Source organism: Colwellia sp. SU-HH01172, assembly GCF_057553355.1.
Map to the genome: position 1 here is coordinate 346029 of NZ_BAAJMB010000003.1, position 115343 is coordinate 461371.

Below are 115343 nucleotides of genomic sequence, written 5' to 3' on the forward strand. Positions count from 1 at the left end.
GGTATAATCTTTTACTTTGATCACACAGGCTATTGGGGCAAAGGCTTCTTCGCGATTAATAGTCATATCATTTGTGGTATTGGTAAATAACGCTGGTGTTAAGTAGTAGCCATCGGTTTCTTCCGTCAGAACTTCACCACCTATCGCTAACGTGCCACCTTCTTTCTTCGCAATTTCGAGGTAGTTTAGGTTTTGTTCCATTTGGCGACCATCTGCGACGGCACCAATGTGCACACCTTCTTTTAGTGGGTGACCAACAACAAGTTGTTTCATACGAGCAATAACAGCATCAACAAATTTATCGTGGATACCTTCAGTGACAATTAAACGAGAAGAAGCAGTACATTTTTGGCCGGTACCAAAGAACGCACCACCAACAGCACATTCAACCGCATTATCTAAATCAGCATCATCTAAAACAATAAGCGCATTTTTACTGCCCATTTCTAGTTGACACTTCACAAGATTAACCGCTGTTGCTACCGCGACTTTACGGCCAGTTTCCAATGAACCTGTAAAAGTTAAGGCATTAATTTTTTTAGAATTAATTAGTGCATCACCCACTTCTGCACCAGGCCCCATAACTAGGTTAAAAGTACCTGCTGGTAAGCCTTGACGAGAAATGATTTCAGTGAGCGCCCACGCACTCGCAGGTACTTGGTTAGCCGGCTTAAAAATAACAGCATTACCGAAAGCAAGCGCAGGAGCTATTTTCCAAGCGGCTGTTGCCGTTGGGAAATTCCATGGGGTAATAATACCAACAACACCAGCGGGTTCTCTGCGGGTTTCAATTTCAACACCGGGTCTTACTGAATCAGCTGTTTCACCCATTTGACGCAATACTTCTGCTGCGTAGTAGTGAAAAAATTGCCCTGAACGATATATTTCACCTGCACCTTCAGGAAATGTTTTTCCTTCTTCACGCGCCAGTAATGTCCCTAACTCATCTTTACGTTCAATCAGTTCATCACCTATCGCCATTAGCACGGCATAACGTTGTTCTAAACCACTTTCTTGCCAAGCGAGCTGACCTGAAATTGCGGCATCTAATGCTTGTTCTAGTTGGTTTGTATCGGCTTGAGCGAACTGTCCAATAACATCGCTAGTGTCAGCTGGGCTAATATTAGTGAGTGAACTTACGCCTTCTACCCACTCACCATTGATGAAATTACAAAAAATTGATTCAGACATAAATACCTCCATAAAATAATTGAAGATATTATAGGTAGCATGTTTTAATAATAAAAATTAATAAATACTATCCCTTGATAAGGAATGCTTATGGCAATGCCAGAATTCAAAATTGCGCAATTACGACACTTTGTTTGGGTAGCAGAATTACGGGGTTTTCATAATGCCGCAGAAAAGGCCTGTCGTACTCAGCCGGCCATATCATTATCCATTAGAGATTTAGAAAATAAGCTGTCGACACCATTGTTTGAGAAACGCAATGCAAAAACTACGGTTACAGATCTAACCCCATTTGGCCGTTACTTTTTACCGAAAGCAAAAGAGTTAATTGCGCATCACGACAATGTTGCTCAAGACATGGCCCTAATGAGTGAACATAAAACTGGCCACTTGAGATTAGCGTCTGTTCCTTCAATTGCTTGTCACATGTTACCGGAATTATTAACTGAATTTGTTGCCGACTCCCCTGATTTGCATATTAGTTTCTTCGACGATAATTCCGAGGCAGTGTTACGTAAAGTAGAAAAGAAGCAAGTAGATATTGGCATTGCCAGCTTACCTCATGAACATGAGCATGCAGACATTAACTTCACACCGATTTGGCAAGATCAAATTGGTCTAGTGTGTCCAATCAACCACCCATTAGCCGAAGCAGAAGATATTCATTGGAAAGAGTTGCGCAAACATCGATTAATTAGAAACGGCACCTCTCGTTTACTTGAAGGTACAGAGGCAGAGCCTTTGCTCAAAGATTCACAATTTCTGATTTCTAACATGCTATCGTTAATAGCGATGATTGAAGTAGGGTTGGGCGTCACTACACTACCTTGGTTTGCTTTCCCAAAAGAAAATCATAAATTACGCTTTATTCCGATGACAACACCGAAAATTATTCGTCAAATAGGTATTGTGCGGCTAAACAACAAATCTTTATCGCCAGCAGCATCGGCATTGAATGAATTTATTTTAAAAAAAGCATCACTTGAAGAAAGCAGCGCAAAATAGTTCGCTGTGTATAGCGAATGAGTGCCTTATTAAGAAAAATACGTAGTTCGTTTATCACAGGTATTAAGGTTATGTTTAACTAACATAATCTTAACTATCCTGAGTTCTGGATAAGCAAAATGCTACAGCTGCGCTATTAAAGCCTACTTGAACGCCTTGAACTAGACATAAATACCACAACTGTAGATTGGCTGTTGATAATACTTTGAAATAGTTATTTCTTTCATTCTCATTATCCAGAGTTCAGGTTAATTATAACCACGAACATAACTTGAAGTAATGGCATCACCGTTGTTTTCTTCATTCAGCTGTGCGCTTGACGATATTTGTTCGGTTACTTGCTCACGGCACTGGTCAGTGCTGCTCAAGTTAACAATGGCAGTATCTTCAACTAAATACTGGCGTTGAACTGGGGAAATTAAAGTATTCATAATCGGTCTCATCTATGTGTTAAGAGTTCACAAAAACATAATAAGTAATCGTATTGAAAAGTAAAAATGAGTAACTTCTATCTTTTGATAAGAATTAATTATCTCAGCACTTGCTTTTCATCAACACCAATAAAATCCAACTTTTATACACCACGATAAATTTTACTTATCAGCTGATAGAGCTTTTTGATTTGTATATTACTAGCTCTTTAGCCAATGATATGTCCATACTCAAAGTAGGTAATTAAATCTATTTACCGAAATGTTCATTAAACAGAGGTCTGTGCTAATTTTCATCATAGAAATGAAGCCGGTTTATATAGCAGACAGCTAACAGGTACATAGAGGATAAGGAACATGACAACAGATGCAGCTATTCGCTCATCCTTGAGAGGGGAAAATGCCCTACCGCTTCGTGCGGCTAGTCAAGTAATGACATTAGAAAGACTCGGTGCACTCCATCAAAGTCGATTAAGCTTTATGCGCACAATAGTAAGACGGGTTTTTAAAGAACGTTGGAAAATTGAAGCGCGTATATTGGAGCTTGATAATCAAGGTTACGGTACCGTTGTTTATGAAATTAATGCGCCACATGGTGTGTTTAGCTTTGTTATATTTTCTGATTACTTATCACCTGATGAACGTAATGACCGAGTAATTGCCACTAAATGGGATCTTACAATGGCACTAGTCGAAGGCCAAGTGGACAACGACTATATTGAAATGCTTCGTCAAAATGTGCCAAAACAAGAAGCGGGTCGTGTTGATTCTCGGGTTTTCGTACTTTCACGTGCCAACCGCAGTGCGCGTAATTTTGATTACGTCGTCGAACAGCTAGCCAATGGTCAGCAACCTGATGTTAAAAAAATTGCTAATGTTGGTTACTTGTATCGTACAACTGCGGTTTATGGCAGTGGCAAATTAGGTATGGCTGATTGGGAAAAGATACGAGAAAAGCATCCCGACTTTGCTCGACCATTCGCAGGTGAAATGTTCGTTTGCTTAATGTTAAGAAACTTCAGCCTTTTTCAAGTAGAACACATCGCACGTCATCAATCTCCACAAACTTATCAACCAATGCGCGCTGATATTAAACGTTATTTTGGTATTGGCAACTCTACGGGGTTAGGTATGGCACCTTATTTGGTTAATCATCCATTATTAATTAACCAATGGGTAGAAATGCGAGAGTTAGCATTAGCGCGTGTACGTACATTAGGTGCGATTACTCCCCATATCAGCCAGCTATTTTCAGATCTTGTTGACCGCTGTGTTCTACATACTGAAGAAACAATGACCGAAGATGACTGGCAAACGAAAAATAACAAAGTCGTACTTGAAGACCTCGCTTCATTAAAGCAACACACACAAACCGGCCTTAGGTCATGGGACAACGTTATTCACTTTAGTGAGCAGCATTGTTCCTTGCAAGGTCAAGAAATGTTGGTGTCGATTATGTTAGAAATTTATCCTGAATTAGTCGATGAGCTAGAAAACTTCCATAGCGCGAATGAACAACTCGACTTAGACCCAGTTATGCCCATTCAGCAACTAAAAAGCATTATAGAAAACAAATATGACTGGGCACTCGCTTTAGATTTTGAGCAAGCAGGTGCGCGTGAAACCTATTGGTATCGCTCAGAAGAAAAAATGGAGCCACGCTTAGGCAGTGTTGCTGATATTGAAGGCAAAAAGAAACAAATGGCACTGGGTGTCGGTTATGCGGTGCGTAAATGTTATAACCAGCTCGTTGCCTACTTTACTGAAAATCCCAACCACACAACTGCACGATTTATGGTCGCTCACCCCAAACTAAGAGGTATTGTTCGCCGTATCCAAGGAATGGACCGTTGTGTATATGGCGACATTCAAGCCAATTTACTTGATAAAGACGTACTCCCTATGCATTTACTACGCGCAAAACTGGCATTTTTTGGTGTTAGTAAATTTGATCCTCGTTCACGCCTATGGGTACGAAACACTATGTTTCAGGGTGCTCCTTTGCTCGACGATATTGGTAAGCCATTTAACGATGACTGGTTTATGCCATTAGCACCAAAACAATAAGGAGAATCAAATGAATATTTCTATGAATGAACTTAAAGCGACATTGCGTCGTTGTTTTGAAGCCAGCGGCTACTTTGTTGGTAATTATGAAGATGCAGCGAATATGGTGCTATGGCTAGAAAAACATGGTTTAAATGGTTTAAAAGAACTAAAACAAGCACTGCCATACATTTATGAAGACCGAGATAAGCCCCTGAGTAATGTGGTATATGAAGATAGCACGTCAGCCACCATAGATGCGCATGATCGTAGCGCTTTAAATTGTATTGCGGCTGCCGTTGATTTGGCACACGCCAAAGCGTTAGAAAGCGGTATTGCAACGGTAACCGTACACAACTGCCACAATCGCATGTTTGTATTAAAGGCCTTAACTGATCGTGGTCGCAGTGGCATAAGCGCCGCAGCCTATTGGCAAAATGGCAGTAAAAAAGTCACAGAACATACTGCGGCAATTGGCTCCGGCCAACGTTACCCTAGTTACAGCGAAGGTACTACCAACCTAACTACGAATGAGAATGACAAACAAGCACTCACCATTATATGTAGCTCTCGTGTCGATATAACCTCATCACTACAAAATAACAAAAGTAGTTTTATTAGTTCCGCACAAATTGAAAAAAACAAAGAACATACCGTTGAACACGGTATCGAAATAGAGCCTGAAGTATGGGCTGAAGTTAATAACATTGCCGCGGGCGTTTTGGTTGAAAACACCGAAGCATCTAAAAAGGATGCGGGCGGGCGCTAACGTTATCGATAACCAGCCGTTAAGTTGTCGGCAGCAAAACCTTTACCGGCAACTCTCCCCTACAAACTTAAATTCAAGGTGTCATTACATTGCAAAAACATGCCAATGAATCAGTTTTTAGCACCAAAATCTCTATTCATCCATATAACAATAGCCTTTACAGCGCTCAGCTTATCGAAACGCCAGTTGCTGTTTGTATAAATGGTATTAGCCAAGCCGTTATGATGATATCTCCTCAAAATTTGGAAGATTTTGCTCTAGGTTTTGCGCTAAGTGAAGGGTTAATACAGTCACCAAAAGAAGTATTAGATATTGTTATTGACCGCCACAATGAAGGTTGGCAAATTGACCTAACAGTACTAGCGCGTGCCCATCATCAACTTCAATCGCGACGCCGTAATATGGCAGGACCAAGTGGCTGTGGACTTTGCGGCATTGATTCAATCAATATGGCGATGTGCCTACCAACGAAAATAAATCAATTTAGCGGTAATGATTTACCCTCAGAAACCACTATAATGCGGGCCAAAGATGCACTATTAGATTTACAAAAACAATATAACGGCAGCAAAGGCAATCATTGTGCGGGCTATTTTGACTTATCTGCAAATTCAATCGCCTACCGAGAAGACGTTGGCCGTCATTCTGCCTTAGATAAATTACTCGGTACTTTAGCTAAGTATAACTTCATAGCAACGAAAGGTTTTGCATTATTAAGCAGTCGCTGTAGCCATGACCTTATTGTTAAGTCAGCACGATTATCCTTACGTACACTTGTCACGCTTGCTCAACCTACAGACTTAGCCGTCAGTTCAGCACGTAATACAGGGTTAACACTATTTTGTTTTCAACATGGTCAATTGAAACGTTTCGCTTAAAAGAGAATTTACATGTCAAGGTCTACAAAAAAACCAAATACTTATTCCTCTCCTGCAGGTGGCTGGGGAGCACTTAAAAGCTCAGCTAAGCATCTTATTCGTAGTGAAAATGCCACTAAAAGTGTTAGAGCCTTGCTAAAAGCTAATCAACCAGGCGGCTTTGACTGCCCTGGTTGTGCCTGGGGTGATTCTGCAACAGCGGGAAAAATAGATTTTTGTGAGAATGGCATAAAGGCCATTGCGTGGGAAGCAACTAGCAAACGAGTAGATGCAGAGTTTTTTAAGCAACACTCATTAACTCAGCTAAAACAATGGGATGATCACACATTAGAAAAAAGCGGCCGCTTAACAGAGCCGATGTTCTTTGATGGCAAAAGTGATCACTACCAGCCTATTAGCTGGGATGATGCCTTCAAGATTATCGCCGACAACCTTAAACAATTACCTTCGCCAAATGACGCGTTATTGTACACTTCAGGCAGAGCCAGTAACGAAGCGGCTTATTTGTATCAGTTATTTGGACGAGTATTAGGTACCAATAACTTTCCAGATTGCTCAAATATGTGCCATGAAGCCTCTGGCGTAGGTATGACAAATAGTTTAGGAACCGGTAAAGGTACGGTGACGATGGAAGACTTCAATCAAGCCGATGCCATTTTTGTTTTTGGTCAAAACCCTGGTACTAATCATCCACGCATGCTTGCCACACTAAGAAAAGCCAGTAAACGTGGCACGACCATTGTTAGTATTAACAACCTGAAAGAGCGAGGGTTACAGCAATTCTCTGATCCGCAAAGCCCAAAAGAAATGATTTTTTTCACTGGTACTAAAATTAGCCAACACTATTTCACACCTCAATTAGGCGGTGATATGGCAATTTTACGTGGTGTGGCAAAATCTCTGCTTGAAAGGTTTGAAAACGACAAATCAATACTCGATAGTGCATTTATTAAGGATCATTGCCACAATTTTGAAGCATATCAACGCAGCGTTCACGCAAGCTCATGGGAAAAAATAACTAGTCAAAGCGGGCTTACGCGACAAGATATCGAGCAAATTACAGATATTTATGCCAGTAAGCAAAAAGTCATTTTTACCTGGGCGATGGGGATCACCCAACACAAACATTCAGTCGCAACCATTCAAGAACTGATCAACGTGCTATTACTAAGAGGCAACATCGGCAAAGCCGGTGCGGGCGCCTGCCCTGTTCGTGGCCATTCAAATGTACAAGGAAATCGCACCGTCGGTATCAACGAAAAACCTTCAATGGCATTTCTTGATGCTTTAGACAAGCACTATTCATTTAAATCCCCACGTACCCCTGGGCTGAATACTGTCGATTCACTTCAGGCTATGTTAGCGAATAAAGGGAAAGTATTTATTGCCTTAGGCGGTAACTTTGCAGCCGCAACTCCGGATACCCAACAAACTTACCATGCATTGCAGCAATGCGCATTAACAGTTCAAATAAGCACAAAGCTTAATCGAAGCCATGTCATTACAGGGCAACAAGCATTAATTTTACCCTGTTTAGGAAGAACTGAAATTGACCGACAAAAAGGTGAAAAGCAATGTATTACTGTTGAAGACTCTATGAGCATGGTACACAGCTCTGCTGGAAAGAACGAACCAGCATCAAATCAATTACGCTCTGAGCCTGCCATTGTCGCGGCTATGGCTTTGGCAGCGTTAGGAGATAAGGTCGTTAATTGGGGCAATTTAATGAATGATTATTCCTTAATTAGAGAAGACATTAGTGCCGTATCGCCAGAATTTTCTCAGTACAACCAAGGCATTAAATCGGATAGAGGCTTTTACTTAAATAATGCGGCAGCACAACGTAAGTGGCAAACAACGACGAAAAAAGCGACATTTTCTAATGCATCCTTGCCTGAAAAGCTCGCTCACGAAGTCGCCAAACAGTTTACCGACAAAGCAATATTAACCTTACAAACGCTGCGCTCTCACGACCAATATAACACTTCTATCTATGGCATGGACGATCGTTACCGAGGTATACATGGCGAACGAAAAGTTATTTTTGTTAATGCTAGCGACATGGAAAAACAGCAGCTGCACAATGGCGATAAAGTAAAAATAACCACATTATTTAATGACACTATTGAACGTTGTATCTCCGGCTTTAAAGTTGTTGAGTATGATATTCCTTCTGGCTGCACTGCAGCGTATTACCCGGAAACAAACCCTTTAGTGCCTTTAGAAAGTACCGCAGATGGTTGTGGTACACCCACCTATAAATCGATTGCAGTCACTTTGGAAAAGCTTTAGTCACGCTGACATGTATTTCGATTGTGTTTTCAATAACACTCCCTAAAACTTAAAGGTTGTGGCACTACTGCATGATTACTAGAAAATTTAAATTATCTTTTAAACTTTCTAGTAATCATGCAGTATGTCTTTGCCCCTTCACTAATTGGCGAACTATGAAAGATTGTAATCAATGCGGTAAATGTTGTATTAAATACGGAGGCGGTGATCTTTCTGCAACAAAAGAAGAAATTGATCTTTGGGAAATATTTAACCCAGAGATTTTTGACTTTGTTAAAGGTGACGATATATGGTTCGATCCCAATTCTGGTGTGAAGTTGAAAAGGTGCCCTTTTCTTGAAATAGCTCCGAAAGCAGATACTTACGCGCCAAATAAATATACCTGCAGTATTTATTTAAATAGGCCTGAAGACTGTCGTCACTACCCTAGCCTGATCTCTGAAATGATCAGAGATGAATGTGAAATGATTGAATCGATTGATTTAGCAAAGCCTAAACGAGCTCAAACAAGGTTAGATTCACTGATGAAAGGTAGCCGACCTTCTCGTACAAGTTAGAATGAAGTCGTACTCTAAATTGCACTATGCCAGCACCTTTCAAACATTAATCACGCTAGTGTAACATCCGATTTTTATAACTTACTGCGCTTCTAAAATCACTTTTAGATTATCTAGGCCTGTTTGTAAGTCATCACCAATGATTTGTTCGAAATCCATAAATAAAAACATAATATTCATCGGGTAGTCCATATGGCCGCTAAAACCCCACGTCACTTTCGTTTGGCTTTCCCTAACACTAGCTGTACTCATAAAGGCGGGCTCGTTAGCTTCAAAAGGTTTTAGAAAGCGCAATTCAAAATCAATACGTTCGCCCTCTTTTATCGCGATAATTTCTTGCTCCCCTGTTCCGACATCTGGGTTTTGAGAATCCCATGCAGCAACAAAACCGACTTCTCCATCAACTCCACGGTAACTTTTTTTCATATCAGGATCCATTTGTGCCCACTTGCTAAAATAATCCTGATTTTTAAGCATTTTTACATAGTTGAATACCACTGACTTTGGCTGATTGATAATAACTTCACGTTCAACATGGTAATTTTTTTCAATAAAAATAGCGGCGATTAATGGCGCAGCAATAATCACAGCAATAACAATCATTATTTTTTTAAACATATTCCCGACCTTTTATAGTTTTGTTTTAGCTTAAGTTTGACGCAACAAGGAGGAATTTTCAATTGTCCGAAAACAGCTTGACCAGTAATAAAACTAATTACTGGCCATAAATAAAAACACTAATTTTCAGAACCTAACGTTTCTCAGCGCAAGAATTTATTAAGCCCCTGATTTTTTAAAACGTAATACGAAGCGATCAGTTTTGCCGCGCACTGACGGGTCAAAAACAACTTTGCTGTAATCATCACTTGGGTTACGTAAGAATGCTGCTTCATTATCAAGTTCAAAGCCAGCTTCAGCTAATTCTTTCTTTACGTATTCTTGATTAACACGATGTAATTTAGGGTTATGTTCTTTGGCAATCGACTCCATATCTATCAAGCCTAAAACGCCGCCTGGTTTCAACGCTTTCTTCAATTGCGCCAAAATTTTCATGCGCTTTTCCTTTGATGCTGAAGAATATAAATCATGATAATTCAACACCACAGTAACAACGTCGACCTCATTGTTTAGGTCAAATTCACCAAACTCTTTTTTATAGTGCTTTACATTCGGTAATCTTTCATTGGCGATACGATTATCAAATTCTTTCGCAAAACGCCCGTCAAACACTTCCAAAATAAACTTATTATTTTGCGCGATGACCTTACCCGTTGGCCCGACACGGTGCGATAAAACTTCAGTGTAATAACCGCCACTTGAAAGTACTTCTAAAACCGTCATGCCCGGCTTGATACCGAAAAACTGCATCACTTTTTCAGGTTTTCGGCCAGCATCTCGGTCACGATCAGCCTGCGCTCTGTGTTCTGACTGCAACGCTTTTTTAAAAGCATTATTGTCACCATCATGGCTAAACGCCGAAGCGCTTGCTAGTGCAGTCACCAGACCTATACTTAAAATAGTCAACTTCATCTTCATAATTGTTCTCCTAAGTTATTATTTTGCGGTTTGTTGAGTAAAGCCGGCACAACAACGGTATGATCTTCATTATGCAATGCTCTTTTTTTCAATAAATAGATAACATAAATTCCAGCACAGAGGTGACCAATCATCAGGGCTTGAAATAAGCTTGCGCTGGTTGAAATTACGCTACCAGCAATGGCAAACGGCAATAGCAGCACTAAACGATGCATTACTCCCAATGAACACGCTTGTATTGGTTTACCTTCGGCATTTAGGCATGACTGATAAACAATGGCGAAACCCGCACCAATATATCCCAGAGGAAGCCAAGTTAAATAAATGACCAATAATTCTGCCACTTCACCTTCAGGGCAAATAAAATAAGAAAGCATGTTGTTATTTATCATCAACAAAATCGCCAGCCCTAATTGCACAATAGCAATAACAATGAAGGCAAAATAGTAAGCTTGCTTCACACGCTTGAAATGGCCAAGCCAATAATTTGTACCGATAATGCAAGGCATGGTCGTGGTTAGCATCATAGGCAACAATAAAAATATCGACTCCATGCGAAAGATAAAAGCAAAGGCCGCAACATGTGAGTAGCTTATGCTAGCAGCGATAATCGTTAATAAAGCAATACTTAACGGTGTTATCAGTTGTTGCAGCACAATAACAACACTATTTAACTTGATAGAAAATATCGCTTGGCGCACTTCATTCAATGACGGCCAAACCAAATTTAAATTTTTATACAAAAATGCCACGGAAATAATTGCGAAAGAAACGTCGACACCACCATGCGCTACCGCAAGGCCAGTAAGCCCTGATAAGTGAAAATAACTTTCTGGTGTAAGTAATAAAATAGCGGTAATACTTTTCACCAACAACCAAGACATCATTATTTGACTGGCAAGCTTAGAATTACCTACGGCACGAAAAATAGCATTCACTTGCCAAATAATGCCGAGAAAAATCCAACTAAAATAACGAGCATCAAGGTAGTTCATTTGACTATGAACAACCCTAATTTGTGGATCGCCAATATGACCCGATGACCAGGTATGATTACCCAGTAGCATCAATATTTGCTCATTCGCCAGATAAAACATAATGGCGAATAATCCAATAAAAAAACATGCTTGTATCAGCGATATAACAATAGACTTTGCTAGTTCATCACTGTGTAAACATGCATACTTCACCACCTTATTGTTGGTAATAATACTCATGCCAATAGCAATGGCCGTGATTGCTGTGGTGATTGGTAAAGTAAAGCCAAGAGCAGTCAAGGCTTGTTCACCGTTTAAGGCAAGTAAACTGGATTCTAATAAGTCATAAGCCAATAACGCTAAAATAGCGCCAAACATGGGTAGCGTAGATTGCCAGATGACTTTCGATATTTTTTCTTGCGTAAACCAGTTTTTAAGCTCTTGATCCATTAAGCGATATTTCTTGTTATTGATGACCTTTAACAAGATACGTGATGGGAGCCGTTTTATTCATTTTCGAATGTAACATTTCGTGTGCTTTACACCTAATAATATTAACAAGCTTGATAAAGGTCGATACTCTGCCGTTTTATAGCGATAGAATGCATTATAAACGGCGTTTACATGAATACTTTGTTACAAATCGGCAGAGCAAAAAATACCATAAATTGTTGATGACCTACCCTTTCGCCAACAAATAATCTAACCAGCGTGCAGGCAGTAAACGTTTAAGTATGGCAAAAGTTTTTGTTGGTGTGGTAATGCGATAGCGTAACTTTGGTCTGTCGCTTTCTAAGGCATGAATTAATGCTCGCGTTACATGCAATGGCTCTAATGTAAAAGCCGCGTTCGATTTTTCACTGGTTAAGCGTTCAATTTGCTGCTGATATTGCACTTTGTGGACACTGGCATCTATATCGATATTTTCCTGAAAAGCAGCTAAGGCGTTGGCACGAAATTGCGTGTTAATAGGTCCCGGCTGTAACAGTACTACCTCAATATTAGCAGGCTTTAGCTCTAACCTTAGGGTATCGGTTAAGCCTTCAATGGCATATTTTGAAGCATTGTAAGCACCACGATAAGCCATAGAAACAAAACCAAGTACTGAGCTACATTGAATAATACGACCATGCCCTTGTCGTCTCATTACCGGAATAACTTGTTTGGTTAGTTCATGCCAGCCAAAAACATTGGTTTCAAATTGCGCCTTTAATGCTTCGGTCGATAAGTCTTCCAACGCTCCAGGTTGCCCATATGCGCCATTGTTAAATAAGCAATCTAACTGTCCGCCAGTTTGCTCAAGTATCTTAGCAAGCGTTTCGGTAATGCTCTCGGTTTTAGTAACGTCGAGTAAATAAGCCGTTAAGCCTTTAGCAATAAGTAGTTCAGCATCTTGTTCTTCACGAGCTGTTGCAAAAACTCGATAGCCGCGTGCAGATAAAGTCAGTGCAGCGTGTAAACCAATACCCGATGAACAACCGGTAATTAAAATAGATTTAGTCGACATAAATTAATAACAGAAAAAATAATGAAAGATTGCCAGCAGCTTACTTGATTACTTGCTAAATTTGAACGAATAGCAGCGAATCATCGTAAGTAAAAGTAAATAAAACTAGTGATCACTTTCTTTCATCTTTGGGTGAGTCCATAACTACATGGGTCGTTATTGTACGAACCTGTGGTATCGCCCCAATAACATTGGCATGAAAGGCTTTAAAAGATTTAATGTCATGGGTTTCAATACGCAATAAATACTCGAAAGCCCCTGTCATGTTGTGACATTCTTTAACTTCCTCAGCAACATTAATCGCACGCTCAAATGCTTGTTGCGACTCAGTTGAATGCTCATCTAAACCAATAGTGACGTAGGCAATGAAACTATTACCCAATAGCTCAGCATCAAGAACAGCGCGATAACCTTTGATCAAACCAGTACTTTCAAGATCTTGCACTCTGCGTAAACAGGCTGAAGGCGATAAACCTATTTTTTCTGCTAATTCTGAATTAGCTATGCGGCCATTAATTCTAAGTTCACGCAATATTTCACGGTTATATCTATCTAATTTAGTCATTTATTGTCCATCTAATGAAATTACATTATAAATACGCACAGTTACTGCCGATAAATAAACTTATACTTGTTTAACAACAAAGACAATAAAGGATTACCTCAATGAACGTTGAAATACTCACCGCCTTAGCCGTTTTTGCTTTTGTGTCATCAATAACACCAGGGCCAAATAACATCATGCTAATGAACTCTGGCGCAAATTTTGGCTTTAAACAAACTCTGCCACATGCATTAGGAGTCGGTATTGGCTTTACCATTATGGTGGCCTTGGTGGGTTTAGGTATTATGCAGCTATTTGACGCCTTTCCGGTGAGTTATCAAATATTAAAGGTACTGAGTATTATTTATCTCCTGTACTTGGCAGGTAAAATTGCGCTGTCGAATTCATCAATCGAGTCAGGTAAAAGTAACGCAAAGCCTTTTACCTTTGTGCAGGCGGCAATGTTTCAGTGGGTAAATCCTAAAGCTTGGACGATGGCACTTACTGCGATTAGTGTTTATGCGCCATCAAAAAGTTTAGCTGCGGTATTACTGGTCGCTGTAATATTTGGTTTAGTTAACTTTCCCTGTATTAGTGGCTGGATTGTGCTCGGCAAAAAAATGCAGATATTTTTAACCAATAAACAACGCTTAAGAATATTTAATTACACTATGGCAGGCTTACTGGTTTTGTCCTTATACCCGGTATTTTTGACTTAAAAAAGGTGGCAATTGCCACCTTTTTAGACGTAACAGCGCTATAAACTGAAAATTCAACAACCCCTAACTTAGTCTTGATTAAATCCTTGGCAAATTTGCCACGTTTTTGGGCATTGCGACTCAACCTCATGACTTAATGCGTAGTTAAAATCTTCCGCTGATAATACTCGACCGCTGTGCGCTGCAGCAAAACGTTCAACATCATATTTTTCTTCTGATAAACGATTTGCCAATAACTGCAAGGTTTCTCCACCACTTGGCGAGCCGCTGACTTTACGAGAAAAAAACATATCAGCAGTAAAAATCAATTTAGCTTCTGGAAAATAACTCACTAAGTTGTGTGTTGCATGGCCACTAGCAAAGTCGAATACTTTTAAAGCACCATCCGCGAAACTTGCTTTACCTGCAACAACTTCAAAACGTTCTGGGGCAATGTCCGCATAGGCCAATTCTTTGATCTTAGCTTGGTGCTCTTTAACGCTAATAAATTGCACCCCCAGCTCGTTAGCTTCTTTCATGCCTTCTAGGTGATCAATATGATGATGACTCACCACTTGATACTTCAATGGTTTATCATTACCCACCAGCTTTTGCACTGCTGCAAGCCTCAGCCCTAAATCTTCATAGCCGCCAGTGCCAATAAAGTAATCACCGGCATCTAAAAATACTGAAAAGCCCCAGTCTTGCCCTGCAAGATAAATATTATCGCTGAGCTGCTCTGCCATCATTTCAGAAAATGCTAAGGTTGGTGCATTATCTTGATAATTTTCCGGTAAATTAAAAGCTTGGCTAAGTTCTGGATTAATAGCTATTTCACGAGCGACCGAAACCATATAAGGTTGCCCACCACGAGTGACATAAGTACTACTGGCAAAGGTTATCTCTTGTTGTTGCTTTACGGCTGAGTAATTGTAAATAAACAACTTACCCGGTTGCCAATCAGCTTTCGACATTTTTACAATTAAGCCTGTTTCTTTATCAACGTATAGTGTCAGTTCCTCATACCCTTGCATGGTTAACAACACTTTTACTAATGTTGAGTCAAAGGTGACTTCTTCGCCAATAACTTTTGCATCACTAAGGTTTCTATTCAGTAAAACGGCTAACGCTGTATCTAAATAATAGAAATGTCGTCTATCGGTACGTGCATAACTTAGGTTTGGGTTCATCGATAAAGTTTTTAAGTTGTGATTTAGCTGGTAGCCTTGCTTACCATCAAACAATTGGTGTTGAATAGAAAAGCTGTCTTTATCACCTCTTATCCATTTAAAGTTTTTTCTTTCGCTAATAAAATCAATGATGCTATCAGAGCGATAACTAACCATATCAACTGCGGTTGGGCTTTCACTTTGACCATAGCGAAAACTCTTGTAGGTATCTTTAACATTGAGACTTTTTAACTGTAAAAAGCTTTTGCCCCCATAGGCTGAGACCACTTTTTCCATGAGCTTTGCTTTATTGTCGTTTGCACTGGCAAAGTGGCTAAAGCCAGTACAGCAACCAAGAAAAACTAGTGTCGTTATTATTTTTTTCATTATGGTAATCCCTTATAAATTGCCAATAAACCTTAAGGTAATTAACGTTTAGTCGCGATTAATATGAGATGAAACGAACAGAAATTAGGACAAATAACAAACTGAAACATACACTTAGAAGTCGTCAATGTAAGAAATTAGTCCATCTAGATTGAGCGTCGGCGGTAGCAAAAGTTAATTAAGCAAGTATTGCCATTTACTCATCATTATTTGCATCAGCACGAATAACGACAGTGCCTGCCATTTTGTCGTGCCAGCCTTGCTTTTTGCTATCCATGGCAACCCAAATAAAGCCTAGCCCTAGAGGGATCAAAGAAACATAATAGCCAAGGTAGCGAATAACCGCTTGTTTAACACTTGGTTTGTTGCCAGTTTCTTCATCAACAACCTTTGCCAATAAGGCAATTTTTCCCGGTGTTGCGGATTTATAAACCCAAAATAATATGATTGCCAGCAGAGGAAATAGATAACTAATAATGAAATCAAGCCAGCCGTGCACAGATGCCCCAGAATAGAAATATTCGCCGCCGTAAATCAAAAATAAAATAGGAAAGGTGATCATAATAACAATAATCGAATCAATAACACTTGCCGCAAATCGAGTCCAGAAGCCAACGAACACTCTTGACTCTTGATTATTTTCCATTTCACTATTTGTCATAATATTCCACTATCCCCTAAAGCACTTAAGATGCTATCAAGATATACCTCAATAGCCAGTATGGTTAATTTCTATTTCAAGAAGCACAATATTAGCATTAAAGTTCAATAGATTAACTAGCTCAAATTAACACTTTCACCCTTAATTTAACCACGCTAAATTTGCTAGACGCCCTTTGCCGCAATTAGTTGTTACACAATAGCCAAAATTCTCACTTTACTTAGCCCGTAAAACTAAATGTTTTGAATTACACTAAAGACTAATTTAAAAAGTGATGATACATCCAGATAAGATGAGATTTTTAACCACAAGCCGAAATTACCCGTCATTTTTAAAGCTCATGATCACTTTCATTATTTTAGCTGGAGCACTTTTTTATGCCCGTGCAAATAGCGCTAGCCTAAACGCAACGTCGTCGATTCCTGTGCATAAACAAACTGAATTTAGCTCAAAAAGTAATACCGCCTCATCAAGCATAAAGTTTGCACGCAATATTCCAGAAAATAAAAAAGCGCTGCTTACACTTTGGGTAAATCATGCTAAAAAGTCATTACGCTTAGTTTACGGCACCCTGCCCGTTGATAACTTTATTACCGTTATTAAAGCAAGCAACCGCGGTTCAAGTGCAGTGCCTTGGGGAGAGGTTAATCGCTATTCACCACCCGAAGTCACCTTAGTGGTCAATATCAATAGTAATCTAGACATGTTAAAAGCAGATTGGACTATTTATCATGAGTTAAGCCATTTGCTTATTCCCTATGATGCCGGCGATGCAAGGTGGTTCTCAGAAGGTTTAGCAAGCTATTATCAAAATATTACCCAAGCTAGAGTTGGTATGTTTAACGAACAAACAATGTGGCAAAAGCTTTATGATGGTTTTGAACGGGGCAACAAACAACAAAATTACCGGCATCAACCGTTAAATATTGTCAGTGACAATATCGGTCAGAATAGAAACTATATGCGTATATATTGGAGTGGCGCCTTGTACTGGCTTAACGCTGATATTGCATTGCGAGAGTTATCGAAAAATTCAGCTAAACCTTACTCATTAGATACGGCATTAAAGCAACTACAAAAATGCTGTTTTAATAGTTATTTAAATGCAAATGAGATAGTTGAAAAACTCGATGAATTAAGTCAAAGCCAAGTTTTTAGTTCGCTATTAACTCAATTTTCATCAAGCCATGCTATTCCTGATTACCTCCCACTCCTGAGTACCTTAGGCGTAGAAGTAAAAAATGGTCGAATTATATTAAATAACCACGCAAAATTAAGTGCGCAGCGAAAAGCTATTTTTAACGGCTCTTCATCACTATTAGAATAATACTATATTGTTAACGGCTAACGACAAATCATTGAAGATACAGTTGAATATCATCAAATAATTCACTAACCTGTCGCCTATTGTTTTTCACATTGTTGCTACAAAAATAAAATGAATAGCCAATAAATTTATTAAGGAAATAGTATCTTGAAAATTAATTTTTCATCACTAAAGACATATTTAATTACCGCCGTTTTAATTGCTTTAGCTGGCTGTTCTAAGCCAGATCCAGCAGTAAAAGCTGTAAATAGCTATATCGAAACTCAGAAAATAGATAAAACTCAAGCTGACTGGAAAACGACATTAGAAAAGCCCGAGCTAGTAGAGTTTAATCCTGAAGCAAAATACTTCTGGGATTTAGAAACCAGCGAAGGGAAATTAGTGGTTGAACTATTCCCGAAAACTGCACCTATGCATGCCACAAGTACTATTTATTTAACCAATTTGGGCTTTTATGATGACTTAATTTTTCATCGCGTGATTAATAAATTTATGGCGCAAGGTGGCGATCCGCTTGGTAATGGTAGAGGCAATCCAGGGTATAAATATGCCGGTGAATTTGAAGGAACATTAAGTCACGACAAACCTGGTTTATTGAGTATGGCTAACTCGGGTCCTAATACCGACGGCAGCCAATTCTTTCTAACCTTCACACCAACGCCTTGGTTAGATGGAAAACACACAATATTTGGTGAGGTTGTTGACGGTTTAGATACCACACTAATCGCGATAGAAGCACTAGGAAGTCGCTCTGGCAGAACGAAAAAAGAAGTAAAAATAATTAAAGCCAGCATTCGAGTTGAAGAATAACTGCCCGTCCCGCTAATAAATAAACTCTATTTCGGTATTGGCTCTGCTCTAATGGATTGTATAATCTATTAGAGCAGTTCAGCCACATTACGAACATTGCATGATGCATATTCCAAGTATTTTTTAAACAACCCGGCAAAAATGTTGCCTTTGTTAGCTATTCAAAATAATCCAATTTAACCTTTACCATGATAGGAAAACAGACGTTTAAGAAATTAGTTCTAATCTTCGAGAGTACTCAGTTTTGTTAAGCTTCGGCATTATGGTTCTGGTTCACAAAGTGCACAGTCAATAGAAGGACTCCTACCTAAAGTTAGTTTTGTTCGACTTTTGCTTCCCTATGCCCAACAACTTAATAGATAATAAAGTAATGTATTGACCAGTTATCTTGTTACCAATAACGATAAGCTTATTGATAACAAGGACTTCTCCTCTTTATCTTACAACACTAAAAGCTCGACATTTTCCCGCTAACAATAACATCAAAGTATTCCTTCTAATTCATAACGGTATATATGCCAGTTAATTTGAGTTCATGGTAATTAAAGACGACAAAAGTTAGCCTTCTCAGTAGATTAATCTTCATTTGCTTCTATAATTTGAATGAATCAAAATGCAAGGAAGGCCTATTATGAAAGAGGCTTTACCTGTCTATTCGGTAGCTACCTCGGTCCGTGCTACTGTTGTTTCTAATGTAAATACTTCCAATCGCAAAGCGATGGAACACTTACTGCATTGTCGCATTAGTTAACTGCATTTCGACATATATTATACGCAAGGATAGGTGAATGATAAGAAGTGCAAAGCAGCTGGCAAATGCTCGTTGGGCAGATCCAAACTATATTAGCCATAAATACCAGTTTCAACCCGGCCACATCTGGCTAGGCAGACATCCCCATGATCCTCATACAGCCTTAGGTTATAAAGATGATAAACACATGCTCATTTGCGCCGGTAGTCGCAGTGGTAAAGGACGCTCGTTTATTATCAATAATTTGGCTCTCTGGCCAGGTTCAACAATCACCTATGATCCTAAAGCAGAACTACCCGCTATTCTCAGCGCTCGCCGTAGCATGGGTGATCGGTACTGTGAAGGTATGGGGCAGGAAGTCTATGTACTAGATCCGTTGCGCAAAGCCAATATTGATGACCAATATCGAGCATACTTTGATCCCCTATCTTGTCTTGACCGAGAAGATAAAGATGGCGAGCTAGTCACTTGGGCAAAGCGGCTGGCAAAATCCCTAGTGATCCTAGACCAAGACTCCAAGTTGCTGGAATGGACCCAAAAAGCTGCCGACTTTATTGCTATGATCATCATGCACGTGGTGACCTCCGATAATTTCAGCCAAACAGAAAGGCACCTGATCACAGTTCAACGTTTGGTCAGAGAAGGGCTTACCCAAGAATTAAATTTTATCTTAAATCGTAGTCCGCAAACGGAAAAAAACTTACCCGATCCTTTTCTTGCATTACTTAAGGTCATGCAGAATAACCTCGCCTGTCGACGCAAGATATCCCAAAGTGCCAGTAGCTATTTGTCATCAAAACAAAGTACGCCTAAGTACTTCGAAAGTGTTCGTGGTGAGGCCGCAGAACAATTAAGCTGGCTAGATAGCCGCGGAATTGAAGAAAGCCTAATTGGCTGGGGCGACGGCAGTAGGCATTTTGAGCCAGCACGATTGAAAACCGATCCCAAGGGCATTTCAGTATTCATTGTAATGCCCATTGAAGACATGCAAACTTACCAACCTTGGGTACAAACCATCTTTACTAGTATTTTTGCTGCGGTCCGTCAGACCAAAGGTCAACCGGCTTCAAATCACAAAATTTTAGCAGTATTGGATGAATTTTCAAGCCTTGGCTATCAGGAATATATTGCATCATCAATGGATAATATTGCTGGTGCCGGTATGAAACTGGCCATTATTGTGCAGAACTTTGGCAAGTTAGAAGCGCTCTACGGCAAAGAGATGGAATCATTCTTTACCAATGCCGGTATGGAAATGTACTTTGGTAAAATAGGCCCAACGGCATTGGAATATGTCAGCCGTGAACTAGGGGAAACTGAGATTGTCAAAACTGTCCGCAATATCAATGGTTCTCGAAGTTTCGGCACAACAGAGTCTAATACTGAATCAAGCAGTTATACCCAAAGTGTCGGTGAAAACCGTGCCACATCCACTTCTGATTCATCGACAACAAGCACCGGCCAGAACTGGAATTGGTCCGAAGCAGAAAATTGGTCCAAGGCCGAGTCTTGGGGGGAGTCTCAGGGACGAACGGCCGGTACAAATTATGGACCTCAATCGCTATTCTTCAGCGATCGGACCTCCGTTTATATGTCCGGACAAAGCAGCGCTTCTTATCAAGACAATAAATCTCGTTCTACCTCCCGCGGTGGCTCAACAATCAAAGGAGGCGGTACGAATGAATCCCAAAGCCAAACTACGGGGAAAAACACCAGTCAAGGTACGAGTTGGCAAAATTCAACAACACAACAGCATTCGACAACCAACGGCACTTCTTCTGGCTATCAAATTGGCGGCGGCATTGCAGAGTCATTTCACAAGAAACCCTTGTTAGAGCCACAAGAATTCAACACTTTTATGCGAACTCTAAACGATGATGAAATAGACCATAATGCCTATCCAGGACTATCGCTGATCAAAATTCAAGGCGAAAACCCGTTTTTTATCCGTCGTAGCAATTACGATCAAGATCCCTATCTGGACAGTTGTACAACGCCCGATCCAGATTATCAATTCGTGCCGATACAAGAGCAGCCCAAATTGGGCTGCTATTACACTGAAAGAAATTTCATCAATATTCAGATGCCGTCAAGCTTAGTGAATGCTGGGTACAAAACTCAACTGTCAGTGTTTCCACATCAGATAATTGATAGAGGCATGAAAGTTTTCGACTTGCTCAATGATACGGGCAACAACAAGACTTGTCTGTCTCCAGTCCCTGGTCGGGTGCTCCGATCAATCAATGAGGATCATCACAATAACAATATAGTGTTAAGTTTTAAAACGCCGCTTGATCACGATGAAGAAGACGTAACACACTTACACCACTATTTTTTTTCCCAATCACTGGAAGATATTGAAGCAAAACAGAAAAAAGCAAAGGCGGAACAACAAAAGCAAGAAGCCGAGCAAGCAGCAAAATTTAAACAGGACCAAGAAGCAAGAGCACGCGCTAAAAAAGAGCAAGAGGAACGTGCCAGAAAGAGTGCGCACGCATATGAGTATCAAAAGCGAGCGGCTTGGACAGAATACAACGAAAAATTAAATCGCTATCGCGCGCTTCAAACTAAGTTGAAGCAGTATCTTATCCCAATTTTTCTGTGGTTTTTCGCTATTGGAGCAATAGTCACGCTATGCAGCCATGTGTTACTTAATTATGCTAATGAGTCACAAACCAAAACAATTTTGCGAGTGTTTATCATGCTAGTGATAGTGATCGTTGTCGCTTTGTTGCTAATCTATCGCGAAGAGCCTTATAGCGGACTCAAAGGAGTGTTTAATACTGTAATAGTTTATCTGGGCGCATTGTGGGGCGTAGGGTTAGTTCTGATAATTTTAGCGGTCGCTATCGCAGAGGCTCCGTGGTTAGTCGGTGGGTTAGTTGGTGCGACGTTCGGTTATTTTAAAGCACGAGACTTTCGAATTCGTATCGCGCTAGCATTGAATAAAGAACATCAACATCTCGCCAACAAATACGGCAATTAAACACAGTAGTTCAAAAGGAGAATAGGATGATGGCAAACGACGATGACGATAAAACTAAGGATCGAGCTGATGAAATTAGTGAGCTTTTTAATTTAGAGCCTGATAGTCAGTATAGTAACGAAAATGAGCTTTCAAATGAAAAAGATAAGTCAATAGATGGAGTCTACGGGTACAAAAAAACACCCAATGAGTTTCGTGACAAAATCGATTTTGAAATTGATGAACATTTTGCTAAAGCTAATGATAAGGATAGAGATGAGCTACTCGATCAGAAAACCCAAGAGCCAGAGATCGACAAACGAGATTCGGAAATGGTCAAAAACTCCCAACCAACTCCAACGCTAAAACCTAACGGCACTCATGGAGCTGCCGGTGCTCGATCGGCACACGAGCAAGCCATGGCTAAAGATCATCAGGGTGCCATGGAACATAACGACAAGTTACAAAAAGACAAAGAGCACAATGAGGTAAACCTAGAGAATGACAATCACCGTGAAGATGATGACATGCAGCGCTGATGGCGGAACTGGTATGCTTAATGAGTAGGTCAAACATTATCAGCGATTTAAACCATGGCCGTCAGCCGGTCGACATTATTACTTGCTGATGTGTTAAATGTTTTGCAATGCATCAGCAGGAAGGAAAATTTATCAACAAACAAACTAAACCGCTCAATGGTAAAAACGGTTATTCGAATTAGTTAGAAAAGTAGTCAATAAAGCGCACTTAGTTATCTATTTTAGCTTAAATTCATTTTAGAATTTATAAGATAAAGCCCTAATTTGTAGTAGCTCAGGCCCCAGCTAAAGTTAGTTGATTATAGCGGAGTAAAAGCGCACTCCGCTAAGTAGATTGTTTACTTATTTAACGCAGCTTTCGCCGCTTCAACTTTACTAAAATCTAAACCAAGTTCATCTACCGCTTCTTTAATTAATGCCGGGTTTTGCATCAGCAACATCATCATTGCTTGCAGCTTCTCTTGCGGAATACCTAATTGTTGCACTGTTGCCATTGCCATAAGTGGGTTTTCGGTTAGTGCTTGAAACACCTGTTTCGTTTGTTCATCACTAACATTATGTTCTTTTAAAATTGCAATAATTGGGTTCATCAAATGTCCTATTTACTTGTTAAGTTGCTTACGCGTTATTTATTTTTACTGCTAGCTATGGTCACTATTCTAACATTGTGGTCTTAAATTAAAAAAGCAACTAGCGATTTATACTAATTGGCCTACGGTCGTTTATTTTTTGGCACGTAGTTCAAAATGGATACCGGAACGATTTTTTTAACCGGAAACTCTGCAAACTCTCTACGTTCAATAAGATGATCTAAGCGGCTTTCAATGGCGCAAAGGTTTCTAAAGTTGTCTTTCGCGACAAATGAAACCGCTTCACCACTTTTTCCCGCACGCCCCGTGCGACCAATGCGATGAATATAATCATCAGCTTTGTCAGGCAGATCATAATTAACAACACGGGAAAGTTCGCCAATATCAATACCACGGGCGGCAATCCCCGTTGCCACCAGAAAGTTAATTTTTCCAGCTTTAAAGTCAGCCAATATTTGCTCACGTATGGCTTGAGTTCTGCCACTGTGAATGGACTCAGCTTTAATTCCACGCTTCTCTAATTGGCTAACCAATTTTGCTGCGCCATGTTTAGTTTCAATAAAAATTAATGCTTGTTGCCATTGCTGCTGTTTAATTAAATAACTCAATAATGCGGATTTATTACTTTTGTCTACCGTGACTAACCATTGTTCGATTTTTGGCTTAGATGCGCCATTTTTAGCAGCCGTTATTTCAGTTGCTTGATGAATAGTCCGCTTAGCAAGCGCCCTAACATCATTCGATATTGTTGCAGAAAATAATAAATTTTGACGCTGCTCAGGCAAACGTTCAATAATTTTATTAATATCGTCAATAAAGCCCATATCTAACATTCTATCTGCTTCATCTAAAACAAACGCTTCAAGCTGGTCAAAGTGCACCGCACGTTGATGCGCCATATCAAGTAAGCGACCAGGGGTTGCGACGAGAATATCAATGCCCCATATTAAACGTTGTTTTTGTGGCTCTATTTCCGTGCCTCCATACATTGCCATGGAGCTTAAGTTGAGGTATTTACCGTACTGAGCAATACTCGCCTCGACTTGCACCGCAAGCTCTCTTGTTGGCGTTAATATCAAGGCACGAACTCGTTTTCCTCTTAAGTTGCCTTCTTCTTTGATGTCAGCTGAATTTAGCTTTTCTAGCAAAGGCAACACAAAGCTTGCGGTTTTCCCTGTGCCGGTTTGTGCTGCCGCAATAATATCTTTACCGGATAAAATAACGGGTATTGCCCTTTTTTGAATTTCTGTCGGTTCGCGATAATTTAAATCTGTTATCGCATTTACTATTTCGGCTGACAAACCAAGCTGAGAAAATGGCATTAAATATCTCTATAGATTTTTGTAAGGAAACTAAGGGTTAAAAAGCCCCCTCAAAATTAGGTCGCGATTATAGCATCAATAGTTAACATCATGCAGCCGAACTTTTTTGGCAAAAAAGTGATTAACATCCATCAAGCCAACCTAAGTAGAGCCATGAAAAAAGAATGTTATTTATTGTTAACACTAAGGTCTAACTACTGCTTTTATTCTCGTTCCGAGTATAATGACTTAGCTATTGCATTATAGTTAAAATTTATAGTACTTTTGAAACAACTAGATGAATCATTAACTTAGGTTATTTGCGTAATGGAAAACACAGAACAAGACTCAAAAAACAATGACGTTTCCTATGGTAACGTTTACGTAATGACGCATTCATTCTTTAATGATGTCATAAAAATTGGTTGTACGCCTATTGATCCCACTGAACATGCTATTGCCTTATCCGCCAAAACCCCAGGCGATTATAAAGTTGTATTTTCATTGAAATGCATGAACCCTTGTAAAGTCAAAAAACAAATTCGTGAGTACTTAAATGCCGAAGAGTATGTTAATGAATTTTACCAAGTACCCGCAGAAGTTGCAGAGAATCTCTTAAAAAGAGAAACCTTAAGAATTCCTATTCTAAACGCTAGCTAATTCCCCCTATTGCACTATTGATTTGACGAAAGCTTCATGTGCTAACCGCCTGTACTTGCATCTGACAACGCTGTCACGTAGATTATTAATATAATAATAATCGCTAGGGAACGTTGAGATGAGCAACAATGATCGCCGTCATTTCTTAAAATCTGCAGCAGCAATTACCGCAGCGGGAATGACTACCGCATATGCAACATCAAATAAATCAGTAAAACCCCAACAACCTTTGCCAGCACAAGGTAAGTCAGTAATGGGATTAACAGTCCCTAAAATGGCGGTTGTGCGTATCGGCTTTATAGGGGTTGGTGAACGAGGCTCTGGCCACGTCAAACATTATTGTCATATTGATGGCGTTGAAATTAAAGCCATTTGCGACACTAATAATACTGTTCTCGATAGGTCAATCGACTACGTTGTCAGTAAAAATTTCCCTCGCCCTGCTCGCTATACCGGCTCAGACCATGCTTATCGTGAAATGCTAAACCGTCAAGACATCGATATTATCATCATTTCCACTCCTTGGGCTTGGCATACACCTATGTGTGTCGACACCATGGAAAGCGGTAAACATGCCTTTGTTGAAGTGCCGGCCGCAACCACTATTGAAGAATGCTGGCAACTGGTTAATACCGCTGAACGTACCCAGAAAAATTGTATGATGATGGAAAACGTATGTTATGGCCGTGATGAGCTGATGGTGCTTAATATGGTTCGCCAAGGATTATTTGGTGACTTATTACATGGCGAAGCAGCTTATATTCATGAACTGCGCTGGCAGATGAAGGAAATTGAAGACAAAACGGGTTCATGGCGTACTTATTGGCATACCAAAACTAACGGTAATTTATATCCTACCCATGGTTTAGGGCCCGTCTCCCAGTATATGAATATCAACCGCGGTGATAGGTTTGATTATTTAACATCAACAAGTTCACCCGCCATGGGCCGACAAGCTTATGCCAAAAGAGAATTTCCTGCTAACCACGAAAGAAACCAGTTAAATTATATCGCTGGCGACATGAATACCACTTTGATAAAAACTAAATTAGGTCGAAGTATTATGGTGCAACACGATACCACAACGCCAAGACCTTATTCTCGCCATAATTATATTCAGGGTACTAATGGCGTATTTGCAGGCTTTCCTAACCGTATTGCGCTAGAAAATGCTCCTGCTGAAATTTCTGCACAATATCAATTAGATCACCAAAAACGTTTGGCGAAATGGCAAGACGCAGGCAGCAAAGGCCGTAAGCCGAAACCACAAAGCTTTCATCATTGGGATCAAGATATTGCCAAGTGGCAAGCACAATTTGATCACCCTATGTGGTTAAATATGGGGCAAGAAGCCGAGCGTAATGGTGGCCACGGAGGCATGGATTTTCTAATGCTTTGGCGGATGATTTATTGTCTAAGAAATGGTGAGGCACTTGATCAAGACGTATACGATGCAGCTTCATGGTCAGCAATAGCGCCATTAAGTGCTGACTCAGTAGCGGATCGAAGCAATTCAAAAGATATTCCTGACTTCACACGTGGCGTTTGGCGAGACGCAAAGCCACTGGCTATTATTTCTTAATGGTTAGGCTTATGAGTGGAAAAGCATCTTAATATGGAGCAATTAACAACCTTAGTTATCCTGGCGGCGGGTAATGGCTCTCGCTTTGGTGGCGCCAAGCAGTTCGCTTGTTTTGGTCAACAAGCGAGAACCCTAATGGAATATAACGTAGCTCATGCCATAGAGGCAGGGTTTAACCACCTGGTATTTATTACCCAAGCTCAGCAAAAAGCACAATTAAAACGGGAAGTTCTTAGTCGTTTGCCTAGTAAATTGAAAATAGATATTGTTATTCAAACACTTGATACGCTACCACAAAATTGCCTCATATCACCGACAAGAACCAAGCCGCTAGGCACTGCACATGCGCTATGGTGCGCTAAAAATTTTATTGCCGGCCAATTTGTGGTGATTAATGCTGATGACTATTACGGCAAGCAGGCGTTTAGCTTACTCAAGCAACAACAAAACATAACTATTAAAAGTCAACTGCCCCACTTTTCAATGATCGCCTACTTAATACAAAATACACTTTCTGAGCACGGTGGTGTTAACCGAGGCTTGTGTCAACACAGCAAAAATATGCAACTAATAACAGTGCAAGAAGTTGAAAACATTCAAGCCAAAAATATTGCTGGGAATATCCTTATATCAGGTCGAAATAGCCAAAAACATCAAACAATTAACATGAAAAAAAACGCCTTAGTATCGATGAATTGTTGGGCATTCGATGCAACTATTTTTTCGGCGATAGAGCAAGAGCTTATCAATACCTTGACCACAATATCTGACGATAACGTTGAATGTTATATACCCAATGTCGTAATGAAGTTACTTGAAAGCCAGCAAATAGTCGTCGATATTTTAACTTCTGATGACGACTGGTTTGGTGTTACGTATGCGGCAGACTCAGCTCGGGTCGACAATAAAATTAATCAATTATTTCCTCTACCTATTTCCTCTTTAGCGAACTAACCTACTAAGACTCGATTTATGAATAAAGCAGCATTTGCAAACAAACAACAAGCACTCGATACTGTGGTAGAACATTACCAAACATCTTCGTCAAACTATTTAGCTTCACCACTGGGTAATGGCTTAATTAACCAAACCTATTTAATAAAATCGAGCAGTAAGCGTTTTGTATTACAAAAGATTAATGACCATGTATTTCAACAACCTGAGCAGGTTACGCAAAATGCTGACTTGATTAATCAACATTTATCAGCAAAAAAACAACGCGGTGAATACCCGTTAGCAACGATTTGCCAGCTAGCCAATATTGATGGTTACTCGCTTTTACAGCTTGATAGTGGCTTCTGGCGAGCAATAGAGTTTATTCCTGATAGCTACTCTGTTGATGCGGTAGAATCACCTAAACAAGCCGAAAAAGCTGCCACGGCGTTTGCACAGTTTAATGCCGCTTTAAGTGATTTTCCTGCGCAAAAGTTAGCTGAAATCATCCCAAACTTTCATCACTTAGCCCATAGGTTACAACAACTATCCGATGCGGTTAATACAGATCAAGCAAAGCGAAAATCAAATTGCCGAGCTCTCATCGATGATTGCTTTGCACAACAGGCTTTCATTGATGAGGTAGCAGAATTAATCGCAAAATTACCGATAAAAGTGACTCACAACGACACCAAAATTAACAACTTACTGTTTAGTGCTAAAACACATCAAGCTATCGCCGTGATTGATCTTGATACTTGTATGCCGGGTTATTTAATGCATGACTTTGGCGATATGGTACGCACTTGTTGCGCAAATTTACCAGAAGATAGCCCTGAAATTGAGAAAATGGCTATAAGATTAGATATTTTCCAGGCGTTAGCGAAAGGCTATATATCGACACTTAAGAATAATATTAACAAAGAGGAAATTGGCAGCTTAATTGTTGGCGCTTTATTAATACCATTTATGATGGCGATACGATTTTTAACCGATTATCTTGATGGTGATCATTACTTTCATGTGCAACACTCAGAGCACAATTTAGAGCGAGCTAAAAATCAACTACAGTTGTTTAAATTACTCGCTCAACAGCGTCAACAACTAAGCGACATAGTTTACAGTATTTGATCATTGCAATAACAAGGTAGCTTTTAATGATCAGAAGCAATGTTATGAACGATAACATCGTCTAGCCAAATAGCCTCTATTTTCTCCATTTGCGGGCGCAATATCCCCAGTTGAAAAAACATATTCTCATTTTCAGCAACAAGTGTTGGCATCATTAAGTCAACCGGTGATTGATTATCAATGCTCAAACGGACATGGCCTTTGGTGGTCGACCAAATCACTTGTAACGCAATCGAATACCAGTGCTTAGTGTTAATGCCCGACATATGCCACATTTCTTGATTATTTGGGCTAGAAATGAGACTTAAACGTTGACCAGTTAGTTGTAGCCTAAAACTTTGCTGATAACTCTGCTCAGATTCCCAATAGGCTATCTGATGAACATCGTCACTAAACAGCTCAGGTAACATAAAACGCCAGCGTACAATTGTGGTGTCACCTGTTTTTGTGCTGTTGGGTTTATGTTGTAACTCTACTCTGTTTAGTTTTTTATTGCCGCGCCACAAGTAATCAGAATCACCTCTAATTTCAATATAAGCAGAGGTGTTACCTTGCTCATTTGGCGTAGGCAATACGTTAACTCCATGAGGGTGCAATACATATGACCAAGCTGTCAATTCCTTTGAATCAAAACTCTCCTTCCAAATGTTATCACAAGAGTGCTTGCTGTTAGACAAACTATTCTCAGTGCTGGCATAACACAAAGGTACGATTAATAATAAAATAACATAAGGAATTAGCGACCTGCTCATAAAGTTAATTGTCTCTATTTAAGTCCCATCTAAATTCACTATAAAACTTAGGCAAGAAAGAATAATGCCAATAAGATTAGTTCACCTTATCAACACTTTGCAATCACAAAGTCGCTATATCACTTTATTTTCACTAAGAGTCTGTTTAAAGCGTAAAAAGCGGCAGGCTATTTATAATCTCACCGCTAGCCCCTAATAGATATCTAGAGAATTTAGTTGCTACACTTATAAACATTACCCGATAACGTGACATTGGTTTGTTGGCTACCGCCGCCAAAGTCATCATCAAAATGTCCTGTTTGCCCTGCTCGCTGCGTTAATAGGTAAACGGTATCACCACCTAGCTGCATAGCTTTATTTTTAATATCGTTACGAGCTCCGGTTTCTAAATCAGCATTTGAGGTGAATGCACCGGTAAAGAAATCACCTTGACTGCCAGTAACATCCCCTAAGAACGTACACTCTTTACCGGGTTCATTATGGGTTAAGCGCACGCCACTAGCTTGTGGCTGAACAGCAACCGAAGAGCAAGCGGCTAAAGTTGTTACAAATATCATCGCGAATACAATTTTCATTTTATTTCCTGTTAAGTAAGTCATGCAATTGAGGCTATTGTATGCTGTTAACAAGTTATTAATATTTACAAAGTGTGGTGATAGTGTAAGTGTCACTTACATCTAGCGATCATTTTTTTACAATTTAGTGGTTAGTGATGCTGAAATACATTGACCTTACGCCATGTATAAACACTAAAAGTGCGCTATGCTAGTCGCCTTAAAAGCAAGATAACATTATAAAATTCAACATATAATTGCTAATTTCTATCGTTTCAAACGGACTTCACTGCATGAAAGATCTAACCCAAGGCTCTATTCCAAAACATTTGATCACTATGGCCATGCCTATGATGATAGGGATGTTTGTCCAAACATTATATTTTCTGGTAGATCTATATTTTGTCGGAAAGCTGGGCGCTACAGCCTTGGCTGGTTTAAGTTTGGCCGGCAATGCCATGTTCTTAATTTTTGCCTTAACACAAATTATTAATGTCGGTACTGCAACGCTTATTTCTCATGCGGTTGGCGCAAAAGAGCAAGATAATGCCAATAGTATCTTCAATCAATCGATGATGTTTTCAAGCATCATTGGTCTGGTAGTTTGTGTAATCGGCTATATTGGGGCTGAAAGCTATCTCAATATTGTCTCTCAAGACCCCGGCACCGTTGCGATGGGCTTAGACTACTTGCACTGGTTTATTCCCTGTATGGCATTGCAGTTTCTTATGGTTTCCATCAGCGCAGCCTTACGTGGCACGGGCATAGTAAAACCCACTATGGTGATCCAAATGCTGTCTATTTTAGTCAATATCATACTTTCCCCCATTTTAATCGCTGGTTGGGGCACAGGTTACGCTATGGGCATAGCAGGAGCAGGCTTGGCGAGTTCAATTTCTGTTATTTTTGCTGTTGTGCTGCTGGCATATTATTTTAAAACAACAGAAAAATATGTCAGTGTTAATTTTTCACTATGGCGAGTCGACACTCAGTGTTTAAAAAAATTACTTGCTATCGGCTTACCAGCAGGCGGTGAATTCTTTTTAATGTTCTTGTATATGGCGACTATTTACTGGCTCATTCAACAATTTGGCCCCGATGCACAAGCCGCGTTTGGTTTAGGCTCTAGGGTAATGCAATCTTTGTTTCTCCCCGCTATGGCTATCGCTTTTGCAGCCCCTGCTATTGCAGGACAAAACTTCGGCGCAAAAAACTATCAACGAGTAAAAGAAACCTTTGCTTGGTCTGCCATTATGACATGTTCATTGATGGCAATTTTAACACTTCTTTGTCTATGGAATGCCGAGCTACTACTGAATGGTTTCTCTAACAATAAGCAAGTGATCATAATTAGTGCCACCTTCTTACAAATTATATGCTGGAACTTCGTACCTTCAGGATTAGTATTTACCTGCTCAGGCATGTTTCAATCATTAGGTAATACCCTGCCGGCATTGTTAAGCACTGCGACACGACTATTTACTTTCATTATTCCAGCACTTTGGTTATCACAACAAAGTGATTTTGAAATTGAACAGCTGTGGTACCTATCAGTAACAACAGTTTGTTTACAGGCATCACTTAGCTTTTATTTGTTACGTAAAGAGTTTAGAAAACGCCTACCGTTAATCCTACCAACGAACAAGATCAACAATAATTTAAAAGACGATGAAGGCTTTGTTTAAGCCTTCGTAAAAACGCCCAAATTTTGCGAATGGCTATCATCATAAGGTAAGCTTTATGACAAATGTCATTATTAATTAATGACATTTCTCAATTACCTTCCTAACTGCACTTCAGGATAATACTCCCAGATAAAGTCACACTGGGATTAAATATGAATGCATGGAAAAACAATCAAATAGCGTCAATTTGTAAACTTGGCAAAAAGTTTGATGATAAAGCTGTTTTATCTAATATCAATTTTTGCCTTAATCAAGGTGAAGTACTTACTATTCTAGGGCCAAATGGTGCTGGTAAAACGACCCTTATTAACACCTTACTTGGTCGCCTTAGTCTTACCAGCGGTGAAGTGAGTATATTTGGCCAGCCGCCAGGGGCAATGGCGGTAAAGCGCCAAACAGGCGCTATGTTGCAAGTATCTGGTTTGCCCGATATGTCGACCATAAAAGAGCACATTCGCTTATTTCAAAGTTACTACGCCCAGCCCATGGCATATGAGCAGGTTATGGCCTTTTCTGGCCTCAAAAACATTGAAAATCAATATAGTAAAACGCTATCAGGAGGCCAAAAGCAAAGATTACTATTTGCCTTAGCGATATGTGGCAATCCAAGTATATTGTTTTTAGACGAACCAACCGTAGGTATGGATATTACCGCAAGAAAATCGTTATGGGCTGCGATAGAAACATTAAAAGCACAAGGCACCAGCATTTTATTAACCACCCACTATTTAGAAGAAGCAGACTATCTATCCGACCGTATTATCATGTTAAAAGATGGCAAAATAATTCGAGAAGGTTCACCCAGCGAAATAAAGTCGCAAATTAATAGCAAAAAAATACGTTTTAATTCTTCTGTCGATATCGCGACACTTTCCGCGCTAAATTCGGTAATTAAGGTAAGTAAAATGGCGTCATCGCTTAAAGAAAATAGCTATTACGAACTGGAATCAAATGCTGTTGAAAAAACTATGCAAGATATTTTTACCAAGCAAATGTCTATCAACGATCTCACCATTATAGGCGCTGCACTAGAAGATGCTTTTGAACTTATCAATAACGACAACACCGCCAGCAATATCGCAAATTAACGGGAATAAATGATGAGCAGATTAATAATTGAAAAACCTAATTTACTAAACATATTCTACTTAGAAGCCAAAACGGAAACTAAGCGCTTAATGAGAACACCTGGATTTAGCATTCCCACACTGCTGTTTCCCGTCATGTTTTATACCTTTTTTGGCATTATATTTTCAATGAATCCAGCAACGATGCCAACTTATTTGATGACCACTTACGCTGTCTTTGGCGTTATTGGTCCAGCACTGTTTTCATTTGGTGTTGGCATTGCGGTTGAAAGAGGACAAGGCTGGTTCAATTTAAAAGAAATTTCCCCAATGCCAGCGTCCGCTTACATTGTATCAAGGATCACCTTAACCTTTGTTTTTTCATTAACCATTATCATCTTACTATTCGCCATTGGGGCAATATTTGGAGACGTTAGGTTGTTGCACTGGCAATGGCTATCGCTTGCCTTAATATTAATCATAGGTTCGCTGCCGTTTTGTGCAATTGGCATGACTTTAGGGCTGTTTTTAAAAGCTAACAGTGCGCCCGCAACCGTAAATTTAATTTACTTACCTATGGGCTTTCTATCTGGCCTTTGGCTGCCAATTAATTTTTTACCTGAGTTTATGCAACAATTTGCCAATATATTGCCACCATACCACTTAGCACAGCTGGCCTTAAAAGTGACTAGTATGGATTTAGGCTATCCGGTGATGTTGCATATCGGGGTGCTTAGCGCATACACATCAATATTTATCTTTTTAGCTATCAAGGCGTACTACAAAAAGGATAAGAAATAATGCCAAATAAACTCATTGTAGCTATTATCGCTCTGGTGGCATTTTTTATGTTATTACCAGAGCCAGACAATGCTTCACAAACTCCAAATAGTTCAACCGCCAAAGATGTTGCTAGCACTGAATCAGACAGTGATAGTAACCGCCCGCTTAAAAATAATGCTGAATTTAAAGCTGGGATAATTACCGACTTTAACCAGAATTTGCCGCAAAGTTTTAGCCTAGTAGCCATGGGCAATAAACTGGCCGCAACTACAGATAAAATTGCTGGTGGTAATTCAGAAGTTCAGTTATCTCTAGTCGACGAAAAGCAACATTTAAGATTAAACAACAAGTCCTTGCAAGTCAGTGGCGAGCTAAAGCCAGGCTTCGTTTACCCTTGGTCAGGCGTCGCTTATTTATTGAGCCACAAGCAACAACACGGGGTGAAATTATCAGCATTAAATGCTCTTGAATTTAGTGCCAAAGGAAGCCTTCAAACTGACAAACTATCTGTGTTACTATTTCAAGTTGGTAGCATTAAACCTGTTCAGCAAGACTTTGAATTAACAAATAAATGGCAAACTTTTCAGGTAAAATTTAACATGCTTAATTTAGATAATATTACCAATATTTCGTTTGTGAAATCTCAAACATTAGGCCCATTTACATTTATGCTTGATGACTTACGCTTTAAATAACTAAAAGACACCATTAAAATGATTGAGCTATTTAAGCGTATTGACCAACACCTACTGCCAAGACAATCCAGCTTACAATATGGTCCCTATATTTGGTTGATATATTTAGCCTTCTTTTTTGTGAGCCTTGCGCAATATCATCCAGTTGAGCATAGCTGGATTTATGCCTCCGTCGGCACCTTATTATTTCTTATCTTATATTTTAACGGTTATTGGGCCAGTGCTAAGCAAGTCAAATGGAACATTTTAGGCATAGTGATTTTAGGTGCTTTACTGACAAAATTAACTCCCGGCGCCAGCGTTTTTTTTGTTTATGCCGGTGCGTTCTGCTGCCGTTTGGGCAACCCTCGCAGCGCAGTAATTGGGCTAGCATCAATAGCCGGAACCGTTGCGATGATGTCTTGGCTGCTAGGCTATGGGCCATTTTTTTATGTTCCGGCTATTTTATTTACCTTTATGGTCGGTGGTATCAATATTTATCAATATGAAACCGAACTGCAGCGCAAGGAATTAGTTTTAACTCAACAAGAAGTGCGACGATTAGCGAGAACATCAGAGCGTGAAAGAATTGCTCGAGACTTACACGACTTAATTGGCCATACCTTTTCAGTTATCACATTAAAGGCAGAATTAGCCAATAAGTTAATTGATAAGGATATAGATAAGGCCAGAAGCGAAATTAAAGCACTTGAGAATATTTCTCGAGATGCGCTATCGCAAGTTAGAGAAGTGGTAACCGGTTATCGAACCAGTGATCTCAATACCGAACTTGCTCATGCCAAATATGTCTTGGAAAGTAACGACATTCATTTTCACTATCAATTTGAAACCTGTGAGATAAATGAGCACGTTAATAAAGAATTGGCGATCATGTTAAAAGAAATGGTGACAAATATCTTAAAGCACTCCCACGCGAACCGTGTAAACGTTACAATCTCACTTCTCGATGAAGTACTGCAGTTAATTGTTAAAGATGACGGTGTAGGTTTTACTGAGCATAAGCATCATGGTTTCGGGCTAATAGGCTTATCAGAGAGGGTCATTAAATTAGCTGGCAACCTGGTTATAAATTCTTGTAATGGCGTCGAAATTAAAATTACAATTCCTATGGTGAACCAACATGATTAAAGTACTCATTGCAGAAGATCAAGCCATGCTATTAACAACGCTGGCAACCATCATTGACCTTGAAGATGATATTTCTGTTGTTCATCAGTCCGCAAATGGTCAGGATGCTTTAGCCTTCATATGTGATAAGAATAGCCCTAAAGTTGATATTGTCATCAGTGATATAGAAATGCCGAAAATGACCGGCATTGAATTAATACAAACCCTCAAAGAAAAAAAAGTCGATATCAAGAGCATTATTCTGACGACATTTTCTCGTGCTGGATACTTACGTCGTGCAATGGATGCTGGCGTTAAAGGCTATTTATTGAAAGGCTCCCCTTCAGAAGAGCTAATAACCGCCATTCGAAAAATTGCACGTGGTGGTAAAATGATTGCCGCAGAACTATTACAAGACGCGTGGATGGAAGTAGATCCATTAACTGACAAAGAACGTAAAGCATTACAGTTAGCCCAAACTGGCGCTAGTACCGAAGAAATATCAAAGTTGCTTCACCTATCAGCCGGGACAGTAAGAAATTACCTTTCTTCTGCATGTAATAAATTGGATGCAAAAAATAGAACGGAAGCAGCAAGAATTGCTCACCAAAATGGCTGGTTATAAGCCCTACTTTTATTTATATTTTCTTTAACTGTCCCCCTAAATTCTATTCGAAAAATATCGCGATTTAATAAATTTGGACAGTTTAGCCATATTTTCAGTATATGGCCTTCTTTATACTAACCGCCATCAAGAGCAACAAATTCGGTGGTTATTAAATGCTAAAGTTAATTTATAAAATCAGTTTATCGATTATTTTGCTCACCATGAGCACATTTTCAAATGCGTCATTAATCATTAATGGTAGCTTTGAACAACTTGAGTTTTCTGATTTTAGCCAATCTATTGGCGCAGTTCACCAAACAAATTTGCAAGCCTTTGCCAATAAAAACCGCGCTTGGGACGTTTTTTATAATTTACCGGGTTGGGTAACGAGTTATGGGAATGGCATAGAACTACAAAAAAATATTGTTGCACACTCGCAAAATGGCTCTCAACATATTGAACTAGACTCGCACCAACGTGGCGCTTCAAATGCCGTAATGACACAAACGCTAGATTCACTGACCATAGGCGCGAATTACTTATTAGAATTTTATTATAAGCCCCGCACTAATAACTCGAACGACAATGGTATTAGTGTTTTTTGGTATGATTCAGCAATAAATTTTGACATGAATATGTTGGCTGATTTTAGTACCAATAGTACTCGCAGCCTAACACCAAACTGGTCATTGCAATCAGTAATGTTTACCGCCGAAACACAATCAATGGCTTTAAGCTTCGGTGCTTTCGGCAAGCAAAACACTTTAGGAGGCTTAATTGACAATGTCTCGTTAAACCAAGTGTCGTCGAGACAGGCAACATCAGTTCCTGAGCCTTCGATGTTGATACTATTTATAATTGCGTTAAGTTTTTTCGCTGCCCGCCACCGTAAGTGGATACAGTAAAAGTTCTTTATGGCTTTCTCGGTTTGTAGCCAGCCCCTAAAATTGCTAGAGGCCGAGAAAGTTCATAATTTCCTACTCAGCTAGGTTGAAAATAGTCATAGCCTTTCGGGTTGCCTTGAAAAATTGCCTCTGCGTGTTGCCTACATGAATGTAAAGTGCCTTGATAGCTACCTTTTTCAAGTGCAACAGAGTTATAAACTGAAAGCTCTACAGCCCCTAGTTGCTCGTCAATAATGTTTGTAACTCAATAAAGTTATTAATTTCTAATAACTCTGCTTTTTGCGCCAATGCCGTATAGTCACTATGCTCTGCTGCTGATGCATATAAACATGACAGCATAAACATTAGCAGTTCATCAAATTGATTTTGACTACTTTGTAACTGGCTAACCTTATCTAGATGGTTCAATTGCTTTACTAGATCGGCGTCAATATGCCACAAAGACAACATCAGTGAAGAGGCAGCATAAATACTGATCCCCATCGAGCTTTTAATATGATGATTTAGTGACTGTAAATTATCGATACCTTTCAATGAATGTAGCATTAGCTCATGCTTATGTGCGCCCTTATGGCTGAGTAAAAATATCCCCAACAATGCAAAGACTAATACTTGCTCGGTCATCGCAATATCAAATTTAATTTTTTTATTTATTGATCTACGCAGGCACTGGAAAAATTTAGGAGCAAGCACAAATGTTCGACTGTATTGTTCAATAATCTTCTGCTCGACATGATTTTGTAATGCGTCTTTCATGGCGAAAACTACCGCAAAGTTGGTCACAGTATCTATGCCTAAATTTCGACTCACCGCTTCTTGCAAGTTTTTTGGTGTTTTGCCATAAATCGCTTTGCTTGCTAGCCCCATGATCCGGCCCGCAAAGATAATATCTTTACCTATGATTGCTGTCGTTCGTTGTACATCTAACCTACCATTATTTTTTTCTTCAATAAGCTGTTGGCAACTACTCGACATCGGGGGAATGCTTTGGGCAATTTCAGTAAGTCTACGGCAACTACTTGCAGTATTACCAACTAACGATAACTCCCTAAATTTTGACGGTGTTATTCCAAATTTTTGTCGAAATGCCCGCTCAAATGTCGCTCGCTCGGAATAACCTAATTTGATAGCTAAATCGTCAATTTTTTCATGCCGAGTTAATAATGCCTGAACACACAATTCGTTTAAGAATTTCGCTTGAATTAACTTAAAGCTCGTCTCTTCCTGAGCGAGTTTTCGACGAAAAGAAGTCATGCTCATGGCCAATGCCTTAGCACAATCTTCTATTGTTAAAGCGGCAGGGAGCTCACTTTCGTTCAGTAGGTTATTGACTGTTCCAGTAAGTTGAAAAGTTCGCAACATATCTATTTATTCAAATACTTAGAATTATTAACGCGCTATTAAAGCATGGAAATAGCAGATAAGCACCAGCTCTTAATAAATAAATTTTATTAAGCCCATAACCTAAACGCATATTACGTTACTTCAGAAAAATAGTTAACTTGTACTATTTACAAAATAGAACAGTCGAACTATTATAAAAGAACAATCGTACTTATTTCATAAAAAGGAAAATAAAATGAAATTTAGCTACTTCAACGAAAGTGATAGCAAATTTGGATTAACAGCAATTGGCAGAGGGTTTACCAGTGTGCTAAGTACCATCAGTCCTAGATTAAGTGCATTTTTAGGGAAAAATATACTTATGCGCCCATATGGCCGACGTTCCTATGGTGTTGAATTAATTATGCCAGACAATGAAATTAATATTCTCACCTCTATGGGCATAGTCCACGTAAATATATTTGGTGAAGGTAATAAGGTTGTTATTGTCAGTCACGGTTGGGAAGACAATAGTCAAAGTTTTCAACAAATGATCTTAGCGTTAACCGAGCAAGGCTATCGGGTGGCGGCTATCGATCATATTGGCCATGGCAAGTCATCCGGTAAAAAATCTCATTTGCTGAGCTTTATCGAAACACTTAATTTGCTCATTGAACACTTCAATGAAAATAAATTACCCGTCAAAGCGATTATTGGCCATTCTATGGGCGCTATTGCAACGTTAAACTTACCCTTTAATATGCTGAACGATAAAAAGATTATATTAATATCTTCACCGATTAAATTTTTCGAATTGATGTTTAAAAAAGTTGAACAAGTGGGTATTTCTCGAAAACTACTAAAGCGAGTGTTAGAAAGTATTAGCCTTTCGTACGGTAAAACTTGGCATCAGCTAACGGCGGAGCACCATCGTGAGAAGCTAGCACTAAATATCACCTTTATTCACGACATTAACGACAGGTTCGCCCCTTTCGATGATGTAAAGCATTTTCTAAAGCAAGAAAAAAACACTTTAATAACAACAGAAGGTCTTGGTCATCGAAAAATTTTAGGTGATACTAAGGTTATTGAAAATATTAGTCAGGTTTTAGCTTCTTAATGAACAAAGGCGAACGCACCCGTTTAGAAATATTAAAACAAAGTATTATTTACAGTAGTCAATATGGCCTTGCTGATATCACTATAGGGACGATTTCTAAGTTATGTAATATGTCACGAACTGGCGTTATCTCGCATTTTGAAAATAAAGAAGATATGCAGATTGCCATTTTACAATATGGTGAAGATCTATTTAGAAAGCGCGTTATTCTTCCCGCCTGGCGTGAAGATCCGCTAGAGCATGTGATTGCCTTGCTAGAAAATTGGGCGGACTGGGTTAGAGAAATGTTCACCGAACATCAAGTCAGCTGCCCTTTTATTAAAGCCGTGGTTGAATTTCAAAACCGTCCAGATTCCAAAGTGCGTTCGTTTACCATCAGCCAACAAAATCGACTCATTGATTATTTAACTCATCGAATAAATCGTTGTATTGAATATAAAAAACTTCAAGACAATGTCGATAGCGTGGCAATTGCTTATGAGCTTTATAGCTTATATTTGGGCCACGCAATAACACAACACAGTGTGGCTATTAGTGGCTCAAATACCATGTTCAAAAACAGTATCGTCAGGTTACTAAAACAATATCAGGGTGACGTGAAGTAAACCGTTCTACCTCACAACACTGAATTATTGTTTAACGGGTTTTAGCTGACATTGTTGATCGCCATAATAATTATTAGCGTAATTACATTCAATTATTTGCTGGCGAGCTTTTTTCGCATTGCTGTTTTTGTTAGTGTCAAAATGGAATGCGACTTTAATGTTTTCAATAATCTTGTGCATAGTATTTACCTAATTGCTTAACAGTAACGCTATTGTTGCGTAAAAATTCAATTCAGTAAATTTGATAAAATCAATAAAGTCATTCTAAAAAATTGATATTTAAATGTTCACTTTACCCATCCTATTGTTAATAAACCTGAACTCGGGACAATAAATAACTAACTGCATTTTATTGCTAATTGCTCTCTAAATATATCGCGCAATATGGTTAACTCATTGGTTCTAACGTAATTAGGGCGAATGATTAAAGCAATAGTGCGATGCGGACCTGGTTCATTTAGGTGTATAGCCCGAATTTCAGATTCATCATAAATGAGTTGATCTAGCGCCATTTGTGGCACTAGTGTTGTGCCTAACTTTCCTGCCACCATTTGAACTAAAGTGTGTAAACTAGCAGAATCAAAATCAGAGTCTTGCTTATCATTTTGCAGACTGCAGGCCGCCAAGGCATGATCTTTTAAACAATGGCCATCCTTTAGCAACATTAACTTTTCAATTTCCAATTCTTCACTGGTGATTTCTTTTAGTTGGCTTGGACATTCATCTTTATGACTTACCCAATAAAAATCTTCCTGCCAAAAGTCAAAGCTCATTAAACCTTCAATGGGATAAGGCAGTGCTAAAATCGCGGCATCAATGTCACCATTTCTGACCATTTCAACTAATACATGTGACTGCTCTTCAATAATTTTTAGTTTAAAATTCGGTTGCTGTCGCCTAACTTCAGGTAATACTTTTGGCAAAAGGTACGGGCCAATAGTGGGAATAACACCTATTGTCATCGCGTTGATAAACGGTTGTTTGTTCGCCTGCGATATCTGCATAAGCTCATCAAGCTCTAACTTAACTGCTTTTGCTTTATTTAAAATAAGTTGGCCATTACTGGTGATCAATACTTGCTTATTGTTACGCTCAAAAATCGTCGTGCCTAACTGCTTTTCCAATTCGATAATTGCTGTACTTAGGGCCGACTGCGAAACATTGCAGGCATCGGCGGCCTTTTTAAAATGTAATGTTTTTTCCACTGCTAAGGCATAGTGAAGCTGTTTTAATGAGATCATAATTATCCGTTTTAGTACCTAACAAAGCACTATCAATAGTTATTACTGAACATAAACCCCAGTTTAATCAATTTCTTAAATTATGCTAGTCTAGACGAATTTTCGAGCCACATCCTCCAGCCTAAATACATCGTAAGCATCTGTTTATGATGAAAATTACCAGCACCATTTAAAAAATAGAATACTATCTTCCAATCAATCAATTATAAAAATATTATCGCCGGTTCTAAGCTTTAGCTACTTGGGTTTATCAACAATTGTATAAACCTGCATGACAACTGGGGAATAACATGTTTAAAAAAACACTACCGTTAGCGGCTGCCATTACCGTCGCCGTTTCATCCATGGCCTTTTCAACTTCTGCGTTAGCCGTCGGAGAAGCAAAAACCAATCAGTTTTGGTGGCCAAAGCAATTAAATTTAAGTCCGTTACGTCAGCATGGCGTAGAATCAAATCCTTACGGCGAAGAGTTCAACTACGCAAAAGAATTCGCCAGCGTCGATTTACAGCAACTTAAAAAAGATATTGAAAGCACACTTACCGACTCGAAAACTTGGTGGCCTGCGGATTGGGGACACTATGGCCCATTAATGATCCGTATGGCCTGGCATAGTGCGGGGGTTTACCGAGTACACGATGGTCGCGGCGGAGCATCAGGAGGACAGCAACGCTTCGATCCATTAAATAGTTGGCCTGACAATGTCAATTTAGATAAAGCTCGTCGTTTACTTTGGCCAGTAAAACAAAAATACGGTCGGAAAATTTCATGGGCTGACTTAATGGTACTTTCTGGCAATGTTGCCTTAGAATCGATGGGTTTTAAAACCTTTGGTTTTGCCGGCGGCAGAAGTGATGACTGGGAGCCAGACTTAGTGTATTGGGGACCAGAAACCGCCATGCTCGATGACAAGCGTCGCGATAAAAAAGGCAAGCTAAAAGGCCCTCTTGCCGCTGTAGAGATGGGACTAATTTACGTTAACCCTGTTGGTCCTCATGGTAAGCCAGACCCATTATTAGCGGCAAAAGACATAAGAATGTCATTTGGGCGAATGGCAATGAATGACGAAGAAATTGTCGCCTTAATAGCAGGCGGTCATACTTTAGGTAAAGCCCATGGCGCGAAAAAACCAGAAAATTGTGTTGGCGCAGAGCCAGCAGACGCTAGCATAGAACAGCAAGGTTTAGGTTGGAAAAATAAATGTGGCTCAGGTGTTGGTGCTGACACAACTAGCAGTGGCTTAGAGGGTGCTTGGACAACAACGCCGACGCAGTGGTCTTCCAACTATTTAGACAACTTAATGAATTTCGACTGGATTATCACTACAAGTCCGGCGGGAGCAATTCAATGGATACCAAAAGATAAAGCCGCGGCAAACTTAGTGCCTGACGCTCATATTCCGAATAAACGCCATGCACCTATTATGTTCACGACAGATTTAGCGCTAAAAGAAGACCCTGATTTTATCAAAGTTGTTCAACGTTTTCGAGCTGATCCTAGTGAATTTGACAAGGCGTTTGCCAAGGCATGGTTTAAGTTAACACATCGTGATATGGGTCCTCGCGCCCGCTATGTTGGCTCTGAAATTCCGGCTGAAGTACTACTATGGCAAGACCCGATTCCTGCGGTAGATCATCAACTTGTTACTAACAAAGATATTACCAAACTGAAAAAGCAAATTACTCAATCTGGCTTAGCTAACTCAGCATTGGTGAAAACCGCTTGGGCGGCGGCATCAAGTCATCGCGTTACCGATATGCGCGGCGGTGCTAATGGTGCTCGTATTAACTTAGCGCCACAAAACACGTGGGCGGTTAATAACCCAAAAGAGTTAAAGAAGGTACTATCAAAGCTTGAAAATATTCAAGAGAAGTTCAACCGCCAATCATCAAGCAAAAAAGTATCACTTGCAGATCTTATTGTCTTGGCTGGTGCAACCGCAATTGAGAACTCAGCAAAAATGGCAGGACACAAAATTAATGTGCCTTTCTCGCCAGGACGTGCCGATGCAACACAAGCACAGACAGATGTAAAATCATTTAACTATTTAAAACCCAAAGCAGATGGGTTTAGAAATTACTATCACGCTGATAGCTATATGTCACCGGCAGAAATGTTAGTTGATAAAGCCAATACCCTTGGCCTAAATGTTCCTGAAATGACGGTACTAGTGGGCGGCATGCGTGCACTTAATGCCAATTACGACGGTTCAGCATTAGGGGTATTTACCAAGCAGCCTGGCGTACTCACCAACGACTTTTTTATCAATTTGTTAGATATGTCGACAACTTGGAAAAAAGATAAATCACAGGCGGGTTTATATCAAGGTTTTGATCGCAACTCAGGCAAGCTAAAATGGCAAGCAACACCGGTGGATTTAATCTTTGGCTCTAGCTCTGAATTACGTGCCATTGCTGAAGTTTATGCCTCAAATGATGCCAACGATAAGTTCATTACCGACTTTGTTAATGCTTGGGTAAAGGTTATGCAGCTTGATCGCTTTGACTTGAAATAAGCAAGAAATTAGGAAAGTAAAACCCATCACTCATAGCAGGATAAAAGAGCAATAAATAAAAAATGAGATTTAAATGAAAAATAAATTCATGGTTAAGGAACTTTTTATTATTTCATTGCTCTTACTATACGAGAGGCTTTTATTTCCCTTAGTGTTTCATGTTTTTATAATGCGTTTACTTTTTAAGTAAACGCTTTTTTTTGTCCATTTTTTAGCCTTCGCATTATCTTCAAAACCAATCACCAATGCAAAGGGTCTATAGTGTAATACTGTGTTAATTGACGATAGAGCTTTGGGTACTCTCTAGCTAGCTGTTGGGATTGTTCAAAGAATACTTCACTGGCCACGGCAAAAAATTCAGCCGGATTGGTGGCACCATAATAATCAAATAAAGATGGCGCTCCAGCTCTAGCTTGTTGTTGCAAAAGAGCATATTGCGCTGAAAAAACTTCTGACCAACATTGATAGCTATGCTGTTTATCCAGTATTGGCGCACCATTAGCTGGGCCATTTTCTTGATCCAGTTGATGGGCAAATTCATGAATAACGACATTACGACCATCGTCAGGAATTTGCGCACCATCAAGAGTATCTTGCCATGATAAGACCACCTTGCCAAAATCCCACGACTCCCCTGCTAACACCACTTTTTGAGAAAACTGCACACCATCAGCATTACTATTTTGCTGCTCTTTAACAAACGCACTTGGATACACTAATATTGTTTTTAACTTGGGATAATAATTAGTTTCTCTATTTAGCAGTAGCAAACACGCTTGTGCGGCAATAGTAATTTTAACTTCGTCAGTTATTACAACACCATTGCAACCAACAAACTCTTTCTCCGCTAAAAACACCTGAATATGTTGTTTTAATTGTAACTGTAAATCTGCCGGCATTGTTCGAAAGTATGGCATGCGTTGCTGAATAATTTTACGCCATGCTTTTTTGAAGGGCTTACGTTTTATGAGTGAACGTTTATGGTTCCGCCAATACGGCTTTCCAGCTATATAGGTGATCAGTATAACGCCAATAAATATCGGAAAAAAATAAGACAACATAACGTTATAAAGCACCGTAAATTATATAAACCTAATATAGAGGTGCGTGCAGTGCGGTGAAATATCAAGTTATAACTATTATTAGGCTAATAAAAAAAACAAAATCAATTTTATGAAGAAAATTTAGAAACAATTTGAACTAATTTAAAACTGACCACTCATAGTATACGAGAGGCTTTTATTTCCCTTAGTGTTTCATGTTTTTATAATGCGTTTACTTTTTAAGTAAACGCTTTTTTTTGCTTAAAATTCCCGGTTCGCCGCTATTAATTTTATTTGCTCTTGTTAAGAGTTTCTTAAGGTTGCTGCTAAATACTGACTGCAAGTTAATTCACTTTTCTAGTTAAAGAGCAGCGTTATGAACAATATTATATTAAACACCAATAACAGTGAAATTCTTGAAGCCGAGATATTAAACAATGCCAAGCAAGCTTTAGCCGAGTCAGGCTGGGTTTTGCTACGTGACTTTCAAATAAGCTTAACCAGCTTTAGCCAAGTGATAAAAAAATTAACTCGACAATTAACCTTTGACCCCGCAAGAGAGTACAGTAATGACAGCACCCAAAAAGTTAATGCTGGTACGGCAGCCGTTGGATTACATATTGAAAATGGCAACACGCCTTTACCGCCTGATCTAGTTGCTTTTTATAGTGCACAAAGTGCAATTAGTGGCTCACAAACAACCGTTTGCGATGGCGCGGAAATATACCGGCATATGTCGAGCGAACTAAAAGCATTATTCGAAAAACCTATCACGGTTTCACGAACATTACCTTCAAAGCTTTGGCGACAATATGTTGCTGATCAACATCCAGCTATTTCAACTAGTGCAGAAGTCAATGAACAGCACTTACGTGATTTAAATGCCCTCGCTCCGAACCAGCAAGCGATAGTAAATAGTGATGATAGCCTCACTTACCATTTAACCATTAGCCCCTGCATCAAAGCGGCATTTTCCGGCAAATTAGCTTTTGCCAATGCGATTCTAGGGCCATCATTTAACTATCAAGCACCAAAAGTTATCTTATCTAATGGCGAAGAAATATCAACGCAGCTTAAGCAAGAATTAACGGTACTCGCTGAACGATTCACCCATGAAGTGCAATGGCAAGATGGTGACTTAGTGCTTATTGATAATAAGCGTGTTATGCACGGTCGGCGAGAAATACAAGGCGATTTAGCCAAACGTCAGCTCTATATTGGTATGGGTTGTTTATAAAGTTTTATAAGTACCATTTCAATACACTCCAAAAAGCTAGTATTAACATAATGTTTTACCTCTGCATTAACTATTGTAAGGTTAATGCATCGCTTACTTATCCTTAAATAACATCAATAGAATTAATAAGTAGATTCATAAGTAAGCTAACCACAAGTCATAACAAACCATGACATAAAGTTACTCAAATAATCTAATGTAACTTAGCTTCAAAACAACGCTTAAGTTTGTTTTTTTGGTTTGAAAAACTCGATATTTCTCCTGCCATCATCGGCGAATTTGATGTTACGTTGATAAGCAAAACAACCGACATAACTGCACATTACTAGCTAATATCTTCTGAGCGAAAGGCTAAGCTCCCTGCTGTGCAGCATTAACTAGAAAAAGGAAGAAAACTTTTTCAACCGACTATATTTTTTTCCCTATTCAAGCATTGAAAATATATGGACCACCTACAACCGTTAATAAAACTGCCTATAAAATTAATCGGGCAAATTAAGGATTGTCCATATATTCAAACTGTTGCTCTTGTCAGCATAACTAGTGACATTTTAACCGATTCACCATCAATAAAGTCCGCTTCACCTATTCTGTATTGCAACTGGCTATTATTTAGCCTTTAACTATCGCTAGATTTTCAATATTCATAATAATAAAGGAAACACAATGTCATTAAATCTCTGGCGACCCATTACTATTTTTCTTTTTACTACGCTAGCCCTGCAAGCCTGTGGCGGTGGAGGCGGCAGCAATAGCACCGGAGATGCAACCAATAATGTTCCTGTACCTGTCGATACTGTCGCGCCTGTTATCACTATAACTGGCCTAGCAAACATTGAGCATGAGCAAGGTACCATCTATGCTGACGCTGGCGCCACCGCAATAGACAATATTGACGGTACGTTAACAGTCACCACTAACGGCACTGTTGGTGAGCAGGCGGGGGTATATACCCTCACCTACACTGCGACCGATAAGGCAGGAAATTCAGCAACGGCAACTCGAACAATCATAGTCGCAGATACGACCGCCCCCGTTATTAACATCATTGGTGATACTGTTATCAACCACACCTTAGGAGCTGAATATGTCGATGCGGGCGCTACTGCAATTGATACTGTTGATGGCGCCATTGTTGTTACTACATCAGGCACTGTTGGTGATGTCGCTCAAACATATACATTAACTTATGTTGCAATCGACAACGCAGGTAATCAAGCCACCGCAACCAGAACCGTGATTGTTGGTGATAGTACAACAAGCACACAAGTAAGTATTTTTGAAAACGGCACCGTTGCCGCGCTTTGGGACAGAGGTATTAATGCCTTTGATTCTGCCATAGGTTGGGCAGAATGTAATAATGACGGTGGCGCAGGTTGTCCAAGTATTGCCTGGCAAATGGTTAATGACAGTGAACGAGGTGATGTACTTGAAATCAGCCATAGTGCTGCTGGTGACGTGGCAGGTTTATTTATTAGTACCAGCAGTGTTATCAACCTTAGTAATCACACCGATGGTAAATTGGTCTTTGATATTAGGGTTGTTAGTGGTGACAGTAAAATCACCATGAAACTCGATTGCATTTACCCTTGTACCTCTGGCGACCAAGCCTTGGGTAACATAGGTGAAAGCGGCTGGGAAACCGTTGAAATATCTTTAGCAACGCTAGCTGACGCAGGATTAAATTTATCAAGCATCAATACTGGTATAGTCATTTGGGCAACAGATGCAACTAGTACCATATTCCAGCTAGATAACATTCATTTTTCAGGAATTAATGACGGTGGAACCGTACCTGAGTCATATGAAATTACCGCTTACGGTGCTGGCTCTATTTCCGACGCCATCAATCCAGAAAGCTATCGTTGTGTTTATGACTTTGGTAACTGGATATACAACGCAGGTATCGTTGAGCCAGCAATAGCTGGTTGTGATACCACAACAGGTATTCCAACAGGTACACCAACTAAGCTACATCCGCAGTTAACCGGTCCTGCATTGACAAAGCCAACGCCAACGCATAAATGGTGGGGCTCTGTACCATTTATGGGAGAAATGACCATAGGTGATGCTAACACCGCTGCCTATATTACCCCAGACCCAATGACTGCACGCATATCAGAGCGTGGTGTTAGAGTTATGGGAATTCCGTCAGGGTTAACCACCACAACAGACGGTTTCCTGTACCCTATTCCCGATCCTTTTAGTGAAGTGTTTGACGGCATCGCTGTCGGCAATTCACAGCATGCAAATTTACAAGGCTATTTAAAAGACCACAGTGACGGCTCAGTAACGGTAGAATGGCAAAATAACGACACCGCGGTGATGGAAGCGACTTTTGTCCATGGCTCTCCCTACATATATTTTAAAGTTTATGACGGTGACATGGTCATACGCACCTTACGTGATGACGGCAGCGAAAAAGGTACCTTTTATAATCAAGGTAATAGTTTAGGTATCTGGACTAGCGTTGCCGGTAATAGCAATAATTTTTTAGTTACCGGCGAAGGGACAACGACATTTGATAATATTACCAGTAACGAAATAACCGTTAGCAACGCCACAAAAGAGTTTACTCTCACCTACCTTCCTAGTCTAAATGGCGTTCCATCAGATACCTTAACAAGTTTCTTTGCCGCTAAAGCGCGTAATGTTGTTGCCAGTGTCACCATAGACTACTCAGTTGATAAAACCACCAATACCGTTACGGTTAGCCATAGCTATCAAAATAGCCAAGGCGAAGCTGTCGAAACAATCGCCGGTATGCAGCCATTACACTGGAAAAACTCTACGCAAACAACATCGACTTACCATATTAAAAGTGCCCGCGGCACCATCAAATTTAGTGAAACAGCACAATTTAGTTATCAACTCCCCTTTGTTGGCGTACTCCCGACACTCCCTTCAATTGATGCGACTTTTGATCAAGTAACCTTAGAAGCTAAGATCACAGAGTTTATTGCACAAGGGGCTGAGTCTTGGAATACCCATACCGACGCGTACTGGTCAGGCAAAAACTACAGCAAAGTTGCTGAATTAATTGCCATTGCCGATTCAATCGATATGACAACTGAAGCAACGACCCTGCGAAACTGGCTAAAGGCTGAGTTATCTGACTGGTTTACTGCTGAAACAGAGGGTAATTTAGATACCAATAAATACTTTGTCTATGATGAAGAGTGGTCGACATTATTGGCATTAGAAGAGTCATTTATGAGTCATCAACAACTTAACGATCATCACTTCCACTATGGCTATTTAATTCGCGCCGCCGCAGAAATTTGTCGTACTGACGCCAACTGGTGTGGTAACGAACAATACGGCCCTATGATTGAATTGCTGATCCGAGATTATGCCGGTGGTAGAGATGACGACATGTTTCCATATTTACGTAACTTTGATCCCGCCAATGGTTTTTCATGGGCTTCTGGTAAAGTCAACTTTGCTCGTGGCAATAATAATGAATCCACTTCAGAAGCCGCCAACGCCTATGGCGCAATTATTCTCTATGGCTTAATCACCGACAATAATGATTTAGTAGAGCGTGGCATGTATTTACATGCATCAACCACGGCAGCTTATTGGGAGTATTGGAACAATATTGATGATTACAATAACGTTGGTGAAACTGAAAACAACTTTCCTGAAGGCTATGACAAAATAACCACTTCAATTATTTGGGGCGATGGTGCGGTATTTTCAACTTGGTTCAGCGCCGCTTATGCCCATATTTTAGGTATACAAGGTTTGCCAATAAACCCACTAACACTGCACGTTGGTTTGCATGCTGACTATATGGAAGACTACGTAACATTAGGATTGAGTGAGTCATCAAACAACAAACCTTCAGGCTTAGTTGACGATCAATGGCGTGATATTTGGTGGAACTTATGGGCTATGACTAACGCCGATTTAGCCATAACTGATTATAACAGTGTTAGCAGCTACGATGCTGAAGCGGGTGAAACAAAGGCTCATACTTATCACTGGCTGCACACTTTCAGTAAATTAGGGCATTTAAAAACAGGTACGGGTGCCTTAACGGCAAACCATCCGGCGGCACTAGCGTTTGAAAAAAATGGTGTCATAAGCTACGTGGTGTATAACTTTAGTAACCAAGAAATCACCGTAACCTATAGTGATGGCCAAGTTGTTGATGCCACCGCCAACGGCTTTACGATAGTGGGTCATTAACTAACAAAAAAGCCAGATACAAAGCAGTATCTGGCTTTCATGATAAATTAATCAGCTTGAATAAATCAGGCTTAAGCGATTTTCTTCACTTCAATTTGGCTATCAAGGTATTCATCTAATGAGCCTTGAAAGTTCACTAACTTCTTATCTTTGATATCAATAATACGGCTCGCCAAACTTGAAACAAATTCTCGGTCATGACTAACAAATATCAAGGTACCTTCAAAGTCTTTCAAGGCATTGTTTAAGGCATCAATGGCTTCAATATCCATGTGGTTGGTGGGTTCATCCATAATCAAGACATTGACATCACCCATCATTAACATACCAAATAACAAGCGGTTTTTCTCTCCACCTGAACAGTTACGGGCTTTTTTATTAGCGTCGTCATCGGTAAATAACATACGACCTAACATACCACGAACACTTAAATCGTTGTGACAAGGTCGACGCCATTGTGACATCCATTCCATTAACGTTAAGTCATTATCAAAAAAGTGACCACTGTCTTGTGGGCAATAACCGATAGAGGCATTTTCAGACCACTTAACCACACCTTCAGTATGCTCTAGCTCACTCATTAAACAACGTAACAAGGTGGTTTTACCGACACCGTTTTCGCCGATAATAGCTAATTTAGCGCCCGCCTCTAACAATAACTCGCCTTTTTCAAATAACACTTCACCATCAAAACCATGGCTCAAATTTTCAAGCTCTAATGCTTGACGATGCATTTTTTTACCCGGCGCAAAGGCAATTTTGGGTGTAATACGACTTGAAGCTTTAACTTCATCTAGCTTAATTTTATCCATTTTTTTAGCACGTGAACTCGCTTGTTTTGCTTTTGAGGCATTAGCACCAAAACGGTTTACAAAATCTTGCAACTCAGCAATTTCTTCCGCTTTTTTAGTGTTACCGGCAAGTAACTGTTCGCGTAACAAAGAAGATTGCTGTAGAAAGAACTCGTAGTTACCTGGATATATACGCAATTCACCGTAATCAATATCCGCCATATGTGTACAAACAGAGTTAAGAAAGTGTCGATCATGCGAAATAATAATCATGGTGCATTTACGTTTGTTCAACTCACCTTCTAACCAGCTAATGGTATGAATATCCAAGTTGTTGGTTGGCTCATCAAGTAATAAAATATCTGGATTAGCAAATAAGGCTTGAGCCAACAGTACCCGCAGCTTCCAACCTGGAGCTACTTGCTGCATTGAACCATAATGGAAAGACTCATCAATACCTGCATCAAGTAAGATTTCACCGGCGCGGCTCTCTGCGGTATAACCGTCCATTTCAGCAAATTCGCTTTCTAACTCACCAGCACGCATGCCATCCGCTTCACTCATTTCGGCTTGAGCGTAGATAGCATCACGTTCTTGTTTTACTTTCCATAACGGCATGTCACCCATGATCACCGTATCAATAACGTTGAATTCTTCAAAGGCAAATTGATCTTGGCCCAAGGTACTTACTTTGTTACCTGTGCTGACTGAAACATTACCTGAGCTTGGTGTTAGCTCACCGCTGAGAATCTTCATAAATGTAGATTTACCACAGCCATTTGCGCCGATTAAACCATAACGGTTGCCATTGCCAAACTTAGCTGAGATGTTTTCAAATAAAGGCTCAGCGCCAAATTGCATGGTAATGTTCGATGTAGTGATCAAAGAAGTCTTCCTATATTCCGTTAACTAAAATCATTAACTAGTAATAGCTAACGGATAGCTTTAAATGGATAGTTAATACTGTAAATTTCGATAACCAAGTAAAATATAAACTAAATATTTGCTCAGCCATCATAATAAGGCCGCGCATTATACAGGAATAAAATGCAGACCCCCATCTAAACTTGCATTTAAATGGGTGTTTTTTAAACAAACTTGTTTTCAAGTTTCCAATACAACTGAAAAACGCCCAAATGTTCGCTAACTGTGACGCTTTATTGATATTGATAATAACGCCAAATTAGGCCATCAAAGTATCAATCTCAACATTATATTTATTGTCATAAAATTTAACACTTTCAAATAGATGTAACATTCTAAAAAAGATAAGCATCTGTTTTAAATAAATAAAACAAAAGCGGTTCATTTTATGCTTAAAATCAAAAAGATAGCATTAAACCAATTATAAATTTAAAGGAATAAATGTGAACATATTAAAAGTGTTAATTTTAACAACCCTATTCTTTACAGCATCTCAAGCGCAAGCAGCTTTTATTACCACCAATGAAACGGATCTCGATGCGATATTTTCACAGCCTAGTTTTGGGAATATGCCAATTGATATTCGCATCGGGTCAGCTTCAGAGCTAATATTTCCTGACCTTTTAGATATCACATCTGACGCAGAAGTTTCGCAATTATTCAATTTGCATGTCGGCGCATTCAACGTGGTTAACTTTTACTTCATTGACACTATCAGTGCATGTGGTGGCTCTATAAACACTGGATTCGTCGGCTGTGGAGAAACTCCAGGTAATGATTTTGTTGTTGAGTCTTCTTTTGCAGCAGGTGGTTTCGGCGCTGAACTATTAGCACATGAATTAGCCCACAACTTAGGGTTAGACCACTTAATTGGCAGCTTTCTAATGAACCCTTCATTAAATAACAACACCACATTAACCGACAGTGAAGTTAATACAATTCGTAACAGTCCCTTAGTGCAAACAGACGGACAAGACTTTTGGATTGATATTAACCCAGTACTTATTGTTGCATCGGCTAGCCAGCCTCAACCAGTACCAGAGCCCAGCACACTAATTTTGCTTTTACTTTCTTTTACTTTCCTCCTAAAAAATGCAGTGAAAAGAAATTAAAAATAAACTTCATAGCCCAACACTTGTTGTAGTAAAGTACTAACAGGTGTTGGTGTTCCATGGAACTAAAATGAATCTTGGCAAAGCAACTTTAACTTTAGCGTTTTTTTTCTCTCTATATATAATATCTTCAACCAGCAAAGGCCAAACCGGCACTTGGCTTGAACTTTGTCCTAGTAGTCAATTATGTTTTCAACACCCTGAAAGTTTAGTCGCTGCTAATCTACAAAATATTGATTCTGTTGCTGGTCAACTCAGCAATGACAATATCACCTTAAGCTACGATTTAGGCTGGTATTCCTCACAATTTCGCGAGCTCACCCGTGCTACTTCTGAGCCAATATTAATTGATGGCCATCAGGGCAAACTATTGCTTCAAGATAAAAAAATGGCACTCTTTATTCCCCAAGTTAAGGGGAAACTTCGCTTTTCCATGTTAATTGAATTTAAAGATATCGTTGAGCTTGAGCAAGGTCGAAAGATTTTTAAATCGATAAAATTTAATCTTAACCAGCCATAAGCGTCAGTACTTACCTACCTTCATCGTTTCTTGTTTATTTACAAGAATAAGCCAAAATTCTTATATGGTAGTGTAAAGCAGGTTACTTGATTACGATTAATCCAGAGAATACATGATAGCGTAGAGTTCCGGCCTCTCACGACTGTTAAAGTTCGCCTTTACACTCATTTGTAAAAAAAACGTAAACCAAACAATACAAACCTCATAATTAACATATACTTATTTATTTTTCTCTTTGGTTGTTTTCTATACACCTAAGTGCTAATAATTAATTTCCCGGTTTGGGAAGGAAAAATAAAATCTAAATTAAGGATGAATTATGAAAAGATTATTAAGTGTTGGTTTATTGTTAGCTTCATCATTTGCAACTTCACAGGTAACCGCTACCGAAATGCAATGTTATGTCGATACACAAGCATATGATAATTATACCTCGAATCGCTGTTTTGCATTAAACCCAGCGTCGTCAACAACTGCAAACTTTCGCGTTACGGCAACCAATGGTTCAATTAATTCAGTTATTTGGGGAGAAGACACTAGCAGCTGTGGAACAGCTGGTACGTCTTGTTCGATAACTGTTAGAGCGTATAAAACATACACTGGCTCAGCCACCATATTGTATAGTGATGGCACATGGGAAACTGTATCAGCAAAAGCATCTTATGAAAGAGGTTTTTAATCTAAAAGTTTAGAATTACGAGCCAACTTACTCTTGAGCTGGCTCTTTTAAAATGAACAATCAAACAGTAGAATATTTCTATTCCCACTAGTTAGCTAATAACCGATAAATCCCCTTGCCATCGACCGCGATATAAATAAAGCCATCAGGCCCTTGTTTAATATTGCGCACACGTGTCAGATTACTTTTAATAACCTCTTCTTTAACAACAGTATTATCATCCAAAGTTAGCATAATAACTTGACCAAACTTTAACGATCCCACCAGCATATTCCCCTGCCAATTAGGATACTTTTCACTAGTAACAAACGCCATTCCTGAAGGCGCTATCGAAGGGTCCCAATACCATAGCGGTTGCTCCATGCCTTGTTTTTCAGTTAATTCCGTAAACTTTGAGCCCGAGTAATTGATACCATAACTAATGATCGGCCAACCATAATTTTTACCTTTAGCAATTAGATTAACTTCATCACCGCCACGCGGTCCATGCTCATGGCTCCAGATTTCACCGGTTTTAGGATGCTTTGCCATACCCTGTGGGTTGCGATGACCATATGAGTAAATCGCTTTTTTAGCATTAGCATTAGCATTATTAACAAATGGGTTATCGACAGGAATACGACCATCATCGTGAATTCGATAAATTTTCCCGCCATCACGAGTAATATCTTGTGGATTAATATCTCTTTGCCCTCGATCTCCTATCGAAAAATACAAGTAGCCTTGATTGTCAAAAGCCAAGCGACTACCAAAATGTTGCCCTTTATTACTGTAGGCTTTAGCAATATAAATATCTTCTTGCTCGCTTAACAAATTACCACTTAGCTTAGCGCGCATTATCGCAGTACTTTTATTACCTCGACCATCAGATTTTGCGTAAGATAAGTATATCCAACCGTTTTTCGCGTAATTGGGATGTAAAATAATATCCAGCAATCCACCTTGGCTGCCCGTCGCTATTTTAGGCAAACCAGAGATAGACTCGGCAATACTCTCGCCACTTTTCAAGCGCTTTAGCTCACCAGCACGCAAAGTGAACAACATATCACCTTGCGGCAACCACGCCATACCCCAGGGTATACCCGCGTCAGCAATATGAAGCTCAACACGGGAGTTTTGAACTACTTCTTCAGAAGTCGCCTTAGCTACTTCAACACCATAGGCAAAAGAGGAAACCAGCAAGCTATAAGCAAGTAGCAATAGTTTGGTAATGGAGGAATTTCGATTGTGTTGCTTGATTTTATCTAACTGAACTATTGGTGAAAATAACATTACAAAAGTCACTTGTACGCAAACATTTTACTATCATAAGCAATTTTCTATGTTTTAAAAGCAATAAAGTTATACCCGTTTGATTAAGTTTGTGATCTTGCTGTGCGTAGAAAAAATATTTCAGGGCAAGATGTTCGATTAATTAGGGCATGAATGCCCGTAAGTAGAAAAATGCAGGAGCAATTGTCGAGTAATAGCTATTAGGATTGAGAGTAACGCTGACATGGTCTATTTTAACAAGCACAGGTGAGCAATAATTTAATCCAATTGGTATTGACTCAGGCTTTTTTTACATATTTAGCGGTCACCATCATTTCGCCAACACCGTCAACTTTACAATCAAGCTGGTGATCTTTAGCATCTTTAATACGCCTGATCAGTGCCTTAGTACCAATTTTAATCACTTGCGAGCTAGCTTTAATTTTTAAATCTTTAATGACAGTAACTTTATCACCTTCACTAAGCAATGTGCCGTTAGCATCTTTAACTTCAACAATGTCTTCAGTTTCAAAGTCTGATGGGTTCCACTCAAACCCGCATTCAGGGCAAATCAGTAACGCCTGATCGGGGTAAACATAACTTGATTTACATTTAGGACAATTGGGTACAGCTTCATTCATATTGTAATTATACCAACTTGGTTAACGACTCAAAAAGGAGCGTTTAGTCACCTTTTCTCTTCACGCTCAGCCGACTAAGTCTTTCTTGGCTAATGTTGTGATCAAATTACTGACCTTAAATAATAGGCCCTTAATTGATTGGTTTTTATCATGCAGCGCCTCAACTAAGTTAGTACAGCTATCAACCAAGGAGTCACTGTAAGCAAAGCCAATAAGCGCAACTAACTTCACCATACCCTCCTCATCAAGCATCTTATAGCTTTCATTTTGCTGATCATAAACAATATTAACCAATTCAATAGTACTGACAAGTTTTTCCATTCTAGGATTTAGCCTGAGTAACGCTTCGGCTCTCTTGCTTGCCGTTCTATCAACATGCTCTTTACTGACCACTAACTTAGGTCGGGATTTGACACGCTTAACCGGCGGCTTTTTCTTAACAATTTTACGCTCAATTGACTCATGATAGCTGAACTCACCATCAACAAACTGGCCGATATTAGTCACACTTAACCTTTCAGACATTATCGCCGCAGACTTAGCAGTTTTACGAGTAAAGTCTCGATAATCTTCAGCAAAACCATGGGTAGAAATACACTGTGCCAAATCCAAAATCAAAGCATCAGTTTTACCTTTCGAAGCACGTAAACACCTGCCGATAATCTGCAAGTACAACCTTAATATTTTAGTCGGTCGAGCTAAAACAACACAGTCTGTTTCTGGGTCATCAAAGCCAATGGTCAACATCGACATATTAATGATTAAGCGAACCTCGTTGGCTTTATATCGTCGTATGCTTTCATCATTATCATCAATTGAACGTTTAGAATGAACTCGCTCATGCTTAACACCGAGTAAATCAAAAGCATTAGATAGTGCCTCCACATGCTTAATCGAATTGGCAAACAACATAACCTTACGACCTTGCGAAAGCGCATCATCAACAGTCTGCTGGGCAACTAAAGAGCAATGTTCCAACAAGATAAGATCTAAGCCAGAAACACTAAAGTCGCCTCGGTACATTTTGACGGCACTATAATCAATTTCTTGCGATAAACTAGGTACTTTGTAAACCGGTTTGGCTAATTCGCCCGCTTCAATCAGCATTTTAGTGGTGGTTTCTTCAATCAATATCATCGATTGATCAATATAAACCCCTAATCTATCAATCGGTGTCGCAGTCAAACCGATAATCAAGTCAGGTGCTAGTTCTTCGCGCATGGCGATATAAACGCCGCCCATGCAGCCAACATGGTATTCATCACGTAGCAGCACATCACAGGCTATATTGAGGTGTTTTCGTCGAGCAAATGACTGCTCCATCACCAAAGTGACATCACCGCCAGCAACATATTTGTAGCCGGATTTAACCACACTAACAGACAGGCCATTAACGGTGAGGGTATGCAATAGTTGTGGGATCAAGGCGGCATTACGTAAGCTGACAACAACCTTTTTATCAGACATCGCTTGGCACAATTTAAGGATACAAATACTCTTACCGCCACCCGTAGGTAGGGCAATAATTGCATTGCCCCCTGCGCCAATCGCCTTACGAACACTGTTGATTTGATAATCTTTTTCTAATATCTGCATACCATACTACTCGGGCTTATTATTAGTTTTGGTCTTGTAAAACCCGTTATTGCTACGTCTTAGCACATTCACAAACTATAGCTTGCTCGCAACGTAAAACTTCTACGATGAGGGGCATCTGTGATGGCTCTCAAGTTTTGTTGAGAACGGATCATTATAACCTCAAAACACCGCTAAATGCAGACTTCTGCCAGAACATTTATTTAACGCAATTAACTCAATCACTTAGACGTTAACTCTGCAAGTAATTCAGTTCATTACCTATCAAGACTCATCCCCGAAAGCTGAATTACTTAAAAGCCGCTAATTTATCAAAACGATAATTTAATGATTGTTATCAATGTAAAATTTAGTCATGGTGTAATTATCAATATCCCTTTTTTTAAATTTAGCTTTACCAAGGAATGTTTATTTGTGATTTCAACTACTCGTCTTAGCAAATATGTTGCTAAACAATTACCCAATATTTTTCAGTCTCGAAAATCAATCATTATTTTTGCCTTTTTGCCGATGCTCGCCAATGCAGAAATTGCTGATGAAAACTTTAACCAGTGTAAAATCAACTTAGCTCAGCGCGCAGCAAGCACAGGATTCTCACCTTATATTACTGAGTCCGTTATTGGTAATATCTCCCCTATTAAGCGTGTGATCAGCTTAGATAAAAAACAGCCAGAATTTACCCAAACCTTTGAACAATATATTAAGGCTCGGGTTACCAAGTATCACGTTCGTGTTGGTCGAGAAAAACTAAAACAACATAAAGCTTTATTTGATAAATTAGAAAAAAAATACGGTATTCCACGGCAATATTTAGTGTCATTTTGGGGCTTAGAAACCGTATTTGGCAAACATAAAGGTAAAATGTCAGTGCTTAATGCCCTAGCCACATTAGCTTGCGATCAACGCCGAAGCGAGTTTTTCACTCTTGAATTGTTAAATTTATTCACCTTAATTGAAAATAAACAAGTGGTTGTAGAACAACTGCAAGGCTCTTGGGCCGGCGCTATGGGCCACATGCAATTTATGCCCACAGCATTTTTAAAGTATGCGGTAGATGGCGACAACGATGGCAAAGTCGACATTTGGCAAAGTGAGGTTGATGCCTTAACCACAGCCGCCAATTACCTAAACCAAATAGGTTGGCAAAGTAAAGAGCGCTGGGGTAGAGAAGTTAAAATGCCAGAAAACTTCGCCTTTGAAAAAGTAGCCTTTGATCAATATTACCCTTTAACTACCTTTCAACAGTTAGGGGTTAAACAAGCCGATAATAAAGCCCTATCTAACTATGATATTCAAGCAGAACTTTACCTACCTTCGGGGCACCAAGGGCCTGCGTTTTTACTCTATCCAAACTTCAACGTCATCATGACTTGGAACTTGTCGAAAAGTTATGCGCTATCCGTCGGCATATTAGCGAATAAATTAGTCGGCGCTAAAGGCGTAGAACTGTTAACAAATAAATCAGTACAAACTTATAGTGTTGCCGAAATGAAAAACTTACAAAGCCAACTTAATTCATTAGGCTTTGAAACGGGTGAACCAGACGGTATTTGGGGGCCGAAAAGTCGACAAGCCATTCGTTCATTTCAACTACAACATCAGTTAATTGCTGACGGCTATCCCAATAGAGAAGTTTTTTTAGCGGTAAAAACTTTAATGAGCAAAGTTGAACCTAGGTCAACCATAGATAATCATGGAAGTGATTGATAAAAAAGTAATTTAACTTTTAAGAAAGAGTAAAATAGGCAATAAAATGGCGGTTTCCTGCAACCATTTTATTGCCCTGCTAAGCTATTGTTTTGAGTATTGGCGATAACTCACTATCGATAGTAAAGTGAAAAAAGCAGGGTCGGTCCAACCAAAGCCCACAAAAACACCTGTTATACCGGCATATATCGTTATCACAGCCCCTAAAAGGTTAGTAAGGAGCAAGGCAAGAAATAATTTTTTCGCGACTAGTCCTGTTTCTATTTCCCTTAACAACCAGCTAATTAAAGCGATTCCACCTAAAAAGATACTAGTATGTTGTGATAAAAAATAAGCATATTGATCATTTATTTGCACACCATACATTGGCCAAATAGCATCTGGTATCAGAAACAATGCAAAAGCAAATATAAAGTAAATAATGCCATGCACTGATAAAAATACTTTATTCGTCATAATTTGCTTCCCCTTATTTAATAGGCCCTTTGTTTATATTTGACAACGGAACATTGACGTCAAATATTTGTCCTCTAACGTCTTTTATACCCATAGCGTTTAATCTTGCAGTATGCATTTTAAGATAAGCTTGGGCTGAACTTTCATTGTCAAATAAGTATATGCCACCGCCCAATTTAGCTTTTTCACTTTCTGTCCAAATTTTCCATATCATGCCAGGTTCGTGATTTATTGATTCTGCTAAGCCAATTAGCGCATTTGCCATTTCTTCACCAAATGGTCCCGAGTAATCAAAATCTACCTGTAATAATTTATTCATCATCATTCTCCTAAATTTCATCAAATACAAATTAGGCATCAACGCCAAGCGTTGTAACTCCCTTTTTGCAATAACTGCTATAATACCTAGAAAAAACTAACAATAAAGTTCATAAAACTGCCGTCAAATGTGGAGAAAGTAGACCAATGAGACTTAAAACAACGCTTAATCAATGGCTAACCTTACTTGAAGTTGACAAGGCGGGTAGCATTCAAGCCGCGGCATTGGCACTAAATAAAAGCCATACCACCTTAATTTATGCCATTGATAAACTTGAAGAACAACTTGGTGTTGAATTAGTAAAAATAGAAAAGCGGCGAGCGGTACTGACTAATGATGGCAAGTCTTTATTACGACGAGCACAGTCGATGATTGAACAGGCAAGAATTTTAGAAGATATTAGCAATCAATTGGCACAGGAGCTTGAAGCTGAAATTACAGTTGCTATTGATCATCTGTGCGATCGAAACTGGCTGTATCAGCCATTAAGACAGTTTTTTGCTGAGAACACCACTACCTCAGTGAAAATTGTCGAAACTTCACTATCTAAAACAACCAGTACAGTTGAAAACGAAAAAGCTGATATTTCAATTATTAATATTCCTATCACTAATTACCCTTCAGAATTCTTCGGCGCAGTAAATATGATCATTGTTGTTGCAAAAAATCATCCTTTGGCAAATAAGGCTGAGCTCTGTTTGGCTGATTTAGAAGCCAATAGACAAATTGTCGTTCGAGATTTAGGGGCAGTAAATAAGCAAAATGCTGGCTGGCTAAAGTCCAGTTTACGGATAACGGTCGACAATTTCGATCACGCGTGGCAAGCGGTAAAACAAGGATTAGGCTACTGTCGACTACCGCAACATATTGTCGATAAGCACCGTAGTGAAGAAATTGCAGTACTTAACGTTGAGCATGCAAATTGCTTTCAAGTGCCACTTCATCTTACCTTACCTAAAGGCGTACATAGTGGTCCAGTTGCAAATAGCTTATACCAACGATTGCTATCATCGGTAAACAATAGATAACAATTGCACTCATCAGCCGTTAACTTTAACATTTGAGCCATCCTTGCGCTGGCTAGTAAACTAACGCTAAGCGAGCTCAAACAATAAATATAAAATTAAGAGAGTTTTTTGTGACATCATCTTTTACCAGCAAAATGCCCAATGTCGAAACTAGTATTTTCACCGAAATGTCAGTCATGGCCAATCAACATCAGGCGATTAATTTATCGCAAGGCTTCCCAGAATTTGATACTCCTGAGTTTTTAAAAAATAAAATCAATCAGGCAATTAGCGAAGGAAAAAATCAATACTCACCGTCAAATGGTTTACCTGAGCTTTTAACACAAATCGCCGAAATGATACAAAGACAATATCAGTCGCACTTAACACCAGAACAGCAACTTAACGGGCTAAATAACATCACGATAACCTCTGGCGCAACCGAAGCGCTATGGGTCGCAATACAAACACTTGTCAGAGCAAACGATGAAGTAATTATTTTTGACCCGGCTTACGACTCATACGAACCAGCCGTTGAACTTGCAGGTGGCAAGTGCCGACATATCACGCTAAATGCGCCAAGTTATGCGATAAACTGGCAGCATGTCGAGCAAAACATTAATACAAATACTCGCGCCATTATTATTAACAGCCCACATAATCCAACCGGTTCAATACTGAGTGAGTCCGATCTTAATATCCTACAGGCCTTAGTTGATAAACATGACTTATATGTTATTAGTGACGAAGTGTACGAGCACATGACCTTTGACGGTTTACGTCATGAAAGTGTTTTACGTTACCCTGACTTATTTAAACGTGCCTTTGTGGTGTCTAGTTTTGGCAAAACCTTCCATTGTACCGGCTGGAAAATGGGCTATTGCGCCGCACCTGATGAATTGATGGATGAGTTTAGAAAAATTCATCAATACGTGACCTTTTGCTCATTTACGCCAGCGCAAATAGCCATAGCGCAAATGTTAAAACAGCACCCTGCGCACATTACGGAACTCGCCAGTTTTTATCAGCAAAAACGCGATGTCTTAATTAATGCTTTAAAAGGTTCACGCTTTACCTTACTGCCATCAAAAGGCACTTATTTCTTATTGCTAGATTACTCGGCAATATCCGAATTAAATGACCGCGAGTTCTGTCAGTGGTTAACAAAAGAAAAAGGCGTGGCAGCTATTCCACTTAGCCCATTCTATCCTGCTAAGCAAAGGGCTGAATATCATAAAAGCAATAAAGTGATCCGACTTTGTTTTGCAAAAAATGACGATACGTTACGACAAGCAGCGGAAATATTATGTCAACTTTAACCATAGCGGCAGTACAATACGATATTCACTGGTTAGATCAACAGGCGAACTTTAAGCACTTAGAACAGCTTATTTCAGAGTACTTTACAACCAATAGCGCCGTTGACTTATTACTTTTACCCGAAACCTTTTCCACCGGATTTTGTATTAATCGAAAAGACATACAAGAACCTGTAGACGGTGGTATTGCCTTAGCTTGGCTGAAAAAAATTGCTCAGCAATATAACTGTGTTGTTGCTGGCAGTGTTTTAGTCAGCCAAAAAGATAAAAAGGTTAATCGATTTTATTGGGTATTTACCGATGGCAGTGTTGAACATTATGACAAACGGCATTTATTCCGCCTAGGTAGAGAGCAAGACTATGTTGAACAAGGTCAAGAGCGGAAAATAATCACCATAAATGGCATAAAAATACTGCCTTTGGTTTGTTACGATTTACGTTTTCCAGTTTGGTCGCGTAATCGACAAGACTATGACTTGATGATTAACGTGGCAAATTGGCCAGCAGCACGGCGGCATATTTGGGACACCTTGTTAAAAGCCCGAGCAATGGAAAATCAAAGCTTTGTGGTGGGCGTCAATCGCATTGGCGCAGACGGAAACGATACAGGCCATTCTGGCGGCACCGCAATAATTGACTTTACTGGCGAAACCTTAGTTGCTGCCACCGATAATCAACAGCAAATCATTACAGCACAGCTTGATTTTAGCAAGCTGAGTCAATTCAAAGCTGACTTTCCAGCGTTTTTAGATGCTGATGAATTTGAATTAACTATTAGCGAATAAATGAATTAAAGAACTGTTTAGAGAAACTTAAAACAGCCCTTACTTGGGCTGTTTTACATAGTGTTTTAAGCTAACTTATTTACGAATAGTAACCGCATCGTTCGCATCGTTCGCATCGTAGTCATCTAATTTAGTGTTGTTAGTTATATCAAGTGTTAACGCTTGTGAAAACAGGTAACATATAAATATTCAGCTTTACAACATGTTCTGATCAATAAATAGCTGTTCAAGTAAATTACTGACTTGTTTATCATCATCAAAAAACTTTATACCAACACTTACCTTTCCTTGTTCATTTCGGCTATTACAAACATTGGCAAGAATTTTAACTTCACCTGCATTAGGGGACTGAATGCAGACAAAAACATCACGCTTAGTCACCGTTATTTTATTGTTGTCAGCTTTAAATGCGAAACCACAGCCTTTTGTCGATATATCGCCAATAATGCCATTTAAGCGAATACTTTTCTGATCACCTGTTTCTGAATCGACCATGATACTTGCTGGTAAATGAGTAGCAATTCGCTGCTGTAAGCGTAACTGACGACTTTCAATTTTTTTAGGATAATTTAATATAATAAAGTTTTCTGGGTATTTGGTTATATGTTTTATGGTCGAACGAAAAGCAAAACATTCACCGCGATCCCCTTCTAGAATATAACGTGCAATAACTACGTTACCTTCAACTAGTACATCTTGGTAATCACTACCTCTCGACGAAACAGGGTATTTTAAGATGATATATCTACCCATTTCATAGCCGATTAAAGGGACTTTAATACGAACTTTAACCGGATGACTCATTTCTACATCGACCACTTTTCCAGGTTGAAGCTCAAAGCCATGTAATACCGATGATGGTGCTTTTGGGGTTGATACAGCCATTAATCCCTTAAAACTATGTTTATGAATTCTCTACCAATATAAATAAGTAAGCGACTTTAAACAATGGCTAATTTTTACTTTTTGGTGGAGCAAAACACAACCCTTACTCATGCCTTAGTTATGATCTAGTTATGGTCTAGGCTTTGATATTTTTCACTTGCAGTTTATTTAACGCTTGGAATCGATAAATGCAGGTAAGAAATTTCGGCTCTTTAATCAGTTTTAAATACCTTTGATAAGCGACAGAGATAACTGCTAAAATATTTTTTCTTTGATTAAATATTTATCCCATTCTAATAAAAGGTACCGGCGTGATCAGACTTTCACTATTTATTCTTACAATACTAATGTCATTTCAACTGCTCGCCGCCAATACTAAAGGGCAATATATTCAACCAAATAACCTTTCACCAAAAGTACGGATAGAAACCAACATGGGTAATGTAGTCATTGAGCTTGACCGATACCGGGCTAAAATTACCGTGGATAACTTCTTGGGCTATGTAACCCGAGGGCAGTACGATAAAACCTTAATCCACCGCGTAGAAGAAGGCTATCTTATTCAGGGTGGTGGCTTTATGACTAACTATACCGACGTTGAGCCCGACAAGCCTATTTTTAATGAGTCTGGCAATGGCTTGAAAAATAGAGAAGGCACTATCGCGATGGCGAAGCAGCTTAACGATGCGCACTCTGCGACCAATCAATTCTTTATCAACTTAAATGACAATACTAATTTAGACCCCGGTAGCTCATGGGGTTATGCAGTATTTGGCGAAGTGATAGAAGGTTACGAAATACTAGAAGCTATAGCGCAGGTAGAGGTTGGTTACAGTGAGGAATTAGGCTACACCACAGTGCCGAAAAAAATGATCACGATTATCAGAGTAGTGATTCTTGATGAAGAACCGCTAGAATAAGTAGAGTAAAGCTAATAACAAAATTGTTAAACATTAACGCTAGCGGTTCTGTACAATACTGGCGTTTTTAATCACGACAAAGCAACTTTTTTGAAAAACAACTTGAAACTCAGTAAACGCTTACAGCAAATTGAAAAAATGGTCGTCTCTCATTACGATCATATTTGGGACTGTTGTTGTGATCATGGCTTATTAGGCTTTTCGTTATTATCGCGCCAAGCGGGTAGCAATATTCACTTTGTCGATATTGTTCCCGAGCTGATGACCAACGTCGAGAAAAAGCTTGAGCGATTTTATCCAAGTTCACCATGGAAAACCCACTGCCTCGACGTTGCCAAGTTGCCGCTAGCGCAACATCAAGGCAAGCACTTAATTATTATTGCCGGTGTTGGCGGTGACCTGATGATCCAATTCATAGCAGCGATTTATCAGCAGCACAAAAATTTGAATATTGATTTTCTACTCTGCCCGGTTCATCACCAGTTTTCCTTGCGTCAAAAATTAATCGAGCTAGATTTTAGTTTAAAAGACGAAGTGCTGATTGAAGAAAATCAGCGATGCTATGAAGTCATACTAGTTTCATCCGTGAGTCATGAAACTCAAAAAATCAATCCTGTTGGCGATAAAATTTGGCAGCCAACCTCAAGTAGGCAAACTGAAATAGTTAATAACTATTTACATAAAACCCTTAGTCATTACCAACGTATACAGCAAGGAGCTTTGCAAGCTTCTTTGCACAGTAAAGTAAATAACGTGCAACACATTGTTGATGCTTACCAAGCACTAAAACAATAGTGCAACTAATCTCCTGTGAACAAAACTTAGCCATAACAATTTTTACTCTATATCAATGTTTTCTGCCGCTTACATGCTAGAATATTAGCTATATTCAACGTAACAACTATCCCATTATCATGGCTAAAAAATCACTCACCATTCGTGAGAAAACTATTTTCGACGGTGTTTTCACTAAATATTTCCTGAAATTCCTTTTTACCCTTTGGTTCAAAATTGCCGGTTGGAAACTTTGTAAAAATGCCCCAGAAGGCGCTGGTGTCGCTATTGCTGCGCCTCACACCTCGAATTGGGATTTCTTTTACGCACTTGGCGCTGCCATTCAACAAGATGTAAAAATATACTTTTCAATTAAAGACAGCATTTGCCGAGTGCCGGTATTAGGCACTTGGCTAATGTACCTTGGCGCAATTCCAATTGACCGCTCAGAAAACGGCGTTGGCCAAGTTCAACAAATAAAAGACTTTATCGATAGCCAAAAATTAGGTCGTGTATTTTTCTTATTTACCCCAGAAGGTACCCGTGGTGCCGTACCTAAATGGAAAACCGGCTTTTATCATGTAGCCCAAGGATGCGATTTACCTATTTTTCTAGCCAAAGTGGACTATCTAAGTAAAGAATCTGGCGTTTTTCATACCTTCAAATTAACCGAGAATAAAGAGCATGACATTAAAGCGATGCAAGCCTCTTATAAAACCATTCGCGGTAAATTTCCGTTACATCAGTACCCAGCATACACAGGTAGCATGCCAAAATTATCTGAAGCGGAAGCGAAAATAATCAAGGCGATGTACTCTTTTAAAGGTGTCGCTACTAAAATGGAAATTATCGCAAAAGCTAAACTCGATGAGCTATCAACCAACATGTTAGACTTTTTAGTTGAGAAAGGCATGTTGGAAAAAATATCGCCATCAACGAATAGTAATGAACCTAGCTATCAACTAACTTTTGCTGGTAAAGGCTGTTGTTTGCATTTATCGACAAGTGTTTTGTAACTGTGCTTATTTCTTATTACTAGCAAGGGGGGAATATCTTAAAAATATTCCCCCCTTAAGTTTTCTACTCAATCGAAGTTGCAGCGCAATAAAGCTGCTAAATATTTTTTTGCTACTTTTCGCGGTAATTAATAACATAGCTTAACGCAAACTCAGGTTGTTCAAAGTCTTGGCAAGTATCACTAATCCCCAGATAAAGAATCGAATTTATTTCTTCCTGAATATACTCTTCACTCGATGAGTCTCTTAGCTTTCTTAATAGCTCAACCGCTAGATCTTCATTAGAGTAACAACCAAAACGAACAGCAGAGTAAATTCGAGCATATTTATCTTTTTGCTCTGCTGCTTCCTCTAGCAATGCATTACCTTTCTCTTCGCCCGTTAAAAAACCAAGAATGAATTTTGCTCGAGCATTATCACGAAACTCAACGAGGTATTTCAGTAAAGTTTTTGCTTTATACTCAGACTGCGGAAAAACCTCACTGCGCGTGCCTCTCTTATTAAAAAGTAAACCAGAATGATATGCATAAGCGTAAAGCAGAATATCATGAGTTTTTCGTTTATCTAAAGCTTTAGGTAACGCATCAATCTCTTTATTTTCGATAAATTGCTTCTGCTGTTGATTGTTTTGTTCGTAATGTAGAAAAATTGAAATTCTCTAAAAAATACAGCACCGACTACAGAAATATATGAAGTGGCAGTAATAGCAACAAGTAGAATAGGTAAGGAAATCATCCAATTATTTCTTAATTGCTTATTACTTGAGTGAGGCTCTGGAGACGTTAAATAGGAATGCGCTCTATGCTCTTCAAATGGTACTTCAATGCGGGCAATTTTTTTGGCGCTAATAGCACCTGCAGCGTAAAGTCCAAATAATAGAAACGCCCAGGTTGTTCCTGACCAAACGATATTTAAACTAAAAGCAACAATGACAATAAAACTATGAGAGATAACAGCTATGAGCCCGAACAATCCTGTCATCCCTCTACCATGAAAGCGAACCGCACAACCGATAACTAAACCACTGAGCAGTAGCATAATTGGTGAAAAGTTTGAGTTATATGAGTTTACAAAGCTCCAAGAAATAATAAGGGGGATAGTCCACAGAGCGCTACCTAGTACTGCTAACAACGCATTTTGCTTATTTAACTTTTCTTCAACCTTATCAAGTTGCGCTTGTTCAATTTGCATCTAACTCTTCCAACATTTTTTGAGTTTACAACTAAGGCTATTCAATTAGCCGTCATTATTTTCTAGGCGATATTGAAACAAGTAAATGAAATAGGGTCAACTATATAAAGCATTAACTCATAGTGAATTAAAAGCTAAGTACAATACCGATAGCAACAATTTATGACAAAGTACAGAAGTCTTAATACAGCTCTGTATACCGCTTTATTCCTCTTACACTCTAAGCATTCACACACCACTACTAAAACTCTGTCACTCTCTATTAGGCGGTAAAATTTATTGTTTATTTTCGAGCAGTGAATTTCGGTATGCTGAAGGGCTATAACCGACTGTTTTTTTGAACGCAGTATTAAATGTCGATTTCGAATTAAAACCTACATCAAAGGCAATATTTGTCACTAACTTATCACTATCCTGTAAAGCCTTCTTCGCTTCTTCAACTCGAAAGCTATTAACAAATTGGAAAAATTTGGTGTTTAAAAATTGAGAGAGTGTTTCTGAAATATGATTTTCAGTTTCAGATATCGATTCAGAGAGCTTGTTTAGCGATAAGTTATCCTGCAAGAACAACTTGTCTTCTTTCATTGCATGTTCCAGTTTTGCGGCAATCAATTGCATTTTCTCAGTGCTAAGTAACGCCGCTCTTATCTGATTAGCGCGAGGCAAACCTTTCTCAGATTCATTAAGCACTTTTTGGCTTAATGCCTTTTGCATAAAAATAGCCAGCGCAAAAACCTCTAATACAGGAAGTAATTTCCCTGAGCCAAACCAAAACCAACCCAAGGCTCCTAGAGAAAACTCAACGGCATACATTAGCCATACAGTTCCCCAAATTAGCAGCACAGGTCTAAACCAATCTACTGAACGTTGCTCAATGTCAGAAAAGCGCTCCAAGAGTTGTTGACGGTGAGAATGATGGAGTTTTAAGGCCATTATTAGGAATAAAATTGTGAATGAAATAAAAACAAAGGTTGTCGATAAACAAGTAAATATCGCTATTTTCCACAGTTCCGGATCTCTTGTTGATGGATTTGCAAGGGCCAACTTCTCTGCGGGGCTGATCATAAATATAAAAGGAAGCATAGCCAACAGAACTAGAATAGGTCCAGAGAAAGCCAATGCCCACAACTGTTTACCTATTACTTTGTCTGGTGACATAGTGGCATGAGCATAAAAATAGAGTGCTGGCCCAAGTAAAGCCCTAAACGGAAATTGTGCACCGGCTAAGGCTGGCGCATAAACATATGCGCCTGAATATATAAACAGTTCACCGGCCAAATGCATCAGTAATAACAACAACAAGCCTTTAAGGAAAAAGTTTTGTCTTTCCTTCGGTCTATTGAAAACCTCTAATAATGCGAATACTGTCATTCCCATCATGCAGGAATATATAACTGTGGGAAAAAGATTGACCATTTCATTACCAGATAAAAAGATTGTTGTGACTCCCAGTAATTGTAAAAGTAAATAGCAGCTAAATCCACATATCGCCAGACTGATAACCTTATTTAGCCTTGCTCGATGTAAGCGCTAGTGTCCCCTAGTTGATTTTCTTTCTCCAACTCAATAATAGGAAAAGAGTCAGCTTAGATAACGCGTTTATGGCGTTCATTTCTTTATTTTGAGCGCTATTTCTGCAAATTATGGCGCTTTTTCTTGTTTCCAAGTAACGGCCAAATAAATAATGAATAATCCGGTACCAATTTCAAAAAAGCTAAAGAACATGTAGTGCAGAGTGGCACCGCCCATCATTACGGTGAAAGCTTGTACTGACGTGGTAATGATACCCGCAACAATATTAAAATATTTGTTTAGTGTGAAAGTTAAGAACCTAGACAAAACAATCATGATCACAGGAATTTGCATTATGACGGCAAACATCAATAAGAATTCTTCAGTGATCTTCATGCCACCGACATCGCCAGTCAAGAATGCCTCCAAATATTTGGCAAGGTGTAAAGTAAACACATCACAATAGATATAATTCAGCGTTAGGTAAATCCAAAGTAAAGATAATAGATTTTTACGATTGCCATCCCATTCAAAAATTTTCATAGTATTCCTTTTTAAAATTTTAAGATTTAAGTACTAGGTTTGGATTTGAAAAATATCGCAATTTAATCGTATTGACGTCTTGATGGGCATATTCGAACGTATTTTTTTCAATTATTTTTCAAGATTTACTTTTTTACTGTTTTTTAAAGTTGAAGGGCTACGCCTATTAATATTTAAACACCATGTTCAGTGTCGACTTTTCTTTAAAAATGAACATTAAAATATTGAAGCCAATTTTTGAAATAGGCCTATGGCTACTAGAACCACAAAAAATCACGAAAGAAAAGCGATGGAGCTATCACAATAATTGCAATGCTCCATTTCATCGTTCTATGCTTCGAATAACATTTAAAATGTAATCGGTCCATCTGACATGACAGTTAACAGAAAAGGAGTAAAACCCACCATGCCTATTATCATGAGTATTGTCACGGAGAACAACGCAGCACTTGTTAAAAACTTAACACTATTGCTGCCTTTTTCTTTTGCAAAAAAATATAGTTGCAGCATTAGAAGCGGAAAAACGAAGCAGCCAAATGTCCAAATAGGGAAAAACGGATCGCCGAAGGCCGGCTTCATTCCTAACAAGTTTCCTGTCACTAGGTAGCTGAAAACACCGAGTCTTAAAAGCCATTGCGCATTTGATACAAAAAATAATCGCAACGCCCACTTTATATGGTTAACGATATCCTTATTAATAGCCAAGCGTACCGTAAAGTATGCAAAAGCCAGTATCAGGAAACCATTAATCGTAGTGCCAATGCCTGAAAGATCAATCGGATCAGGATCTCTTATCCAGACGAGATAGAAGCCAGAAATAGCCAAACAAAACACCGTTGTTAGATATACATAGCCATTAATTTTATGGAATTTCGGATAAGTGTTGCGCACTTTAGGTAGCAATTGCAACGCGCCACCAAATGCGACAATGCCAGCACCAATGGCATGAGCGGCAAAAGCAAGATTACCGGAAAAATCACCCAGTAGGTAAGGTTTGCTGCCCATGGGTTCCCAACGATTCCAAATCTCCATATTGTCATTAATCACTGAAAAGCCATAAAAGCCAATGATGTAATAAAAGAAAAACCACTGTCCAAGCAAAGTTGTTATAAACCAAAACATAGTGGTGTATTTCAAAGATTTATTCGCCACATTTGTAGATATGAATTTATTTGAACCTGCCTTTTTTTCATCATTTATTGTTAATTGTGAACCTAAATCGTCACTACGTATATTTTCCATTATTAAGTCCTATCTTGTACGACAATGTGACCTAGTATGAGAAAATGACAAACCGAATACGCCCAAATGGGCCTATTCGAACGTATTTTTTCAATTATTTTTCTATTAATTGTCTTTTAAGCGCTTGGATTTAGATTTTCTGTTTGGCATCAGAGCCAACGGCAAGGATACAAGAAGTAGAGCAACACGTTAGCTAGGGCGTGCGTAAGTAGAGTAATGCAGGAGCAGTTGTTGAGAAGCCGTTGCAGAGCTAACTACAGGCTAATAGATAGTAGGCAAGTTAGACTCGAATAGTTGCGGATATAGTTCTGACGTAGCATCAGCGATAACAAATTTCTTATGCTGCCAACGCCTTATGGGCACGTTTGTTTTTTATTTCCTATATCAAAACTCAAGAATACATTGAAATATTTGTCTGCCATAAAATAACAAAAAGCCGCGGTTAAGCGGCTTTAAACTATGTTTGATTAAGGTTGATAATAAATAGGTGACTCGGGTCCTACAGGTAAACCAAAAACAAACACCCAAACGTAGAATAGCGTTACCCAACCGATAAAGAACACAATACTATATGGCAACATTGTCGCGACAAGTGTCCCTATACCCATATCTTTTTTATATTTTGCCGCAACCGCTAAAATCAAGCCGAAGTAACTCATCATAGGGGTAATTAAGTTAGTAACGGAATCACCAATTCGGTACGCTGCTTGAATAGTTTCTGGTGCATAACCAATTAACATTAGCATAGGTACAAAAATCGGTGCTGTTGCCGCCCATTGCGCCGAAGACGAACCTAAACTTAAATTGATTAAGGCACACAGCAGAATAAAACCAATAAACACTTCTGGCCCAGTAAGGCTCATTGCTTGCAGTAACGCAGCGCCTTTAATCGCGATAATGGTGCCAAAATTAGTCCATTTAAAGAAGGCGACAAATTGAGCCGCAAAAAATACCAGCACGATATACAGCCCCATTGAACTGATGCTTTTTGACATTGCATCAATCACATCGCGATCGTTTTTCATGGTGCCAACGACTTTACCGTAAACAAAGCCTGGTATCGCAAACGTTATAAAAATAAAGGCAACAATACCTTTAAGAAATGGCGACCCTGCCACTAAGCCAGTGTCTGGATTTCGTAATATACCGTTTTCAGGTACGACACTAAGCGCCAGTAAAATACACATCAATAAGAAGGTAAAACCAGCCCAACGCAAGCCTTTCTTCTCCAAAGGTGTTATATGCTCGACGGTACTTTCAGACAAATCAATACTTGCTTCGCTTGGGTCATACTTGCCAAGACGCGGCTCAACAATTTTCTCAGTAATGATGGTACCTAAAGTGGCAATTAAAAAGGTTGAAACTATCATAAAATACCAGTTGGCTTCAGGGCCAACAACGTAATCAGGGTCTATCATTTGTGCGGCTGGCGTTGTAATACCTGCAAGTAACGGGTCAATGGTACCTAGTAATAAATTGGCACTGTAACCACCAGAAACACCAGCAAAAGCGGCGGCTAAGCCAGCAAGAGGATGACGACCGAGGCTATGAAATATCATTGCAGCTAAGGGAATTAATACCACATAACCTAGCTCTGATGCGGTATTTGATAATATTGCCGCTAACACGATAGCAAACGTTACAAAACGTTTAGAAGCGCCCATTACCATATTACGCATCGTCGCAGACAATAAACCAGAATGTTCAGCAACACTAACACCTAATATCGCGACTAAAACCGTACCTAGTGGCGCAAAACCGGTGAAGTTAGTCACTAAACCAGTCACTATCCGATGTAAACCTTCTACAGACATTAGGCTAACAACATGAATTACACCATCAGGTGCTCGCCCTTTCGCGCCTTCTGGGCGAGGGTCAACAACACTTAGGTCAAAAAAACCAGCTATACCACTACCAATGATAATGGCAACACAAAACATGGCGAATAAGGTAATAGGGTGTGGTAATAGGTTTCCTAAGTATTCCACGGTGGCCAAAAAGCGATTAAACCAACCTTTTTGTTGTTTAGTTTTAGGCTCGTTATCGGTAACCACTGAATTCATAAATATTTAGTCCCATAAAAATACAATAGAGCGCAAGATATCATAGACAGTTCAGTTGCTCCAGTTGAATACCGACGAAATACCCGAGTAAAGCGTTGGTTGACGCTAGTTTATAAATTTTAATTAACACAAATAGATACGTAACAACATCAAAATTGAACGTAGAGAACTTTGCTTGGAAAGCACTTATTAGATTAGCAACTAAAATGTAGCAGTAAGAACAACCACTGTGTTCAATCAACACCTTGATGCTAACCAGCACTCAACTTACTGAATTCCGCAGATTCAAGTGCTCTGGGCGTATGTATATGTTAGAATCTAGCAATATTATTATTTAAAATTATTAGGCGTATTTCATGTCTGAACCTTCAACCTTCGACATTTGTGTTGAACCGATAGAACTTTATAAATTACTTAAAATATCCAACATGGTTGGTGGTGGCGGTGAAGCTAAAACCATGATCAGCGAAGGTAATGTTTCAGTAAATAATAAAGTTACCGTGCAAAAGCGTAAAAAAATTCGCCGCGGTGATATTATCGAATTTAATGGTAAAACGATTAAGGTCGCTTATAACCCAGATAAAAAATCAGCTGAGTTTATTAATACCGTTGTTACCGCGAGTAAAAATGCCAAAAAGAAAAAAAGAGCCAAAAGCAAAGCGTTGGCTGCTGCTTCAGAAACAGTTACTGAACCATCAAAAGAACGTGTCAAAAGAAAACCTACTGCACTTTAATTATTTGTTAAAACGTAATTATCACTAATTGAATCAAGTACCAGCTTGGAGCTAGATTCATTGCTTGGCGTCGAGGTCGACTGCATGGGTGCAGTAGCAATTGCCGAGTCGACTACACGCAAGGGGCTTATATTTAGGAAACGGACACAGATCTCCCCCTTGCATCCCTCACTGTGCCCTACTCAGCTAAAACTAAAATAATAATTTTTGCAGTTATCGATACCTGACGAATGCACGTCCCTGCGCAACGCCAGTTCCAGCCTTCGACGTGCATGGATGCACTAATGCCGCGAAGGCAGGGATGCCTAAGAGCGGCCATGGCTGTCATCGATAAGCTGCTATCAAAAATTAATATTTCAGCGCTGAGACGGGAATTTAGTGGTCGTTGTTCTTTCGTCAGAGTTATTAGATTAAGAGGGTTACGGAAGATTAGCGTTCATCATAGTTTACTTGGAGTTTAATTAACTGCTTGGCGTCGGGGTGCCGACTACACGCAAGGGGGAAATAGACACAGATCTCCCCCTTGCATCCCCCGCTGTGCCCTACTCAGCTAATACTAAAATATGAATTTTTGCAGTTATCGATACCTGTCGAATGCTCGTCCCTGCGCAACGCCAGTTCCAGCCATCCATGGCTGTCGTCGATACACTGCTAATAAAAATTAATATTTCAGCGCTGAGATGGGAATTTAGCGATCGTTGTTCTTTCGTCAGAGTAATTAGATTAAGAGGGTTACGGAAGATTAGCGATCGCCCTAGTCTGCTTGAACAAACGCGGAGATTAATCAAAGTGTTCACGTATGTTCATCATGGATGATGAACAAAGCGATGTAGGGCATGGATTATGTTCAGGATGAACGGTAATGCGCGGTGCCATGGATGGCAAGGAGCGCAGTGCGTTCTAAGCTTTAGTTCATTACATTATTATTTTATGAAGAGTACATTTTTCAGCAGCACCGGGAGTTTCCAAAGAGCTTAACTTAGGTATAGTGCGTTTAGCCCTCGTTGGGTCGACTGCATGGATGCAGGAGTTAGAGCAACGCAGGAGCAGTTGCCGAGCCGTCGCCACCGCGAAAATCCACTTAATCATCTTCTTCTATCCAGTCTATCGCAGACGCTAACTCTACAAGATCTTTATAAAATTGAGTTTTTTCTGCATTAACTTCGATCAGATTATTCGAAAGCTCTAAAATTTTATTAGCGCACTCACCTAAAAATCGAGCATCATTACAAATTGCCTTTTGATATAGTTCATTCAGCACATCTATAATTCTATCCACTTTAGAGTGGTTTCCATTTGACTTAATCATATAGGCTATAGAAAGATTTTCTTTACTTTTATCATCAAAAGCTGGTGAAAATATATTTTTGATATAAAAAGAAAAATCCGCAGAATAAGTCCCACTAATATAGTTAAGATAGCGGACTTTAGAAAATGATGTATATGGTTTTTTATCAAAATATAATTTTACTTTCTCTCCTTTAAAAGAGAAATTCTCGTTAAGGTGACTAGCAAGATTTATAGATACATCACCATCAAGCTTTTTAAAGTTAGAATTAATAATATCTTCATATAAGCTTTCATCTTTTTCTCTAATGCAAAGCAAAGTTGTTAACTTCAAAATATCTAGCTTAGTGTTAGGTTCTAAATTTGAAACTATTGCTATTACTCTATTAGTTAATTGTATTGCAGTTCTAGGAGAAACATTAAACGAATTTAATACTGCAATGATATTTTCTAATGTAGATTGGGAGTCATCATTTTCAGGCCAAACTATAATATTATGAGCATCAAAATTCTCTTTTGATAACTTCTGTTTTTGGCAATGAACATCAAGCAAATTGTCAAACTTAGGTGACTTTAAGCTAAATCGACTATCAAAAAACCTACCTAAATAAGTTCTAGCATCAAAACCTTCCCCATAAATAGCTTTTACGGCGTGCTGCAATTGCTCTGTATCTGTAGCAACAACAAAAATAACTCCTTGAATATCGAATATATGCTTGATTGTTTCTAGCATTTCCACTGCGTATGTTGGCCGACAGCGATCGAGTTCATCAATAAAGACAAATGCGGGACTATCTTTTTTATTATCGACTACGGTTTTGACCCATTGACCTACTGTAATCTTTAAACTTTCAATTGCTTTAGACTTTGCATCGTGTTCATTGATTAAGTGCTCAACAGCTTTAGAAGCAGCTAACCCCATATCTATTGGGTTACCCTCTTCATCATTAATATTCCCTAACTCCTCTGTTTCGTCTTCAGATTCCATTATTTTAACGGGATCTATACCTAAGTATCTTTTGGTTACCCCTCTTGCTAATGCTGGAGCTGCTGCTTTTAGGAGTCCAATTAATTTTTTAGGTGGCTGAATCAACTCCGCAGACTTAGGAGCTTGTACTTTCAGTTGCTCTATCAATGACGAGATAACAGTCATTAATGGATCTTCTGAATAGTCTTGTTTCCAAGCATCTACATAAACTACCGGGTGCATAGTTTTCAAATCGTTTGCCCATCTTCTTAAAAAGTAGGTCTTACCAGCACCCCATTCAGAATTTAAATTCAAGACATAGTTTGAATATTTTGATGTTGATTCATCATACGAAGTAGACTTAAGATATTTAGTTAAAAATTTAGCGTACTTTGCCCGATCTAACTTATCTTCTGGAAGTGTTTCTTTATTTTCAATTTCTAATTTATTTTCCCAATTAAAATCTATGCTAGTAGTCATCATATTCCCTCATAAGTTCAGCGCACCTATATTGATCGAGTTATAAAACTAAAGCAACAAAAAAGCGAGCCTTAGCTCGCTTTTTATTATTCTATATCAACTAGTTACTAGTCTTTATAGGTATCTACACTCGGACAAGAACAAATCAAGTTTCTGTCCCCGTATACATCATCAATACGGTTAACCGTTGGCCAGAATTTGTTTTCTGCCACTGCTGCTACTGGGTAAACCGCTTCTTTAATTGAATACGCTCTGTCCCACTCGCTGGTAATGTCAGCCATAGTATGCGGTGCGTTGTGTAATGGGTTGTCATCGCTTGACCACTCGCCAGATTCAACTTTACGCACTTCATTACGAATACAAACCATAGCTTCAATGAAACGGTCAAGTTCAACTTTTGACTCAGATTCAGTTGGCTCAATCATAAAGGTACCCGCTACTGGGAACGACATGGTTGGCGCATGGAAACCGTAATCCATTAAGCGTTTCGCCATATCCACTTCCGTAATACCAGATTCCGCTTTAATTGGGCGTAAGTCGATAATACATTCGTGGGCAACACGGCCATTTTTCCCTGCGTATAAAATTGGGTAATGTTGGCTTAATTTAGTGGCTAAGTAGTTAGCGTTGGTAATTGCGTATTTAGTTGCGTCAGTAACACCTTTACGACCTAATAAGGCTACGTATAAGTATGAGATACATAAAATACCAGCACTACCGTATGGTGCTGCTGATACTGCGCCATTACCTTGTGTGCTTTCGCTGACATTGATTAGTGCATGATCAGGTAAGAATGGTGCTAAGTGCGCTTTAACGCCGATAGGACCCATACCTGGGCCACCGCCACCATGCGGAATAGCGAAGGTTTTGTGTAAGTTTAAGTGTGAAACATCAGCACCGATGAAACCTGGTGAGGTAACGCCGACTTGTGCGTTCATGTTGGCGCCGTCAAGGTAAACTTGGCCGCCGTGCTCATGAACAATATTACAAATTTCTGCAATGGTAGTTTCGTATACGCCGTGCGTTGACGGGTACGTGATCATGATACAAGAAAGGTTGTCGGCTAACTCACTTGCTTTCGCGCGTAAGTCGTCCATATCAACGTTACCTTCTTTGTCACAATCAACCACAACCACTTTCATGCCAACCATTTGCGCTGACGCTGGGTTAGTACCATGAGCAGATGATGGAATTAAACAAATGTTACGGTGCGCGTCACCACGGCTTTCATGGTATTTGTGAATGGCAATAAGACCAGCGTATTCGCCTTGTGCACCAGAGTTTGGTTGCATTGAAATGTTGTCATAACCTGTCAGCTCGACTAATGCGTCACCTAACTCGTCAATCATTTGCTTGTAACCTTGAGCTTGGTCAACTGGCGCAAATGGGTGCATGTTAGCGAATTCAGGCCATGATACTGGGATCATTTGTGCGGTAGCATTTAACTTCATAGTACAAGAGCCCAAAGAGATCATTGAGTGGTTCAATGCTAAATCTTTGTTTTCAAGTTTTTTGATGTAACGTAGCATCTCAGTTTCACTGTGATACGAGTTAAATACTGGGTGCGTTAGAATTGGCGTTTCACGTTTTAGTGACGCTGGAATTGAATCGCTACCTAAGACGCGTAATTCTGCATCAAGTAATTCAATATCTAGGTTATGATCTTCACCAAATAAAATATCAAATAAGGTAGTTAAGTTTGCACGCGTGGTGGTTTCATCAAGTGAAATACTGATTTGATTATGCACGTCAGTGCGGAAGTTAACGCCTTTGCTTAAGGCTTTAGCAACAATTTCTGCTTTTCTTGCTTCTGATACGTTAAACGTTAAGGTATCAAAAAACTGACCGTGTAATGGTGTTAAACCTTTAAGGTTAGCGGCATGCGCTAAAATATCAGCAAAACGGTGTATACGCTCAGCAATAACTTTTAAGCCTTTAGGACCATGATAAACCGCGTAGAACGCCGCCATGTTCGCTAATAATACTTGGGCTGTACAAATGTTTGAGTTGGCTTTTTCACGACGAATATGTTGCTCACGTGTTTGCATGGCCATACGTAGTGCTGGGTTATCACGAGTATCTTTTGATACACCAATAATACGACCTGGTAATGAACGCTTGTATTTGTCTGACGTAGTAAAGAATGCAGCGTGTGGTCCGCCGTAGCCCATTGGCACACCAAAACGTTGGCTTGAACCAATAACAGCATCAGCACCTAGCTCGCCCGGCGCTTTTAATAGCACTAAGCTCATGATATCGGCTGCTACGGCAACGATACCTTTTTTCTCATGTACTTTCGCGATTAGCTCTGAAATATCACGTACTTCACCGGTTGCACTTGGGTATTGTAAAATCGCGCCAAATACGTCGTGATTTACCACTTCGTCAGCCGGAGCTACAACGATTTCAAAACCAAACATTTCTGCACGTTGCTTAACAACGTCGATTGTTTGTGGGTATACATCGTTTGAGATAAAGAATGTATTTGATTTTTTGTTTTTAGAAACACGCTTCGCTAATGCCATGGCTTCAGCTGCTGCCGTACCTTCATCGAGCAATGAAGCCGACGCTAGGTCTAAACCGGTAAGGTCTAAACACATTTGTTGGTAGTTTAATAATGATTCTAAACGACCTTGGGCAATTTCTGGTTGGTATGGCGTATATGCCGTGTACCAGCCTGGATTTTCTAAAACGTTACGTAAAATAACGTTAGGCGTTAGTGTGCCGTAGTAACCTAAACCAATATATGTTTCGTTTACTTTGTTTAAGCTGGCAACCTCTTTTAAATCGGCTAACGCTTGAACTTCGGTTTTACTTTCTTCGATAGCCGGTAAGTCAGCTAAACGAATATCACTTGGTACGATTTCATCGATAAGTGCGTCTACTGACTCAGCGCCGATATCGTTCAACATTGCTTGAGTTTGCTCGTAATTTGGACCAATGTGACGACGAATAAAATCTTGTCGTTGCTCTAATTCAGCCAAAGATAAAGAGTCATTATATTGAGTAGTCATAAAACAGCTTCACTATAAAATTGATAGTATTTAATAAAAATAAAGCCTCGGTATTCAGAAGAATTTTCGAGGCTTAAACATATTGTTTAGCTAAGATAATCGACTTTTAGGCAAAGCTGTCAAGAGAGAAATCGCATGAGCTTAGTAAGCTAAGTGATTGCGATTTACCTCGTAGACAATGCAGCATAAAATCGATTAACGACGCTAAACTAGTCTTCATCGATAGAATTTGCGTAACCTTCAGCATCAAGCAAGCTTTCTAACTCACCTTCGTCTTCAATTTTCAATTTGAATAACCAACCGTCACCAAAGGCATCTGAGTTTACTAACTCAGGTGAATCTTCAAGGTCTTCATTCACTTCAACTACTTCACCTGTTACTGGTGCGTAGATGTCTGAAGCTGCTTTTACAGATTCTGCTACGGCAACGTCATCACCTGTGCTTACTGTGTCGCCAACATCTGGTAATTCAACAAATACCATGTCACCTAAAAGGTCTTGTGCGTGTTCAGTGATACCAACAGTAACGACACCGTTACCTTCGTTGCGTACCCATTCGTGTGATGTTGCATATCTTAGTTCTGAAGGAATGTTGCTCATTGTTTTGTTCCTAATCTTTATTTTTAAATTTTGTGTAAACGTCTATAGTACGAAGCGCGGCCTGAGCCAATCAATCATACTATAGCTTAAATATTGGCCATTATTAACCTAGTTTAATAACATTAAAGCTAGATCAAAGTTTTAAAAAACTTTTTTACCATTGCGCACGAAGCTTGGCTTAATCACTTGAACTTTAACTAGCTTTTTACGCATTTCAACTTCGACGGTATCGCCTAATTTTACACTGCGTGGCACACGTGCCATAGCAATACTGTGGCCCAATGTTGGTGAGAAAGTGCCAGAAGTAATAACCCCTTCGCCGTCAGCGGTAACTACTTTAAGACCAGAGCGTAATACGCCTTTTTCTTCAAGTACTAAACCAACAAGTTTAGGTTGGTCGCCAGCCGCACGTTGCGCTGCTAATACTTCGCGGCCATTAAAGTTACGATCTTCTGGTTCCCAGCTAATAGTCCACGCCATATTAGCGGCAAGTGGTGAAACGCTTTCGTCCATGTCTAAACCGTAAAGGTTCATACCTGCTTCTAAACGTAAAGTATCACGAGCACCTAAACCACAAGGTTTAACGCCAGCATCTAATAATTGTTGCCAAAGTGAAGCAGCTTGCTCAGCAGGTAACGCGATTTCGTAACCGTTTTCACCAGTGTAACCGGTAGTGGCAATAAATAAATCGCCCGCTTGTGCTGAGAAGAATGGCTTCATGCCATCAACCGCAGCGGTTTGCTCTGCGTTGAGTAAGGTTGCAACTTTTGCTTTTGCTTGTGGGCCTTGCACGGCGATCATGGCAAATTCAGGACGTTCGGTTACGGTTACGTCAAAATCAGCTGATTGCTCTGCAATCCAAGCTAAGTCTTTTTCGCGCGTTGCTGAGTTAACCACTAAGCGGTAATCAGTTTTAGTGAAGAAATAAACGATTAGGTCGTCAATTACGCCACCTTCAAGATTACACATGCCAGTGTAAAGCGCTTTACCAGCAACATCTAATTTAGCCACGTCGTTAATCACTAACTTACGTAAAAACGCTTCTGCATCAGCGCCTTTAACATCAACAATGGTCATGTGTGAAACGTCAAACATACCTGCGTCGGTACGAACCGCATGATGCTCTTCAATTTGAGAACCATAGTTGATTGGCATATCCCAGCCGTAAAAATCAACCATTTTGGCGCCAGCTTCAATATGCTTAGCATGTAATACTGTTTTATTTGTCATCGTACGTTCCACTCACGTTAGTTGTTTTATCTTAGTTTTCGCGCCCATTGAGCTAACGCGTCGATTTACTTATCAAGTAAAACTAGGATAAAGACGGAAGATTTACAAAAAGTGAGCAAGATTATAACTGCGCAACACTGTTGATTCAACAGATAAAACGCCTTTTAAAAAATTTAAAATGGACAAATAAAAATATTTCAAATTATATTTTTAAAAGTAAAGCTTTTGAAAATATAATTCCTTGTCGAGGATATAAATATCCCCAGCGGCAAATTAAAATTTTATATTGATGAAAAGAATAACTTTACCGAAGTTATCAACCAGCTAAATTTGCTTTAGCTGGTTAATGAAAATGAGGTTTTTCTTGACTGCATGGTCAATAAAAAAGGCTGAATAAGCTTATTTTTCTGCTTGTTGAAGTGGCTTGGCTAGTTCAGGTAATTCACCTTTAAAACCTAACGCCTGATTTATCATTAGTGCTTTGGCGGGTTTAATATTATTGAGTAATGACAGGCCCAAACCACGAATTAGCTTCACCGCGCCCTGCTGTGGCGTAAAGGCTTGTTTGATTGCTTCCATGGCGGCGATCATTTCTGCTGCTTCGCTTTTGCGCCAGCGGGCAAATTGCTGTAACGATTTATTGCTATACCATGCATTGCCATCAAGATCGCCATTGGCTTTTGCATTACTGAGTTGCTGACTAATTGTTTGTGCTAAGGCCGCAGCATCAAGTAAGCCTAAATTAACGCCCTGACCTGCCAACGGATGAATGGTATGTGCGGCATCGCCAACTAAAACCATACGATCTTTAACAAACTCTTGGGCAAAGCGCATAGTTAATGGGTGGGTAAAACGTTCACTTTCCAGTGATACTTGTCCTAACTTGCCATCGCTTGCGGCAGTTATTTCTTTAGCAAATTCTGCCGCCGACAAAGCCGTTAATCGTGTTGCTTCTTCAGGGCTTGTTGACCAAACAATTGAGCATAAATCATCTTGATACAAAGGCAGTAAAGCTAACGGGCCGGTTTCTAAAAACACTTGCCAAGCGGTATTTTGATGGCCTTGCTGACACTTAACCGTGGCAACAATGGCGTGGTGATCGTAATCGCGAAACGTTAACGGTATATTCATGTGCTGACGCACCCACGAATTTGCGCCATCGGCCCCCACCACCAGTTTTGCCATCACAGGCATTTGTGTTTTGCCCGTATCACTATTCGCCGCAAAAGTAGCAAACACTTCACTGTCGCTGAAATTTAACTGCTCTAATTGGTTATCGGTAAAAAAGCTAATACCACTGTCTTGTTGGGCTTTATGCCACAAAGCATTACGAATGGCTTTGTTTTCAATAATAAAACCTAGTTGCTCAAGGTTACTTGCCCCCGTAGAGTTGCTAACATCTTTTAAGGCAAAGTCGAGCTGACCATAACCGGCCTTATCCCAAATATGCATATCATGATAAGGCTGCGCGCGCTGTGCAGTGATATCTTGCCAAACATTGAGGTTATTGAACATTTGCTGGCTGGCAGCATTAATGGCGCTAACACGCACTTCAGGCTCGCTGCCAAGTTCATCAACAGGCGTATTATCAACAATTGCGATGGTAAGCTCAGTTTGCTGACGAATAGCTAATGCCAACGTTAAGCCAACCATGCCGCCACCAACAATTAATAGATCAAATTTTTGCATTATTTTTCACATTCATTTTTATGTCTAAGAACCCGCATATGATTGCGAGTAGCTTGTATTTTATCTTTTAGTTATTTGCTCATAACCTCTGCACTAGTAACCTCTGCTCTAATAACCCATGGTTTTCTTCACCAAGGCATTTTTCAACGCGGGTAAATAATTCATCACTTTTAGGCCAATATTACGCCCTGCCACTAACGGCGGTAATTGATTAGAAAATAAGGTAACCAGTGAATCTGTTAAGGTGATCACTTGTTTTTGATCTTGTTGTCGCGCTTTAGCGTACTGCATTAAATGAGCAAAGGAGCCGATATCTTGTTGATTTGCTAGCGCTGATTTGATCACCTCGGTCATATCACTGACATCACGTAAACCTAAGTTAAAGCCTTGACCCGCAATCGGATGAATAGTGTGAGAAGCATTACCGATAAGTGCCATACGGTGATAAACCTGCTCCTTAGCTTGCAATAATTTTAACGGATAAACCGCACGTTTACCCACTTGGATAATATTGCCTAGCCAACGTCCAAAAGATTTTTCCAGCTGTGCCGCAAACTCTTCATCCGATAAATTTAGCATTTGTTCCGCCAATTCCGGCGTTAATGTCCACACCAGTGAGCAACGCCCTGCACTACTTTGTTGGTTATTGGTTGTGTTTGACGCTGACGGGGATAAGGTTGAAAGCGGTAACATAGCAACAGGACCCGTTTCGGTGAAACGTTCATAGGCAATATTTTGATGATGGATTGCCGTGCCAACATTCGCGATTAATGCCGACTGCTGATAATCTCGACTGCTGCTCGCGATATTGGCAAACTTTCGACAAGCAGATTGTGCGCCGTCACAAGCTAATAATAGCGCGGCACATAAATGCCTATCTGAGCGTAATTCAATATTGACTTGCTCAGCTTGCCATTGCACATTTTCAATACTGTCAGGGGCAAACCAAGTAACATTATTTTTACTCGCTAAGGCTTTTAATAATGCTGCGCCAATAAATGACATTTCAGCAACATAACCTAAGGCATCAACTTGATGATGCTGGGCATACAGTCGGGCTTTGCCATAGTGGCCACGGTCTGAAATATGAATATTTTTAATCGGCTCTGCATGGCTTTGCAGATATTGCCACGCGCCAACACTTTTTAAATAAGCCGCACTGCCATGTGACAGAGCCAAAACACGATCATCAAAACTTTTTGATGGGTCAGTTAATACCGGATTAGCTTCAATAATGGCAATTTTCAAAGGGGTTTGTTGATGAGTCACTAGACTTGATAAGCTCAGCGCCATTAAAGCGCCCGATAGACCACCGCCAGAAATAACCACATCAAAGTGTTCAGCGGGCTTATCTGTTGTGCTGTTAGTGTTTGAGCTTTGCTCATTGTTATTCATCGTTAACCTATTTTAATTCTTGCTTTCGTTAATGACGCTAAGTTTAGCTTGCTATCACAGTTACCACTTTGTGTTTAATCAATGGATTACACACAAAATAATACTAATCTGCCATCACCCGCTCGATATCAGCAATAGCTTTTGGCGCATTAACCGTTAAGTTTTCAAAGCCAGATTCAGTTACCAATACATTGTCTTCAATACGAACGCCGATACCACGCCACTTTTCATCAACTGAATTATCACTGAGCGGAATATAAATTCCTGGCTCAATGGTCATCACCATGCCAGGCGCAAACGGTCGTAATTGCTCACGCTGCTGATTAGCCTGGTAATCACCAACATCATGAACATCAAGCCCTAACCAGTGACCTAAACCATGTATAAAATATTTTTTACAGGCTTTCTGGGCCAACAGTGTGCTGATGTCGCCTTGTAAAATACCTAAATCGTACAAACCTTGGGTAAGAAAATCACAAACCAGTCGATTTAATTCAGCAAAAGTTTGCTGCGGTTTTATTGCTGCAATCGCGAGGTTTTGGCTATCAAGCACTAATTGATAAATTGTCGCTTGCTCTGGGCTAAACTTGCCGTTAATTGGAAATGTTCGGGTAATATCAGCGGCATAGCCCGCTAATTCACCACCGGCATCAATGAGCAATAAATCACCATTGTTAAGTGTTTCATCATTGTCGGTGTAATGTAAGATATTGGCATTGTCGCCACCAGCAACAATAGAACCGTAAGCGGGATATCGAGCACCATTACTGGCAAATTCATGTAATAATTCAGCTTCTATTTGATATTCAAACTTACCTGCTGATGTTTGCCGCATCGCTCTTTGATGAGCTACGCCACTAATAACATTAACCTGACGCATAATATCGAGTTCAGCGTTTGATTTATGTAAACGCATTTCGTGTATTATTTCGCTGCAATCAACTAATGACTTTGGCGCTTTCGCTCCGGTGCGGGCTGACTTTCTAATATCAGCTAGCCAAGACAATACTTGTTGCTCAAATTCGCCATGCTCTTGCTGACAAATTAATAGCGCACTTTTACCGTCAATTAACGGCAAAAGCTGCTCGTTCACTTCCGCTAAGCTAAAGCACAAATCAACCTGATAAGTTTCAACTGCCGCTATTTGACCGACACGTCGGCCGTGCCAAATTTCTTGCAAGCTATCTTTTTCGCGGGAAAATAAAATACTTTGCTCTGTTCCCGCACTTTCCCCTGTCACCAAAGCTAAAATTGCATCTGGTTCGTTAAAGCCGGTTAGATAATAAAAATTTTTGCTTTGGCAAAATGGATATTCAGTATCGTTACTGCGCGTAACTTCTTTGCCAGCAGAAATTAAAGCTATGCTATTCGCAGGCATTTGCGCAATAAAATCGCTTCTACGCTGACAAAACTCAGCAACGGGTAATAAAGTATTTTTGATCATGGATGTCAAATTTAGGTTAGATTATTCATACATTGCGAAAGTGCTTACTAATTCAAACGGTTAGTGCAGCGTCGCTTGTTCATCTTTCGATGCTGGCGGCGTACCTAACTCAGTAAAGCAAAGCAGTGCCGAAATTCTAACGTATTCAGCAATTTCAAAATATGCCTGCTCAGTATCTTCGTCTTCTTCCATTTCGTCTGATAAATTGGCAATTTCAGCAAAGTCGGTAAGCACTTCTTTAACATCATCTGAAAAAGTGGTGTTTTTAGTTTGTTGTAAACCAAAACCTAAGTTAAAACCTTCAACCCACTTTCCTAATGCGTGACCACGTTCAACAATTGAATCATCGTCATCGGGCAACATAAGTTGAAAGCTATACGATTCATCAAGAATTTGTTGCCAAATATCACTATAAATGTCTTTTATTAGGCTTTTAACCTTTGTCGGTAAACCTTCAGCGTTATTCAACATGTCGTTGACCATAGCGATATAGTCGCTACTCTCAAATTCAAAACCAGCCGAAATAAGACCAGTAAGCACACCATGAATTTCAGCAGCGTGTGCTTCAACACTTTCACTAGTTAAAATTGCTTGTGCGGAGGAAAAATCTAAAGAAGAGCTATCAGCCATAAAAATATAAATTCAATCGGAAGTATAATTGCTCTCTATCGTAACATCGGCATTGCTTCGATTCCAGAAAAAACCATAGAGATCACTTGCATAGTGTAACGCTCATGGTTATAGTTCCTCCTTATGGCGGACTAAGTTTTGGTATTTATTTACTTTTCTTACCATGACTTGCCATTAGTACAGTCCGTAGCAAGATGATATTGAGTGCTTAACTCAATCAATGAAGTTAATGCTTTGAGAAACACGACGTAATGAGCCAACACACAGTAACAATTAATGTTGCCAACAAACGACTAAAAATCGCTTGCCCTGCTGGCCATGAATCGGCGCTTTTACAAGCTGCAGATGAAATCAATAAACGCTTAGAAAAAGACACAAAAAAAAGTGCTACGATGAAAAGTCCTGAACAAGCACTAGTGATGATGTCGCTTAACCTTGCTAATGACTTAATTCAAGCCCGCACAGAGCTTGAGCAAGAGCGTGAAAAACTGCAAAGCAAAATTGAATTATTACAAATGACCATCGAACAGGCAGTTAATCCCACTAAAAGTGCGTAATGGCTTTACTGTTTCCACATAATTCATTTATCACTTAGCCATTTTGTTTAAAGAAAGTTCAATTTGTTCAAGCATTAAGCATTCAGGTCTTACAAGTAATAAAATACTTAATTCAACTGGCATTATTCGCTATAATGACTTCGTCTTCTGGGATGTTCGTTTGTGAACTATGTCCCTGAGCCGATAAGTTTTACCTAAGGATGTTGATTATTAACTATTGTGCAAGCCCGGCTCGTATCGGGAAGCCTACGGTTAGCATGATATTTCCGCCCTGAACACCCGGTGTTCAGGACTAATGTGAGCTGCGGCATTCTGGAAGTCACCTTCTTTAACTAATTTCTAGTCTATTAACACGCCATATTAGTTTGATAAAATATCAATGATATTTCCGCGCATTCTCTAAAAAAGCCCCCTGTGTTAAGTGCTAATGTGAGCTGCGGCATTCTGGAAGTCACTATCCTTTTATCATTTTCAATGAAACATCTAAGATATTTCCGCGCATTCTCTAAAAAAGCCCCCTGTGTTAAGTGCTAATGTGAGCTGCGGCATTCTGGAAATCACTATCCTTTTATCATTTTCAATGAAACATCTAAGATATTTCCGCACATTCTCTAAAATAGCACTCAATATTCAGAACAATGGAGCTGCGGCATTCTGGAAGTCATTATCTTTTTTTACTTTTCAAAGTACCCAACCTTACCAGCGATATTAAATTAGCTCTTTGCTGCAACAACTTTTTGGCCGCTGTTAGCATGCACAAACTCAGGCCGCGGTAATTTGTCTAAAATACCGTATAGATAGAAAACGATTGCACATAAGCCACCAGCAATCGTAAATAACCAGCCACCACCTAAAGCATCTAAGATCACCCCCCCACCTAACGGCGCAAGGGCATATCCTATGGAATAAAAAGACGCGGCACCAAAATATGCACCACGCAAATGTTGCGGCGCCAAGCGATCAATATGTACATTCATCGTAGGAAACAAAATGGCTTCGGCAAAGCTCATTAAGATAGCCGCGCCAATCCAGCCCCAAAACCACTCTAGTGGGTTTAATGCAAACCAAAATTGCGAAAGCGCAAGTAATACTAGCGCAAACTGGATACGGACTTCCAAGGTCAAGTTTGCCATCAACTTTAATAATAGAAATTGAAAGCAGACAATAGTGACAGAGTTAGCCACGATCATAGCGGAAATAAGTAGCACTAATTCAGGCACTTGTGCTCTGGTTAAATATTGGATTAAGGAAGAATCCATTTGTGCATAAATAAACATACATAAAACATTGGCAAAGATTAAACACTGCAATAATTTGTCTTGTTTTAATATGCTAAACGTTTGTTTGAAAGGTGTTTTCTCAACCGCGTGCTCATGGCCTATACTACCATGCTGGCTAAAGCCCCACACGAGTACCAATAAAAATAGCGCAAATGCACCAGCAGTTAAAAAGAAGCTAGATTGCTCACCCGTTAAACCAAGCCAAATCCCTGCCATTGGTCCAACAGCAGCCCCAACATTAACTACGAAGTAGCGCACCTGCATGACTAATTCTCGCGTTTTTGCCTCAGGAACAATGTCACCTATTAATGCCGATGTTGGCGGCTCCCATAAAGCTTTCGCGATAGAGCACAAAGTGATCACCACAACATAGCCAGCCAATGTTTCAGCAATTGCCAACAAAGAAAATGAAACAACATAAAGGATACCACTGGCATACATCAATTTATGTCGGCCGATGCGATCAGATAAAGTTCCGCCAAGGAAGCCTATGAATACTGAAATAATTGCCGCTGCCGATAATATCAGGCCAACTTCTGTTGCAGAAATCCCAAAGCGTTGATAAAGAATAACGGCAAGGAAAGGCCAAACCATGTAGAAACTACCCCGCGTGATAAAAGCACCAAACAGCAAAATCCACATTAAAACTGGAAATTGTTTAATTCGTGCTAGCGACACATCACTTTGCATTCAGCGACTCCTGTTACTTGTAAATTATTTTGTCCCAGCTTACTATATAAACAAAATACTTTACAAATATTTTATCTGTGTTTGCCTTCTTATATTATTATTTGATAGACCTAGTTTGCTTGTTAATAATATACTTACCTTAGCTAACTTGTATCTAACCTCAATCTATAAAGACTTAATGCCGACACTTCGCAACACAACACCTGAAATGAGTAAACAAACTTTGCATCAAAGCAGTGATCAACGGCCAATAGGCATTTTTGATTCTGGCATTGGCGGCTTGTCAATTATGCAATGTATTAAGCAACAATTACCGAATGAGCATTTACTGTATGTTGCCGACACCTTAAATGCCCCTTATGGTGAAAAGTCAGCTGAGTTTATACAACAACGGGTTAATGAGATTGCCGAATGGTTTATGGCAAAAAATACTAAAGCTATCGTGGTTGCTTGTAATACCGCAACGGTAAATGCAATTGATCAACTTCGCCAAAGTATTAGTATTCCAGTTATCGGGGTTGAGCCGGCAATTAAACCCGCCGCAAGTGCCAGTCAAAACAAAAAAGTAGCGATATTAGTCACTAAAGCGACGGCTGAAAATCAGCGATTTAGAGCATTAGTAGCACAATATCGGAATAACAGTGATGTCTATATTCAACCTTGTCCTGGCTTAGTTGAATTAATTGAGCGTGACCAAAAAAACTCTATCGACTGCAAGCTTATGTTAAAAAGTTACTTACAGCCGCTTATCGAAAAGGGTGTCGACACTATAGTACTAGGCTGTACACATTACCCCTTGGTAAAAGAATTAATCAATGAGATATGCGGTAATAGCGTTGAAATAATGGAAACCGCTCTACCCGTTACTGAACAACTGCAAAGGCAGTTAACCTTATATCGACTGCTAAACAATACCGAATACCTTGGTTCTACTACCTTCTATAGTTCAAAGAACTGCCCAACACAGCAAGAGCTTTTTTCACATATTTGGCAACAAGCTCTTTCATTGCATAAATTCCCATAAAAACTCTCTTTGCCGTCAAGACCAGCAAAAATCAAGCTATTTGAGATCAATTTGACTCAGCTCAAAGACGTTTAGCCATCTAGGCGTAAAAAACTCTAGGCAACAGTTAACTAAACAGTTAGAATATCGCTATTAAAAACAGTAGTTGTTTTTCAGTTAATTTATATAGAGGGTTTATGTCTACACACCTTTTTACTTCTGAGTCAGTATCAGAAGGTCATCCGGATAAAATTGCCGATCAAATTTCTGATGCGGTATTAGATGCGATTATCGCAAAAGACAAGAACGCACGCGTTGCTTGTGAAACTATGGTAAAAACCGGCGTTGCCATTATTTCAGGTGAGGTTTCAACTTCTGCATGGGTTGATTTAGAGAAACTAACACGTAACGTTATTAGTGAAATTGGCTACACCTCATCTGATGTCGGTTTTGACGGTGAAACTTGTGGCATTATGAACTTAATTGGCCAACAATCACCTGAAATTGCTCAAGGTGTTGACCGCACTAGCCCTGAAGAGCAAGGCGCTGGTGACCAAGGGTTGATGTTTGGTTACGCCACTAACGAAACTGCAACCTTAATGCCGGCACCTTTATACTACTCTCATCGTTTAGTTGAGCGTCAAGCTGAAGCGCGCAAATCTGGTGTTTTACCTTGGTTGCGTCCTGACGCTAAATCTCAAGTGACTTTTATCTACGAAGATAATAAACCTGTCGCTATTGATACCGTGGTACTTTCAACTCAGCATAATCCAGATATCAAACAAGAAGACTTGGTGAATGCGGTAATGGAAAACATTATCAAGCATGTGTTACCAGAAGAGTTATTAACACCTGACACTAAATATCACATTAACCCAACAGGTCGCTTTGTTATTGGTGGTCCAGTGGGTGATTGTGGCTTAACAGGTCGTAAAATTATTGTTGATACTTATGGCGGTATGGCGCGTCATGGTGGTGGTGCATTCTCAGGTAAAGATCCATCAAAGGTTGACCGCAGTGCCGCATACGCGGGCCGTTATGTTGCGAAAAACATTGTTGCAGCAGGCTTAGCTGACCGTTGTGAAATTCAGGTTTCTTACGCTATTGGTGTTGCTGAGCCAACTTCAATTTCGGTTGATACCTTTGGCACCGGTAAAGTCTCTGAACAACGTTTAGTTGAGCTGGTGCGTGAGCATTTCGACCTACGCCCATACGGCATCACTAAAATGTTAGATCTGCTTCACCCTATGTATCGTCAAACGGCGGCCTATGGTCATTTTGGTCGCGAACCTTTTGAAATGACAGTTGGTGATGACACTTTCACTGCCTTTAGCTGGGAAAAAACAGATAAAGCAGAAGCACTGCGTTTGTCAGCTGGTATTTAGTAATTTAACTATTGTTAGCGAAAAGCCGTTGCCTTATAAAAGCAGCGGTTTTTTTATACCTAATTTAAATAGTCATATTCAAAGCGATAAACCTCACTCTGTCACATAACTATTTCAAAGTATTATCAACATTTAATCGACAGTAGTGGTATTTATGTCGAGTTCAAGGCGTTTAAGTGTGCGCAATAACGCGTTATTGGCAACTTAAACAACGTAGCAAAAGGCTTTAATTGCGCTGCTGTAGCATTTCGCTTATCCCGAGCTCAGGTTAGCTAGTGAGTTTTCGCTGAGAACATAAAAAAGCCTCCATATAGGAGGCTTTTTTAATAAGTGACTATACCTTAACTAACACTCTGTTCTTCAACTACCGCATCACCTTTAATGTACTCACGCATACGCTGAATTATCATATAAAAGTAAGGGACCAGCAAAGTACCAAATATAGTTGCGGCAATCATACCGGCTAATACCGTTAAACCTAGTGAAACACGACTTCCAGCGCCAGCACCAGAGGCAAACACTAACGGTAAAACACCAAGAACAAATGACAATGCCGTCATCAATACCGCACGAAAACGTAAGCGGGCAGCATTTAATGCCGCATCAAATATACTATGGCCTGCAGCACGTTGCTCCATAGCAAACTCCACTATTAATATGGCGGTTTTCGTTGATAAGCCGATCAAGAGTATTAAGCCCACTTGAGCATAAATATTATTTGCCATACCAACCGTATACAGCGCTAACATAGCACCAAATAATGCCAATGGCACCGCGGCAATAACTGAAAATGGAATAGTCCAACTTTCATATTGCGCCACCAAAAATAAGTAGACAAAAATAATCGCTAAACCAAATAAGATTGGCGCTAAATTACCCGCTTCAATTTCTTGTTTAGATTGCCCTGACCACTCAAACACATAACCTTGCGGTAGTTTAGCTGCTAACTCTTCCATCGCGGCAATGGCTTGACCTGAAGAATATCCTGGCGCCGATTGGCCACTAATAGCGGCACTTCGATACAAGTTAAAGTGGGTAATACTTGTTGGCCCAAGAATCGGCTCAAGTTTCGCTAAGGTCGTTAATGCCACCATTTCACCTGCACTATTTTTGACATAATAATGACGTAGGTCTGATGGGTCTTTACGAAACTCAGCTTCAGCTTGTAACGTTACTTTATAGGTACGACCAAATTGACTAAAGTCATTAACATACATAGAGCCAAGTTGAGCTTGCAGGGTAACAAAAATATCTGATAACGCTACCCCTTGTGCTTTCGCTTTATTGCGGTCAACTTCTAAAAAGTATTGCGGTACATTAGCGCGATAAGTACTAAATACACGACTTAGTTCAGGGCGATGATTGGCTTCATAAATTAAACCATTCATCACTTGCGCTAAATTAGCTGGACTGCGACCTTCACTATCTTGTAGTTTAAATTCAAAACCCGAACTATTACCTAAACCAGGGATCGGTGGTGGGTTAAATATCATAATTTGCGCATCAGGCATCGCCCACAACTGCCCCATTAAGCGGCCAATAACAGCACCTAATTTTAATTCTGGTGTTGTACGCTCTTCCCAGTCTTTCAGCATAATAATACCTAAAGCATTGTTGGAGCCTGAGCCACCAATTAATGAAGAACCAGAGACCATAATTACGTCAGTAACTGCAGGGTCTTGCTTAATAATTGGCGTAATTTTCGCAAGTAAAGCTTCGGTTCTATTGCTCGAGGCCGCATCAGGTAGTTGCACATCTAAAAACACATAGCCTTGATCTTCAGCGGGAACAAATGCCGTAGGAACTTCAGCCGTTAACCAAGCTGTTGCGCCAAACATAATTAATACCAGTACACCTACGCGTGCGGCTCGTTTTAGTAAGAAATTCACCCCTGATGTATATGAAACTGTTGTGCGACTAATTAAACGCTCAAAAGGTGCTAACCATGTCACAGGTTTCATTTTCTCAGCACTTAATAGTACCGAACATAATGCAGGACTTAAGGTTAAGGCGTTAACCGACGAAATTAATACCGCAAAGGATATCGTTACTGAGAATTGTTTGTATAGTTCTCCGGTTATTCCCGGCATAAACGCCACAGGAACAAACACAGCTAATAGTACTAGTGTTGTCGCGATAATTGGCCCAGAAACTTGTTCCATGGCTTTTGAAACCGCTTCTTTAATTGGCAAGCCTTCTTCTTTCAAGATCCGCTCAACATTTTCAATAACTATAATGGCATCATCCACGACAATACCAATGGCTAAAACTAAACCAAATAATGTAATGGTATTAATTGAATAGCCCATCAATTGCATGAAGGCAAACGTACCAATTAAAGAAACCGGAATGGCAATAGAAGGAATAATGGTCGCGCGCCAATTCTGTAAAAACAAAAACACTACGAGAATAACTAAACCAACCGCCTGATAAAGCGTTACTTTAACTTCATCAATAGAACGAACAATAAACTCAGTGGTGTCATATGGAATAGCGTACTCTAGGCCATCAGGAAATCGTTGCGACAAGTCTTCCATTGCTAATTTTACTTGCGCGGCAACTTCGGTGGCATTGGCATCAGGTAATTGGTAAATCACAACAAAAGCAGTTTCATCACCATTTAAACGGGCTTGTACGCCGTAGTTTTCAGAGCCTAGCTCAAGACGTGCAATATCACCTAAACGGATAAATTTACCATCAGAATTAGAACGAATAATAGTTTGCCCAAACTCTTCAGGTGTTTTTAAACGCCCTTTCGCTTGAATAGAATATTCAAATTGTTGGTTCGGTAACGACGGGCTTGCCCCAAGCTTACCAGCAGCAACAATTAAGTTTTGCTCCTGCAAGGCTTGTTGAACTTCAGCAACAGTTATTCCTAAAGAAGTCATACGATCTGGATTTAACCAAGCTCGCATACTATAGCTCATTTCGCCCATTACGGTTGCCGCAGCAACACCGGGAATTCGCCCTAATGGCTCAGTTAGATAATTGGTTGCATAATTACTTAAAAACAACTGATCAATGTTTTCTTGCCCTGAATACAAAGTTATCGCCATCAGCATCGAGCTAGACTTTTTCTTAACACTAACCCCTTGCTGAATAACTTCACTTGGCAAAGAGTTTTGTGCTAATGCCACGCGATTTTGTACATTAACTTGTGCAATATCGTCATCAATACCCACTTTGAAAAATACCGTAATCGTCGCCGTGCCGTTATTTGACGCCGTTGATTCGATATAAAGCATATCTTCAACGCCATTAACCTGTTCTTCAATTGGCCGTATAACAGACTCTTCGACAACTTGTGCACTTGCGCCAGGATAAACGGCGGTAATTTCTACCTGCGGCGGGGTAATTTGCGGGTACATATTGACTGGTAATAACAACATGGCGATTAGACCTGCCAGTGTTATCAGTATTGAAATAACAAAGGCAAACTTAGGCCTATTGATAAAGGTTTTACTTATCATTATTTGCCCCTTACTGTGTCAAATAATCAGAAATAACACCGGTTATAGGGTCAACACGTTTGTCAACAGGTCCTACTTCAATGCCATTTCGTACTTTTTGTAAACCTTCAATGATCACGCGTTCATTTTCTTTTAAGCCTGATTCAACCAACCACATGGCATTAATGCGACGACCCAGCTTAACAATGCGCTGTGCGACTTTATTTTGTTCATCAACCACTAATACAAACTTACCTTGCTGATTTTCTTGTACTGACGCTTGTGGAATGAGTGCCATCTCTTTTTTATCTTTACTTTCAGCCACTAAAGTAACAAATAGCCCAGGTAAAATTATGTCATCTGGATTTTGAAAAATAGCTCTTAACTCAACCGTGCCCATACCTTGTTCAATTTTAGTATCGGCAAATACAATTTCACCTTTTTCAGCGTAGGTGGTGTTATTTGGTAAACGAAGGCTGATGTCTAATTCGTCTTTCACATCACCTTCATTAGCTTTTTTACCTTGCAGGTATGAGATAAATTCACTTTCTTCCACACCAAAACTAACATACATAGGGTTAGTTGCTGTTAATGTTGCTATTGATCCTGTTGACGGGCTAACAATATTGCCAATACTAAAGTTCACTTTACCGATATGGCCGGCGAATGGCGCGCTAATAGTGGTGTAACTTAAGTTCAGCTCTGCTTGCTCTAATGCCGCTTTTGCAACATTAACCGCCGCTTTAGATTGCGAGTCATTGGTGATTAATTTGTCTAAATCAGATTGAGAAATATAACCTTGCCCTGCCACTTCCTTACCACGTTTTAAATCACGGGCCGCACCTTCTGCGCCTGCAACTTTACTAGTCAAATCGGCTTTGGCTGATTCAAGAGCTGTAATATAGGTTGTAGGGTCAATCTTTAGTAAAACTTGCCCTTTTTCTACTATCGCCCCTTCTTTAAATAAGCGCTTAACCAACTCGCCCTCTACACGTGCCGTTAATTCGACTTCTTTCGAGGCAACGGTTCGAGCAACAAATTCACGATAGTCACCAATGTTATCCATTGATACGACATAAGTAGAAACCGCTGGAGGTGGCGCTTGTTGAGCGACTTGTTCTTTTTGGCCGCAGGCAGATACCGTCAGCAATGCTGCAATAAGGGCAGCACTTTTAACAAAACGTAGCGACGAAAATTTTGACAAATTATTCAGTTGAATGGGCATCAACTAACTCCTTTAAACACGTAGTAAGATAAACCAGAATATGGCTTTATTTTTATAATTAAAAATATAGTACAACAGTTGACATTAAATATCGTAAACATTTGTAACTTAAGCAACAATTTATGCAAATTATCGCTATTGCTGTAAAACAACTCTCTGACCAAATTAGAGCCAAGTGTCATTATGATTAATAATAGCTACTTCTGAACTATTTTCATTCTCACGTATTCAACCACAAGGCTAATATCACAGCATAATGAACTATTTTTCCTATAGACAATTGAAATTTAGATAAGTTGCCCTTACTTTACAGGCTATATAAAGGACACAATTTAGCATAGATATCTTGCACAACACTTTCACAACCAAAGGAAAGTAACTGGATATTGAATTGTGCCAAAAGCGCACACGCTAGTAAGTAAGTGCAAAAAATATAACCATGGATAATATTTATGCGTAACCCTAGAATTTATCAAGCACAACACTTTACCCTAGGGCAAATACAACCCTTGAGTGACGACGCTTTTGGACACGCAGTAAGAGTTTTACGCCTAAAAGAAGGTGACTTCATTACCTTATTTAATGGCTTTATTGAGCAAAGCAGCGAGCAAGACGGTAATCAAAATAAAGAGCAAAACAACTATTTTGAGTACCAAGCTAAACTTTGCAATGTTAGTAAAAAACGGGCCGATATAGAAATTATATCCAAAGACTTAGTTGCCAATGAATCACCATTAAACATTCATTTAGGCCAAGGGATTTCTCGCGGCGAACGTATGGATTTTACCCTGCAAAAGTCAGTGGAGCTTGGCGTAAATACCATCACACCGATATTTACAGAACGCTGTGGTGTAAAGCTCAACGGCGAGCGTTTAGAGAAAAAACGTGAGCAATGGCAAAAAATAGTCATCAGTGCTTGTGAACAAAGTGGCCGATGCACGGTCCCAATGGTTAAGCCCGCAATTTATTTAGACGATTGGCTAAAACAAGAAACCAGCGCATTAAAACTAAATTTACACCCTAAAGCGCAACATTCAATTATGAGTTTACCAATTGAAAACCAACGCGTGCGTTTACTTATTGGCCCTGAAGGCGGTTTAAGTGACGATGAAATAGCACGAGCAAACAACGCAGAATTTCATGACGTTTTACTCGGGCCACGGGTATTGAGAACAGAAACCGCAGCATTAACGGCAATATCAGCGCTACAATGCCGATACGGTGATTTAACATAAGTCATTAAGCCAACTAGTTAAAACAATAAGTTTTGCTGGCTAATTAAGATAAAAAAGTGCCTTGGCATTATTCATAAACAAACAATAGGAAAAAGCATGAGCATTAAAATTGGCGTTGTTATGGACCCTATTTCTCAGGTCAATGTAAAAAAAGATTCTTCAATGGCAATGATGCTTGAAGCCCAAGCACGTGGTTATGAAATTTACTACATGGAGATGCAAGACCTTTATTTAGAACAAGGTGTTTGCCGTGCGACAACAGCAAAAGTAAAGGTGTTTAACGACCCTGAACATTGGTACGAGTTAAGCGAACAAGAAGATATCAATGTTGCTGATTTAGATGCGGTATTAATGCGCAAAGATCCGCCGTTTGATACTGAGTTTATTTACGCGACTTATATGTTGGAGCGTGCTGAGGTTGCAGGCACATTAATTGTTAATAAGCCACAAAGCCTGCGTGATTGTAACGAAAAACTATTTACCGCTTGGTTCCCTGAATTAACGCCGAAAACCCTGGTAACACGCAACAATCAAAAAATAAGAGCATTTCATAAAGAAAACAAAGATATCATTATCAAACCGCTTGATGGTATGGGAGGTTCTTCCATATTTCGTATTGGCGAAAATGATCCAAATGTCGGTGTTATTCTCGAAACTCTAACAGCACATTCAACACAATATGCTATGGTTCAAGAGTACATGCCAGAAATTGTCGACGGCGATAAGCGTATCTTAATCGTTAACGGTGAACCTATGCCGTATTGTTTAGCGCGTATTCCCGCCCAAGGTGAAACACGTGGTAATTTAGCTGCCGGTGGTCGTGGTGAAGCTCGGCCATTAAGCGCTAGCGATAAACTTATTGCCGAAACCATAGCTCCAGAGTTGAAAAAACGTGGCTTATATTTTGTTGGCTTAGATGTTATCGGTGATAAAGTTACTGAAATCAATGTCACTAGCCCGACTTGTATTCGTGAAATTGAAGCCGCATACCCAATAAATATTAGTGGAAAATTGATGGACGCCATTGAACAAAATATTACCCGAAAAAATTAATTTGATTATCAATCAACGCTCTTAATTGAGCGCTCATCAACCTTATTTTATTAGCAACAGGGGAATTTTATGGATAGTTTAGAAAATCAATTATTAATCGCTATGCCGAGTTTAGATGACTCTTATTTTAATAAAACCGTTACCTATATTTGCGAACATAATGCCGAAGGCGCCATGGGATTAATTATAAACCTGCCAATTAACGTCTCGCTCAACGAACTATTAACGCAAATTGACGAAGATAAAATTGACATACCAGAATTAGACCAACAAGTATTAACTGGTGGCCCGGTTTCTCAAGATCGTGGTTTTGTACTGCACAGCACACAGTCTGGCTGGAGTAGCTCTTTGGCACTAAATGATGAAGTGATGATCACCACCTCAAAAGATATTTTAATGGCATTGGGTACTGAAGAAGCACCTGAAAAGTATATGGTCACGCTTGGCTATGCTGGCTGGGGTCCTGGCCAGTTGGAAGAAGAAATTAAAGAAAATTCATGGTTAGTCACGCCTGCCGATGAAGATATTTTATTCAACACTCCAATTGAACAACGCTGGAAGAAAGCGACCACTATGTTAGGCATTGACTTAGCACATTTATCTAACGAAATTGGACATGCGTAATGGCGAGTAAAACAGCGGTAGGCGAACGAACCGTACTCGGTTTTGACTTTGGTAAAAAGTATATTGGTGTCGCTGTTGGCCAAGAACTCACCGGCTTAGCTTCTCCATTGGGCTCGGTTAAAGCCAATGACGGTATTCCACACTGGGATAGTCTGACCAAGTTCATTAATGAATGGCAACCTGACTTTATTGTAGTCGGTTTGCCACTCAATATGGACGGCAGCGAGCAACAATTAACCTTAGACGCAAAGAAATTTGGTAATCGAGTCTCTGGACGTTTCGGCGTCAAAGTCGAATTTCAAGATGAAAGACTTACCACAGCAACAGCAAAAGAAGCGCTATTTGCCCAAGGCGGGTTTCGTAACTTAAAAAAAGATAATATCGATGCTGAATCAGCAAAATTGATTATTGAAAGCTTCTTTGAGAGTCAATATTCCTAAGCGCATTGCTTAGTTAATTTTCAACAAGCGTTAAAGCCTAGTTCAATTATTTAAGCCAAACTTATAGCGACTATAAGTCAAACATCAACCGAGCATAAAATAAAACCATATGAGTATTATTGCGATTATTAGCCCACTAATTATGGTTGGCTTGGTTGGTTATTTCACCAGCAAAAAAAACGTGTTCAGTAAAACGCAAATTGATACGCTAAGTAAATTCACCTTTACCTTAGCCATACCAGCATTTCTATTTCAACAGCTTGCCAATGCCGATTTGAGTACAGTTGATGTCTCCATTTACGCAGCCTTTTATCTGCCAGTATTATTAGTCTTCGGAGTGGGGTGGCTATTTAACTTTTATTTTCATCAAAAGCTACACAGCAATACACCTGCGTCCGCCGTCTATGCACTTGCAACTAGCTATTCAAATAATGTTATTGTTGGTATGCCAGTGGCGTTAATGGTATTAGGTGAACAAGTATTGCCAACCATATTTTTAGTGGTCAGCTTGCATAGCGCTTTATTGTTTGGCCTAACCAGTATGTTGGCAGCAAAGAATGGTCAATTTAATTGGCGACTATTTTTAAAACAGACTTTTTACAATCCGTTCTTAATTGCGATAATTACCGGATTTATAATTAATTTGGCAGGATTAACCTTACCTAGCATGATCAATGATAGCTTGTTACTGCTAGGCCGCCCCGCCATCACATTGGCACTTTTTTTACTTGGCGCTTCGTTAGCGTTTTACCACATCCGTAGTGAAATCAAGTTTATCCTGTCGGCAAGTATTTTAAAGCTAGTTTTACTGCCGGTACTGGTATTTATTGCATGCCATATTATTTTTCAGTTCCCTGCAATGATCACCGCAACTTTAGTGATTTTAAGTGCCAGTCCAACTGGTGTTAACTCATACCTTATTGCTAAACAGCAAGGTAAACACCAAGAAACTGTTGCTGGCATTGTTGTGGTCACCACAGCATTATCGATTGTTACCCTACCATTGCTACTTTGGCTGCTAAGCAACTACATTTTATAGTGACATCAATTTACAACAATTAGTGCAATTTAAAATGGATTAAGGTGGTAGCCATTATTATGTAAAACCGCATGGGCGGTCATCGCTGAAAGCGCCATTTTCACACCGGGTTGTAACATCTCATGACTGATATCGTAATAAGCGGCAGATTGGCCACATAGGTAGATTTCCACCTGATTTTCCATCAGCCTTTTCAGTAACTTCGCATTGGCATTATCTTGCTGAAACTTTTTTTGATAAAGCTCATTTTTAAGTAAATCAAAGCCCGCTTTACCATGTACCACTAACGCCAAGTGTATATTTTTTGCTTCAATACCATTAGCAGCATGCATATTAATAAATCGGGCTAATGTTTCAATTTTCCGACTCACTTTGCCAATGTTACTTTGCTCACTAATATCAAACGCGACTTTTAATTTACTGCCTTTCTCCAACACTAAATCTTGCTGCACACTGGCATGTTTACCATAGTTTTTAATCACCGGACCGGCAGCAAATTTATCAGCCCCAGCACTAGCAAAATTAGCCGTTGTTAAGCCTAACGTAATAACGAATAACCGTATTGCTGATAACATTGAACCATCCTTTATTTTTGATTTTATCTTGTCATTGTTGCGCTATATAAACAAAAAAGCATGCCGAAATATGCATGCTTTAACTGTGTTTAAATAGGGGCTGTTGATCTAATTTTCTTTCGGCTCTAAACCATCAATGGTGACGCCCGATAATGAACCGGTTCCCCCTTGATCATTACTGCGCAATTTAATCATTAGACGAAGATCATTTGGTGAATCCGCATGGTGCAAGGCATCAGCATAGTTAATCAAGCCTTGTTGATACAAGTTAAACAAAGCCTTATCAAAGGTTTGCATACCTTGGTCGGTAGACTTCTCCATCACTTCTTTAATGCTACCGATTTCACCTTTTTTGATCAATTCAGCAACGTAGGGAGAATTAAGCAATATTTCAATGGCTGCCACCCGGCCGTTACCGTCACGCGTTGGAATTAATTGCTGGGCTACAATGCCGCGAAGATTTAATGCTAAGTCAAACAACAATTTACCATGTTGCTCAGCCGGCACTAAATGCATGATGCGATCAATGGCTTGGTTAGCATTGTTAGCATGTAAAGTGGCAATACATAAGTGCCCTGTTTCCGCGAAACTTAAGGCATGTTCCATGGTTTCTTGGTTACGAATTTCACCAATTAAAATAACATCTGGCGCTTGACGTAACGAGCTTTTTAACGCGGCATCAAAACTCTCGGTATCTAAACCCACTTCCCGTTGGGTCACCATGCACTTGCCGTGTTCATGAACAAATTCAACCGGATCTTCAATAGTTAGAATATGACCTCGTGAATTCTTATTACGATAACCAATTAAAGCCGCCATCGAGGTCGATTTACCGGTACCAGTACCACCAACAAATAACACTAAGCCACGTTTCGACATCACCACATCTTTTAATACTGACGGTAAGCCTAAATCATCCGCTTCCGGAATTTCAGTTACAATTCGGCGAACAACCATGCCTGCCATATCACGCTGCCAAAATGCCGAAACACGAAAACGGCCAATACCTTCAATTGAAATAGCAAAGTTACATTCTTTGTTTTCTTCAAACTCCAATTTTTGCTTTTCTGACATAGCATCGTGAACTAAACCGAGCGCTTCTGCTGGTGTTAGAATCTGCTCATCAATGGCAGTAAGCTCACCATTGATTTTTGCACTCACGGCAAGCTTAGCGGTAACAAACATATCTGATGCTTCTTGCTGCACCATTTTCTCTAACAAGTCATTAAAATTCATTTAATTGCCTTTTCATTTATCTGATACTGCTATGGTACTAGTAACCCATAAATTGGTTTTTATCTTGTGCTTTTTCCATGGCATCTTGTTTGGTGATCATGCCGCGGTTAACTAAATTTTGTAAACACTGATCCATAGTCTGCATGCCATTAGACATACCGGTTTGAATGGCAGAATACATTTGGGCAATTTTATCTTCACGAATCAAGTTACGAATGGCCGGAACCCCCATCATAATTTCATGCGCTGCGACACGGCCACCGCCAACTTTTTTCACTAAGGTTTGTGAAATAACCGCCCGCAATGATTCAGACAACATTGAGCGCACCATAGCTTTTTCTTCACCTGGGAAAACATCAATAATACGGTCGATGGTTTTAGGTGCGGAAGTGGTATGTAAGGTACCAAACACTAAATGACCCGTTTCAGCGGCGGTCATCGCTAAGCGAATGGTTTCTAAATCACGCATTTCACCAACAAGAATAACATCGGGATCTTCACGCAAGGCTGAACGCAGGGCAGCGCTAAAGCTTAAGGTATCACGATGAACTTCACGTTGGTTAATCAAACAAGAGTGGCTATCGTGAACAAATTCAATCGGATCTTCGATAGTTAGAATATGATCGTGCTTATGTTTATTAATATAATCAACCATAGCCGCTAAGGTGGTTGATTTACCAGAGCCGGTTGGTCCTGTAACAAGCACTAAACCACGTGGAAACTCAGATATATCACGGAAAATATCCGGGCAGCCCAAATCATCTAATGACAATATTTTACTTGGAATGGTACGAAATACGGCCGCAGGACCGCGATTTTGATTAAAAGCATTTACCCTGAAACGGGCTAAATTAGGCACTTCAAAAGAAAAATCAACCTCTAAATTTTCTTCATACTCTTTGCGCTGGCGGTCATTCATAATATCATAGACCAAAGCGTTAACATCTTTTTCATCAAATGCTGGTATATTGAGTTTACGTACATCACCATCAACGCGAATAGACGGGGGCGTCCCCGATGATAAATGTAAGTCGGAAGCATTATTTTCCACACTAAATGCGAGTAATTCGGTAATATCCATACAAACCTCTAAGTCGAATTAATAATTGATTTAACAACTGTATAAGTCATGAGAACTGAAATAAACAATATGATTGCTATTAAAGATAATATTGCTGAAGTTGAACTGCAAATTTCTTCTGCCTGTCAACAAGCACAACGCAATATTAATGAAGTTACTTTGCTTGCGGTAAGCAAAACCAAATCGGTTGCAATGATAGAACAAGCATACGATGCTGGTCAGCGCGCTTTTGGCGAAAGCTATGTACAAGAAGCGGTTGAAAAAGTTAACGCTTTGCAAAATAAAGCTGATATTTCGTGGCATTTTATTGGTCCAATTCAAAGCAATAAAGCCAAGTTAATTGCCAACCATTTTTCTTGGGTACATAGCATAGACAGAGCTAAAGTCGCAAAGCGCCTTAATGAGCATAGGTCTGGTCAAGATACCCCGCTAAACATTTGTTTACAAGTGAATATTAGCGGCGAAGAAAGTAAATCAGGGGTTTTGGTAAACGAGCTACCGGCGTTACTCGACACAATTGCTGAATGTGATAACTTATGTCTTCGGGGCTTAATGGCGATTCCTGAAAAAAATGCCCCTCAGGCCAGCTTTATCGAGATGCAAAATTTATTTAAAAAATTACAAAAGCAATATCCAAGCATGGACACCCTGTCAATGGGCATGTCGGCCGATATGCAGTTTGCTATTAACGCGGGTTCAACCATAGTGCGCATTGGCTCAGCTATTTTTGGTGCCCGAGCGCAAAAATAATAATTATACAAAAGTCGTCTACTCGTTGAACAATGAGTTCGATACACTTAAACAAATTCAAAATTACTGCTGATGGTTCGCATATCGAACATGGCGGTAGAACAATTAAATATTAGGATAGACATGAAAAACATAGCATTTATTGGTGCTGGTAATATGAACGGCGCAATTATTTCCGGCTTAGTTCAAAATGGTTACCAAGCTGACAACATAATCGTATCAAACCCTTCCCCAGAAAAACGATTAGCATTAGCAGAGCAACACGGTATTCGACACAGCCAAAGTAATATTGACGCGGCAAAATTTGCTGATGTCATTGTCCTCGGTGTTAAGCCGTTTTTAATTAGCGACGTTTGCCAGCAATTAAGTGCAAGTATCGACTTAACAGGAAAGTCATTTATATCGGTTGCTGCTGGTACTACGCTTGCCCAAATTGAACAAGCATTGGCTCAACCATGCTCAGTTTTTAGAACCATGCCAAATACGCCAACCCAAATTGGTCAAGGTGTTACCGGTATTTTTGCCAATGCTAAAGCAACAGACGATGAAAAGGCATTTACTGAAACACTAATGGCCTCGGTGGGTATGGTTAAGTGGCTAGAAAGCGAAGAGCAAATTGATCACATTATCGCAGTATCTGGCTCTGGTCCAGCCTATTTCTTCCTATTTATGGAAGCCATGGAAAAGCAAGCGCGCGCCTATGGTTTTAATGAAAAAGATAGTCGAGAGCTAGTACAACAAACTGCTATCGGCGCTGCCAAAATGGTGATTGAGAATCAGCAACCTATTGGTAAATTGCGTGAAAATGTCACTTCAAAAGGTGGCACAACTCAAGCGGCAATAAGTGCGTTTGGTGAAGGTGGTTTGGAACAACTTGTAACAAAAGCAATGAATTGTGCATTGGATCGTGCTAAAGAAATGGCGCAAAATAGTTAATCGTATTACTATCGCCATGGTTAAAGTATTAATGTCTTGATATATCAGTTGAGTATATCTTGTTTTTAATATTTTATTGCAATTAGCTAACTTGCTATTAAGTTTATTCTTGGAAGTTAGAAAATAAACTATAGCTATTGCAGCATGGTGAGATCCCTTTTCATAATTTTGGAGTTTTAAATGGAAGCAATAAATTATTTGCTTAAATTTGCCTTTGACGCGTTATTAATGATTTTAGTGTTACGGGTTTGGTTACAATTAGTTAGAGCTGATTTTTACAACCCACTTAGCCAGTTTATCGTCAAAGTAAGTAATCCATTAGTGATCCCTTTGCGTCGAATAATTCCAGGTTTAGGTGGCATCGACTTATCGACAATTATTTTAGCTTATCTGGTAGCCACACTAACCTTTATCATACTACCTTTGCTAAATGGCGGCCCCATTGACTTTGTCATGGCCTTCTATTTAGGACTTATTTACCTGATTAAACAAACCGGCATGTTACTGTTTATTATCATGTTAGTCATGGCATTGATGAGTTGGGTGGTGCAAGGCTACAACCCTACGCAAATGATATTTCACCAACTAACAGCGCCAGTTTTATCGCCGATAAGACGAATTATCCCGAGTATCGGTGGACTAGATCTATCTGTGCTTATCGCCTTTTTGCTATTAAACGTTGTAAATATATTATTGCGCGGTTGGATACCATATTGGGCAATGATATAGCAGTTATTTTATCCTAACTGAATTAGTCGTATATACTTAACCTAAACGACTTAAATTTTAAGGTCATAATCATGAAAAGTATCATAAATAAACTCGCGTTGATTGGTTTCATCGCGCTGTCATTTATCAGCTCAGTCAATGCTGAAAATATGAAAAAAATGGATGATATTAACGTTCATTACATCGCGATTAACTCAACGTTTTTAACCCCAGAAATAGCGAAAACTTATGGTTTAGAACGTAGCCGTTATAAAGGCCTAGTCAACATTTCGGTTTTAGATAACACGCAAAAAGATACTCCCGCTAAAACCGTAATCATTAATGGCAAAGCACGTAACGATGTTGGTCAAATAAAATCACTGGATTTTACAGAAGTAAAAGAAGGTAATGCGATTTATTATTTGGCGCAGGTAAATTACGCCAATGAAGAAACCATTTATTTTGATATTAATATCAGTGATAAAGGTAAACAGCATAACTTAAAGTTTTCACAAAAGTTTTATGTTGATTAATAGTGTTAAGACAAATTATCGACTCTGAGCTAAATCGCTTTTAATAAATAAAAAACGGCAACCTAGTTGCCATTTTTTATTTTAGTAACAAGCTCATATTAAACGCGTCTTATATTAAGACGTTGATAAAATTTCTCGCCAAAGGTATTGACCAATAACCCCACCATCACAACAGTGATGCCTAATATTTGCTGACTTGACATACTCTCCCCTAACAGTAAGGCCGCCGATACCATACCAACAACAGGAACTGCTAATGTCAAAGGCGCAACTTGCCCGGCTGGATAGTGAGTGAGTAAATAGCTCCATAAGCTATAGCCGATAATAGATGCTGCAATGGCTAAATAAAATAACACCACAAAGCTTAACCAATTCAAGTTTAATAAACTTTGCCTTATAGCATCTTCTCCTTCAACTAAATAACTCGTCAGAAAAAAAGGTAGCATGGCTAGCCAAGAAGACCACACTACCAGACCAATATTCGCCCGATAGCCTCGCTGGTTTATCATCCTATTTACCACATTTCCCATGCCCCAAGCTACGGCAGCAGCAATAGTAAGTGCAAAACCTATTAAGGTCATGTTACCCGATTGCCCTGAATAACCAATGATGACTAGGCCAATTGCAGCAATGACCATAGCCAAAACTTGATTCAGCTTTATTTTCTCTTTTAGCAAAATCACAGAAAATATTAATGTAAACAGGGCTTGTGATTGCAGCACCAAAGACGCTAAACCCGCCGGCATACCAAATGCTAAGGCTGAAAACAGTAATGAAAACTGTCCGAAGCATAAGGTAAACGCATATAAGGCCATCCAGCGCCAAGGGATATCAGGTTTACGGATAAAAAAGCTGCCGAGTATTGCCACCAATAAAAACCGCAGGCCCCCCATCAATAATGGCGGCATAGACTCTACCCCCCAAGCGATGATGATGAAGTTAAAACCCCAAATAGAAATGATCACTAACGCAATCAATGTATCTTTAAACGACATATTACCTCTAAGTTGTGGGCTATAGCTTATTAGACGCTCCCTCTTTGCCTTAGATTAAGGTATTATGCGCGCCATTGTTATGATTTATTTATTCTAAGGTAGTAGTGATGTCGACAATCGTATTAGCCACTGGCAATCAAGGCAAAGTCAAAGAGCTGGCCAACTTATTAGCCGAGCAAAATATAACAATAAAGCCCCAAAGTGAATTCAATGTGCCAGACGTTGCTGAAACTGGAACTACCTTTATTGAAAATGCCATTATCAAAGCTCGTCATGCCGCAAAAATAACCGGTTTACCTGCCATTGCTGACGACTCGGGTTTAGAAGTAGATGCCTTAAATGGTGCTCCTGGCGTATATTCAGCACGTTATGCCGGTGAAAATGCTAGTGATGATGACAACACCAATAAACTGTTAGCGGCATTAGAAAATGTGCCAGATGAAAAACGTACAGCTCGCTTTCATTGTGTACTTGTTTACATGCGCCATGAGCATGATCCTACGCCTCTGGTTTGTCATGGCGTTTGGCAAGGTAGTATTTGTCGTGAAAAATTAGGTCAACAAGGTTTTGGCTATGATCCTGTTTTTTGGCAAGAAGCAGATAAAATGACCTCGGCGCAATTGCCGAGAGCGCTAAAAAACAAACTGAGCCATCGTGGCCAAGCATTACAGCAATTGCTACCACTTATTGGCAAAGAGTTCGCAAACGGTTCAGCGACTCCAACAACAGAAGAATAATCGTAAAATGCTAATTGCCCCACCGCTATCACTATATATTCACATACCTTGGTGTGTTGAAAAATGCCCGTATTGTGATTTTAATTCGCACGCGTTAAAGCATGCGATCCCTGAGCAAGATTATATTTCACAACTTTTGTTAGATTTAGATAGTGATATAGCACGCTTTAATTTACAACAACGGCCACTACATTCCATTTTTATTGGCGGCGGCACACCCAGCTTATTTTCAGCGCCAGCAATCGAGCAATTGTTAACACAAGTGCTACAACGCTTTGAACATAAAGCCGACATTGAAATTACCTTAGAAGCAAACCCAGGCACGGTTGAAGCAGAAAAATTTATTGGCTTTTTTAATGGTGGTGTTTCCCGCTTGTCGGTTGGTGTGCAAAGTTTTGCATCAGAAAAACTGATCAAACTTGGCCGCATTCATGATAGCCAACAAGCAAAAACCGCAGCCAATCTTGCTAGCGAATGTGGTGTGAAAAGCTTTAATTTAGATTTAATGCACGGCTTGCCGGATCAAACTGTAGCGCATGCTCTGGATGATTTAAAAACTGCCATAGCTTTAAAGCCGACCCACATTTCTTGGTATCAATTAACTATTGAGCCTAATACCGCTTTTCATTCAAGGCCACCTAAATTACCGCAAGATGAAACGCTGTGGAGTATACAGGACCAAGGCGTTGCCCTGCTTGAGCAAGCAGGATATCAACAATATGAAATATCCGCTTATAGTAAACCTGATTATCAATGCCAGCATAACCTAAATTATTGGCAATTTGGTGACTACCTGGGGATTGGCTGTGGCGCCCATGGAAAAATCACCGACGTCAATGAACAACAAGTTTATCGAACGGTAAAAGTAAAACATCCTAAGGGCTATTTAGATAAAAATAGAGTAGCACTCGATAAGTTACATACCGTTGCCAATGAAGAATTGCCTTTTGAATACATGATGAATCGCCTGCGTTTATATTCTGGCTTTTCTTTAGTTGAATTTCAGGCACGCACCGGCTTAAGCGAACACGCTATTTTGCCAACCTTACAGCAAGCTCAGGCAAAGCAGCTAATGGAGTTTGATGGTAAACTTTGGTCAGTTAGTAAATTAGGCCATAGATATTTAAATGATTTACTGGAAATGTTTTTATAAACAATGACTGATAACACCTCACAATTTAACGATAATTTATCGACAACTAGTGAATTTTCTATAGAAGATGAAATATTCATGCGTCGGGCAATGGCTTTAGCTAAAACGGCTGAAAGCCATAATGAAATCCCAGTTGGTGCTGTTGTTGTTTGCCAAGGCAAAATTATTGGTGAAGGCTTTAACCAATCAATCATGAATAACGATCCATCAGCTCATGCTGAAATGATGGCCATACGTGATGCCGGTAAAAAAATACAAAACTATCGCTTATTAGATTGCACACTTTACGTGACGTTAGAGCCCTGCCCTATGTGTGCGGGCTTATTAGTTCACAGTCGTATTAATCAGCTGATATTTGCCAGCAAAGACCTAAAAACCGGTGCTGCTGGTAGCGCTTTTAATTTAGTAAACCATGAAAAGCACAATCATCAGCTTAACGTTAAAGAAGGCCTGCTAGCGGTAGAATGCAGCGCCATGCTTTCTGCCTTTTTTAAACGCCGCAGGGCAGAAAAAAAGGCAGAAAAACAAGCACAGCGAGCATTGAAAGACGACTAAGTTTAGCATACAGTTGTTGTTCGTCGCCAAAGCTCGACGTTATTACTAAGAGCACTAATAGTCATTTCTTTTGCCGACAGCTTCTGTTAAATATTCAACAAATTCAATTTCATAACCATCAGCATCGGTAAAATAAGTATTGTTACGAATACCCGGTGTGCCTTCGCCCTTTTCAGCATTAAACCCTGCGGCAGCTAATCGTTGGCTTACTTTTTCCAGTTCATCAGTCACAAAGGCAAAATGGCTTAAACCCACTTGAAAACCACTATTATCGCGAATGTCACTTTCCCCATGATCACTCAAGGCCAAGTAAAGGTAATCGTCACCAAAGTGCAACCAGCGTCTTGGTTTTCCGTGCCATGACGACTTGCCTTCACCACGAACTTTCCACTGTGGAAAAGCGGCTTGGTAAAATGCTAATGCCTTTGGAATATCCTTAACAACTAAGTTTAAGTGCTCTAAATACAACATAATTATTTCCTTCTATTTTTGCTTTTTTCAATTTTTACTTTACTCATCGACATTATTTGTTCGCTAACGTTGCGCAATATAACTTTAAAGTTTTCTGTACAAGAGCTGCTACTTGCCACTGGTTTTGTGAAGCTTTGATTTTTTGTTGTTGGTTGATATTTTTCATTATTTTCTTCCCTTGAGTTAATGTTGAGCTAAGCATAAAACCTCAAGTACCCTTGAGGTAAAGCATTATTTTTAATAAAATATAAAAAGGAGAAATTATGTTAGAAGAAGCAAATTTAAGTGTTGGTAAAGTAGCCAAGCGTTGTGGAGTAAAAGTGTCTGCCTTACATTATTATGAAAGCTTAGGGTTAATCAAAAGCTTACGAAATAATGGTAATCAACGACGTTATAAACGTGAAGTGCTTCGACGCATTTCTGTTATTAAAGCCGCACAGAAAATGGGCGTAACTTTAGAGGAAATAAAACTCGCTTTTGCAAATTTACCGGATAAAAGAACACCGACAAAAGATGATTGGCGACAGTTATCTCGCTATTGGCAACAAGGGCTTAATAAAAAAATTGCTTACTTAGAGAAATTGCGTGATTCACTCGACGGTTGTATAGGCTGTGGCTGCCTTTCAATGAAAAATTGCCCAATATACAATCCAGAAGATAAACTTGCTGAACAAAATGATGGTCCGGTTTTACTTGAAAAACAACTTGAATAACAAGGTTATAATTGTGTCGCTAACCACTGTTGGGCCTCTGCTAAATTACAAAATTCACGACGATTATTTGATTCTAACACCGCCGGCTGTTCATTTTTAACGATATCAAAGTACAGTTTTTGACTATAAACAATCGCGCGAGCAAGACAATTTTGTTTATTTAACCAACGCAGAAAATTGTTCGAAATTTGGTGCGCTTCTGGGGTACTGCCCTCATAACCCATGCAGTCGAGTAAAACCACAAAACTTCGACCATTGAGGCTTTCTATATAGTTTTTCATTTGCTGACAAACGGTTGCTGTCGCATGCTCATTAAAAAGCTCCGCTAAGCTGACCGTTAGCACTTGTTCAGCTAATGTTACCTGATAACTTCCATGTTCAATCATACTTAAAAGTTCCTTTCTCAAGTAGTTATTTATTATGACTTACTGATCTTGGCTTTTTTTGTACCAACGCAATAGCTCTTTTTGATCTGCCGGTATTTCTAGGCCTTGATTAACAAAAGATAACGCTTGTTGTGCTAATAGTTGCTCAGCTTTCGCTTCTATTTTTGTTAAACACTGAAACAGACATTCCCTCTCTTTGGCAGATAAAACACTTTCTAACGCCTGTGCTCTTGGCTCGATAGCAGAAATTAATTGCTCGTATAAGCGCGAACCAAGTTCAGTTAAGCTCAAATATTTAATATTTTTACTTGCCGGATCAGGCTCTGCGCTAATCAATTGCTTTGTTAATAGCACTTTCACCGCACGACTGACATTGGAAGAATCAATACGGGACTGATAAGCAATATCTGCCGATTTAATCGGCATATAAGAGCCAATATTCAACAATACTCGTAACTCTCTAGGCTCTAAATTAGATAAGCTACGAATGCTTAAGTCCCTATTTAATGCCAGTAAATTACTCACAACAGCCACACGAAATGGTAAGTGATTAGATAAATCTAATGGCTCTGCATTCAATGCGGACAGCTCAAATGCTTGCTCTCTAGCTGATAAAGAAATAGTCACACCTTCCTTAAAACTCAAATTGGCAAACTCACTTTACCTTGTCAGACCATTTGACACAATTAATATCCAACAGTTTAAATGTTTCAAAATTTAACCTCAAACCGAATATTTTTAGCACCACAGATATTGCATTTGCAACATCTACAGTGCTAAGGTGAATATAAACATAATAAGAATGACGATATGGAGAACAACCTATGCCACTAGTTACCCCATTGGCCTGTGATGAAAATGAAGAAGTTGCTGAGCTTGCCCGTTTTTTTAATGAAACCTTAGGCTTCTGCCCTAATAGTGTTTTAACCATGCAACGTAGACCTGCCATTGCTAAAGCCTTTATTAATCTTAATATGGCAGTGATGGCTAATGAAGGGAAAGTAACCGCCGAACAAAAACGCTTAATCGGCTATATAACTAGTGCCAATACAGGCTGTCGATATTGTGAAGCTCATACTATCTTAGCGGCTGAGCGCTACGGCGGCAGCGATGAACGACTAGCTAATATTTGGGACTTTCGTGCCAGTGATTTATATACCGCACCTGAAAAGGCCGCTTTTGAATTTGCCTTAGCCGCATCGAGCGTACCAAATGCCGTTAATGATGAAATTACCAATGAACTTCATAAATACTGGGATGACGGGGAAATAGTGGAAATATTGGGGGTTATTTCACTGTTTGGCTATTTAAATCGATGGAACGATTCTATGGGTACGACTATGGAAAGTGGCGCGGTAGATGCGGGAGAAAGGCTGCTTAGTAATAGTGATTGGACACGCGGTAAGCATCTTTAGTTGTTAGAGAGTGAGTTAGCTATTGGCTAGCTCGTTTTCATCATGACATGATAATTGCTCATGATTATACTGCTCAAGGGTGAATTGCAAATGACGACGATTAACAAGTCTGACTTTATTACGATGTAATGTTCTTTTTCTTTGGTTACTAGATAAACACTTTTTAGCTCTCATATTGACCTCTTTAGCATGCCAAATTACATGCCTTTTATTTTCATTATCTTAAATTTTTATACTCACGGTTATTATCACCAATCTCTATGACAGTTTCATGACATAGATTAGTTTTTATGCGTTAATTACTCAGTAACCGCTTCTTTAACATCTTTAGCTAGCTCATTTCTCGGTGCTAACTTTTTATTTTGATCATCCATCCAAGTTAAGGTGTCGTAATAACGGCGAATATTTTCAACATAGTTAACCGGTTCATCACCACGAGCATAGCCGTAGCGGGTCTTTTTATAATACTTTTTCTGTTTCAATAAGGGTAAACGCTCTTTGACCTCTACCCAACGGTCAGGATCGCCCCCTTGTTGTCGTGTTATTTCACGGGCATCATTTAAATGTCCTAAACCGATATTATATGACGCTAAGGCAAACCATAATCGATCGGGGTCAGGCACTCTTGCTGGCATGCGATCAATAAGCTGTTTAAAATACTTAGCGCCACCTCGAATACTTTGCTCCGCATCTAAGCGACTTTTTATGCCCATTTGTTTCGCAGTAGGCAAGGTTAGCATCATCATACCACGAACTCCGGTATATGAGCGGGCATGAGGATCCCAGTGTGATTCTTGATAACTTATGGCCGCGAGTAAACGCCAATCCATCTCTTGACCATATTTTTGAAATAACTCTTGATATTTAGGGAGTTTATTCTCTATCGCCTTAATAAACATACGCGTATCAACATAGTTAAACTCTTCTATGTGACCATAATATTTATCATCAAGGGCAAGTAAAACCCCGTTATGGTGTACTTGGCCAAAAAACTCTATCAAGCTTGCCAAAATTGAATCATCAGTATACTTACTGACAACCCAAGCTAAGGGATCAGCTTTACGAATAGTAAAGCCAATACTAATTTCAGGATAATACCGTCGATTAATCGCTAAAGTATTACTATCGACAACCGTATAGTCTATCTCCCCTGATAGCACACTCAGTAACAACTCTTCACTATCTAACTCATTGGTTTCAGACCAGGTTAGCTCTGCGTTACTTTGTTTTAATTGCAGTAAGTTTTCAACATGGCTAGATTGCGCAACCACAGCAAGTTTGCCAGTTAAATCACTTAATTTTCGGGGTCTGGCTTTGCCTTGCTTAAATACCAGCTTTTGACTGATATTGTCGTAACCAGGAGCAAAGCGAAACTGTTGCAGCCGCTCGTCGGTTACTGACAATCCCGCCGCTAAAAAGTCGACTTCACCACTATTTAGTTGTTCAAACAATTCATTAAGGTTGTAACTCGGCATCATTTTAAGCTCAACACCTAAAAATTCGGCATACTTTTGTGCTAATTCATATTCAAAACCTGCCGGCCCTTCTGCATCTAAATAGTAACTGGTATTACCATAAAGTGTACCTACGGTGACATAGCCTCGATCAATAATGCGTTGCAAATTTGCTGGAGATTGTTCGGTTTTACAGCCGGATAAAACCAGCGAAAATAACACTAACAACAAGGTCAAAGCATTAATAGCTTTAACTTTTTTAGCAAATGATTTTA

105 protein-coding genes and 1 other RNA gene (2 of these 106 cut by a window edge) are annotated in these 115343 nt (G+C 39.5%); 56 read left to right on the forward strand and 50 right to left on the reverse strand.

Features of this window, described 5'->3' with window-relative positions; translation table 11 throughout:
* Nucleotides 1-1191, reverse strand: partial view of an aldehyde dehydrogenase family protein gene (locus AC27JP_RS10960; RefSeq protein WP_487114945.1) — the 5' portion only. Its footprint begins 252 nt before the window's first position; 1191 of the gene's 1443 nt are visible here — the first part of the coding sequence; the start codon lies at nucleotides 1189-1191; its stop codon lies off the left edge, out of view.
* A 90-nt stretch (nucleotides 1192-1281) separates the two neighbouring features.
* Here AC27JP_RS10960 and AC27JP_RS10965 point away from each other — a divergent pair, with 90 nt between their 5' ends.
* Entirely contained in the window at nucleotides 1282-2196 is a 915-nt protein-coding gene (locus AC27JP_RS10965) for a LysR family transcriptional regulator (RefSeq protein WP_487114947.1), read from the forward strand.
* Between the two features lie 248 nt (nucleotides 2197-2444).
* Here the strand turns inward: AC27JP_RS10965 and AC27JP_RS10970 are convergent, their stop codons facing one another.
* Nucleotides 2445-2627 (reverse strand): hypothetical protein, encoded by a 183-nt coding sequence (locus AC27JP_RS10970; protein WP_487114949.1) that lies wholly within the window; start codon nucleotides 2625-2627, stop codon nucleotides 2445-2447.
* A gap of 357 nt (nucleotides 2628-2984) precedes the next feature.
* On the opposite strand from AC27JP_RS10970, the gene AC27JP_RS10975 reads away from it, so the two are divergent.
* From AC27JP_RS10975 to AC27JP_RS10995, 5 genes are all read left to right on the forward strand, one after another.
* Entirely contained in the window at nucleotides 2985-4694 is a 1710-nt protein-coding gene (locus tag AC27JP_RS10975; RefSeq protein WP_487114951.1) for a hypothetical protein, read from the forward strand.
* Nucleotides 4695-4704: 10 nt separating this feature from the next.
* Nucleotides 4705-5442 (forward strand): DUF3726 domain-containing protein, encoded by a 738-nt coding sequence (locus tag AC27JP_RS10980; RefSeq protein ID WP_487114953.1) that lies wholly within the window; start codon nucleotides 4705-4707, stop codon nucleotides 5440-5442.
* 89 nt (nucleotides 5443-5531) lie between these two features.
* A complete protein-coding gene (gene fdhD / locus AC27JP_RS10985) occupies nucleotides 5532-6320 on the forward strand; it encodes a formate dehydrogenase accessory sulfurtransferase FdhD (protein WP_487114955.1) in 789 nt (262 codons plus the stop codon).
* Nucleotides 6321-6332: 12 nt separating this feature from the next.
* Nucleotides 6333-8612, forward strand: a complete 2280-nt coding sequence (locus tag AC27JP_RS10990; protein ID WP_487114957.1) for an FdhF/YdeP family oxidoreductase — start codon at nucleotides 6333-6335, stop codon at nucleotides 8610-8612.
* A 155-nt stretch (nucleotides 8613-8767) separates the two neighbouring features.
* Nucleotides 8768-9169 carry a YkgJ family cysteine cluster protein gene (locus tag AC27JP_RS10995; RefSeq protein ID WP_487114959.1) on the forward strand — a complete coding sequence of 134 codons (402 nt, stop codon included), beginning with the start codon at nucleotides 8768-8770 and terminating at the stop codon, nucleotides 9167-9169.
* Nucleotides 9170-9250: 81 nt separating this feature from the next.
* Here AC27JP_RS10995 and AC27JP_RS11000 read toward each other — a convergent pair whose 3' ends face one another.
* The 5 genes from AC27JP_RS11000 to AC27JP_RS11020 form a co-directional block, all read right to left on the reverse strand.
* Entirely contained in the window at nucleotides 9251-9787 is a 537-nt protein-coding gene (locus AC27JP_RS11000; RefSeq protein WP_487114961.1) for an SRPBCC family protein, read from the reverse strand.
* A gap of 159 nt (nucleotides 9788-9946) precedes the next feature.
* Nucleotides 9947-10705, reverse strand: a complete 759-nt coding sequence (locus AC27JP_RS11005) for a class I SAM-dependent methyltransferase (RefSeq protein ID WP_487114963.1) — start codon at nucleotides 10703-10705, stop codon at nucleotides 9947-9949.
* Nucleotides 10702-12132, reverse strand: coding sequence for an MATE family efflux transporter (locus AC27JP_RS11010; RefSeq protein ID WP_487114964.1), 1431 nt, complete (start codon nucleotides 12130-12132; stop codon nucleotides 10702-10704). The genes AC27JP_RS11005 and AC27JP_RS11010 overlap by 4 nt, the downstream gene beginning before the upstream one ends.
* Nucleotides 12133-12361: 229 nt before the next feature.
* Nucleotides 12362-13189 (reverse strand): SDR family oxidoreductase, encoded by an 828-nt coding sequence (locus tag AC27JP_RS11015; RefSeq protein WP_487114966.1) that lies wholly within the window; start codon nucleotides 13187-13189, stop codon nucleotides 12362-12364.
* A 112-nt stretch (nucleotides 13190-13301) separates the two neighbouring features.
* Complete coding sequence (locus AC27JP_RS11020; RefSeq protein WP_487114968.1) at nucleotides 13302-13754, reverse strand: Lrp/AsnC family transcriptional regulator; 453 nt, start codon at nucleotides 13752-13754, stop codon at nucleotides 13302-13304.
* Between the two features lie 101 nt (nucleotides 13755-13855).
* Here AC27JP_RS11020 and AC27JP_RS11025 point away from each other — a divergent pair, with 101 nt between their 5' ends.
* Complete coding sequence (locus AC27JP_RS11025; protein ID WP_487114970.1) at nucleotides 13856-14452, forward strand: LysE family translocator; 597 nt, start codon at nucleotides 13856-13858, stop codon at nucleotides 14450-14452.
* Between the two features lie 68 nt (nucleotides 14453-14520).
* Here the strand turns inward: AC27JP_RS11025 and AC27JP_RS11030 are convergent, their stop codons facing one another.
* Nucleotides 14521-15987, reverse strand: a complete 1467-nt coding sequence (locus tag AC27JP_RS11030) for an MBL fold metallo-hydrolase (RefSeq protein WP_487114972.1) — start codon at nucleotides 15985-15987, stop codon at nucleotides 14521-14523.
* Between the two features lie 196 nt (nucleotides 15988-16183).
* A complete protein-coding gene (locus AC27JP_RS11035; protein WP_487114974.1) occupies nucleotides 16184-16648 on the reverse strand; it encodes an RDD family protein in 465 nt (154 codons plus the stop codon).
* 292 nt (nucleotides 16649-16940) lie between these two features.
* On the opposite strand from AC27JP_RS11035, the gene AC27JP_RS11040 reads away from it, so the two are divergent.
* The 4 genes from AC27JP_RS11040 to AC27JP_RS11055 all read left to right on the forward strand — a co-directional run bounded on the left by AC27JP_RS11040 (nucleotide 16941) and on the right by AC27JP_RS11055 (nucleotide 23040).
* Nucleotides 16941-17975 carry a M61 family metallopeptidase gene (locus AC27JP_RS11040; protein WP_487114976.1) on the forward strand — a complete coding sequence of 345 codons (1035 nt, stop codon included), beginning with the start codon at nucleotides 16941-16943 and terminating at the stop codon, nucleotides 17973-17975.
* 147 nt (nucleotides 17976-18122) lie between these two features.
* Nucleotides 18123-18785 carry a peptidylprolyl isomerase gene (locus tag AC27JP_RS11045; protein WP_487114978.1) on the forward strand — a complete coding sequence of 221 codons (663 nt, stop codon included), beginning with the start codon at nucleotides 18123-18125 and terminating at the stop codon, nucleotides 18783-18785.
* A gap of 788 nt (nucleotides 18786-19573) precedes the next feature.
* Complete coding sequence (locus AC27JP_RS11050) at nucleotides 19574-22522, forward strand: type IV secretory system conjugative DNA transfer family protein (protein ID WP_487114980.1); 2949 nt, start codon at nucleotides 19574-19576, stop codon at nucleotides 22520-22522.
* A gap of 26 nt (nucleotides 22523-22548) precedes the next feature.
* Nucleotides 22549-23040, forward strand: a complete 492-nt coding sequence (locus tag AC27JP_RS11055) for a hypothetical protein (RefSeq protein ID WP_487114982.1) — start codon at nucleotides 22549-22551, stop codon at nucleotides 23038-23040.
* A gap of 338 nt (nucleotides 23041-23378) precedes the next feature.
* Here AC27JP_RS11055 and AC27JP_RS11060 read toward each other — a convergent pair whose 3' ends face one another.
* Entirely contained in the window at nucleotides 23379-23630 is a 252-nt protein-coding gene (locus AC27JP_RS11060; RefSeq protein ID WP_487114984.1) for a DUF2999 family protein, read from the reverse strand.
* 122 nt (nucleotides 23631-23752) lie between these two features.
* Nucleotides 23753-24952: a DEAD/DEAH box helicase gene (locus AC27JP_RS11065; protein WP_487114986.1), complete on the reverse strand. Its 1200-nt coding sequence runs from the start codon at nucleotides 24950-24952 to the stop codon at nucleotides 23753-23755.
* Nucleotides 24953-25258: 306 nt separating this feature from the next.
* Between AC27JP_RS11065 and AC27JP_RS11070 the strand changes: the two genes are divergently transcribed.
* The 4 genes from AC27JP_RS11070 (at nucleotide 25259) to AC27JP_RS11085 (ending at nucleotide 29237) form a co-directional block, all read left to right on the forward strand.
* Nucleotides 25259-25591: a GIY-YIG nuclease family protein gene (locus AC27JP_RS11070; RefSeq protein ID WP_487114988.1), complete on the forward strand. Its 333-nt coding sequence runs from the start codon at nucleotides 25259-25261 to the stop codon at nucleotides 25589-25591.
* A 118-nt stretch (nucleotides 25592-25709) separates the two neighbouring features.
* On the forward strand, nucleotides 25710-27173 hold the full coding sequence (locus tag AC27JP_RS11075; protein WP_487114990.1) for a Gfo/Idh/MocA family oxidoreductase: 1464 nt from the start codon (nucleotides 25710-25712) through the stop codon (nucleotides 27171-27173).
* Between the two features lie 15 nt (nucleotides 27174-27188).
* Nucleotides 27189-28127: a sugar phosphate nucleotidyltransferase gene (locus tag AC27JP_RS11080; protein ID WP_487114992.1), complete on the forward strand. Its 939-nt coding sequence runs from the start codon at nucleotides 27189-27191 to the stop codon at nucleotides 28125-28127.
* Nucleotides 28128-28145: 18 nt separating this feature from the next.
* Nucleotides 28146-29237, forward strand: a complete 1092-nt coding sequence (locus AC27JP_RS11085; protein WP_487114994.1) for a phosphotransferase enzyme family protein — start codon at nucleotides 28146-28148, stop codon at nucleotides 29235-29237.
* Nucleotides 29238-29260: 23 nt separating this feature from the next.
* Here the strand turns inward: AC27JP_RS11085 and AC27JP_RS11090 are convergent, their stop codons facing one another.
* The gene (locus AC27JP_RS11090) at nucleotides 29261-29989 is read right to left on the reverse strand and encodes a heparin lyase I family protein (RefSeq protein WP_487114996.1); all 729 of its coding nucleotides are present in this window, start codon (nucleotides 29987-29989) and stop codon (nucleotides 29261-29263) included.
* 212 nt (nucleotides 29990-30201) lie between these two features.
* Nucleotides 30202-30564, reverse strand: coding sequence for a DUF4156 domain-containing protein (locus AC27JP_RS11095; RefSeq protein WP_487114998.1), 363 nt, complete (start codon nucleotides 30562-30564; stop codon nucleotides 30202-30204).
* A 272-nt stretch (nucleotides 30565-30836) separates the two neighbouring features.
* Here AC27JP_RS11095 and AC27JP_RS11100 point away from each other — a divergent pair, with 272 nt between their 5' ends.
* From AC27JP_RS11100 to AC27JP_RS11130, 7 genes are all read left to right on the forward strand, one after another.
* Entirely contained in the window at nucleotides 30837-32228 is a 1392-nt protein-coding gene (locus AC27JP_RS11100) for an MATE family efflux transporter (protein ID WP_487115000.1), read from the forward strand.
* A gap of 152 nt (nucleotides 32229-32380) precedes the next feature.
* Nucleotides 32381-33316 (forward strand): ABC transporter ATP-binding protein, encoded by a 936-nt coding sequence (locus AC27JP_RS11105; RefSeq protein WP_487115001.1) that lies wholly within the window; start codon nucleotides 32381-32383, stop codon nucleotides 33314-33316.
* Between the two features lie 12 nt (nucleotides 33317-33328).
* Nucleotides 33329-34096, forward strand: coding sequence for an ABC transporter permease (locus AC27JP_RS11110; protein ID WP_487115003.1), 768 nt, complete (start codon nucleotides 33329-33331; stop codon nucleotides 34094-34096).
* Nucleotides 34096-34773, forward strand: coding sequence for a hypothetical protein (locus AC27JP_RS11115; RefSeq protein ID WP_487115005.1), 678 nt, complete (start codon nucleotides 34096-34098; stop codon nucleotides 34771-34773). Before AC27JP_RS11110 ends, AC27JP_RS11115 begins: the two co-directional genes overlap by 1 nt.
* A gap of 18 nt (nucleotides 34774-34791) precedes the next feature.
* The gene (locus AC27JP_RS11120; RefSeq protein ID WP_487115007.1) at nucleotides 34792-35901 is read left to right on the forward strand and encodes a sensor histidine kinase; all 1110 of its coding nucleotides are present in this window, start codon (nucleotides 34792-34794) and stop codon (nucleotides 35899-35901) included.
* Nucleotides 35894-36505, forward strand: a complete 612-nt coding sequence (locus AC27JP_RS11125) for a response regulator transcription factor (protein WP_487115009.1) — start codon at nucleotides 35894-35896, stop codon at nucleotides 36503-36505. The genes AC27JP_RS11120 and AC27JP_RS11125 overlap by 8 nt, the downstream gene beginning before the upstream one ends.
* Before the next feature lie 155 nt (nucleotides 36506-36660).
* A complete protein-coding gene (locus AC27JP_RS11130; RefSeq protein ID WP_487115011.1) occupies nucleotides 36661-37392 on the forward strand; it encodes a PEP-CTERM sorting domain-containing protein in 732 nt (243 codons plus the stop codon).
* Between the two features lie 216 nt (nucleotides 37393-37608).
* On the opposite strand, the gene AC27JP_RS11135 is transcribed toward AC27JP_RS11130, so the two are convergent.
* Nucleotides 37609-38754 carry a helix-turn-helix transcriptional regulator gene (locus tag AC27JP_RS11135; RefSeq protein ID WP_487115013.1) on the reverse strand — a complete coding sequence of 382 codons (1146 nt, stop codon included), beginning with the start codon at nucleotides 38752-38754 and terminating at the stop codon, nucleotides 37609-37611.
* Nucleotides 38755-38971: 217 nt separating this feature from the next.
* Between AC27JP_RS11135 and AC27JP_RS11140 the strand changes: the two genes are divergently transcribed.
* Together AC27JP_RS11140 and AC27JP_RS11145 are read left to right on the forward strand one after the other, a co-directional pair.
* The gene (locus tag AC27JP_RS11140; protein ID WP_487115015.1) at nucleotides 38972-39835 is read left to right on the forward strand and encodes an alpha/beta hydrolase; all 864 of its coding nucleotides are present in this window, start codon (nucleotides 38972-38974) and stop codon (nucleotides 39833-39835) included.
* The gene (locus AC27JP_RS11145) at nucleotides 39835-40440 is read left to right on the forward strand and encodes a TetR/AcrR family transcriptional regulator (RefSeq protein ID WP_487115017.1); all 606 of its coding nucleotides are present in this window, start codon (nucleotides 39835-39837) and stop codon (nucleotides 40438-40440) included. The genes AC27JP_RS11140 and AC27JP_RS11145 overlap by 1 nt, the downstream gene beginning before the upstream one ends.
* A 24-nt stretch (nucleotides 40441-40464) precedes the next feature.
* Here AC27JP_RS11145 and AC27JP_RS11150 read toward each other — a convergent pair whose 3' ends face one another.
* Nucleotides 40465-40620 carry a hypothetical protein gene (locus AC27JP_RS11150; protein WP_487115019.1) on the reverse strand — a complete coding sequence of 52 codons (156 nt, stop codon included), beginning with the start codon at nucleotides 40618-40620 and terminating at the stop codon, nucleotides 40465-40467.
* A 158-nt stretch (nucleotides 40621-40778) separates the two neighbouring features.
* On the reverse strand, nucleotides 40779-41681 hold the full coding sequence (locus AC27JP_RS11155; protein ID WP_487115020.1) for a hydrogen peroxide-inducible genes activator: 903 nt from the start codon (nucleotides 41679-41681) through the stop codon (nucleotides 40779-40781).
* 290 nt (nucleotides 41682-41971) lie between these two features.
* On the opposite strand from AC27JP_RS11155, the gene katG reads away from it, so the two are divergent.
* Entirely contained in the window at nucleotides 41972-44194 is a 2223-nt protein-coding gene (gene katG / locus AC27JP_RS11160; RefSeq protein WP_487115022.1) for a catalase/peroxidase HPI, read from the forward strand.
* Between the two features lie 239 nt (nucleotides 44195-44433).
* On the opposite strand, the gene AC27JP_RS11165 is transcribed toward katG, so the two are convergent.
* Nucleotides 44434-45255, reverse strand: a complete 822-nt coding sequence (locus AC27JP_RS11165) for a M90 family metallopeptidase (RefSeq protein ID WP_487115024.1) — start codon at nucleotides 45253-45255, stop codon at nucleotides 44434-44436.
* A gap of 358 nt (nucleotides 45256-45613) precedes the next feature.
* On the opposite strand from AC27JP_RS11165, the gene AC27JP_RS11170 reads away from it, so the two are divergent.
* Entirely contained in the window at nucleotides 45614-46474 is an 861-nt protein-coding gene (locus AC27JP_RS11170; protein ID WP_487115026.1) for a TauD/TfdA family dioxygenase, read from the forward strand.
* A gap of 666 nt (nucleotides 46475-47140) precedes the next feature.
* Nucleotides 47141-50668 (forward strand): glycosyl hydrolase, encoded by a 3528-nt coding sequence (locus AC27JP_RS11175; RefSeq protein WP_487115028.1) that lies wholly within the window; start codon nucleotides 47141-47143, stop codon nucleotides 50666-50668.
* Between the two features lie 71 nt (nucleotides 50669-50739).
* On the opposite strand, the gene AC27JP_RS11180 is transcribed toward AC27JP_RS11175, so the two are convergent.
* Nucleotides 50740-52344, reverse strand: a complete 1605-nt coding sequence (locus AC27JP_RS11180; RefSeq protein ID WP_487115030.1) for an ABC-F family ATPase — start codon at nucleotides 52342-52344, stop codon at nucleotides 50740-50742.
* Between the two features lie 482 nt (nucleotides 52345-52826).
* Between AC27JP_RS11180 and AC27JP_RS11185 the strand changes: the two genes are divergently transcribed.
* The 3 genes from AC27JP_RS11185 (at nucleotide 52827) to AC27JP_RS11195 (ending at nucleotide 54694) form a co-directional block, all read left to right on the forward strand.
* Nucleotides 52827-53495 (forward strand): PEP-CTERM sorting domain-containing protein, encoded by a 669-nt coding sequence (locus AC27JP_RS11185; protein ID WP_487115032.1) that lies wholly within the window; start codon nucleotides 52827-52829, stop codon nucleotides 53493-53495.
* A gap of 70 nt (nucleotides 53496-53565) precedes the next feature.
* Entirely contained in the window at nucleotides 53566-54015 is a 450-nt protein-coding gene (locus AC27JP_RS11190; RefSeq protein ID WP_487115034.1) for a hypothetical protein, read from the forward strand.
* A gap of 319 nt (nucleotides 54016-54334) precedes the next feature.
* Complete coding sequence (locus AC27JP_RS11195) at nucleotides 54335-54694, forward strand: hypothetical protein (protein ID WP_487115036.1); 360 nt, start codon at nucleotides 54335-54337, stop codon at nucleotides 54692-54694.
* Nucleotides 54695-54781: 87 nt separating this feature from the next.
* Here AC27JP_RS11195 and AC27JP_RS11200 read toward each other — a convergent pair whose 3' ends face one another.
* The 3 genes from AC27JP_RS11200 to AC27JP_RS11210 all read right to left on the reverse strand — a co-directional run bounded on the left by AC27JP_RS11200 (nucleotide 54782) and on the right by AC27JP_RS11210 (nucleotide 58182).
* A complete protein-coding gene (locus AC27JP_RS11200; RefSeq protein ID WP_487115037.1) occupies nucleotides 54782-55966 on the reverse strand; it encodes a PQQ-dependent sugar dehydrogenase in 1185 nt (394 codons plus the stop codon).
* 278 nt (nucleotides 55967-56244) lie between these two features.
* Nucleotides 56245-56586, reverse strand: a complete 342-nt coding sequence (locus AC27JP_RS11205) for a zinc ribbon domain-containing protein YjdM (RefSeq protein WP_487115039.1) — start codon at nucleotides 56584-56586, stop codon at nucleotides 56245-56247.
* Between the two features lie 66 nt (nucleotides 56587-56652).
* On the reverse strand, nucleotides 56653-58182 hold the full coding sequence (locus tag AC27JP_RS11210) for a DEAD/DEAH box helicase (RefSeq protein WP_487115041.1): 1530 nt from the start codon (nucleotides 58180-58182) through the stop codon (nucleotides 56653-56655).
* Between the two features lie 414 nt (nucleotides 58183-58596).
* Here AC27JP_RS11210 and AC27JP_RS11215 point away from each other — a divergent pair, with 414 nt between their 5' ends.
* Complete coding sequence (locus tag AC27JP_RS11215; RefSeq protein ID WP_487115043.1) at nucleotides 58597-59889, forward strand: lytic murein transglycosylase; 1293 nt, start codon at nucleotides 58597-58599, stop codon at nucleotides 59887-59889.
* Nucleotides 59890-59973: 84 nt separating this feature from the next.
* Here AC27JP_RS11215 and AC27JP_RS11220 read toward each other — a convergent pair whose 3' ends face one another.
* Both AC27JP_RS11220 and AC27JP_RS11225 read right to left on the reverse strand, forming a co-directional pair.
* Nucleotides 59974-60345 (reverse strand): hypothetical protein, encoded by a 372-nt coding sequence (locus AC27JP_RS11220; RefSeq protein WP_487115045.1) that lies wholly within the window; start codon nucleotides 60343-60345, stop codon nucleotides 59974-59976.
* Between the two features lie 13 nt (nucleotides 60346-60358).
* Nucleotides 60359-60667, reverse strand: coding sequence for a monooxygenase (locus AC27JP_RS11225; RefSeq protein ID WP_487115047.1), 309 nt, complete (start codon nucleotides 60665-60667; stop codon nucleotides 60359-60361).
* Nucleotides 60668-60810: 143 nt separating this feature from the next.
* On the opposite strand from AC27JP_RS11225, the gene AC27JP_RS11230 reads away from it, so the two are divergent.
* The 3 genes from AC27JP_RS11230 (at nucleotide 60811) to AC27JP_RS11240 (ending at nucleotide 63775) form a co-directional block, all read left to right on the forward strand.
* Nucleotides 60811-61692, forward strand: a complete 882-nt coding sequence (locus AC27JP_RS11230; protein ID WP_487115048.1) for a LysR family transcriptional regulator — start codon at nucleotides 60811-60813, stop codon at nucleotides 61690-61692.
* Between the two features lie 134 nt (nucleotides 61693-61826).
* A complete protein-coding gene (locus AC27JP_RS11235; RefSeq protein ID WP_487115209.1) occupies nucleotides 61827-62990 on the forward strand; it encodes a methionine aminotransferase in 1164 nt (387 codons plus the stop codon).
* Entirely contained in the window at nucleotides 62978-63775 is a 798-nt protein-coding gene (locus AC27JP_RS11240) for an amidohydrolase (protein WP_487115050.1), read from the forward strand. Before AC27JP_RS11235 ends, AC27JP_RS11240 begins: the two co-directional genes overlap by 13 nt.
* 195 nt (nucleotides 63776-63970) lie before the next feature.
* Here AC27JP_RS11240 and AC27JP_RS11245 read toward each other — a convergent pair whose 3' ends face one another.
* Complete coding sequence (locus AC27JP_RS11245) at nucleotides 63971-64660, reverse strand: flagellar brake domain-containing protein (protein ID WP_487115052.1); 690 nt, start codon at nucleotides 64658-64660, stop codon at nucleotides 63971-63973.
* Between the two features lie 311 nt (nucleotides 64661-64971).
* Between AC27JP_RS11245 and AC27JP_RS11250 the strand changes: the two genes are divergently transcribed.
* The 3 genes from AC27JP_RS11250 (at nucleotide 64972) to AC27JP_RS11260 (ending at nucleotide 67370) form a co-directional block, all read left to right on the forward strand.
* Nucleotides 64972-65580 (forward strand): peptidylprolyl isomerase, encoded by a 609-nt coding sequence (locus tag AC27JP_RS11250; protein ID WP_487115054.1) that lies wholly within the window; start codon nucleotides 64972-64974, stop codon nucleotides 65578-65580.
* Between the two features lie 90 nt (nucleotides 65581-65670).
* Entirely contained in the window at nucleotides 65671-66375 is a 705-nt protein-coding gene (locus AC27JP_RS11255) for a tRNA (adenine(22)-N(1))-methyltransferase (RefSeq protein WP_487115056.1), read from the forward strand.
* Nucleotides 66376-66494: 119 nt separating this feature from the next.
* Nucleotides 66495-67370: a 1-acyl-sn-glycerol-3-phosphate acyltransferase gene (locus AC27JP_RS11260; protein WP_487115058.1), complete on the forward strand. Its 876-nt coding sequence runs from the start codon at nucleotides 66495-66497 to the stop codon at nucleotides 67368-67370.
* A gap of 112 nt (nucleotides 67371-67482) precedes the next feature.
* Here AC27JP_RS11260 and AC27JP_RS11265 read toward each other — a convergent pair whose 3' ends face one another.
* From AC27JP_RS11265 to AC27JP_RS11290, 6 genes are all read right to left on the reverse strand, one after another.
* A complete protein-coding gene (locus AC27JP_RS11265; protein ID WP_487115060.1) occupies nucleotides 67483-67728 on the reverse strand; it encodes a hypothetical protein in 246 nt (81 codons plus the stop codon).
* A gap of 206 nt (nucleotides 67729-67934) precedes the next feature.
* Complete coding sequence (locus AC27JP_RS11270; protein ID WP_487115062.1) at nucleotides 67935-68561, reverse strand: hypothetical protein; 627 nt, start codon at nucleotides 68559-68561, stop codon at nucleotides 67935-67937.
* A 276-nt stretch (nucleotides 68562-68837) separates the two neighbouring features.
* Nucleotides 68838-69932 carry a helix-turn-helix transcriptional regulator gene (locus AC27JP_RS11275; RefSeq protein WP_487115064.1) on the reverse strand — a complete coding sequence of 365 codons (1095 nt, stop codon included), beginning with the start codon at nucleotides 69930-69932 and terminating at the stop codon, nucleotides 68838-68840.
* A gap of 270 nt (nucleotides 69933-70202) precedes the next feature.
* On the reverse strand, nucleotides 70203-70616 hold the full coding sequence (locus tag AC27JP_RS11280; protein ID WP_487115066.1) for a DUF6326 family protein: 414 nt from the start codon (nucleotides 70614-70616) through the stop codon (nucleotides 70203-70205).
* 348 nt (nucleotides 70617-70964) lie between these two features.
* Nucleotides 70965-71858, reverse strand: a complete 894-nt coding sequence (locus tag AC27JP_RS11285; protein ID WP_487115068.1) for a DUF2306 domain-containing protein — start codon at nucleotides 71856-71858, stop codon at nucleotides 70965-70967.
* Nucleotides 71859-72325: 467 nt separating this feature from the next.
* Nucleotides 72326-73921, reverse strand: a complete 1596-nt coding sequence (locus AC27JP_RS11290) for an AbgT family transporter (RefSeq protein ID WP_487115070.1) — start codon at nucleotides 73919-73921, stop codon at nucleotides 72326-72328.
* Nucleotides 73922-74277: 356 nt separating this feature from the next.
* On the opposite strand from AC27JP_RS11290, the gene AC27JP_RS11295 reads away from it, so the two are divergent.
* On the forward strand, nucleotides 74278-74655 hold the full coding sequence (locus tag AC27JP_RS11295; protein WP_487115072.1) for an RNA-binding S4 domain-containing protein: 378 nt from the start codon (nucleotides 74278-74280) through the stop codon (nucleotides 74653-74655).
* A gap of 1081 nt (nucleotides 74656-75736) precedes the next feature.
* Here AC27JP_RS11295 and AC27JP_RS11300 read toward each other — a convergent pair.
* The 8 genes from AC27JP_RS11300 to AC27JP_RS11335 all read right to left on the reverse strand — a co-directional run bounded on the left by AC27JP_RS11300 (nucleotide 75737) and on the right by AC27JP_RS11335 (nucleotide 87390).
* Entirely contained in the window at nucleotides 75737-77392 is a 1656-nt protein-coding gene (locus tag AC27JP_RS11300) for a KAP family P-loop NTPase fold protein (RefSeq protein WP_487115073.1), read from the reverse strand.
* A gap of 104 nt (nucleotides 77393-77496) precedes the next feature.
* Complete coding sequence (gene gcvP / locus AC27JP_RS11305) at nucleotides 77497-80403, reverse strand: aminomethyl-transferring glycine dehydrogenase (RefSeq protein WP_487115075.1); 2907 nt, start codon at nucleotides 80401-80403, stop codon at nucleotides 77497-77499.
* A 209-nt stretch (nucleotides 80404-80612) separates the two neighbouring features.
* Entirely contained in the window at nucleotides 80613-81002 is a 390-nt protein-coding gene (gene gcvH, locus AC27JP_RS11310; RefSeq protein ID WP_487115077.1) for a glycine cleavage system protein GcvH, read from the reverse strand.
* A 141-nt stretch (nucleotides 81003-81143) separates the two neighbouring features.
* Nucleotides 81144-82232: a glycine cleavage system aminomethyltransferase GcvT gene (gcvT, locus tag AC27JP_RS11315; RefSeq protein ID WP_487115079.1), complete on the reverse strand. Its 1089-nt coding sequence runs from the start codon at nucleotides 82230-82232 to the stop codon at nucleotides 81144-81146.
* A 399-nt stretch (nucleotides 82233-82631) separates the two neighbouring features.
* A complete protein-coding gene (locus AC27JP_RS11320) occupies nucleotides 82632-83921 on the reverse strand; it encodes a UbiH/UbiF/VisC/COQ6 family ubiquinone biosynthesis hydroxylase (protein ID WP_487115081.1) in 1290 nt (429 codons plus the stop codon).
* 108 nt (nucleotides 83922-84029) lie between these two features.
* On the reverse strand, nucleotides 84030-85316 hold the full coding sequence (gene ubiH, locus AC27JP_RS11325) for a 2-octaprenyl-6-methoxyphenyl hydroxylase (RefSeq protein WP_487115083.1): 1287 nt from the start codon (nucleotides 85314-85316) through the stop codon (nucleotides 84030-84032).
* A gap of 103 nt (nucleotides 85317-85419) precedes the next feature.
* Entirely contained in the window at nucleotides 85420-86760 is a 1341-nt protein-coding gene (gene pepP / locus AC27JP_RS11330) for a Xaa-Pro aminopeptidase (protein WP_487115085.1), read from the reverse strand.
* Between the two features lie 60 nt (nucleotides 86761-86820).
* Nucleotides 86821-87390, reverse strand: a complete 570-nt coding sequence (locus tag AC27JP_RS11335; protein WP_487115087.1) for a UPF0149 family protein — start codon at nucleotides 87388-87390, stop codon at nucleotides 86821-86823.
* Between the two features lie 251 nt (nucleotides 87391-87641).
* Between AC27JP_RS11335 and AC27JP_RS11340 the strand changes: the two genes are divergently transcribed.
* Together AC27JP_RS11340 and ssrS are read left to right on the forward strand one after the other, a co-directional pair.
* On the forward strand, nucleotides 87642-87947 hold the full coding sequence (locus tag AC27JP_RS11340; RefSeq protein WP_487115089.1) for a cell division protein ZapA: 306 nt from the start codon (nucleotides 87642-87644) through the stop codon (nucleotides 87945-87947).
* A 141-nt stretch (nucleotides 87948-88088) separates the two neighbouring features.
* Nucleotides 88089-88270, forward strand: a non-coding RNA gene (gene ssrS, locus AC27JP_RS11345) — 6S RNA.
* Nucleotides 88271-88660: 390 nt separating this feature from the next.
* On the opposite strand, the gene AC27JP_RS11350 is transcribed toward ssrS, so the two are convergent.
* Entirely contained in the window at nucleotides 88661-89917 is a 1257-nt protein-coding gene (locus AC27JP_RS11350; RefSeq protein WP_487115091.1) for an MDR family MFS transporter, read from the reverse strand.
* A gap of 178 nt (nucleotides 89918-90095) precedes the next feature.
* On the opposite strand from AC27JP_RS11350, the gene murI reads away from it, so the two are divergent.
* Together murI and metK are read left to right on the forward strand one after the other, a co-directional pair.
* Complete coding sequence (murI, locus tag AC27JP_RS11355) at nucleotides 90096-90941, forward strand: glutamate racemase (RefSeq protein ID WP_487115093.1); 846 nt, start codon at nucleotides 90096-90098, stop codon at nucleotides 90939-90941.
* Between the two features lie 176 nt (nucleotides 90942-91117).
* On the forward strand, nucleotides 91118-92305 hold the full coding sequence (gene metK, locus AC27JP_RS11360) for a methionine adenosyltransferase (protein ID WP_487115095.1): 1188 nt from the start codon (nucleotides 91118-91120) through the stop codon (nucleotides 92303-92305).
* A 341-nt stretch (nucleotides 92306-92646) separates the two neighbouring features.
* Here metK and AC27JP_RS11365 read toward each other — a convergent pair whose 3' ends face one another.
* Together AC27JP_RS11365 and AC27JP_RS11370 are read right to left on the reverse strand one after the other, a co-directional pair.
* On the reverse strand, nucleotides 92647-95775 hold the full coding sequence (locus AC27JP_RS11365; protein WP_487115097.1) for an efflux RND transporter permease subunit: 3129 nt from the start codon (nucleotides 95773-95775) through the stop codon (nucleotides 92647-92649).
* Nucleotides 95776-95785: 10 nt separating this feature from the next.
* Nucleotides 95786-96979, reverse strand: a complete 1194-nt coding sequence (locus AC27JP_RS11370) for an efflux RND transporter periplasmic adaptor subunit (RefSeq protein ID WP_487115099.1) — start codon at nucleotides 96977-96979, stop codon at nucleotides 95786-95788.
* Between the two features lie 452 nt (nucleotides 96980-97431).
* Between AC27JP_RS11370 and rsmE the strand changes: the two genes are divergently transcribed.
* The 5 genes from rsmE (at nucleotide 97432) to AC27JP_RS11395 (ending at nucleotide 101370) form a co-directional block, all read left to right on the forward strand.
* A complete protein-coding gene (gene rsmE / locus AC27JP_RS11375; RefSeq protein WP_487115101.1) occupies nucleotides 97432-98214 on the forward strand; it encodes a 16S rRNA (uracil(1498)-N(3))-methyltransferase in 783 nt (260 codons plus the stop codon).
* A 96-nt stretch (nucleotides 98215-98310) separates the two neighbouring features.
* Nucleotides 98311-99267, forward strand: a complete 957-nt coding sequence (gshB, locus tag AC27JP_RS11380) for a glutathione synthase (RefSeq protein WP_487115103.1) — start codon at nucleotides 98311-98313, stop codon at nucleotides 99265-99267.
* Nucleotides 99268-99336: 69 nt separating this feature from the next.
* Nucleotides 99337-99891, forward strand: a complete 555-nt coding sequence (locus AC27JP_RS11385) for a YqgE/AlgH family protein (RefSeq protein ID WP_487115105.1) — start codon at nucleotides 99337-99339, stop codon at nucleotides 99889-99891.
* On the forward strand, nucleotides 99891-100331 hold the full coding sequence (gene ruvX, locus AC27JP_RS11390) for a Holliday junction resolvase RuvX (protein WP_487115107.1): 441 nt from the start codon (nucleotides 99891-99893) through the stop codon (nucleotides 100329-100331). Before AC27JP_RS11385 ends, ruvX begins: the two co-directional genes overlap by 1 nt.
* 109 nt (nucleotides 100332-100440) lie before the next feature.
* On the forward strand, nucleotides 100441-101370 hold the full coding sequence (locus AC27JP_RS11395) for an AEC family transporter (protein WP_487115109.1): 930 nt from the start codon (nucleotides 100441-100443) through the stop codon (nucleotides 101368-101370).
* A gap of 29 nt (nucleotides 101371-101399) precedes the next feature.
* Here AC27JP_RS11395 and AC27JP_RS11400 read toward each other — a convergent pair whose 3' ends face one another.
* The 3 genes from AC27JP_RS11400 to AC27JP_RS11410 form a co-directional block, all read right to left on the reverse strand.
* Nucleotides 101400-101945, reverse strand: coding sequence for a DsrE family protein (locus tag AC27JP_RS11400; protein ID WP_487115111.1), 546 nt, complete (start codon nucleotides 101943-101945; stop codon nucleotides 101400-101402).
* 108 nt (nucleotides 101946-102053) lie between these two features.
* Nucleotides 102054-103181 carry a PilT/PilU family type 4a pilus ATPase gene (locus AC27JP_RS11405; RefSeq protein WP_487115113.1) on the reverse strand — a complete coding sequence of 376 codons (1128 nt, stop codon included), beginning with the start codon at nucleotides 103179-103181 and terminating at the stop codon, nucleotides 102054-102056.
* 37 nt (nucleotides 103182-103218) lie between these two features.
* Nucleotides 103219-104262, reverse strand: a complete 1044-nt coding sequence (locus AC27JP_RS11410; protein ID WP_487115115.1) for a type IV pilus twitching motility protein PilT — start codon at nucleotides 104260-104262, stop codon at nucleotides 103219-103221.
* A 69-nt stretch (nucleotides 104263-104331) separates the two neighbouring features.
* On the opposite strand from AC27JP_RS11410, the gene AC27JP_RS11415 reads away from it, so the two are divergent.
* The 4 genes from AC27JP_RS11415 to AC27JP_RS11430 all read left to right on the forward strand — a co-directional run bounded on the left by AC27JP_RS11415 (nucleotide 104332) and on the right by AC27JP_RS11430 (nucleotide 107189).
* On the forward strand, nucleotides 104332-105012 hold the full coding sequence (locus tag AC27JP_RS11415; protein WP_487115211.1) for a YggS family pyridoxal phosphate-dependent enzyme: 681 nt from the start codon (nucleotides 104332-104334) through the stop codon (nucleotides 105010-105012).
* Nucleotides 105013-105135: 123 nt separating this feature from the next.
* Nucleotides 105136-105948, forward strand: a complete 813-nt coding sequence (proC, locus tag AC27JP_RS11420) for a pyrroline-5-carboxylate reductase (protein WP_487115117.1) — start codon at nucleotides 105136-105138, stop codon at nucleotides 105946-105948.
* Between the two features lie 180 nt (nucleotides 105949-106128).
* On the forward strand, nucleotides 106129-106677 hold the full coding sequence (locus AC27JP_RS11425) for a YggT family protein (RefSeq protein ID WP_487115119.1): 549 nt from the start codon (nucleotides 106129-106131) through the stop codon (nucleotides 106675-106677).
* 71 nt (nucleotides 106678-106748) lie between these two features.
* Complete coding sequence (locus AC27JP_RS11430) at nucleotides 106749-107189, forward strand: DUF4426 domain-containing protein (RefSeq protein WP_487115121.1); 441 nt, start codon at nucleotides 106749-106751, stop codon at nucleotides 107187-107189.
* A 98-nt stretch (nucleotides 107190-107287) separates the two neighbouring features.
* Here AC27JP_RS11430 and AC27JP_RS11435 read toward each other — a convergent pair whose 3' ends face one another.
* Nucleotides 107288-108184 carry an EamA family transporter gene (locus AC27JP_RS11435; protein ID WP_487115123.1) on the reverse strand — a complete coding sequence of 299 codons (897 nt, stop codon included), beginning with the start codon at nucleotides 108182-108184 and terminating at the stop codon, nucleotides 107288-107290.
* Nucleotides 108185-108291: 107 nt separating this feature from the next.
* On the opposite strand from AC27JP_RS11435, the gene AC27JP_RS11440 reads away from it, so the two are divergent.
* Genes AC27JP_RS11440 through tadA form a run of 3 tightly spaced genes read left to right on the forward strand, consistent with a single transcriptional unit; the run spans nucleotide 108292 to nucleotide 110629 of the window.
* Complete coding sequence (locus AC27JP_RS11440; RefSeq protein WP_487115125.1) at nucleotides 108292-108921, forward strand: XTP/dITP diphosphatase; 630 nt, start codon at nucleotides 108292-108294, stop codon at nucleotides 108919-108921.
* 7 nt (nucleotides 108922-108928) lie between these two features.
* The gene (gene hemW, locus AC27JP_RS11445) at nucleotides 108929-110074 is read left to right on the forward strand and encodes a radical SAM family heme chaperone HemW (RefSeq protein WP_487115127.1); all 1146 of its coding nucleotides are present in this window, start codon (nucleotides 108929-108931) and stop codon (nucleotides 110072-110074) included.
* A gap of 3 nt (nucleotides 110075-110077) precedes the next feature.
* Nucleotides 110078-110629, forward strand: coding sequence for a tRNA adenosine(34) deaminase TadA (gene tadA / locus AC27JP_RS11450; protein WP_487115129.1), 552 nt, complete (start codon nucleotides 110078-110080; stop codon nucleotides 110627-110629).
* A gap of 54 nt (nucleotides 110630-110683) precedes the next feature.
* Here the strand turns inward: tadA and AC27JP_RS11455 are convergent, their stop codons facing one another.
* Nucleotides 110684-111100 carry a VOC family protein gene (locus AC27JP_RS11455; protein WP_487115130.1) on the reverse strand — a complete coding sequence of 139 codons (417 nt, stop codon included), beginning with the start codon at nucleotides 111098-111100 and terminating at the stop codon, nucleotides 110684-110686.
* Nucleotides 111101-111363: 263 nt separating this feature from the next.
* Here AC27JP_RS11455 and soxR point away from each other — a divergent pair, with 263 nt between their 5' ends.
* Complete coding sequence (gene soxR, locus AC27JP_RS11460) at nucleotides 111364-111813, forward strand: redox-sensitive transcriptional activator SoxR (protein WP_487115132.1); 450 nt, start codon at nucleotides 111364-111366, stop codon at nucleotides 111811-111813.
* A gap of 5 nt (nucleotides 111814-111818) precedes the next feature.
* Here soxR and AC27JP_RS11465 read toward each other — a convergent pair whose 3' ends face one another.
* Nucleotides 111819-112199 (reverse strand): hypothetical protein, encoded by a 381-nt coding sequence (locus tag AC27JP_RS11465; protein WP_487115134.1) that lies wholly within the window; start codon nucleotides 112197-112199, stop codon nucleotides 111819-111821.
* Nucleotides 112200-112238: 39 nt separating this feature from the next.
* Complete coding sequence (locus tag AC27JP_RS11470; RefSeq protein WP_487115136.1) at nucleotides 112239-112826, reverse strand: MarR family winged helix-turn-helix transcriptional regulator; 588 nt, start codon at nucleotides 112824-112826, stop codon at nucleotides 112239-112241.
* Nucleotides 112827-113023: 197 nt separating this feature from the next.
* On the opposite strand from AC27JP_RS11470, the gene AC27JP_RS11475 reads away from it, so the two are divergent.
* Nucleotides 113024-113614: a carboxymuconolactone decarboxylase family protein gene (locus AC27JP_RS11475; RefSeq protein WP_487115138.1), complete on the forward strand. Its 591-nt coding sequence runs from the start codon at nucleotides 113024-113026 to the stop codon at nucleotides 113612-113614.
* A gap of 15 nt (nucleotides 113615-113629) precedes the next feature.
* Here the strand turns inward: AC27JP_RS11475 and AC27JP_RS11480 are convergent, their stop codons facing one another.
* Both AC27JP_RS11480 and mltF read right to left on the reverse strand, forming a co-directional pair.
* Nucleotides 113630-113788: a hypothetical protein gene (locus tag AC27JP_RS11480; RefSeq protein ID WP_487115140.1), complete on the reverse strand. Its 159-nt coding sequence runs from the start codon at nucleotides 113786-113788 to the stop codon at nucleotides 113630-113632.
* Between the two features lie 125 nt (nucleotides 113789-113913).
* On the reverse strand, nucleotides 113914-115343 hold the 3' portion of the coding sequence (gene mltF, locus AC27JP_RS11485) for a membrane-bound lytic murein transglycosylase MltF (RefSeq protein WP_487115142.1). The gene runs 16 nt beyond the window's last position; only the last 1430 of its 1446 coding nucleotides appear in the window; its start codon lies off the right edge, out of view; its stop codon occupies nucleotides 113914-113916.

Coding starts and splice junctions, on each gene's coding strand:
- AC27JP_RS11465 (WP_487115134.1), bottom strand. CDS start 112,199: ATGATTGAACATGGAAGTTATCAGGTAACATTAGCTGAACAAGTGCTA.
- metK (WP_487115095.1), top strand. CDS start 91,118: ATGTCTACACACCTTTTTACTTCTGAGTCAGTATCAGAAGGTCATCCG.
- AC27JP_RS11165 (WP_487115024.1), bottom strand. CDS start 45,255: ATGTTGTCTTATTTTTTTCCGATATTTATTGGCGTTATACTGATCACC.
- AC27JP_RS11340 (WP_487115089.1), top strand. CDS start 87,642: ATGAGCCAACACACAGTAACAATTAATGTTGCCAACAAACGACTAAAA.
- AC27JP_RS11235 (WP_487115209.1), top strand. CDS start 61,827: ATGCCCAATGTCGAAACTAGTATTTTCACCGAAATGTCAGTCATGGCC.
- AC27JP_RS11425 (WP_487115119.1), top strand. CDS start 106,129: ATGGAAGCAATAAATTATTTGCTTAAATTTGCCTTTGACGCGTTATTA.
- katG (WP_487115022.1), top strand. CDS start 41,972: ATGTTTAAAAAAACACTACCGTTAGCGGCTGCCATTACCGTCGCCGTT.
- AC27JP_RS11085 (WP_487114994.1), top strand. CDS start 28,146: ATGAATAAAGCAGCATTTGCAAACAAACAACAAGCACTCGATACTGTG.
- AC27JP_RS10980 (WP_487114953.1), top strand. CDS start 4,705: ATGAATATTTCTATGAATGAACTTAAAGCGACATTGCGTCGTTGTTTT.
- AC27JP_RS11365 (WP_487115097.1), bottom strand. CDS start 95,775: ATGATAAGTAAAACCTTTATCAATAGGCCTAAGTTTGCCTTTGTTATT.
- AC27JP_RS11175 (WP_487115028.1), top strand. CDS start 47,141: ATGTCATTAAATCTCTGGCGACCCATTACTATTTTTCTTTTTACTACG.
- AC27JP_RS11435 (WP_487115123.1), bottom strand. CDS start 108,184: ATGTCGTTTAAAGATACATTGATTGCGTTAGTGATCATTTCTATTTGG.
- AC27JP_RS11110 (WP_487115003.1), top strand. CDS start 33,329: ATGAGCAGATTAATAATTGAAAAACCTAATTTACTAAACATATTCTAC.
- AC27JP_RS11320 (WP_487115081.1), bottom strand. CDS start 83,921: ATGCAAAAATTTGATCTATTAATTGTTGGTGGCGGCATGGTTGGCTTA.
- AC27JP_RS11190 (WP_487115034.1), top strand. CDS start 53,566: ATGAATCTTGGCAAAGCAACTTTAACTTTAGCGTTTTTTTTCTCTCTA.
- AC27JP_RS11000 (WP_487114961.1), bottom strand. CDS start 9,787: ATGTTTAAAAAAATAATGATTGTTATTGCTGTGATTATTGCTGCGCCA.
- AC27JP_RS11225 (WP_487115047.1), bottom strand. CDS start 60,667: ATGATGAATAAATTATTACAGGTAGATTTTGATTACTCGGGACCATTT.
- AC27JP_RS11400 (WP_487115111.1), bottom strand. CDS start 101,945: ATGTTATCAGCAATACGGTTATTCGTTATTACGTTAGGCTTAACAACG.
- AC27JP_RS10965 (WP_487114947.1), top strand. CDS start 1,282: ATGGCAATGCCAGAATTCAAAATTGCGCAATTACGACACTTTGTTTGG.
- AC27JP_RS11370 (WP_487115099.1), bottom strand. CDS start 96,979: ATGCCCATTCAACTGAATAATTTGTCAAAATTTTCGTCGCTACGTTTT.
- AC27JP_RS11385 (WP_487115105.1), top strand. CDS start 99,337: ATGGATAGTTTAGAAAATCAATTATTAATCGCTATGCCGAGTTTAGAT.
- ruvX (WP_487115107.1), top strand. CDS start 99,891: ATGGCGAGTAAAACAGCGGTAGGCGAACGAACCGTACTCGGTTTTGAC.
- AC27JP_RS11295 (WP_487115072.1), top strand. CDS start 74,278: ATGTCTGAACCTTCAACCTTCGACATTTGTGTTGAACCGATAGAACTT.
- AC27JP_RS11005 (WP_487114963.1), bottom strand. CDS start 10,705: ATGAAGATGAAGTTGACTATTTTAAGTATAGGTCTGGTGACTGCACTA.
- AC27JP_RS11285 (WP_487115068.1), bottom strand. CDS start 71,858: ATGGAAAATATACGTAGTGACGATTTAGGTTCACAATTAACAATAAAT.
- AC27JP_RS11260 (WP_487115058.1), top strand. CDS start 66,495: ATGGCTAAAAAATCACTCACCATTCGTGAGAAAACTATTTTCGACGGT.
- AC27JP_RS11245 (WP_487115052.1), bottom strand. CDS start 64,660: ATGGCTGTATCAACCCCAAAAGCACCATCATCGGTATTACATGGCTTT.
- AC27JP_RS11430 (WP_487115121.1), top strand. CDS start 106,749: ATGAAAAGTATCATAAATAAACTCGCGTTGATTGGTTTCATCGCGCTG.
- murI (WP_487115093.1), top strand. CDS start 90,096: ATGCCGACACTTCGCAACACAACACCTGAAATGAGTAAACAAACTTTG.
- gcvH (WP_487115077.1), bottom strand. CDS start 81,002: ATGAGCAACATTCCTTCAGAACTAAGATATGCAACATCACACGAATGG.
- gshB (WP_487115103.1), top strand. CDS start 98,311: ATGAGCATTAAAATTGGCGTTGTTATGGACCCTATTTCTCAGGTCAAT.
- AC27JP_RS11070 (WP_487114988.1), top strand. CDS start 25,259: ATGGAAAACACAGAACAAGACTCAAAAAACAATGACGTTTCCTATGGT.
- AC27JP_RS11130 (WP_487115011.1), top strand. CDS start 36,661: ATGCTAAAGTTAATTTATAAAATCAGTTTATCGATTATTTTGCTCACC.
- AC27JP_RS11065 (WP_487114986.1), bottom strand. CDS start 24,952: ATGCCATTTTCTCAGCTTGGTTTGTCAGCCGAAATAGTAAATGCGATA.
- AC27JP_RS10975 (WP_487114951.1), top strand. CDS start 2,985: ATGACAACAGATGCAGCTATTCGCTCATCCTTGAGAGGGGAAAATGCC.
- AC27JP_RS10990 (WP_487114957.1), top strand. CDS start 6,333: ATGTCAAGGTCTACAAAAAAACCAAATACTTATTCCTCTCCTGCAGGT.
- proC (WP_487115117.1), top strand. CDS start 105,136: ATGAAAAACATAGCATTTATTGGTGCTGGTAATATGAACGGCGCAATT.
- AC27JP_RS11120 (WP_487115007.1), top strand. CDS start 34,792: ATGATTGAGCTATTTAAGCGTATTGACCAACACCTACTGCCAAGACAA.
- AC27JP_RS11150 (WP_487115019.1), bottom strand. CDS start 40,620: ATGCACAAGATTATTGAAAACATTAAAGTCGCATTCCATTTTGACACT.
- hemW (WP_487115127.1), top strand. CDS start 108,929: ATGCTAATTGCCCCACCGCTATCACTATATATTCACATACCTTGGTGT.
- AC27JP_RS11280 (WP_487115066.1), bottom strand. CDS start 70,616: ATGAAAATTTTTGAATGGGATGGCAATCGTAAAAATCTATTATCTTTA.
- AC27JP_RS11410 (WP_487115115.1), bottom strand. CDS start 104,262: ATGGATATTACCGAATTACTCGCATTTAGTGTGGAAAATAATGCTTCC.
- AC27JP_RS11350 (WP_487115091.1), bottom strand. CDS start 89,917: ATGCAAAGTGATGTGTCGCTAGCACGAATTAAACAATTTCCAGTTTTA.
- AC27JP_RS11100 (WP_487115000.1), top strand. CDS start 30,837: ATGAAAGATCTAACCCAAGGCTCTATTCCAAAACATTTGATCACTATG.
- AC27JP_RS11220 (WP_487115045.1), bottom strand. CDS start 60,345: ATGACGAATAAAGTATTTTTATCAGTGCATGGCATTATTTACTTTATA.
- AC27JP_RS11270 (WP_487115062.1), bottom strand. CDS start 68,561: ATGCAAATTGAACAAGCGCAACTTGATAAGGTTGAAGAAAAGTTAAAT.
- AC27JP_RS11275 (WP_487115064.1), bottom strand. CDS start 69,932: ATGACAGTATTCGCATTATTAGAGGTTTTCAATAGACCGAAGGAAAGA.
- AC27JP_RS11125 (WP_487115009.1), top strand. CDS start 35,894: ATGATTAAAGTACTCATTGCAGAAGATCAAGCCATGCTATTAACAACG.
- AC27JP_RS11105 (WP_487115001.1), top strand. CDS start 32,381: ATGAATGCATGGAAAAACAATCAAATAGCGTCAATTTGTAAACTTGGC.
- gcvP (WP_487115075.1), bottom strand. CDS start 80,403: ATGACTACTCAATATAATGACTCTTTATCTTTGGCTGAATTAGAGCAA.
- AC27JP_RS11090 (WP_487114996.1), bottom strand. CDS start 29,989: ATGAGCAGGTCGCTAATTCCTTATGTTATTTTATTATTAATCGTACCT.
- AC27JP_RS11405 (WP_487115113.1), bottom strand. CDS start 103,181: ATGAATTTTAATGACTTGTTAGAGAAAATGGTGCAGCAAGAAGCATCA.
- AC27JP_RS11195 (WP_487115036.1), top strand. CDS start 54,335: ATGAAAAGATTATTAAGTGTTGGTTTATTGTTAGCTTCATCATTTGCA.
- AC27JP_RS11170 (WP_487115026.1), top strand. CDS start 45,614: ATGAACAATATTATATTAAACACCAATAACAGTGAAATTCTTGAAGCC.
- AC27JP_RS11055 (WP_487114982.1), top strand. CDS start 22,549: ATGATGGCAAACGACGATGACGATAAAACTAAGGATCGAGCTGATGAA.
- AC27JP_RS11115 (WP_487115005.1), top strand. CDS start 34,096: ATGCCAAATAAACTCATTGTAGCTATTATCGCTCTGGTGGCATTTTTT.
- AC27JP_RS11030 (WP_487114972.1), bottom strand. CDS start 15,987: ATGAAAAAAATAATAACGACACTAGTTTTTCTTGGTTGCTGTACTGGC.
- AC27JP_RS11440 (WP_487115125.1), top strand. CDS start 108,292: ATGTCGACAATCGTATTAGCCACTGGCAATCAAGGCAAAGTCAAAGAG.
- ubiH (WP_487115083.1), bottom strand. CDS start 85,316: ATGAATAACAATGAGCAAAGCTCAAACACTAACAGCACAACAGATAAG.
- AC27JP_RS11455 (WP_487115130.1), bottom strand. CDS start 111,100: ATGTTGTATTTAGAGCACTTAAACTTAGTTGTTAAGGATATTCCAAAG.
- AC27JP_RS11480 (WP_487115140.1), bottom strand. CDS start 113,788: ATGAGAGCTAAAAAGTGTTTATCTAGTAACCAAAGAAAAAGAACATTA.
- pepP (WP_487115085.1), bottom strand. CDS start 86,760: ATGATCAAAAATACTTTATTACCCGTTGCTGAGTTTTGTCAGCGTAGA.
- AC27JP_RS11140 (WP_487115015.1), top strand. CDS start 38,972: ATGAAATTTAGCTACTTCAACGAAAGTGATAGCAAATTTGGATTAACA.
- AC27JP_RS11010 (WP_487114964.1), bottom strand. CDS start 12,132: ATGGATCAAGAGCTTAAAAACTGGTTTACGCAAGAAAAAATATCGAAA.
- AC27JP_RS11145 (WP_487115017.1), top strand. CDS start 39,835: ATGAACAAAGGCGAACGCACCCGTTTAGAAATATTAAAACAAAGTATT.
- AC27JP_RS10995 (WP_487114959.1), top strand. CDS start 8,768: ATGAAAGATTGTAATCAATGCGGTAAATGTTGTATTAAATACGGAGGC.
- AC27JP_RS11020 (WP_487114968.1), bottom strand. CDS start 13,754: ATGACTAAATTAGATAGATATAACCGTGAAATATTGCGTGAACTTAGA.
- AC27JP_RS11035 (WP_487114974.1), bottom strand. CDS start 16,648: ATGACAAATAGTGAAATGGAAAATAATCAAGAGTCAAGAGTGTTCGTT.
- AC27JP_RS11075 (WP_487114990.1), top strand. CDS start 25,710: ATGAGCAACAATGATCGCCGTCATTTCTTAAAATCTGCAGCAGCAATT.
- gcvT (WP_487115079.1), bottom strand. CDS start 82,232: ATGACAAATAAAACAGTATTACATGCTAAGCATATTGAAGCTGGCGCC.
- rsmE (WP_487115101.1), top strand. CDS start 97,432: ATGCGTAACCCTAGAATTTATCAAGCACAACACTTTACCCTAGGGCAA.
- AC27JP_RS11300 (WP_487115073.1), bottom strand. CDS start 77,392: ATGATGACTACTAGCATAGATTTTAATTGGGAAAATAAATTAGAAATT.
- AC27JP_RS11290 (WP_487115070.1), bottom strand. CDS start 73,921: ATGAATTCAGTGGTTACCGATAACGAGCCTAAAACTAAACAACAAAAA.
- AC27JP_RS11475 (WP_487115138.1), top strand. CDS start 113,024: ATGCCACTAGTTACCCCATTGGCCTGTGATGAAAATGAAGAAGTTGCT.
- AC27JP_RS10970 (WP_487114949.1), bottom strand. CDS start 2,627: ATGAATACTTTAATTTCCCCAGTTCAACGCCAGTATTTAGTTGAAGAT.
- AC27JP_RS11040 (WP_487114976.1), top strand. CDS start 16,941: ATGAGATTTTTAACCACAAGCCGAAATTACCCGTCATTTTTAAAGCTC.
- AC27JP_RS11210 (WP_487115041.1), bottom strand. CDS start 58,182: ATGCAGATATTAGAAAAAGATTATCAAATCAACAGTGTTCGTAAGGCG.
- AC27JP_RS11415 (WP_487115211.1), top strand. CDS start 104,332: ATGATTGCTATTAAAGATAATATTGCTGAAGTTGAACTGCAAATTTCT.
- soxR (WP_487115132.1), top strand. CDS start 111,364: ATGTTAGAAGAAGCAAATTTAAGTGTTGGTAAAGTAGCCAAGCGTTGT.
- AC27JP_RS11060 (WP_487114984.1), bottom strand. CDS start 23,630: ATGAACCCAATTATTGCAATTTTAAAAGAACATAATGTTAGTGATGAA.
- AC27JP_RS11240 (WP_487115050.1), top strand. CDS start 62,978: ATGTCAACTTTAACCATAGCGGCAGTACAATACGATATTCACTGGTTA.
- AC27JP_RS11050 (WP_487114980.1), top strand. CDS start 19,574: ATGATAAGAAGTGCAAAGCAGCTGGCAAATGCTCGTTGGGCAGATCCA.
- tadA (WP_487115129.1), top strand. CDS start 110,078: ATGACTGATAACACCTCACAATTTAACGATAATTTATCGACAACTAGT.
- AC27JP_RS11335 (WP_487115087.1), bottom strand. CDS start 87,390: ATGGCTGATAGCTCTTCTTTAGATTTTTCCTCCGCACAAGCAATTTTA.
- AC27JP_RS11395 (WP_487115109.1), top strand. CDS start 100,441: ATGAGTATTATTGCGATTATTAGCCCACTAATTATGGTTGGCTTGGTT.
- AC27JP_RS11205 (WP_487115039.1), bottom strand. CDS start 56,586: ATGAATGAAGCTGTACCCAATTGTCCTAAATGTAAATCAAGTTATGTT.
- AC27JP_RS11200 (WP_487115037.1), bottom strand. CDS start 55,966: ATGTTATTTTCACCAATAGTTCAGTTAGATAAAATCAAGCAACACAAT.
- AC27JP_RS11015 (WP_487114966.1), bottom strand. CDS start 13,189: ATGTCGACTAAATCTATTTTAATTACCGGTTGTTCATCGGGTATTGGT.
- AC27JP_RS11155 (WP_487115020.1), bottom strand. CDS start 41,681: ATGATCTCATTAAAACAGCTTCACTATGCCTTAGCAGTGGAAAAAACA.
- AC27JP_RS11095 (WP_487114998.1), bottom strand. CDS start 30,564: ATGAAAATTGTATTCGCGATGATATTTGTAACAACTTTAGCCGCTTGC.
- AC27JP_RS11025 (WP_487114970.1), top strand. CDS start 13,856: ATGAACGTTGAAATACTCACCGCCTTAGCCGTTTTTGCTTTTGTGTCA.
- AC27JP_RS11230 (WP_487115048.1), top strand. CDS start 60,811: ATGAGACTTAAAACAACGCTTAATCAATGGCTAACCTTACTTGAAGTT.
- AC27JP_RS11135 (WP_487115013.1), bottom strand. CDS start 38,754: ATGTTGCGAACTTTTCAACTTACTGGAACAGTCAATAACCTACTGAAC.